Origin of the sequence: Streptomyces termitum (assembly GCF_014650175.1) — a bacterium.
Lineage (GTDB): Bacteria > Actinomycetota > Actinomycetes > Streptomycetales > Streptomycetaceae > Streptomyces > Streptomyces termitum.
This window is the reverse complement of the sequence record NZ_BMUL01000001.1, coordinates 1-111423: the sequence shown is the minus strand read 5'-3', so window position 1 is coordinate 111423 and position 111423 is coordinate 1. Positions and strand designations below refer to the sequence as shown.

The 111423-nt window shown below is 73.5% G+C and carries 115 protein-coding genes, 1 tRNA gene and 2 pseudogenes (1 of these 118 only partly in view); 60 read left to right on the top strand and 58 right to left on the bottom strand.

The window, feature by feature from the left end:
- From IE219_RS00585 to IE219_RS00575, 3 genes are all read left to right on the top strand, one after another.
- Positions 1 to 629, top strand: partial view of an ROK family protein gene (locus tag IE219_RS00585; RefSeq protein ID WP_189974286.1) — the 3' portion only. The gene continues 322 nt to the left of window position 1, outside the view; the window shows 629 of its 951 coding nt (coding positions 323-951); its start codon lies beyond the left edge, outside the window; the stop codon is at positions 627 to 629.
- A complete protein-coding gene (gene nagA / locus IE219_RS00580) occupies positions 629 to 1798 on the top strand; it encodes an N-acetylglucosamine-6-phosphate deacetylase (protein ID WP_189974284.1) in 1170 nt (389 codons plus the stop codon). The genes IE219_RS00585 and nagA overlap by 1 nt, the downstream gene beginning before the upstream one ends.
- 121 nt (positions 1799 to 1919) lie before the next feature.
- A complete protein-coding gene (locus IE219_RS00575; protein WP_189974283.1) occupies positions 1920 to 2846 on the top strand; it encodes a 1-phosphofructokinase family hexose kinase in 927 nt (308 codons plus the stop codon).
- A 52-nt stretch (positions 2847 to 2898) separates the two neighbouring features.
- Here IE219_RS00575 and IE219_RS00570 read toward each other — a convergent pair whose 3' ends face one another.
- Complete coding sequence (locus IE219_RS00570) at positions 2899 to 3870, bottom strand: carbohydrate-binding protein (protein ID WP_189974281.1); 972 nt, start codon at positions 3868 to 3870, stop codon at positions 2899 to 2901.
- Between the two features lie 84 nt (positions 3871 to 3954).
- A complete protein-coding gene (gene cdgB / locus IE219_RS00565; RefSeq protein ID WP_189974279.1) occupies positions 3955 to 5646 on the bottom strand; it encodes a diguanylate cyclase CdgB in 1692 nt (563 codons plus the stop codon).
- Positions 5647 to 5910: 264 nt separating this feature from the next.
- Here cdgB and IE219_RS00560 point away from each other — a divergent pair, with 264 nt between their 5' ends.
- Positions 5911 to 6462: a flavin reductase family protein gene (locus tag IE219_RS00560; protein WP_189974276.1), complete on the top strand. Its 552-nt coding sequence runs from the start codon at positions 5911 to 5913 to the stop codon at positions 6460 to 6462.
- A 16-nt stretch (positions 6463 to 6478) separates the two neighbouring features.
- Here IE219_RS00560 and arfB read toward each other — a convergent pair whose 3' ends face one another.
- On the bottom strand, positions 6479 to 6907 hold the full coding sequence (gene arfB / locus IE219_RS00555; RefSeq protein ID WP_189974274.1) for an alternative ribosome rescue aminoacyl-tRNA hydrolase ArfB: 429 nt from the start codon (positions 6905 to 6907) through the stop codon (positions 6479 to 6481).
- Positions 6908 to 7038: 131 nt separating this feature from the next.
- Between arfB and IE219_RS00550 the strand changes: the two genes are divergently transcribed.
- The gene (locus IE219_RS00550; RefSeq protein WP_189974272.1) at positions 7039 to 7614 is read left to right on the top strand and encodes a TerD family protein; all 576 of its coding nucleotides are present in this window, start codon (positions 7039 to 7041) and stop codon (positions 7612 to 7614) included.
- Between the two features lie 152 nt (positions 7615 to 7766).
- Positions 7767 to 8327, top strand: a complete 561-nt coding sequence (locus IE219_RS00545) for a hypothetical protein (RefSeq protein WP_189974996.1) — start codon at positions 7767 to 7769, stop codon at positions 8325 to 8327.
- A gap of 2 nt (positions 8328 to 8329) precedes the next feature.
- Here the strand turns inward: IE219_RS00545 and IE219_RS00540 are convergent, their stop codons facing one another.
- Entirely contained in the window at positions 8330 to 9757 is a 1428-nt protein-coding gene (locus IE219_RS00540) for a M1 family metallopeptidase (protein WP_373298734.1), read from the bottom strand.
- A gap of 185 nt (positions 9758 to 9942) precedes the next feature.
- Complete coding sequence (locus IE219_RS00535) at positions 9943 to 10485, bottom strand: GlcG/HbpS family heme-binding protein (protein ID WP_189974270.1); 543 nt, start codon at positions 10483 to 10485, stop codon at positions 9943 to 9945.
- 390 nt (positions 10486 to 10875) lie between these two features.
- Between IE219_RS00535 and IE219_RS00530 the strand changes: the two genes are divergently transcribed.
- Genes IE219_RS00530 through IE219_RS00520 form a run of 3 tightly spaced genes read left to right on the top strand, consistent with a single transcriptional unit; the run spans position 10876 to position 13887 of the window.
- The gene (locus IE219_RS00530) at positions 10876 to 12006 is read left to right on the top strand and encodes a sensor histidine kinase (protein WP_189974942.1); all 1131 of its coding nucleotides are present in this window, start codon (positions 10876 to 10878) and stop codon (positions 12004 to 12006) included.
- A complete protein-coding gene (locus IE219_RS00525) occupies positions 12003 to 12623 on the top strand; it encodes a response regulator (protein WP_189974268.1) in 621 nt (206 codons plus the stop codon). Before IE219_RS00530 ends, IE219_RS00525 begins: the two co-directional genes overlap by 4 nt.
- Positions 12624 to 12681: 58 nt before the next feature.
- Positions 12682 to 13887: an FAD-dependent monooxygenase gene (locus IE219_RS00520; protein WP_189974941.1), complete on the top strand. Its 1206-nt coding sequence runs from the start codon at positions 12682 to 12684 to the stop codon at positions 13885 to 13887.
- A gap of 163 nt (positions 13888 to 14050) precedes the next feature.
- Here IE219_RS00520 and IE219_RS00515 read toward each other — a convergent pair whose 3' ends face one another.
- Positions 14051 to 16906, bottom strand: a complete 2856-nt coding sequence (locus IE219_RS00515; protein ID WP_189974266.1) for an AfsR/SARP family transcriptional regulator — start codon at positions 16904 to 16906, stop codon at positions 14051 to 14053.
- Between the two features lie 398 nt (positions 16907 to 17304).
- Here IE219_RS00515 and IE219_RS00510 point away from each other — a divergent pair, with 398 nt between their 5' ends.
- On the top strand, positions 17305 to 17811 hold the full coding sequence (locus IE219_RS00510; protein WP_189974264.1) for a hypothetical protein: 507 nt from the start codon (positions 17305 to 17307) through the stop codon (positions 17809 to 17811).
- Between the two features lie 19 nt (positions 17812 to 17830).
- Here IE219_RS00510 and IE219_RS00505 read toward each other — a convergent pair whose 3' ends face one another.
- Positions 17831 to 18496 (bottom strand): pentapeptide repeat-containing protein, encoded by a 666-nt coding sequence (locus tag IE219_RS00505; RefSeq protein WP_189974262.1) that lies wholly within the window; start codon positions 18494 to 18496, stop codon positions 17831 to 17833.
- A gap of 138 nt (positions 18497 to 18634) precedes the next feature.
- Between IE219_RS00505 and IE219_RS00500 the strand changes: the two genes are divergently transcribed.
- Complete coding sequence (locus tag IE219_RS00500; RefSeq protein ID WP_189974260.1) at positions 18635 to 19633, top strand: zinc-binding dehydrogenase; 999 nt, start codon at positions 18635 to 18637, stop codon at positions 19631 to 19633.
- Between the two features lie 33 nt (positions 19634 to 19666).
- On the opposite strand, the gene IE219_RS00495 is transcribed toward IE219_RS00500, so the two are convergent.
- Genes IE219_RS00495 through IE219_RS00485 form a run of 3 tightly spaced genes read right to left on the bottom strand, consistent with a single transcriptional unit; the run spans position 19667 to position 21428 of the window.
- A complete protein-coding gene (locus tag IE219_RS00495) occupies positions 19667 to 20029 on the bottom strand; it encodes a hypothetical protein (RefSeq protein ID WP_189974258.1) in 363 nt (120 codons plus the stop codon).
- Positions 20030 to 20038: 9 nt separating this feature from the next.
- On the bottom strand, positions 20039 to 20521 hold the full coding sequence (locus tag IE219_RS00490; protein WP_189974256.1) for a GNAT family N-acetyltransferase: 483 nt from the start codon (positions 20519 to 20521) through the stop codon (positions 20039 to 20041).
- Positions 20522 to 20525: 4 nt separating this feature from the next.
- On the bottom strand, positions 20526 to 21428 hold the full coding sequence (locus IE219_RS00485) for an aminoglycoside phosphotransferase family protein (RefSeq protein ID WP_189974254.1): 903 nt from the start codon (positions 21426 to 21428) through the stop codon (positions 20526 to 20528).
- Between the two features lie 144 nt (positions 21429 to 21572).
- Here IE219_RS00485 and IE219_RS00480 point away from each other — a divergent pair, with 144 nt between their 5' ends.
- Positions 21573 to 22973, top strand: coding sequence for an NAD(P)/FAD-dependent oxidoreductase (locus IE219_RS00480; protein ID WP_189974253.1), 1401 nt, complete (start codon positions 21573 to 21575; stop codon positions 22971 to 22973).
- Between the two features lie 97 nt (positions 22974 to 23070).
- On the opposite strand, the gene IE219_RS00475 is transcribed toward IE219_RS00480, so the two are convergent.
- Positions 23071 to 25125: a restriction endonuclease gene (locus IE219_RS00475; RefSeq protein ID WP_189974251.1), complete on the bottom strand. Its 2055-nt coding sequence runs from the start codon at positions 25123 to 25125 to the stop codon at positions 23071 to 23073.
- A 202-nt stretch (positions 25126 to 25327) separates the two neighbouring features.
- Between IE219_RS00475 and IE219_RS00470 the strand changes: the two genes are divergently transcribed.
- Positions 25328 to 25768: an NUDIX hydrolase gene (locus tag IE219_RS00470; RefSeq protein ID WP_189974249.1), complete on the top strand. Its 441-nt coding sequence runs from the start codon at positions 25328 to 25330 to the stop codon at positions 25766 to 25768.
- Between the two features lie 344 nt (positions 25769 to 26112).
- Here IE219_RS00470 and IE219_RS00465 read toward each other — a convergent pair whose 3' ends face one another.
- The 3 genes from IE219_RS00465 to IE219_RS00455 all read right to left on the bottom strand — a co-directional run bounded on the left by IE219_RS00465 (position 26113) and on the right by IE219_RS00455 (position 28767).
- Positions 26113 to 27132: a ParA family protein gene (locus IE219_RS00465; RefSeq protein ID WP_229849518.1), complete on the bottom strand. Its 1020-nt coding sequence runs from the start codon at positions 27130 to 27132 to the stop codon at positions 26113 to 26115.
- Positions 27133 to 27540: 408 nt separating this feature from the next.
- Positions 27541 to 28029: a hypothetical protein gene (locus IE219_RS00460; RefSeq protein ID WP_189974246.1), complete on the bottom strand. Its 489-nt coding sequence runs from the start codon at positions 28027 to 28029 to the stop codon at positions 27541 to 27543.
- 330 nt (positions 28030 to 28359) lie between these two features.
- The gene (locus IE219_RS00455; RefSeq protein WP_189974244.1) at positions 28360 to 28767 is read right to left on the bottom strand and encodes a hypothetical protein; all 408 of its coding nucleotides are present in this window, start codon (positions 28765 to 28767) and stop codon (positions 28360 to 28362) included.
- Positions 28768 to 28850: 83 nt separating this feature from the next.
- Between IE219_RS00455 and IE219_RS32660 the strand changes: the two are divergent.
- Positions 28851 to 28976 (top strand): annotated as a pseudogene (locus IE219_RS32660) (integrase); the annotation flags it as partial.
- 73 nt (positions 28977 to 29049) lie between these two features.
- On the opposite strand, the gene IE219_RS00450 reads toward IE219_RS32660, so the two are convergent.
- A tRNA-Thr gene (locus IE219_RS00450) sits at positions 29050 to 29123 on the bottom strand.
- Between the two features lie 182 nt (positions 29124 to 29305).
- On the opposite strand from IE219_RS00450, the gene IE219_RS00445 reads away from it, so the two are divergent.
- The 3 genes from IE219_RS00445 to IE219_RS00435 all read left to right on the top strand — a co-directional run bounded on the left by IE219_RS00445 (position 29306) and on the right by IE219_RS00435 (position 31845).
- Complete coding sequence (locus tag IE219_RS00445) at positions 29306 to 30403, top strand: ABC transporter ATP-binding protein (protein ID WP_189974242.1); 1098 nt, start codon at positions 29306 to 29308, stop codon at positions 30401 to 30403.
- A gap of 208 nt (positions 30404 to 30611) precedes the next feature.
- Positions 30612 to 31025, top strand: a complete 414-nt coding sequence (locus IE219_RS00440; protein ID WP_189974241.1) for a hypothetical protein — start codon at positions 30612 to 30614, stop codon at positions 31023 to 31025.
- A 100-nt stretch (positions 31026 to 31125) separates the two neighbouring features.
- Positions 31126 to 31845 (top strand): nucleotidyltransferase family protein, encoded by a 720-nt coding sequence (locus IE219_RS00435; RefSeq protein ID WP_189974239.1) that lies wholly within the window; start codon positions 31126 to 31128, stop codon positions 31843 to 31845.
- Positions 31846 to 31905: 60 nt separating this feature from the next.
- Here the strand turns inward: IE219_RS00435 and IE219_RS00430 are convergent, their stop codons facing one another.
- The 6 genes from IE219_RS00430 to IE219_RS00405 all read right to left on the bottom strand — a co-directional run bounded on the left by IE219_RS00430 (position 31906) and on the right by IE219_RS00405 (position 38270).
- The gene (locus tag IE219_RS00430) at positions 31906 to 33432 is read right to left on the bottom strand and encodes a DoxX family membrane protein (RefSeq protein WP_189974237.1); all 1527 of its coding nucleotides are present in this window, start codon (positions 33430 to 33432) and stop codon (positions 31906 to 31908) included.
- Positions 33433 to 33549: 117 nt separating this feature from the next.
- Positions 33550 to 34506 carry a 23S rRNA (guanosine(2251)-2'-O)-methyltransferase RlmB gene (rlmB, locus tag IE219_RS00425; RefSeq protein ID WP_189974235.1) on the bottom strand — a complete coding sequence of 319 codons (957 nt, stop codon included), beginning with the start codon at positions 34504 to 34506 and terminating at the stop codon, positions 33550 to 33552.
- 90 nt (positions 34507 to 34596) lie between these two features.
- Positions 34597 to 35994, bottom strand: coding sequence for a cysteine--tRNA ligase (cysS, locus tag IE219_RS00420; RefSeq protein WP_189974233.1), 1398 nt, complete (start codon positions 35992 to 35994; stop codon positions 34597 to 34599).
- A gap of 119 nt (positions 35995 to 36113) precedes the next feature.
- On the bottom strand, positions 36114 to 36608 hold the full coding sequence (ispF, locus tag IE219_RS00415) for a 2-C-methyl-D-erythritol 2,4-cyclodiphosphate synthase (RefSeq protein ID WP_189974231.1): 495 nt from the start codon (positions 36606 to 36608) through the stop codon (positions 36114 to 36116).
- Positions 36598 to 37347, bottom strand: coding sequence for a 2-C-methyl-D-erythritol 4-phosphate cytidylyltransferase (gene ispD, locus IE219_RS00410; protein WP_189974229.1), 750 nt, complete (start codon positions 37345 to 37347; stop codon positions 36598 to 36600). The genes ispF and ispD overlap by 11 nt, the downstream gene beginning before the upstream one ends.
- Positions 37348 to 37787: 440 nt before the next feature.
- Positions 37788 to 38270, bottom strand: coding sequence for a CarD family transcriptional regulator (locus IE219_RS00405; RefSeq protein ID WP_003953493.1), 483 nt, complete (start codon positions 38268 to 38270; stop codon positions 37788 to 37790).
- Positions 38271 to 38942: 672 nt separating this feature from the next.
- Between IE219_RS00405 and IE219_RS00400 the strand changes: the two genes are divergently transcribed.
- Positions 38943 to 39590, top strand: a complete 648-nt coding sequence (locus IE219_RS00400; RefSeq protein WP_189974227.1) for a copper chaperone PCu(A)C domain-containing protein — start codon at positions 38943 to 38945, stop codon at positions 39588 to 39590.
- A gap of 106 nt (positions 39591 to 39696) precedes the next feature.
- Here IE219_RS00400 and phoP read toward each other — a convergent pair whose 3' ends face one another.
- Both phoP and phoR read right to left on the bottom strand, forming a co-directional pair.
- Complete coding sequence (gene phoP / locus IE219_RS00395; RefSeq protein ID WP_046419660.1) at positions 39697 to 40377, bottom strand: two-component system response regulator PhoP; 681 nt, start codon at positions 40375 to 40377, stop codon at positions 39697 to 39699.
- Complete coding sequence (gene phoR / locus IE219_RS00390) at positions 40374 to 41600, bottom strand: two-component system sensor histidine kinase PhoR (RefSeq protein WP_189974939.1); 1227 nt, start codon at positions 41598 to 41600, stop codon at positions 40374 to 40376. The genes phoP and phoR overlap by 4 nt, the downstream gene beginning before the upstream one ends.
- Before the next feature lie 291 nt (positions 41601 to 41891).
- On the opposite strand from phoR, the gene phoU reads away from it, so the two are divergent.
- Positions 41892 to 42572 (top strand): phosphate signaling complex protein PhoU, encoded by a 681-nt coding sequence (phoU, locus tag IE219_RS00385; protein ID WP_189974225.1) that lies wholly within the window; start codon positions 41892 to 41894, stop codon positions 42570 to 42572.
- A 130-nt stretch (positions 42573 to 42702) separates the two neighbouring features.
- Complete coding sequence (locus tag IE219_RS00380; protein ID WP_189974223.1) at positions 42703 to 42855, top strand: hypothetical protein; 153 nt, start codon at positions 42703 to 42705, stop codon at positions 42853 to 42855.
- 193 nt (positions 42856 to 43048) lie between these two features.
- On the opposite strand, the gene IE219_RS00375 is transcribed toward IE219_RS00380, so the two are convergent.
- Positions 43049 to 43516, bottom strand: a complete 468-nt coding sequence (locus IE219_RS00375; RefSeq protein WP_189974221.1) for a GNAT family N-acetyltransferase — start codon at positions 43514 to 43516, stop codon at positions 43049 to 43051.
- A gap of 116 nt (positions 43517 to 43632) precedes the next feature.
- Between IE219_RS00375 and IE219_RS00370 the strand changes: the two genes are divergently transcribed.
- Together IE219_RS00370 and IE219_RS00365 are read left to right on the top strand one after the other, a co-directional pair.
- Positions 43633 to 44166 carry a hypothetical protein gene (locus IE219_RS00370; RefSeq protein WP_189974219.1) on the top strand — a complete coding sequence of 178 codons (534 nt, stop codon included), beginning with the start codon at positions 43633 to 43635 and terminating at the stop codon, positions 44164 to 44166.
- A 26-nt stretch (positions 44167 to 44192) separates the two neighbouring features.
- Positions 44193 to 44474, top strand: coding sequence for a hypothetical protein (locus IE219_RS00365; protein WP_229849517.1), 282 nt, complete (start codon positions 44193 to 44195; stop codon positions 44472 to 44474).
- A 90-nt stretch (positions 44475 to 44564) separates the two neighbouring features.
- Here the strand turns inward: IE219_RS00365 and IE219_RS00360 are convergent, their stop codons facing one another.
- The gene (locus IE219_RS00360) at positions 44565 to 45323 is read right to left on the bottom strand and encodes a phosphoglyceromutase (protein ID WP_189974217.1); all 759 of its coding nucleotides are present in this window, start codon (positions 45321 to 45323) and stop codon (positions 44565 to 44567) included.
- Between the two features lie 125 nt (positions 45324 to 45448).
- On the opposite strand from IE219_RS00360, the gene IE219_RS00355 reads away from it, so the two are divergent.
- Positions 45449 to 46816 carry an MDR family MFS transporter gene (locus IE219_RS00355; RefSeq protein ID WP_189974215.1) on the top strand — a complete coding sequence of 456 codons (1368 nt, stop codon included), beginning with the start codon at positions 45449 to 45451 and terminating at the stop codon, positions 46814 to 46816.
- On the opposite strand, the gene IE219_RS00350 is transcribed toward IE219_RS00355, so the two are convergent.
- Entirely contained in the window at positions 46779 to 47384 is a 606-nt protein-coding gene (locus tag IE219_RS00350; protein WP_229849516.1) for a type III secretion system chaperone family protein, read from the bottom strand. The genes IE219_RS00355 and IE219_RS00350 overlap by 38 nt on opposite strands.
- A complete protein-coding gene (mshA, locus tag IE219_RS00345) occupies positions 47377 to 48747 on the bottom strand; it encodes a D-inositol-3-phosphate glycosyltransferase (RefSeq protein ID WP_189974213.1) in 1371 nt (456 codons plus the stop codon). Before mshA ends, IE219_RS00350 begins: the two co-directional genes overlap by 8 nt.
- A 351-nt stretch (positions 48748 to 49098) precedes the next feature.
- Here mshA and IE219_RS00340 point away from each other — a divergent pair, with 351 nt between their 5' ends.
- The 3 genes from IE219_RS00340 (at position 49099) to IE219_RS00330 (ending at position 53077) form a co-directional block, all read left to right on the top strand.
- A complete protein-coding gene (locus IE219_RS00340) occupies positions 49099 to 49896 on the top strand; it encodes a class I SAM-dependent methyltransferase (protein ID WP_189974212.1) in 798 nt (265 codons plus the stop codon).
- Positions 49897 to 50258: 362 nt separating this feature from the next.
- Positions 50259 to 51317, top strand: coding sequence for a C40 family peptidase (locus IE219_RS00335; RefSeq protein ID WP_189974210.1), 1059 nt, complete (start codon positions 50259 to 50261; stop codon positions 51315 to 51317).
- A 401-nt stretch (positions 51318 to 51718) separates the two neighbouring features.
- Complete coding sequence (locus tag IE219_RS00330; protein ID WP_189974208.1) at positions 51719 to 53077, top strand: PP2C family protein-serine/threonine phosphatase; 1359 nt, start codon at positions 51719 to 51721, stop codon at positions 53075 to 53077.
- 108 nt (positions 53078 to 53185) lie between these two features.
- On the opposite strand, the gene IE219_RS00325 is transcribed toward IE219_RS00330, so the two are convergent.
- The 3 genes from IE219_RS00325 to IE219_RS00315 form a co-directional block, all read right to left on the bottom strand.
- A complete protein-coding gene (locus tag IE219_RS00325; protein WP_189974206.1) occupies positions 53186 to 53524 on the bottom strand; it encodes a DUF2516 family protein in 339 nt (112 codons plus the stop codon).
- 95 nt (positions 53525 to 53619) lie between these two features.
- Positions 53620 to 54258: a hypothetical protein gene (locus IE219_RS00320; protein ID WP_189974204.1), complete on the bottom strand. Its 639-nt coding sequence runs from the start codon at positions 54256 to 54258 to the stop codon at positions 53620 to 53622.
- Between the two features lie 37 nt (positions 54259 to 54295).
- Positions 54296 to 54697: a helix-turn-helix domain-containing protein gene (locus tag IE219_RS00315; RefSeq protein ID WP_189974202.1), complete on the bottom strand. Its 402-nt coding sequence runs from the start codon at positions 54695 to 54697 to the stop codon at positions 54296 to 54298.
- 111 nt (positions 54698 to 54808) lie between these two features.
- On the opposite strand from IE219_RS00315, the gene IE219_RS00310 reads away from it, so the two are divergent.
- Together IE219_RS00310 and IE219_RS00305 are read left to right on the top strand one after the other, a co-directional pair.
- Positions 54809 to 55228 (top strand): helix-turn-helix transcriptional regulator, encoded by a 420-nt coding sequence (locus IE219_RS00310; RefSeq protein ID WP_189974936.1) that lies wholly within the window; start codon positions 54809 to 54811, stop codon positions 55226 to 55228.
- A 10-nt stretch (positions 55229 to 55238) separates the two neighbouring features.
- Positions 55239 to 55652: a VOC family protein gene (locus IE219_RS00305; protein WP_189974200.1), complete on the top strand. Its 414-nt coding sequence runs from the start codon at positions 55239 to 55241 to the stop codon at positions 55650 to 55652.
- 19 nt (positions 55653 to 55671) lie between these two features.
- On the opposite strand, the gene IE219_RS00300 is transcribed toward IE219_RS00305, so the two are convergent.
- On the bottom strand, positions 55672 to 56463 hold the full coding sequence (locus IE219_RS00300; RefSeq protein WP_189974198.1) for a TetR/AcrR family transcriptional regulator: 792 nt from the start codon (positions 56461 to 56463) through the stop codon (positions 55672 to 55674).
- Positions 56464 to 56585: 122 nt separating this feature from the next.
- Here IE219_RS00300 and IE219_RS00295 point away from each other — a divergent pair, with 122 nt between their 5' ends.
- Both IE219_RS00295 and IE219_RS00290 read left to right on the top strand, forming a co-directional pair.
- On the top strand, positions 56586 to 57560 hold the full coding sequence (locus IE219_RS00295) for an ABC transporter ATP-binding protein (RefSeq protein WP_189974196.1): 975 nt from the start codon (positions 56586 to 56588) through the stop codon (positions 57558 to 57560).
- Positions 57550 to 58311 (top strand): ABC transporter permease, encoded by a 762-nt coding sequence (locus IE219_RS00290; RefSeq protein ID WP_189974194.1) that lies wholly within the window; start codon positions 57550 to 57552, stop codon positions 58309 to 58311. The genes IE219_RS00295 and IE219_RS00290 overlap by 11 nt, the downstream gene beginning before the upstream one ends.
- Before the next feature lie 28 nt (positions 58312 to 58339).
- Here the strand turns inward: IE219_RS00290 and IE219_RS00285 are convergent, their stop codons facing one another.
- Positions 58340 to 59581, bottom strand: a complete 1242-nt coding sequence (locus tag IE219_RS00285; RefSeq protein ID WP_189974192.1) for a GNAT family N-acetyltransferase — start codon at positions 59579 to 59581, stop codon at positions 58340 to 58342.
- 95 nt (positions 59582 to 59676) lie between these two features.
- Positions 59677 to 60255, bottom strand: coding sequence for an RsiG family protein (locus IE219_RS00280; RefSeq protein ID WP_189974190.1), 579 nt, complete (start codon positions 60253 to 60255; stop codon positions 59677 to 59679).
- A 128-nt stretch (positions 60256 to 60383) separates the two neighbouring features.
- Here IE219_RS00280 and dtd point away from each other — a divergent pair, with 128 nt between their 5' ends.
- On the top strand, positions 60384 to 60809 hold the full coding sequence (dtd, locus tag IE219_RS00275) for a D-aminoacyl-tRNA deacylase (RefSeq protein WP_189974188.1): 426 nt from the start codon (positions 60384 to 60386) through the stop codon (positions 60807 to 60809).
- A 10-nt stretch (positions 60810 to 60819) separates the two neighbouring features.
- On the opposite strand, the gene ygfZ is transcribed toward dtd, so the two are convergent.
- The 6 genes from ygfZ to IE219_RS00245 form a co-directional block, all read right to left on the bottom strand.
- Entirely contained in the window at positions 60820 to 61785 is a 966-nt protein-coding gene (gene ygfZ / locus IE219_RS00270) for a CAF17-like 4Fe-4S cluster assembly/insertion protein YgfZ (RefSeq protein ID WP_189974186.1), read from the bottom strand.
- A gap of 9 nt (positions 61786 to 61794) precedes the next feature.
- Complete coding sequence (locus tag IE219_RS00265) at positions 61795 to 62232, bottom strand: Fur family transcriptional regulator (RefSeq protein WP_189974185.1); 438 nt, start codon at positions 62230 to 62232, stop codon at positions 61795 to 61797.
- A gap of 114 nt (positions 62233 to 62346) precedes the next feature.
- A complete protein-coding gene (locus IE219_RS00260; protein WP_189974183.1) occupies positions 62347 to 62919 on the bottom strand; it encodes a heme-binding beta-barrel domain-containing protein in 573 nt (190 codons plus the stop codon).
- A 254-nt stretch (positions 62920 to 63173) separates the two neighbouring features.
- Entirely contained in the window at positions 63174 to 64076 is a 903-nt protein-coding gene (locus tag IE219_RS00255) for a hypothetical protein (protein WP_189974181.1), read from the bottom strand.
- Entirely contained in the window at positions 64073 to 64942 is an 870-nt protein-coding gene (locus IE219_RS00250; protein ID WP_229849515.1) for a hypothetical protein, read from the bottom strand. Before IE219_RS00250 ends, IE219_RS00255 begins: the two co-directional genes overlap by 4 nt.
- Positions 64939 to 65757 (bottom strand): hypothetical protein, encoded by an 819-nt coding sequence (locus tag IE219_RS00245; RefSeq protein WP_229849514.1) that lies wholly within the window; start codon positions 65755 to 65757, stop codon positions 64939 to 64941. Before IE219_RS00245 ends, IE219_RS00250 begins: the two co-directional genes overlap by 4 nt.
- Before the next feature lie 227 nt (positions 65758 to 65984).
- Here IE219_RS00245 and IE219_RS00240 point away from each other — a divergent pair, with 227 nt between their 5' ends.
- Positions 65985 to 66347 (top strand): DsrE family protein, encoded by a 363-nt coding sequence (locus tag IE219_RS00240; protein WP_189974179.1) that lies wholly within the window; start codon positions 65985 to 65987, stop codon positions 66345 to 66347.
- 42 nt (positions 66348 to 66389) lie between these two features.
- Here IE219_RS00240 and IE219_RS00235 read toward each other — a convergent pair whose 3' ends face one another.
- From IE219_RS00235 to IE219_RS00205, 7 genes are all read right to left on the bottom strand, one after another.
- A complete protein-coding gene (locus tag IE219_RS00235) occupies positions 66390 to 66659 on the bottom strand; it encodes a DUF3099 domain-containing protein (RefSeq protein WP_189974177.1) in 270 nt (89 codons plus the stop codon).
- 145 nt (positions 66660 to 66804) lie between these two features.
- Complete coding sequence (locus tag IE219_RS00230; protein ID WP_030750551.1) at positions 66805 to 67095, bottom strand: DUF1416 domain-containing protein; 291 nt, start codon at positions 67093 to 67095, stop codon at positions 66805 to 66807.
- A gap of 37 nt (positions 67096 to 67132) precedes the next feature.
- Entirely contained in the window at positions 67133 to 67978 is an 846-nt protein-coding gene (locus IE219_RS00225) for a sulfurtransferase (RefSeq protein ID WP_189974176.1), read from the bottom strand.
- Positions 67979 to 68429: 451 nt separating this feature from the next.
- Complete coding sequence (locus IE219_RS00220) at positions 68430 to 69116, bottom strand: LmeA family phospholipid-binding protein (protein WP_189974174.1); 687 nt, start codon at positions 69114 to 69116, stop codon at positions 68430 to 68432.
- 113 nt (positions 69117 to 69229) lie between these two features.
- Entirely contained in the window at positions 69230 to 70528 is a 1299-nt protein-coding gene (locus IE219_RS00215; RefSeq protein ID WP_189974172.1) for a hypothetical protein, read from the bottom strand.
- A gap of 10 nt (positions 70529 to 70538) precedes the next feature.
- Positions 70539 to 70793, bottom strand: a complete 255-nt coding sequence (locus tag IE219_RS00210; protein ID WP_189974170.1) for a MoaD/ThiS family protein — start codon at positions 70791 to 70793, stop codon at positions 70539 to 70541.
- 45 nt (positions 70794 to 70838) lie between these two features.
- Entirely contained in the window at positions 70839 to 71651 is an 813-nt protein-coding gene (locus IE219_RS00205) for an alpha/beta hydrolase family protein (protein WP_189974168.1), read from the bottom strand.
- Between the two features lie 291 nt (positions 71652 to 71942).
- On the opposite strand from IE219_RS00205, the gene IE219_RS00200 reads away from it, so the two are divergent.
- The 5 genes from IE219_RS00200 (at position 71943) to IE219_RS00180 (ending at position 77321) form a co-directional block, all read left to right on the top strand.
- The gene (locus IE219_RS00200) at positions 71943 to 72758 is read left to right on the top strand and encodes a response regulator transcription factor (RefSeq protein ID WP_189974167.1); all 816 of its coding nucleotides are present in this window, start codon (positions 71943 to 71945) and stop codon (positions 72756 to 72758) included.
- Between the two features lie 117 nt (positions 72759 to 72875).
- Positions 72876 to 73898 (top strand): LacI family DNA-binding transcriptional regulator, encoded by a 1023-nt coding sequence (locus IE219_RS00195; protein ID WP_189974165.1) that lies wholly within the window; start codon positions 72876 to 72878, stop codon positions 73896 to 73898.
- Between the two features lie 149 nt (positions 73899 to 74047).
- Positions 74048 to 75118, top strand: coding sequence for a S1C family serine protease (locus IE219_RS00190; protein WP_189974163.1), 1071 nt, complete (start codon positions 74048 to 74050; stop codon positions 75116 to 75118).
- A gap of 32 nt (positions 75119 to 75150) precedes the next feature.
- Positions 75151 to 75888, top strand: a complete 738-nt coding sequence (locus tag IE219_RS00185) for a response regulator transcription factor (RefSeq protein ID WP_189974161.1) — start codon at positions 75151 to 75153, stop codon at positions 75886 to 75888.
- Positions 75885 to 77321: a sensor histidine kinase gene (locus tag IE219_RS00180; RefSeq protein WP_189974160.1), complete on the top strand. Its 1437-nt coding sequence runs from the start codon at positions 75885 to 75887 to the stop codon at positions 77319 to 77321. Before IE219_RS00185 ends, IE219_RS00180 begins: the two co-directional genes overlap by 4 nt.
- Positions 77322 to 77348: 27 nt before the next feature.
- On the opposite strand, the gene IE219_RS00175 is transcribed toward IE219_RS00180, so the two are convergent.
- The 3 genes from IE219_RS00175 to IE219_RS00165 form a co-directional block, all read right to left on the bottom strand.
- On the bottom strand, positions 77349 to 77918 hold the full coding sequence (locus IE219_RS00175) for a mycothiol transferase (protein WP_229849513.1): 570 nt from the start codon (positions 77916 to 77918) through the stop codon (positions 77349 to 77351).
- Positions 77919 to 77970: 52 nt separating this feature from the next.
- A complete protein-coding gene (locus IE219_RS00170) occupies positions 77971 to 78831 on the bottom strand; it encodes a phosphatidylinositol-specific phospholipase C (RefSeq protein WP_189974158.1) in 861 nt (286 codons plus the stop codon).
- A gap of 106 nt (positions 78832 to 78937) precedes the next feature.
- Positions 78938 to 80761, bottom strand: coding sequence for a bifunctional metallophosphatase/5'-nucleotidase (locus tag IE219_RS00165; RefSeq protein WP_189974156.1), 1824 nt, complete (start codon positions 80759 to 80761; stop codon positions 78938 to 78940).
- Positions 80762 to 80920: 159 nt separating this feature from the next.
- On the opposite strand from IE219_RS00165, the gene mshD reads away from it, so the two are divergent.
- From mshD to pstB, 11 genes are all read left to right on the top strand, one after another.
- The gene (mshD, locus tag IE219_RS00160) at positions 80921 to 81850 is read left to right on the top strand and encodes a mycothiol synthase (RefSeq protein ID WP_189974154.1); all 930 of its coding nucleotides are present in this window, start codon (positions 80921 to 80923) and stop codon (positions 81848 to 81850) included.
- 109 nt (positions 81851 to 81959) lie between these two features.
- Positions 81960 to 82352, top strand: coding sequence for a GntR family transcriptional regulator (locus tag IE219_RS00155; RefSeq protein WP_189974152.1), 393 nt, complete (start codon positions 81960 to 81962; stop codon positions 82350 to 82352).
- Complete coding sequence (locus IE219_RS00150) at positions 82349 to 83200, top strand: ATP-binding cassette domain-containing protein (protein WP_189974151.1); 852 nt, start codon at positions 82349 to 82351, stop codon at positions 83198 to 83200. Before IE219_RS00155 ends, IE219_RS00150 begins: the two co-directional genes overlap by 4 nt.
- Positions 83197 to 84180, top strand: coding sequence for an ABC-2 membrane transporter-related protein (locus IE219_RS00145; RefSeq protein ID WP_189974149.1), 984 nt, complete (start codon positions 83197 to 83199; stop codon positions 84178 to 84180). The genes IE219_RS00150 and IE219_RS00145 overlap by 4 nt, the downstream gene beginning before the upstream one ends.
- Before the next feature lie 262 nt (positions 84181 to 84442).
- Positions 84443 to 86686 carry an RNA degradosome polyphosphate kinase gene (locus tag IE219_RS00140; RefSeq protein ID WP_189974147.1) on the top strand — a complete coding sequence of 748 codons (2244 nt, stop codon included), beginning with the start codon at positions 84443 to 84445 and terminating at the stop codon, positions 86684 to 86686.
- Complete coding sequence (locus IE219_RS00135; protein ID WP_189974145.1) at positions 86673 to 87653, top strand: CHAD domain-containing protein; 981 nt, start codon at positions 86673 to 86675, stop codon at positions 87651 to 87653. The genes IE219_RS00140 and IE219_RS00135 overlap by 14 nt, the downstream gene beginning before the upstream one ends.
- The gene (locus tag IE219_RS00130; protein WP_189974143.1) at positions 87650 to 88084 is read left to right on the top strand and encodes an NUDIX hydrolase; all 435 of its coding nucleotides are present in this window, start codon (positions 87650 to 87652) and stop codon (positions 88082 to 88084) included. The genes IE219_RS00135 and IE219_RS00130 overlap by 4 nt, the downstream gene beginning before the upstream one ends.
- A 347-nt stretch (positions 88085 to 88431) precedes the next feature.
- Complete coding sequence (pstS, locus tag IE219_RS00125; protein ID WP_189974142.1) at positions 88432 to 89571, top strand: phosphate ABC transporter substrate-binding protein PstS; 1140 nt, start codon at positions 88432 to 88434, stop codon at positions 89569 to 89571.
- A gap of 113 nt (positions 89572 to 89684) precedes the next feature.
- The gene (gene pstC / locus IE219_RS00120; protein ID WP_189974140.1) at positions 89685 to 90668 is read left to right on the top strand and encodes a phosphate ABC transporter permease subunit PstC; all 984 of its coding nucleotides are present in this window, start codon (positions 89685 to 89687) and stop codon (positions 90666 to 90668) included.
- On the top strand, positions 90665 to 91738 hold the full coding sequence (gene pstA, locus IE219_RS00115) for a phosphate ABC transporter permease PstA (RefSeq protein ID WP_189974138.1): 1074 nt from the start codon (positions 90665 to 90667) through the stop codon (positions 91736 to 91738). Before pstC ends, pstA begins: the two co-directional genes overlap by 4 nt.
- Positions 91739 to 91760: 22 nt before the next feature.
- Positions 91761 to 92537: a phosphate ABC transporter ATP-binding protein PstB gene (gene pstB, locus IE219_RS00110; RefSeq protein WP_189974136.1), complete on the top strand. Its 777-nt coding sequence runs from the start codon at positions 91761 to 91763 to the stop codon at positions 92535 to 92537.
- A 109-nt stretch (positions 92538 to 92646) separates the two neighbouring features.
- Here the strand turns inward: pstB and IE219_RS00105 are convergent, their stop codons facing one another.
- Both IE219_RS00105 and IE219_RS00100 read right to left on the bottom strand, forming a co-directional pair.
- Complete coding sequence (locus IE219_RS00105) at positions 92647 to 93645, bottom strand: inorganic phosphate transporter (protein ID WP_189974134.1); 999 nt, start codon at positions 93643 to 93645, stop codon at positions 92647 to 92649.
- Between the two features lie 6 nt (positions 93646 to 93651).
- Positions 93652 to 94272: a DUF47 domain-containing protein gene (locus tag IE219_RS00100; RefSeq protein ID WP_031009642.1), complete on the bottom strand. Its 621-nt coding sequence runs from the start codon at positions 94270 to 94272 to the stop codon at positions 93652 to 93654.
- 197 nt (positions 94273 to 94469) lie between these two features.
- Between IE219_RS00100 and IE219_RS00095 the strand changes: the two genes are divergently transcribed.
- Positions 94470 to 94823 carry a metal-sensitive transcriptional regulator gene (locus IE219_RS00095; protein ID WP_229849512.1) on the top strand — a complete coding sequence of 118 codons (354 nt, stop codon included), beginning with the start codon at positions 94470 to 94472 and terminating at the stop codon, positions 94821 to 94823.
- A 52-nt stretch (positions 94824 to 94875) separates the two neighbouring features.
- On the opposite strand, the gene IE219_RS00090 is transcribed toward IE219_RS00095, so the two are convergent.
- Together IE219_RS00090 and IE219_RS00085 are read right to left on the bottom strand one after the other, a co-directional pair.
- Complete coding sequence (locus IE219_RS00090; protein ID WP_189974132.1) at positions 94876 to 95034, bottom strand: hypothetical protein; 159 nt, start codon at positions 95032 to 95034, stop codon at positions 94876 to 94878.
- 132 nt (positions 95035 to 95166) lie between these two features.
- Positions 95167 to 95991: an SCO4651 family lipoprotein gene (locus IE219_RS00085; RefSeq protein ID WP_189974130.1), complete on the bottom strand. Its 825-nt coding sequence runs from the start codon at positions 95989 to 95991 to the stop codon at positions 95167 to 95169.
- A gap of 85 nt (positions 95992 to 96076) precedes the next feature.
- Between IE219_RS00085 and IE219_RS00080 the strand changes: the two genes are divergently transcribed.
- Positions 96077 to 96241 carry a hypothetical protein gene (locus tag IE219_RS00080; protein WP_189974995.1) on the top strand — a complete coding sequence of 55 codons (165 nt, stop codon included), beginning with the start codon at positions 96077 to 96079 and terminating at the stop codon, positions 96239 to 96241.
- A 58-nt stretch (positions 96242 to 96299) separates the two neighbouring features.
- Here the strand turns inward: IE219_RS00080 and IE219_RS00075 are convergent, their stop codons facing one another.
- Positions 96300 to 97022: a phosphatase PAP2 family protein gene (locus tag IE219_RS00075; RefSeq protein ID WP_189974128.1), complete on the bottom strand. Its 723-nt coding sequence runs from the start codon at positions 97020 to 97022 to the stop codon at positions 96300 to 96302.
- 242 nt (positions 97023 to 97264) lie between these two features.
- Complete coding sequence (locus IE219_RS00070; protein WP_373298748.1) at positions 97265 to 98299, bottom strand: C40 family peptidase; 1035 nt, start codon at positions 98297 to 98299, stop codon at positions 97265 to 97267.
- Between the two features lie 346 nt (positions 98300 to 98645).
- Here IE219_RS00070 and IE219_RS00065 point away from each other — a divergent pair, with 346 nt between their 5' ends.
- The 6 genes from IE219_RS00065 (at position 98646) to IE219_RS00040 (ending at position 105711) form a co-directional block, all read left to right on the top strand.
- Positions 98646 to 98954 carry a DUF8827 family protein gene (locus IE219_RS00065; protein ID WP_030495498.1) on the top strand — a complete coding sequence of 103 codons (309 nt, stop codon included), beginning with the start codon at positions 98646 to 98648 and terminating at the stop codon, positions 98952 to 98954.
- 127 nt (positions 98955 to 99081) lie between these two features.
- A complete protein-coding gene (locus IE219_RS00060) occupies positions 99082 to 99903 on the top strand; it encodes a DUF8175 domain-containg protein (protein ID WP_189974126.1) in 822 nt (273 codons plus the stop codon).
- Positions 99893 to 101278, top strand: coding sequence for a hypothetical protein (locus tag IE219_RS00055; RefSeq protein WP_189974124.1), 1386 nt, complete (start codon positions 99893 to 99895; stop codon positions 101276 to 101278). The genes IE219_RS00060 and IE219_RS00055 overlap by 11 nt, the downstream gene beginning before the upstream one ends.
- A complete protein-coding gene (locus IE219_RS00050) occupies positions 101275 to 102828 on the top strand; it encodes an SCO6880 family protein (protein WP_189974122.1) in 1554 nt (517 codons plus the stop codon). Before IE219_RS00055 ends, IE219_RS00050 begins: the two co-directional genes overlap by 4 nt.
- 20 nt (positions 102829 to 102848) lie before the next feature.
- On the top strand, positions 102849 to 104258 hold the full coding sequence (locus tag IE219_RS00045) for an ATP-binding protein (RefSeq protein WP_189974120.1): 1410 nt from the start codon (positions 102849 to 102851) through the stop codon (positions 104256 to 104258).
- Position 104259: 1 nt separating this feature from the next.
- Positions 104260 to 105711, top strand: a complete 1452-nt coding sequence (locus IE219_RS00040; RefSeq protein ID WP_189974118.1) for a P-loop NTPase family protein — start codon at positions 104260 to 104262, stop codon at positions 105709 to 105711.
- 2 nt (positions 105712 to 105713) lie between these two features.
- On the opposite strand, the gene IE219_RS00035 is transcribed toward IE219_RS00040, so the two are convergent.
- Together IE219_RS00035 and IE219_RS00030 are read right to left on the bottom strand one after the other, a co-directional pair.
- Positions 105714 to 106256, bottom strand: coding sequence for a GNAT family N-acetyltransferase (locus tag IE219_RS00035; protein ID WP_189974930.1), 543 nt, complete (start codon positions 106254 to 106256; stop codon positions 105714 to 105716).
- 18 nt (positions 106257 to 106274) lie between these two features.
- Positions 106275 to 106823 (bottom strand): annotated as a pseudogene (locus IE219_RS00030) (GNAT family N-acetyltransferase); the annotation flags it as partial.
- Positions 106824 to 106979: 156 nt separating this feature from the next.
- On the opposite strand from IE219_RS00030, the gene IE219_RS00025 reads away from it, so the two are divergent.
- From IE219_RS00025 to IE219_RS00010, 4 genes are all read left to right on the top strand, one after another.
- The gene (locus tag IE219_RS00025; protein WP_189974116.1) at positions 106980 to 107885 is read left to right on the top strand and encodes an ATP-binding cassette domain-containing protein; all 906 of its coding nucleotides are present in this window, start codon (positions 106980 to 106982) and stop codon (positions 107883 to 107885) included.
- Complete coding sequence (locus IE219_RS00020; RefSeq protein ID WP_189974114.1) at positions 107882 to 108664, top strand: ABC transporter permease; 783 nt, start codon at positions 107882 to 107884, stop codon at positions 108662 to 108664. Before IE219_RS00025 ends, IE219_RS00020 begins: the two co-directional genes overlap by 4 nt.
- 136 nt (positions 108665 to 108800) lie before the next feature.
- A complete protein-coding gene (locus tag IE219_RS00015; protein ID WP_373298747.1) occupies positions 108801 to 110033 on the top strand; it encodes a sensor histidine kinase in 1233 nt (410 codons plus the stop codon).
- Entirely contained in the window at positions 110030 to 110698 is a 669-nt protein-coding gene (locus IE219_RS00010; protein ID WP_189974112.1) for a response regulator, read from the top strand. Before IE219_RS00015 ends, IE219_RS00010 begins: the two co-directional genes overlap by 4 nt.
- 39 nt (positions 110699 to 110737) lie before the next feature.
- Here IE219_RS00010 and IE219_RS00005 read toward each other — a convergent pair whose 3' ends face one another.
- A complete protein-coding gene (locus tag IE219_RS00005; protein WP_189974109.1) occupies positions 110738 to 111247 on the bottom strand; it encodes a DinB family protein in 510 nt (169 codons plus the stop codon).
- Between the last annotated feature and the right edge of the window lie 176 nt (positions 111248 to 111423).

Sequence of the window (111423 nt, the reverse complement as noted above, 5' to 3'; positions counted from 1 at the left end):
CCGTCGCCCTCGGCCACGACGTGCGCACCGGCGGCCTCGCCGAGGGCCGCATCGGCGCGGGCAACGGCGCCGACCGCTTCCTCTTCGTGCCCCTCGGCACCGGCATCGCCGGCGCCATCGGCATCGGCGACCGCATCGAGGCCGGCGCGCACGGCTACGCCGGCGAGATCGGCCACATCGTGGTCCGCCCCGGCGGCGCCGACTGCGGCTGCGGCCAGCGCGGCTGCCTGGAGCGGTACGCCTCCGCCTCCGCCGTCTCCCTCGCCTGGGCCGACGCCTCCGGCGACCCGGAGGCCGACGCCGCCGACTGCGCCAAGGCCGTCGAGTCCGGCGACCCCGTCGCCGTACGGATCTGGCAGGACGCCGTGGACGCCCTCGCCGACGGCCTCGTCACCGCCCTCACCCTGCTGGACCCCCGCACCCTCATCATCGGTGGCGGACTCGCCGAGGCCGGGGAAACCTTGTTCACACCCCTTCGGGCCGCGGTGGAGGCACGTGTGACCTTCCAGAAGCTGCCCGCCATCGTGCCGGCGGCCCTCGGGGACACCGCCGGATGCCTGGGCGCGGGCCTCCTCGCCTGGGACCTGCTCGCCGACCAGCGCCCCACCGACTCGGAGGTTTCCGCCTGATGTCCGATCACAAGGTTCTCGCCGGCGCACGCGTCGTGCTGCCCACCGGGATCGTCGAGAACGGACGCGTGATCGTCGACGGCGGCCGCATCGCGGGCCAGGCGCCCGAGGACGCCCCCGTCCTCGACCTCAGCGGCCACTGGCTCGTGCCCGGCTTCGTCGACATGCACAACCACGGCGGCGGCGGCGCCTCCTTCACCTCCGGGAGCGTCGAGGACGTCCTCAAGGGCGTCCACACCCACCGCCTGCACGGCACCACCACCGTCGTCGCCTCCTTCGTCACCGGCGAGACGGACTTCCTCGTCCAGCGGGCCGGCCTCCTCTCCGAGCTGGCCGAGCAGGGCGAGATCGCCGGCATCCACTTCGAGGGCCCTTTCATCTCCCCCTGCCGCAAGGGCGCCCACGACGAGACCCTGCTGCGCGACCCGCACCCGGCCGACGTCCTCAAGCTGATCGACGCCGCCCGCGGCCAGGCCCGCATGGTCACCCTCGCCACCGAGCTGCCCGGCGGCCTCGACTCCGTGCGCCTCCTCGCCGAGCAGGGCGTCATCGCCGCCATCGGCCACACCGACGCCAGCTACGAGCAGACCGCCGAGGCCATCGACGCCGGCGCCACCGTCGCCACCCACCTCTACAACGCGATGCCCGGCCTCGGCCACCGCGCGCCCGGCCCGATCGCCGCCCTCCTGGAGGACGAGCGGGTCACCGTCGAGCTGATCAACGACGGCACCCACCTCCACCCCGCCGCCCTGGAACTCGCCTTCCACCACGCCGGGGCCGCGCGGGTCGCCTTCATCACCGACGCCATGGACGCCGCCGGCTTCGGCGACGGCCGCTACATGCTCGGCCCGCTGGAGGTCGAGGTGAAGGACAGCGTGGCCCGCCTCGTCGAGGGCGGCTCCATCGCCGGCTCCACCCTCACCCTGGACCGCGCCTTCAAGCGCGCCGCCACCATCGACCGCCTGCCGGTCGAGTCGATCGTCCAGGCCATCTCCGCCAACCCGGCCCGCCTCCTCGGCGTCGACGACCGCGTCGGCTCCCTGGAGCCCGGCAAGGACGCCGACCTCGTCGTCCTCGACGCCGACTTCGACGTCAAGGGCGTCATGCGCAAGGGCGAGTGGATCGTCGCCCCGCAGGGCGTCTCCGCCCGGGTGCCGCAGACCGCCTGATCAGGGCCGGAAGGAACGGCGACCGCCCCGGGTCTGGGCCGATCGCCGTTCCTTTGGCATGATCGTGGACCGTCACAGGACGCACGCCACACGGTCTTACCGGGAGTACGGGGGTGGGCAGGTGATCCTCACGGTCACCCTCAACACGGCGCTGGACCTCACCTACCAGGTGCCCGCCCTCGTCCCGCGCGCCAGCCACCGGGTCGCCCTCAGCACCGAGCGCCCCGGCGGCAAGGGCGTCAACGTCTCCCGCGTGCTCGCCGCCCTCGGCCACGAGACGGTCGTCACCGGCTTCGCCGGCGGCGCCACCGGGGCCCGGCTGCGGGAACTCCTCGCCCCCGTCCCCCGGCTGACCGACGCCCTCGTCGACGTCGCCGCCGACACCCGCCGCACGGTCGCCGTGGTGGACTCCGCCGCCGGGGACACCACCCAGTTCAACGAGGCCGGGGCCGCCGTCACCGCCGCCGAATGGGCCGCCCTGCGGGAGCGGTACGCGCGCCTGCTGCCCGGGGCCGCGGCCGTCGCCCTCTGCGGCAGCCTCCCGCCGGGCGTCCACGTCGGCGCGTACGCCGACCTGATCCGCGCCGCCCGCGCCGCGGGCGTCCCGGTCCTCCTCGACACCAGCGGCGAACCCCTGCGCCGGGGCATCGCCGCCCGCCCCGACGTGGTCAAGCCCAACGCGGACGAACTCGCCGGTCTCACCGGCTCGCGCGAACCCCGCCGCGCCACCCTCGACGCGCGCCGCCGGGGCGCGCACGCGGTGGTCTCCTCGCTCGGCCCGGACGGCCTGCTCGCCGCCACCCCCGACGGCCTGTGGCGGGCGGCGCCCCCGGCCCCGGTCCGGGGCAATCCGACCGGCGCGGGCGACTCCGCCGTCGCCGCCCTCCTCGCGGGGCTGGCCGACGGCACCCCGTGGCCGGACCGGCTGGCCCGGGCGGTCGCCCTCTCGGCGGCCACCGTCGCCTCCCCGGTCGCCGGCGAGTTCGACCCGGCGGTCTACGCGGACCTCCTGCCGGGGGTCACCGTGACGGACGACACCCGCGCCTGACCGCCCCGGCCGGACGGGCGCCCGGGCGGAGGCCCGGGGCCCGGCGCGCGGGTCAGCCGCGCTGGCCCGCCTTGCCCGCCTCCAGGTAGACCTGGTCGATGATCCCGCCGCAGGTGTTCTCCTGCTCGCAGGAGATCTTGAGCGAGTTGGTGCCCTTGTCGAGGGTCGCGTACCCGAAGGTGGTGGTCCACCCCTTCTCCCAGTCCCCCTGGGCGGCGCGCGCGTAGTTCTTCATGTTGATCTTGTAGGGCGGACGGTCGTTGACCGTCAGCATGGCGTTGTAGTCCTCGCCGGGCACGCTGTAGGTGATCCGGAGGGTGTAGTCGCCCGCCTCCGGCACGTCCACCGTCCAGCTCGCGGAGCCTCCGACGCCGTTGAGCATCACGTAGGTGCCGCCGGGGCCCTTGGCGCCCTTGATGTCCTTGCCGACCGCGGCCGGGCCGCCGAGCCGGAGGGTGGCCGCGTCCTGCTTGGGGAGGGCGGTCTTCGTGGGCTCCCCGCTCGGCTCGGCGGAGGCGGTGGGCTCCTGGGAGGCGGTGGCCGGGGCGGAGGTCGGCGTGGTGCCGCCCGCGTTCGGGTCCTTCTCGCCGCCCATGTTGTTGATGACGGCGGCGGCGATGCCCGCCACGACGACGCCGACGACCGCGATCGCGCCGATCATCAGGCCCCGGGTGTTGGGACCCCGGCCGCCGCCGCGCGGGGCGGGCGGCGGGGACTGCCGGGTCTGCTGCCCGTTGCCGTACGTCTCGGGGGCCGCGTACTGCGGGTGCGGCTGGCCGTAGGGCGCCTGCTGCTGCGGAGGCACGTACGCCTGCTGCTGCGGGCCGCCGTACTGGCGCTCGCCGACGGTGCGGACCTGGTTGTAGGAGGTACGGGGCACCCCCGGCTGCGCGGGCGCGGGGCCCGGGTAGCCGTAACCCCCGCCCTGGGCGGAGCGGCCGGACGCGTCCTGTCCGTCGGCGTACAGATAGCCGAACGGATCCTCGTCCTCGGGCTTGCTCGCGCCGTCGTTACCGGCAGCCATCCGGGTCTTCCTCTCCATGCTCGCCAGCCGTCGCCGACCCGGCGAGCCTACCCCGAACGGACGAAGCCCCCCGCGCCGCGGTGATCAGCCGGCCCGGCGCTGCACCTTGGAGCGGGAACGCTTCTCCACGTACATCCGCTGGTCGGCGGAGTTCAGCACCTCTTCGACGGTCATCCCGCATTCGGCCCAGCCGATGCCGAAACTGGCGCCGACGCGCACCGCCCGGCCGTCCACCCGGATGGGCGGGATGATCGCGTTGCGCAGCCGGACGGCGAGGTCGGCGGCGTCGGCCGCACCGAGCCCGTCGGCGAGGACGACGAACTCGTCGCCGCCGAGCCGGGCGACCGTGTCGCCGTCGCGGACGCAGGTGGTCAGCCGGCGGGCCACCTCGATGAGGACGGCGTCGCCGGTGTGGTGCCCGAACCGGTCGTTGATCGACTTGAAGCCGTCGAGGTCGCAGAAGAGGACGGCGAGCCCCTTCGTGCCGTCGTCGGTCTCGCCGCCGGCGGGCGCGACGAGGTGGACGTGGTGGTCGTACGCCCCGCCCCCGGCCGGTTCGAAGCCGAAGCCGTGTTCGTGCTCGTGCTCGTACTCGGGGCGGCCGTCGTACGCGGGCGCCTCCGCCACCTGCTCGTAACCGGTGCCGTAGGCGGCGGCGTCCGGGCCCGGCCCCTGGTAGGCGCCGGTGTGCGCGGGGCGCTCGCAGATCCGGGCGGAGAGCCGGGAGCGCAGCTCGGCGCTGTTCGGCAGGCCGGTGAGGGCGTCGTGGGAGGCGCGGTGGGCGAGCTGGAGCTCGTGCCGCTTGCGCTCCTCGATGTCCTCGACGTGGGTGAGGAGGAAGCGGGGGCCGTCGGCGGCGTCGGCGACCACCGAGTTCCGCAGCGAGACCCAGACGTAGGTGCCGTCGCGGCGGGCCAGCCGCAGCTCCGCCCGGCCGCCCTCGGCGGAGGTGCGGAGCAGGGTGCCGATGTCCTCGGGGTGGACGAGGTCGGCGAAGGAGTAGCGGCGCATCACGGAGGAGGGGCGGCCGAGGAGCCGGCAGAGCGCGTCGTTGGTCCGCAGGAGGCGGCCGTGCTGGTCGCCGCCGAGCTCGGCGATGGCCATGCCGGAGGGGGCGTACTCGAATGCCTGCCGGAAGGACTCCTCGCTGGCGCGCAGGGCCTGCTGCTCGCGCTCCAGGCGGACGAGGGCGCGCTGCATGTTGGAGCGGAGCCGGGCGTTGCTGATCGCGATGGCGGACTGGGAGGCGTACATCTGGAGGGCCTCCTGGCCCCAGGGCCCGGGGTGCCGGCCGTTGCGCGGGCGGTCGACGGATATGACGCCGAGCAGCTCGCGGCCGGTGCCGGAGGCATACATGGGGGCGTACAGCCGGTCGTGCGGGTGCCACTCGTCCTCGAAGCGGGGGGCGGGGCCGTCGGTGTGCCACTGCGGCACGTCGTCGTCCATGAGGACCCAGCCCTCGGTGTACGGGATGAACCGCAGGTCGCCCCAGGGGACGGCCATCGCGAGCCGGCGCTCCCACGCCTCCCGGGAGCCGACCCGGCCGGTGATCAGGGCCTCGGCGGCGGCGTCCCCGGCGAAGGCGGCGACGACGAGGTCACCGTCGGGGCGGACGAGGTTGACGGCGGCGAGCTGGTAGTTGAGCCCGGCGACGACGCCGTCGGCGACGGTCTGAAGGGTGTCCGCCATGCTGCGGGCGGTGTTGAGGTCCGCCACGACCTGATGCAGTTGCCGCAGCGTCGAGAGACGGACGTAAGGCTCCGACTCGGTCTCCATCGCTCGCTCTCCCCGAGACCTCGACAGCAACTCCAGGGTTCTCATCGACTTCGTGCTGTACTGTCCCCGCCACTGAATCACAGTGAGCTGTGCAGCCGGTACACAGGGTCAGCAAATAGTGCCCTCTGTGACTCAAGTCACATTATCGGATGGCTGAATACGGCGGGTCACCGCTGACGGTGGCCGGTCCTAGGACCCACGCCGGGTCCCACCTGGTCCCCCCGCCCGATGCCCGCCGCGCCGGGGCCCGGTTAGCGTGCCGACGTGCTCTGGAAAACCCCCCTCACCGACCTCCCCCTCCCGCATCCTGAGGGGGTGAGCGACGACGAGTTCCGGGCGGCCCTGTCCCGCCTCGCGGCCGGCGTGGTCCTGGTGACCGCGCACGACCCCGACGACGGTCCGCACGGCGGCGACGCCGGCATGACCGCCACCGCCTTCCTCTCCGTCTCCCTGGACCCGCCGCTGGTCCTGGTCAGCCTCCGGACCGGCTCCCGCATGGACGACCTCCTCGACGAGGTGCCCACCTGGGCCGTCTCCGTGCTGGCCGAGAACCAGCGGCACGTCGCCGGGCGCTTCGCCATGAAGGGGCGCGTCTCCGACCGCCTGCTCTTCGCCGACCTCCCGCACACCCGCGGCACGGCCAGCGGCGCGCCGCTCCTCGACGACGCCCTCGCCACCCTGGAGTGCCGCACCGAGAACCGCGTCACGGCCGGGGACCACACCCTGGTCATCGGCCGGGTCCTCACCGTCGGCCTCCCGGCCCCGGACGACGAGCCCCTCGCCTACTTCCGCGGGCGCTACCGCACCCTGGGCTGAGCCCGGACGGACCGGCTCAGCCCCAGTCGCGGCCCTGGCGGCCGCGCTTCGTCTCGGCGCGCTGCTTCTTCTCGCGCAGCCGGCGCTCGTTGATCCCCCGGGGGATCTTCGTGGCGCGGCGCGGGCGGGGCGGCGGGGCGGTGGCCTCGGCGAGGAGCGCGGCGAGCCGGACGGCCGCCGTCTCGCGGTTGCGCCACTGGGAGCGGTGCTCCGAGGCCCGTACGGTCAGGACGCCGTCGACCAGGCGGGAGGCCAGCCGCTCCAGGGCGCGGGCCTTCCACACCTCGGGCAGGGACCCGGTCGCCGCCAGGTCGAAACTCAGCTCGACGCGCGAGTCCGAGGTGTTCACGTGCTGGCCCCCGGGGCCCGAGGAACGCGAGAAACGCCACTGGAGCTCGGCCTCGGGGAGCGAGACGGAGCCGCGGATCGGATAGGGGCCTGCCATGCCCCCATGTTCCCCGGCACGGGCCGGAGGCGTCACCCTGTTTTCGTACACCCGGGAACCACCGGCCACCGTGCCGCGTTTCTCCCGACGACGCGCGACGAGCGCGCCGGACCACGAGGAAAGGGACTTCCATGGCTGTGAGCCTCTCCAAGGGCGGCAACGTCTCCCTGACGAAGGAGGCACCGGGCCTGACCGCCGTCACCGTGGGTCTCGGCTGGGACGTCCGCACCACCACCGGCACCGACTTCGACCTCGACGCCTCCGCGATCGGTGTCGACGCGGCCGGCCGGGTGGCCTCGGACGCCCACTTCGTCTTCTTCAACAACAAGGCGACGCCGGACCAGACCATCGTCCACACCGGTGACAACCGCACCGGCGAGGGCGGCGGCGACGACGAGCAGATCAACGTCAACCTCGCGGGCCTCCCCGCCACCGTCGACAAGATCGTCTTCCCGGTCTCCATCTACGACGCGGTCTCCCGCTCGCAGAACTTCGGCCAGGTCCGCAATGCGTACATCCGCATCGTGAACCAGGCCGGCGGCGCCGAGATCGCCCGCTACGACCTCTCCGAGGACGCCGCCACCGAGACCGCCATGGTCTTCGGCGAGCTGTACCGCAACGGCGCCGAGTGGAAGTTCCGCGCGGTCGGCCAGGGCTACGCCTCCGGCCTGGAGGGCATCGCCCGCGACTTCGGCGTCAACCTCTGACGCACCGGCCACGCCCACGGGCCCCCGGGACCCCACGGTCCCGGGGGCCCGCGCCGTTCCCGCCGCCGGGCGGGGACCGCCGCGCCGCCCTCTCCTGAACACCCCCTACGCTGTCCGTTCTCCGACCGGAGAACGACCCTGGGGAGGGACCCATGCACGGCACCGCGCGCACCACCGACGACGGCATATCCGGCCGGAGACGACGGGGGAGGGCGATCCGGCGGACCCTGGCCGGCCTGTTCCTCGCCGGCGTCACCGCCGCCTGCGGCCCCGCCGGCCCCGGCGACTCCCCCACCACCCCGCCGCCGGTCTCCGCCCCGGCCACGACGACCGCCGCCCCGGCCACGACGGCACCCCCGACGACCCCGCCGCCGACCACCCCGCCGCCGACGACCACCGCGGCCCCCACCACCTCCCCCGCCCCGGTCGCCACCACCGAGGCGCCCGCCGCGCCCCGGCCGACGGCGGTCCGCACCACCAAGCCGCCCGTCAAAGCCCCCACGAAGGCCCCCGCCGCCAGGACGGCCGCCCCGAAGCGGACGACCGCCGCCCCGGCCCCCCGGGCGACCTGCGAGATCCTCTCCAACGCCGGGAACTGCTACAGCGCCGGCCAGTTCTGCCGAAAGGCCGACCTCGGCCGGTCCACCCACGCCGCCAACCGCCGCCTGATCCACTGCCGCATGGACGGCTCGCGGGCGCGCTGGGGCTACTGAGGTCAGGGCCGGGGCGGGCGGTCGCGGCCGTACAGCCAGACGTCCCACAGGGCGGTCAGGTCGCGGTCCGCGATCCGTTCCGCGTAGGCGGTGAAGTCGGCCGTGGTGGCGTTGGCGTGGCGGCGCTCGGCCGTCCAGCCGCGCAGCAACCGGTCGAAGACCGGGTCGCCGACCGTCTCGCGGAGCTGGTGCAGGACCATCGCGCCGCGCCGGTAGACGGGCGCGGCGAAGAGGTTCGCGGCGGCCGGCGGCTCGGCGGGCGGGAAGGCCCAGGCGTCGTCGTCGGCGAACGCCTCCTCGAAGCGGGTGCGGGCCGGGACGCCCTCGTGGTCCTCCCCGTACAGCCACTCGGCGTAGGTGGCGAAGCCCTCGTTGAGCCAGATGTCGCGCCAGCTCGCGGGGGTGACCGAGTTCCCGAACCACTGGTGGGCCTGCTCGTGGACCAGGGTGGAGCGGTCGAAGGCGCCGGCCGGGAAGACCGGCCGGGTCTGGGTCTCCAGGGCGTAGCCGAGGGCGCCGTCGGGGACGACGACGGCGCCCGCCGCGCCGAAGGGATACGGGCCGAAACGGTCCCGCTGCCGGGCGAGGATCGCGGGCAGCTCGGCCCGGAGCCCGGCGGTGGCGGCCGACAGCGCGGGGTCGGTGGCGGTGACGGCGGTGACGACCGGGACCGAGCCCAGGGCCGTACCGGTGCTGGTCGTGTACCGGCCGATCGCCACCGTCGCCAGATAGCTCGCCATCGGCTCGGACTGGCGCCAGACGGTCCGGGTGCGGCCGCCGGAGACCGGCGCGGAGGAGACCCGGACGCCGTTGGAGAGCGCCGTCAGACCGTTCGGGACGGTCAGCGCGATCTCGTACGCCGCCTTGTCCGAGGGGTGGTGGTTGCCGGGGAACCAGCCCATGGAGCCGTCCGGCTCGCCGACCGCCACCGCCCCGTCGGCGGTGCGCAGCCAGCCCTCGGCCGAGCCGTCGGGGTCGGTGACCGGCTCGGGCACGCCCGTGTAGACGACGGTCGCGGTGAAGTCGGCGCCCTTCGCCAGCTCGTCGCGCGGGCGGAGCGTCAGCTCGTTCCCGGCCCGGTTGACGGCGGCGGGCACGCCGTCGACGCGCGCCTCGCGGACGGTCAGCCCGGCCAGGTCCAGATTGAAGGCGGAGAGGTCCTGGGTGGCGCGGGCGGTGATCCGCGCGGTGCCGTCCAGGCGGCCGGTGCCCGGGTCGTAGGCCAGGTCGAGGGCGTAGTGGCGGACGTCGTAGCCGCCGTTGCCCTGCTTGGGGAAGTACGGGTCGCGCAGCCCCGCCGCGCCCGGCGTGCCGCGCACCCCGCCGGCCTCCGGGGCACAGCCGCCGGTCAGGAGCACACACAGGCCGAGGGCCGCCGCCAGCACGGCGGCGGCCCGGGGGGACCGTCCGGTCCGGCTGTCGTCGATCACGTACGGATCCTAGACAAGTCGGACAGGGGGGCGGGGGCGGGGGCGCCCATCGGGGGGCGTGGGCGCCCCCGCCGGTCCGTGGTCCGCCGCCGCGCGGGACCACACCGCGCGGCGGTCGGGGGCGGGGCCGTCCCGGGCCGGTGCCGGGGCACCGGCGGCCGGGGCGGCGCCGCCGCTCGGGGGTGTTACTCGGCCAGCTCGGCGACGCCGGCCCGGGCGAACTTCTCGTCGAGGTCGCCGGAGGGGGCGCCCGCGACGCCGATGCCCGCGATCGGGGCGCCCTTCGAGGTGACCGGGGCGCCGCCGCCGAGGAAGAGGGTGCCGGGGATGTCCTTCAGGGTCGGGGCGTTCGTCAGGCGCTTGGCCAGCTCGGAGGTGGGGGCGTTCCAGGAGACGGCGGTGAACGCCTTCTTCTCGGCGGCCTCGTAGGACTGCGGGCCCGCACCGTCGCCACGCATCGTGAGGATGGTGTTGCCGTTGCGGTCCACGATCGCCACGGAGACGCGCTGGTTCTCCTTCTGCGCGGCGTCGAGCACGGCCTCGGCGGCGTCGGTGGCGGCCTCGATCGTCAGGTGGTTCGTCTGGAAGAGGTTGCCGTTCCCGGCATCGGCCTTGGCCACGGCGGCGGGAGCGGCGGCCGGGGCGGAGGCGGAGGCGGAGACCGCGCCGAAGGTGCCGGCGGTCAGGACGGCCGCGACGGTGGCACCGAGGACGAGCTTCTTCTTCATGACGACTCCCGAGAGATCGAGGCGGACCCGTTCGGTCCGGTGGAGGGGGGTGGTGCGTTCGCTCTGCCTCCATCCTGGGTCCGCTCCCCGCCCCGCACGGTCGACGGTCCGGCTGCCCTCGCGGCGCGCACCGGAGGACGGCGGGGTCAGCCGATCGGCTGATGCCCGGACGGCCCCCGGGGGCCAGCATGGACACGTACACCCAGGTCGCGAAAACGCCCGCCGGGCGCACCCCGCGCACGGACCGGGCGGACGGCCCGCGAAGGAGACGAGACCGTGGACCCGACCCGCAGGCAGGCGCGGACCGCCCCCCGGAAGACCGGCGGCCCCCGCCCCGCCCCGCCCCTCGGGCCCGACCACGACCCGGACGCCGGCTGGCTGGGGCGCGTCATGCACGTCGCGTTCTTCCTGCTGCTCGGCGCCTCCCTCGTACGGTTCCTGATCCGCCACGAGTGGGAGGACCGCAGCCCCTGGATCATCGTGCTCAGCGCCGCGCTCGCCGCGCTCTACCTGCTGGGCCCGGTCCTCGGCACCCGCGCCACCCCGGGCCGCATCGCCTGGCTGTGCACGGTCGTCGCCGTGTGGGTCGTCCTCGTCGTCCTCGCGCCCAGCTTCGCCTGGTGCGCGGTGCCCCTCTTCTTCACCGGCCTGCGGACCCTGCCCGCCCGGGCCGCCCTGGTCCTCGTCACCCTCCTCACCGCCTTCGTCGTCTTCGCGCAGGTGCAGCTCTCGCACGGCGGCTGGGACCCCAACCTGATCGTCGCCCCGCCGGCCGTCGCCGCCATCGCCACCGGCGTCTTCGTCCACGCCGACCGGCAGGCCGCCCGGCAGCGGGCCCTCATCCACGACCTGATCCGCACCCGCCGCGAACTCGCCGCGATCGAACGCCGCGAGGGCACCCTCGCCGAACGCCAGCGGCTCTCCATGGAGATCCACGACACCCTCGCGCAGGGCCTGTCCAGCCAGCAGATGCTGCTCCAGGCCGCCGACCGCACCTGGGAGACCGACCCGGCCACCGCCCGCCGGCACGTCCGCACCGCCGAATCGATCGCCGAACGGAACCTCGCCGAGGCCCGCCGCTTCGTGCACGACCTGGCCCCCGCCGACCTCGCCGAGGGCGGCGGCCTGGAGCAGGCGCTGCGCGGCCTCGCCGAGCGCGAGTCGGCGGTCTTCCGGGTGGACGGCACCCCCGTGGCGCTGCCGGACCGGGCCCAGTCGGCGCTGCTGCGGATCGCGCAGGGCGCCTTCGCGAACATCCGCGAACACGCGGGCGCCGACTCCACCGCCCTCACCCTCACCTACCTCGACGACCAGGTCGTCCTCGACGTCGCCGACGACGGCAGTGGCTTCGACCCGGCGGCCGCCCGCGACGGCGGCGGCGTGCGCGGCCACGGCCTGCCCGCCATGCGGGTCCGGGTCCAGCAGCTCGGCGGGACGCTTACCGTGGAGTCCACCCCCGGCGAGGGCACCGTGCTCTCCGCCTCGATCCCCCTCGCACCCCCCACGGAGGCCGGCCCGTGACCGTCCGCATCCTGCTCTGCGACGACCACGTCGTCGTCCGCGCCGGGCTGCTCGCCCTGCTCGGCTCCACCCCCGACATCGAGGTCGTCGGGGAGGCCGGCAGCGGCGAGGAGGCCGTCGCGATGGCCGCGAAGCTGAAGCCGGACGTGGTCCTGATGGACCTCCAGCTCGGCCCCGGCATCGACGGCGTGGAGGCCACCCGCCGGATCGCGCCCACCGGCGTCCACGTCCTCGTCCTCACCACCTACGACACCGACGCCGACATCACCCGCGCCATCGAGGCGGGCGCCACCGGCTACCTCCTGAAGGCCGAACGGCCCGAGGAGCTCTTCGCCGCCATCCACGCCGCCGCCCAGGGCCGCACCGCGCTCTCCCCGCCGGTCGCCAGCCGGGTCATGGACCGGATGCGCGGCGCCGCCCGCCCCTCGCTGACCGACCGCGAGCGCGACATCCTCGGCCAGCTCGCGCACGGCCTCGGCAACAAGGAGATCGCCCGCGCCCTCTTCATCAGCGAGGCCACCGTCAAGACCCACCTGGGCCGCATCTACGCCAAGCTCGGCGTCGACACGCGGGCCGGCGCCGTGGCGGTCGCGAAGGAGCAGCGACTGCTCCCCTGAGACTGCTACCGTGCGCTGTCGTTCCAGTGCACAGCGTCATGTCTCCGTGGGAGCGCACGTGAAGATCGCCGTCGTCGGTGGCGGGCCCGCCGGCCTGTACCTCTCGGTCCTGCTCAAGCGGCAGGACCCGGCCCACGAGATCACCGTGTACGAGCGGAACGCCGCCGGCTCCACCTACGGCTGGGGCGTCACCTACTGGGCCGGACTCCTCGACCGGCTCCGGGCGGGCGACCCCGAGTCGGCGGCGGCCGTCGCCGACGCCTCGGTGACCTGGACCGACGGGCTCGCGATCGTCCGCGACGAGCGGACCGTCCACCGGGGCGACGCCGGCTTCGGCATCGGCCGCCGCCGGATGCTCGGCCTCCTCGCCGACCGGGCGGCCGCCCTCGGCGTCGACGTCCGCCACGAGCACCCGGTCGACGGGCCCGACGCCCCCGAACTCGACGGCGCCGACCTGATCGTGGCCGCCGACGGCGTCCACAGCGCCCTGCGCGAGGCCCACCCCGGCCACTACGGCACCGCCTTCACCACCGGCCGCAACCCCTACATCTGGCTCGGCACCACCAAGGTCTTCGACTCCTTCAGCTTCGCCTTCAAGGAGACCGACCACGGCTGGATCTGGTGCTACGCCTACGGCTTCAGCGGCGAGCGCTCCACCTGCGTCGTCGAATGCGCCCCCGACACCTGGACCGGCCTCGGCCTGGACACCATGGGCGAGGGCGACTGCCTGGCCCTCCTGGAGAAGCTCTTCCACGACCTCCTCGACGGCCACCCCCTCATCGGCCGCGACCGGGGCACCGAACCCGCCCAGTGGCTCCGCTTCCGCACCCTCACCACCCGCACCTGGCACCAGGGCACCACCGTCCTCCTCGGCGACGCCGCCCACACCACCCACTACTCCATCGGCGCCGGCACCACCCTCGCCCTGGAGGACGCCCTCGCCCTGGCCGCCGCCCTGCGCGCCCACCCGGACGACCTGGAGACCGCGCTCACCACCTACGGCAAGCGGCGCCGCGCCGAACTGCTCTCCGCGCAGAGCGCCGCCCGCCTCAGCGCCCGGTGGTACGAGAACCTGCCCCGCTACATGGACCTGGAGCCGGAGCGGATGTTCGCGCTCCTCGGCCAGCGCCACTCCCCGCTGCTCCCGTACGTGCCCCCGCAGCTCTACTACCGCCTCGACCGCGCCGCCGGCCGCCTGGAGGCGCTGCGCCGCCTCAAGCGCTGGCTCGGCCCGCGCGTCGCCCGCGCCGTCCACCGGGGCTGAACCGGCCCGCGGAAAGCCGCGTTGGACGTTCGTTGCCGGTCCGTTGGAGCCGCCCGGCACAGTACCCACATCGCCGCCTCCGCCCGCCGGAACCCGGCGGGCCGAGGCGGCAACGGGGGAACGGGGGACGGAGGAACCGGCGCGGGTCCGGGCGGGAGAACACTCACCGCCCGTCCCGCGCCAGTTCCTCCAGACCCGCCGCGCACTGCTCCACCCGCCGCTCCAGCCGGTGCGCCCGCGCCAGCTCCAGGCACTCCTCCCAGGCCGCCCGCGCCTCGGCCCACTCGCCGAAGTGGTGGTGGGCCAGCGCCCGCGACACCAGGCAGTCGGCCGTACCGCCCCGGTCGCTCATCCGCTCCCGGATGGCCCGCGCCTCCTCCAGCGCGGCGAACGCCCCGTCCCGCCGCCCCAGTTCGCGCAGCACGTCGGCGTACTGGGTGAGCGTGGTGGCGAGGAAGACGCCGTGCCCGCGCCCGCGCAGCAGCTCGATGACCCGCCGGTAGTCGGCCGCCGCCCGCTCCGGCTCGCCGTTCAACCGCAGGGCGTACGCGATCCGGCTGAGGACCAGCGCCTCGCCCCGGACCGTCCCGCCCCCGGCGCTCCCCGCCCGCAGGTACGTGTCGCGGGACAGCTCGGCGTGGACCAGGGACTGCCGGGCGTCCCCGACCTGCTGGTACAGCGCCGACATGTTCCCCAGGATCGACGCCTGCGCCAGGACGTCGCCGCGCCGGGTGAACAGCTCCAGCGACAGCCGCAGTTCCGCCAGGCACTCCTCGTTGCGCTCCGCCATCCCGTGCGCGACGGCCGTCCGCCGGTGCAGCCACGCCCGGCCCAGCTCGTCGCCGTGCGCGCGGGCGGTCTCCATGGCCTGCGCCAGGCAGGCGTCCCACTCCCCCGTCCACCAGTGGGTGCCCGCGTAGCCGAAGAGGCCCACCGCGAGCCGCCAGGCCATGTCGGAACGGCCCAGCGCGTCCGCCCGCGTCAGCGCCTGCCGGACGGCGGGCAGCTCCCGGGCCGCCCAGCGGATCGCCTCGTCGTCGTCGGTGAACGACGGCAGCACCCACCCCGGCCCCGGCTCCGGCTCCGGCTCCAGCGGCGGCGGGGGCTGCGTCTCGTGGGTGGCGGCCCGCGAGGAGGCCGCGAGGGCCGCCACGTACCAGGACAGCAGCCGCAGTTCGGCGGCCTCCCGCTCCCCGGGCGGGTCCTCCTCCTCGGTGCAGCGGGCCGCGTACTCGCCCAGCAGGTCGTGCAGGGTGTACCGGTCGGGCTCCGGGTTCAGCACCAGGTGCGCGTCGGCGAGGACGTCGAGCAGCGCGGCGGCCCGCGCCTCCGTGACGCCGAGCAGCGCGGCCGTCGCCGCCGGGGTCAGCGGATGCGTCGCCCACAGGCCCAGGAGCCGGAAGGCGCGGGCCGCCTCCCGCTCCAGCGGCCGGTCGCTGTCCCGCATCGCCGTGTAGCTCATGGCGAAGGTGTGCCGCACGTCCACGGTCCCCATCGCGAGGGCCTCCAGCCGCCCCCGGTGCGGGGTCAGCCGGCCCGCCAGCAGCGCGAGCGGCCAGGCGGGCCGGGACGCCAGCCGGCTGCCCACGATGTGCAGGGCGAGCGGCAGCCCGCCGCAGGCCGCGAGGACGGCCGCCGCCGCCTCGGGCTCGCGGCCGACCCGGTCGGCGCCGCAGAGCGCGGCGAGCAGCGCCCGCTGCTCCTCCTCCGGGAAGGGCGCCAGCGGCACGGTGACCGCCCCGGTCAGCTCGGCCAGCAGCTGCCGGCTGGTGACCAGGGCCGCGCTCGGGCCGCCCGCCGGGAGCAGCGGCGCCACGTGCGCCGCGTCCCGCGCGTTGTCCAGGACCAGCAGCACCCGCCGCCCGGCCAGCGCCGACCGCAGCAGCAGCGCCCGGTCGTCGGCGTCGTCCGGCAGCGTGTCGTGGTGGACCCCCAGGTCGGAGAGGAAACGGGCCAGCAGCTCCCGCGCGGTCCGCGCGCCCTGGACGCCGTAGCCGCGCAGGTCGGCGTGGAGGACGCCGTCCGGGAAGGCGTCCCGCACCCGGTGGGCCACGTGCACCGCCAGCGCGGTCTTCCCCACCCCGCCCATCCCGGACACCACGACGACCCGGGCCCGGCGCCCGCCGGGCGGCTCCGGCGCCGCGTCCGGCTCCCCGAGCAGCAGCTCCCGGATCCTGGCGGCCTCCGCCGCCCGCCCGGTGAACGCCTCCGGCTCGCCCGGCAGCTGGAAGGGCGCCCCGGAGGGCGCGGCCGGTACCGGGGGCTTCTCGTCGGCCAGCATCTCCCGGTACGCCCGCTGGACGGCGGCGCCCGGCTCCACCCCCAGCTCGTCGACGAGGGACCGCCGCAGCCGTCCGAAGACCGCGAGGGCGTCGGCCCGGCGGCCGGAGCGGTGCAGCGCCAGCATCAGCGTGCGGTGCAGGTTCTCGCGCAGCGGCTGCTCGGCGGCGAGCGTGGTCAGCGGCGAGACCAGCTCGTGGTGGCGGCCCAGGTGGAGCCCCGCCTCGTACCGCCACTCCAGGAGCTGGAGCCGGTCCTCGCCGAGCTGGTGCGCGCGGAGCGCGCCCTCCCCCTCGGCGAACGGCCCGAGGTCGGCGAGGGGCGCGCCGCGCCACAGGGCGAGCGCGGCCGTGGCGTGCCGCAGGACCGTCTCCCAGTCCCGGCGGCCGTACGCGGCCCGCGCGGCCCGCACCTCGGTGTCGAAGACCTCCGCGTCCAGCTCGCCGTCGGCGACGTCGAGGCGGTAGCCGTCGGCGAGGGTCCGCAGCCGGCCTGCCCCGCCCGGCGCCGCCGCCAGGCAGCGGCGCAGCCGGGTCAGGTGGTTGGCGAGCGACGCCTCGGCGCTGGTGGGCGGCCGGTCCTCCCAGAGCGCCGCCTTGAGCACGTCCTTGGGGACCGTCTCGTTGGCCCGCAGCAGCAGGGCCGCGAGCAGGACCCGGGTCTTGCGCCCGGTCACCGGAAGGGGCTCCGCCCCGTCGTGGACGACGAGCGGCCCGAGCAGACCGAACCTCAGCACCATGTTCCCCCACGCCGTGCGGTGACCAGCCGGCCCGCCGGGGCACCGGCGGGACGGACCCGGCCCCGTCGGCACGGGCGGAGCCGACGGAACCGGCAGGCATCATTCCAGCCACGGCGGGCCGCCCGCACGCCGATCTCGCCGCTCGGACCCCGGCGCCGCGCCCCTCCCGGCACGCCACCGCCCCCTCCCCGTACGCCCGGAACCCCGTCCCGTACGGCCTGATCCCCTTCCCGCACGGCCGGACCCGGCCCTGGAGGCCCGGAACCCGGCCCCGTACGCCCGGACCCGGCTCCCGAACCCCGTCACGTACCCCCGGAGCCCCGGCCCGTACGCCCGGCCCCGGCCCCCGGCCCCCTCCCCGTACGCCGCCGCCCCCGCGCCGTGACACCATCGAAGACGTGCTCGACATCGGCTACTCCCTCTCCCGTCGCTTCCCCGACCCGCCGCAGACCGACTACCGGCGGGCGGACGTGCACGCGCTGCGGCACGACCTCTTCTGCGGGGACGTCTACCTCGCGGACACCAAGGAGGACCGGGAGGTGTCCACGGCCTGGGGCTGGGTGCCGGTCCTCGACTTCGCGTGGGCGCTCTGCGACATCGTCGAGCTGGTCGACCGGGACCCGCGCGGCAGCCGGGCCGCCCAGCCGCAGTACGCGGAACTGGACTTCACCGAGTCCTCGGACCGGATGCTCTTCGAGCGCCGCTTCGGCTGGGTGGACGTCGAGGCCGACTGGATGCCGGGCGACGAGCCGCCGCTCACCTTCGGCCACGCCGAACTGCGCCGGGAGGCCCGCGACTTCCTCCACGACCTGATCGCCGACCTCACCGACATGCACGAGGGCCTGGCGGACAACCCGGTGGTCTGGGACCTCCAGGCCCGCTTCCCCCGCGTCAAGGCCACGTAGCCCCGCCCCCGCCCCCGTCTCAGTCCTCCACCCGCAGCCCCAGCCGGGCCGCGAGGACCGGGGCCAGGTCGAGGAGCTGCGGCGAGGAGACCACCGCGCCCGCCAGCGACTCCACCCCCCGGGCGATGTCCAGGCGCCGCACGCCCCGCAGGTCCACGTCCGTCATCCGGACGCCCGTCAGATCGGGCCCGGTCAGCTCGCAGTCCACGAAGGAGACCCGCTCCAGGACGGCGCCGCCGAAGTCGGGCTCCACCAGCACGCACCCCTCGAAGACGACGTCCCGCAGGGTCGCGGAGCGCAGGTTGGGGTAGTCCCACTTGCCGCCCCGGACGAGGACCCGCTCCCACGCCGAGCCGTGCAGCTGGGTGCCGCCGAACCGCGCCTCCACCACCTCGGCGTCCCGCAGCTGCGCCCCGGCCAGGCCGGTGCCCACGCCCCGTACGCCCTCCAGCCGGGAGTCCAGGAAGCGGGCGCCGTCGAGCCGGGCCCCGTCGAGCGCGCACCCGCGCACCGCGCAGTCCAGGAACCGGGCGCCCTCCCCCGAGGCACCGGTCAGGTCGAGCCCGGACAGTTCGAGACCGTCGTAGTCCCCGTCGGGCGCGAGTCCGCCGTCGTACGGCTCCAGGGGCGGCAGCCGCAGTTCGGGCCTGCGGGGCGCGCGCGGCCCGGTCGTCTTTCGCTTCATCCCCCCATCGTGGCCGACGCCACCGACAACGCCCGCGACCGCACCCGCACCGCCTTGACCTCAAGCAAGGTCGAGGTATGAGGGTGGGGGCAGCGCCCGCCCCCGCGGGCACGTCCCAGCGACGACAGGGGAACCGTCATGCACGCCGTCCGCCTCCACGCCTTCGGACCCGCCGAGAACCTCGTCCACGAGGAGGTGCCCGACCCCGTGCCCGGCCCCGGCCAGGTCCGCGTCGCGGTCGCCGCCGCCGGTGTCCACCTCCTCGACACCGCGCTCCGCGAGGGCCTGCCCGGCCCCTTCCCCGCCCCCGCCGCACTGCCCACCGTGCCCGGCCGCGAGGTCGCCGGAACCGTCGACGCCCTCGGCGAGGGCACCGACCCGTCCTGGCTCGGCCGCCGCGTCGTCGCCCACCTCGGCATGAACCCCGGCGGCTACGCCGAACTCGCCGTCACCGACGCCGCCCGGCTGCACGCCCTGCCCGACCACGTCGGCGAGGCGGAGGCCGTCGCCATGATCGGCACCGGCCGCACCACCCTCGGCATCCTCGGCTTCACCGAGCTGGGACCGGAGTCGGTGGCGGTCGTACCGGCCGCCGCGGGCGGCATCGGCACCCTCCTCGTGCAGTACGCGAAGAACGCCGGCGCCACCGTCGTCGGCCTCGCGGGCGGCCCCCGCAAGACCGCCCTGGTCCGGGCGAACGGCGCCGACATCGCCGTCGACTACACCCGCCCCGACTGGCCGGACGAGGTGCGGGCCGCGCTCGGGGACCGTACCGCCACCGTCGTCTTCGACTCGGTCGGCGGCGACACCGGCCGCACCGCCGTCGACCTCCTCGGGCCGGGCGGGCAGCACCTCGTCTTCGGCTGGTCCGGCGCCGGCCTCCACGACGGCGAACCGCTCACCTTCACCGACGAGGAGCTGGCCGAGCGGGGCATCACCTCCGGCTCCGTCCTCGGCCCGGTGATGATCGAGAAGGCCGGCGGCGACATCCGGAACCTCGAACGGGCCGCGCTCGCCGCCGCGGCCGACGGCACCCTGCGCCCGGCCGTCCACCGCTTCCCCCTCGCCGAGGCGGCGGGCGCCCACCGCGCCCTGGAGAACCGGGGCACGGTGGGCAAGGTGGTCCTGATCCCCTGACCGGGAATCAAGGGACCCCGGGCCGTCCCGGCGTCAGACGCCGAGCACGTCCCAGGAGTGCGCCTTGAACTCCTTGCGGAAGTCCTCGTGGTCCTCCCACATCCGGGCGACGGAGCGCAGCGCGTCCCAGTTGTGCTCCAGCGCCTGGTCCACCACCTGGCGCAGCTCGGGGGCCGTCTCCCGCTTCTCCACCAGGCCGTTCACCGCCGAGGCGGCCTGCACGGTGTAGCGCAGCGCGCGCAGGGCGCGGGAGGTGTCGTCCATCCCGAAGCCGTGGTCGCTGCCGTTCGCCGGGTCGAAGAGGGGGGTCAGCCGGGCCTCGATGAAGGCGGTGATCCGCTGGAAGCGGGCCTCGACGCCCGGGTCGTCGTCGTGATTGCCGTGGTCGTTGCACATGGGGACTTCCTACACCGTCGCCGGGGCGCCCAGTGCCGCGAGGGGTCCGTCGGTCAGCCGGTAGACCGTCCACTCGTCCTGCGGGCGGGCGCCCAGGGACTCGTAGAAGCCGATCGCGGACCGGTTCCAGTTCAGCACCGACCACTCCAGGCGCTGGTAGCCGCGGGCCACGCAGAGCCGGGCCAGCTCGGCGAGGAGCGCCCGGCCGTGGCCGCCGCCGCGCGCCTCCGGGCGGACGTACAGGTCCTCCAGGTGGATGCCGTGCACGCCGCGCCAGGTCGAGAAGCTGAGGAACCACAGGGCGAAGCCGACGACCCGCCCCTCCGCGTCCTCGGCGACGTGGGCGTAGGCGGCGGGCCGCTCGCCGAAGAGGACCTCGTGGAGCTGGTCCGGCGTCATCCGGACCTCGTGGAGGGCCTTCTCGTACTCCGCGAGTTCGCGGACCAGGGCGTGGACGGCGGGCACGTCGGCGGGGGCGGCGGTACGGATCACGAGGTCAGCGTGCCATCAGCGCCCGCGCGATGACCACCTGGTGGGCGTCGAGCCGGGGCTCCTCACCGGCCTCCACCGCGTCCTCGACGTCCCACAGCCCGTTCTGGAGCACCCGGCCGAGCGTCCAGGCCAGCGCCCGGTCCCGGTCGAGCCCGAGGTGTTCGGCGAGCAGGTCGAAGCGCCACCGGATCGCGGCCGGGTCCGGGTTCCACAGGTCGGTGAGGGCGGGCAGCAGCTCGAAGCCGGGGTCCCCGGCGAGCGGTTTGGGGTCGATGGCGAGCCAGGGTTCGCGGTCGGCGCCGAGGATGTTGTCGTAGTGCAGGTCCCAGTGGAGCAGCCGGTCGCCGGGCTCGGCCGCGACCTCGCGGACGGCGGCGGCGCAGTCCGTCAGGAGCGCGGCGTCGGCCGCGCCGAGCCGGGCCGCCGCGCCGGGGGCCGCGCCGAGCATCGCGGCGGCGGTGGCGCCGAGGGTCCGCAGACCGGGCGGGGCGGGCCGGGCGGAGAGCCGGGCGAGGAGCCCGGCCAGGATCCGCACCGCCGCCCGCTCGTCCCCGAGGCGCGACAGGTGCCGGGTCTCGTCGGCCCGTTCGAGCAGCATGGTGCCGGTCTCCGGATCGTGGTCGAGGAGCCGTACGGCCCCGTCGCCGTCCCAGACCCGCAGCCCGACGGGCTCGCCCTCGCTCTCCTCGTCGAGGAGCTGGAGCTTGAGCGCGGCGGGGGTGCCGCCGTCCCGGTCGACGGGCAGCACCAGGGAGGCGACGCCGTGCATCGGGGGGCCGGTGAGCCGCAGCCCCCAGCGGTCCAGGAAGTCCGCCGCCAGGCCGGGCAGCGCGGCGACGAAGGCTCGTCCCGCCGCGCCGTTGTACTTCGCCTGGGACGCCGCGAGTTCCTCGGGTACGTGGATCACGTCACGAGCCTACGGGGGCGGGGACCCGGCCGGGCCGTCCGCTCCGCGCACCCGGAGGCGCCCGTTCCCCCCGCCGCGGTCACCCGTTCCCAGCGGCCCGGCCCCCCGGGTACCCTCCGGCCACGCACCGGGAAGAGGGACGGCATGAACAGCAGTACGGACACGGTCAACGGCGGCATCTCCTTCTGGTTCGCCCAGGAGGGCCTGCCCGCACCCCGCGAACCCCTCCCCGGCGACCGGACCGCCGACGTCTGCATCGTCGGCGGCGGCTACACCGGCCTGTGGACCGCCTACTACCTGAAGAAGGCCGTCCCCTTCCTCGACATCGTCGTCCTGGAGGCCCGCTTCTGCGGCTACGGCGCCTCCGGCCGCAACGGCGGCTGGCTCTACAACGGCATCGCCGGCCGCGACCGCTACGCCAAGCTCCACGGCCACGAGGCCGCCGTCCGCCTCCAGCAGGCCATGAACGCCACCGTCACCGAGGTCCTCGACGTCCTCGACACCGAGGGGATCGAGGCCGACCAGCACCGCGGCGGCGTCCTCGAAGTCGCCCTCACCCCCGCCCAGCTCGCCCGCCTCAAGGAGTTCCACGCCGCCGAGCACGCCTTCGGCGAGGCCGACCGCGAGATCTACGGCGCCCGCGAGACCGCCGCGCGCATCCGCGTCGCCGGTGCCGTCGGCTCCTCCTGGACCCCGCACGGCGCCCGCCTCCACCCCGTCAAGCTCGTCCACGGCCTGCGCGCCGCCGTCGAGGCCCTCGGCGTCACCGTCCACGAGTCCACCCCGGTCACCGCCATCGAGCCCAAGCACGCCCGCACCCCCTACGGCACGGTCCGCGCCCCCTACGTGCTCCGCTGCACCGAGGGCTTCACCGCCTCCCTCGCCGGCCAGCGCCGCACCTGGCTCCCCATGAACTCCTCGATGGTCGCCACCGAACCGCTCACCGACGCCCAGTGGGATTCCATCGGCTGGAACGGCCTGGAGACCCTCGGCGACATGGCCCACGCCTACATGTACGCCCAGCGCACCGCCGACGGCCGCATCGCCCTCGGCGGCCGGGGCGTCCCCTACCGCTTCGGCTCGAAGACCGACAACGACGGCCGCACCCAGCCGCGGACCGTCGAGGCCCTGCGCGAGATCCTCGTCCGCTTCTTCCCGCAGCTCGCCGGCGTCCGGATCGACCACGCCTGGTCCGGCGTCCTCGGCGTCCCCCGCGACTGGTGCGCCACCGCCACCCTCGACCGCTCCACCGGCCTCGGCTGGGCGGGCGGCTACGTCGGCTCCGGCGTCGCCACCACCAACCTCGCCGCCCGCACCCTGCGCGACCTCATCCAGCAGGACTCCGGCCAGTCCGGCCCCACCGACCTCACGGCCCTCCCCTGGGTCAACCACAAGGTCCGCAAGTGGGAACCCGAACCCTTCCGCTGGCTCGGCGTCCAGACCATGTACGCCGCCTTCCGCGGCGCCGACCAACGCGAGACCACCACCCACACGGCCACCACCGACCCCATCGCCACCTGGGCGAACCGACTGAGCGGCAGATAAGGGACGGGAGGGCCCGGCAACCGGGGCCCGGGGCCTGGCGCCTGGGGACCCGGCACCCGGGGCCCGGCACCCGGGCGGCTCCGGCGAAGACCGAGCCCTACCCCACCTCCACGCCGAAGTCCCCGACCAGCTCCCCGAGCCCGCCGGCGTACCCCTTCCCCCCGACCACGAAGTCCCAGTCGCCCCCGGCCCGCCGCCGGAACGACCCGAGGACGAGGGCCGTCTCCCCGGGCCGCCCGTCGGACACCACCAGCCGGTCCAGCTCGCCGCCGGAGGCGTCCCGGAGCCGTATCCCGGCCTCCATGAAGCCGCGCAGGTCGGCGTCCGGGTTGACCTCGGGGTCGACGGCGGCGACGAGGACGACCCGGTCGGCGCGGGCCGGAAGGGCGTCGAAGCCGACGCGGACGGCGGCCCGGTCGCCGAAGGCCGCGGGGGCGAAGGCGACCGAACCGTCCGGCGTGGCCGGGTTGTTGTAGAAGACGAACCACTCGTCGCCGAGCACCCGGCCGCCCGCGCAGACGAGCGCGCAGACGTCGAGGGCGACGGAGCCCCGCCAGACCATCCCCAGCGTGTTGAAGTCGCCGGAAGCATCAGCGGCGGCGGAGGCGGCGGCGGGAGCGGGAGCCTCCTCCGGCCGCCCGTCGCCCAGCCGCCCCCGCAGCCCGTGCCGCCGCAGCAGGTCGACGAGTTCGGTGCCCGAGATCAGCGTCAGCGGCTTGCCGTCGGCGAAGGTGTAGGAGCCGGGCCCGAACTTCGACGTGGTGACGAGGACGCCCTTGTTGGCACCCGCGCCCTGCACCGTCCCGTACAGGTCGCGCACGGCGGACGGCGGGACGGTGTTCCGGTACCGCTTGACCTGGACGACGATCGAACCGCCGCTGATGGGGTCGGGATCGAGCGCGTCGACGTCGACCCCGCCGTCGTTGGAGCGGCGGGTGGTGACGGCCTGGAGGCCGCGGGCCCGGAAGAGCTCGGCGACGAGCCCCTCGAAGGCGATCGGGTCCATGGCCAGCAGGTCGGGCTCCTCGCCGTCCCCCTGCACCACGACGTCGCCCCCGACCTGGTCGGGCGTACGGAACGGGGCGACGGCGGCCCGCTCGTCGGGCTTCCCGGAGAGCCGCCCGGCGAGCGCGCCGGTCAGGCAGTCCACGGCGGCGACGAGCTCCAGATTGAGCCGGTCGAAGTCCCGCCGGGACACGACGACCGAGGCCACGCACACCCGGGAGGCGAGCCCGGTGGCCGGATCGACGCCGTCCACGTACCCGTTGAGGGCGACGGACTCCAGGGCCCCGAACCCGTCGGCGGCGAACAGCTCCCGCACGGCGAGCAGCACGCTCTGGGCGAGCACGCTCCGGTACAGCGCCCGCCGCTGCGTGACCGGCCGCGCGACCTCCTTCTCCTGGTCCGTGCTCGGCAGGTACTTGACGCCCTTGGTCTCGGGAACGACCTCGTAACCGGGCAGGTCCCAGTCGAGGACGAGCCCGCGCCCGCCCCGGTCGTAGGCGGCCGAGACCTCGCGCGGAAACCCGTCGGGCCAGCCGGCGGAGGCGAAGAGCACCGCCGAGAAGTAGTCGACGACGGTCTCGGCGTCACCGCCGGCCAGGGCCGCGCCGGTCCCGGCGACCCCCCGGTTGTGCTCCCGGATCTCGGCGGTCCGGGCGGCGGCCCAGGCGTCGTACTCCCTCCGGTACGCGGCCAGCGACTCCAGCCGCCGCGCCTCGGCCGCCTGCGCGGCGTACCAGTCCCGCTCGAACCGCGCCCGCGCGTCACGCCCGGAGTAGCGCCGCTGGTCGGGCATGGGTACGGGCTGCGCGAGGGCCCCGGGAGCGAACGGCTCGACCTCCTCGCTCCGCCGCAGCGACTCCACCCGGAAGGCGGGCGCCCGGCACCCGGCGGCGAGCAGCCCCTCCAGCACGGCCACCCGCTCGTCGATCTCGCGGGTCCTCCGCAGCGCGTCGGCGTCCCGGTGCCGCCGGTAGGCGGCCTTCTGCTCCCGCTGCATCCGGGACACGTCCCGCTCGTACGCCCGCTGCTGCCGCTCCGCCTCCCGCCGCTGCCGCGCCAGGGCCGCCTCCCGCTCCTCCCGCTGCCGCTGCGCCGCCCGCTGCTGCTCCGCCCACAGCCCGATCAACCCCCCGGAACGCCGCCCCATCCGCGCACCCCTCCCCACACACCCCGCACCACGTGAACACCCCCGCGCCCCCAGATTGTCCCGGACGACGAAGCCCTTGCACACAGAAACTCCACACCCGCCCCGACGGCTCCTCCGCCCCGTTCGCCACAGGGCGATCCGTCCCCTCAACAGCATCCGGCTGCTCCACTGGCACCCTCAACCACCAAGGAGACCGACCGACATGACCGAACGAGTCCGCGCCGTCCTCATCACCCCCGACGACACGATGCTGGTCATCCGCCGCACCCGCCCCGGCATCCCCGAGTACTGGGTCCTGCCCGGCGGCGGCGTCGAACCCGACGACGCCTCCCGCGAGGCCGCCCTCCACCGCGAGATCCACGAGGAGATCGCCGGAAAGGCCGACATCGTCCGCCTCCTCCACACGATGGAGACCGGCGACGAGCGCCAACTCTTCTACCTCGCCCACATCACAACCTGGTCCTTCGCCGCCCGCACCGGCCCCGAGTTCAGCACCGAAGGCCGCGGCGAGTACGCCCTGGAAGAAATCCCACTGACCCCGACCGGCCTCGCCAGCATCACCCTCAAACCGGAGGAGATCACCCACGCCCTCCAGGAAACCCTCCGCACCGGAACCCTCGGGACCGGGACGGCCCCGGCATAACCCCCACGCAAAAGGGACCGGCACGGGATCCCTCCCCGTGCCGGCCCCTCCTGAAGACAGAGCCCCCTGCCGGGTTCGAACCGACGACCCCCGCTTTACAAGTTCGATCGGAAGCCACCGACGACCATCCTGCCCGCCGGCACGGCTGCCGTACGAGGACGCTCGTGTGCGCCCCCGTACGGCGTCGTTGATGTCAGCCGTGGATGTCAGGGCCTTCTTGCCCCGCAGCTCCACCGGGATCGTTCAGTGGCGGTCACGCCAGTCGCTACGGGATTCTGAGGGACGCTGCGGGGTGGTCGTGATCGATGAGGCTGCGGTACGTACTTGCTGTATTGCCACCCCACCTAAAGGTGGGCCACCAACCCCTGGACAGCCTCAACGCAGTTCGTCAAGTAGTTCGGGTCTACCCGAACTCGCTTCCCCATCACATCGAAGCGGCCAGACCTCTGCGCGTAGAAGGGACACCCACGTGCAAAGGCAACGACCCCCGTCGTCTGGAAGTCCCGGATATCCACGACACCGTCCTCCACCTTGGTGAATGTGAACATTTCAGGGTGATCCTCAAGCAGTCCATCGATGTCGTCGTCGATGGATCGCAGCACAGCCGCGTAGGCCGAAGCAGACCCCATGTACTGAGTCAGACGGTTCTTCGCGATCAGATGCACCTTCGGCAGCACCCGCTCCGCAGCCTGCAAGCGGGTAGCAAAGGCATAGGTCGAGTAGATCTCGGAAGGAAGCTTGAGACCGTAAATCAGGGAGAAGGCGTTCTGGATCGCGCGGCGAGACGAGTCGTCAGCCATTACGGGCAGAACCAGACGATCGGCAGCCGAAAGGGCGATCTGAGTGTAGATCGAGAACGATGGGTTGGAGTCGATGAAGATCGTGTCGTACTTCCCGTCCAGGCTTTCGATCAGGTCACGGATCCAGTCAATGACCTTGAGCCATGAATTCGTACCGGGAATCTGAGTGTTCGCCAGGGTCGAGATGGCGTTACTCTGCAGCTCCAGCAGCGGATCGCCCGCAATCAGATCTACGTTTGAAGGGACCGCCGAGTTGAAGTTGTTCGGCGTCGAGATGTAGTCGCTGGGCGTTACGGCCGGCATGGTGAAAGGCGACGGCAACCTCTTCTCGAAGTACCCGCCCAGGGTCTTACGGGGGATCTCCCCCTGCTGCAGCAGCAGCCTCTGACTCCCCTGGTTGGTAAGACCACCGAACAGCAGCTCACTAAGGTTCGCCTGCGGGCATACATCGATAGCGAGGATGCGCTCCTCCGGATGCTGGTCGGCGTAGAAGCACAGCGACTGAAAGACCAAGCTCGTCTTACCGGTACCGCCCTTGTTGTTCCAGTAGGCATAGACCCTCACGAAAAACTCCTTCCCACAGAACCACCCCACCCAACGTCCATTGAGTACGGAGTATCGTACACATAGACCGCTGTCGCGTCCATAATGGACGCAGTTATGTCCCGTGGGGTCGCGCTGGCACACGCACGCCACCTCCCCGCTCCCATCCCACCGGCCGGCACCCGCGTACGGTCCCCTCCCATCCCGGAGTCGGAGCGCCCCCGCCGGAGGCATCGTCTTGAGCCGCACTTGTGTACCGCCTCGGCCGCGTCGTGGTTCGTCGCCCATCAACCCGAGCTGTCAGGCGTGCGGACGGCGGCCGGGCTGGAGCGGGGCGAAGACAGGAGCGCAGGCCCGGGCGACGGGCCGCGCGCGCCGCGCCGTGCGCGGCGGGTGCCTTGATGAGGTAGAGAAACCTGTAACAGCTCCCTACAGGTGCAGGTGCAGGTGCGCGATCGTCGCGTCGTCGTGCTGCTTGCTGCGGGGCCGGCGGTTCAGGTGGGGGTCGGAGTGTTCCGTCTCGCGGATCGTGTGGATCGTGGCCCGGGGGCCGTGGTGGGTGAGGAGGTCCAGGAGGCCGTTCCAGTCGGTGGTGTGGAAGGTGGTCACGGGGCGTGCGGCGCCGTCGGTCAGGAGGGCTGCCCGCTGGATGTCGGTGGCGGGTTCGGTGCCGGTGAGGGCGTGGTGGGCCGCTTGCGGATCGGCTGCCACCACCCAGTAGCCGCCCGGTGTGTTGCGAAGACCGCGTTCCTGCCTGACGAGGATCTGATGAGCCCTCCTCCTCTCCTCCGAGTCCGGGGCCATCGCGGCGAGAGTTTGGCGGGCTTCCGCTGCCATGTGGGCGAGACGGTCGTCGGTCACCGCCGTGGCCTTCCCGTCCTTCTCCAGGACGAGCGTGCAGTCCCCCGTACCAGCCACTCGAAGAGCCCGGCCGGGACCCTGGCCACCGCCACGGTCGCGGACGGGGAGAACGGATCGTCGACGGCGCAGGTGTCCCGGTGCGCGTCCGCCGTGGAACCGATCACCTCCGCGAGACAGTCGGCAAGCGGAACCTCTCCCCGGACCGCCGCCGCGTGGAGACGGGCGCCCAGCTGCTCCACGTACCAGACGACCCCGTGCCCGCATCCCGTCGCGATGCCGGGGGCCAGGCCGGCGCCGTCCAGTACCACAACCGCGGTGCGACTGGACAGGACGAAGTCCTCGTTGGGCGCCCCAGGGCGAGGCACGCTCGTCTGGAGGACCCGCACGCTAGGCCGTCTCGTGAAGCAGAACGCCGCTCAAGGCCCGGCTGCCGAGGATCGTCTTGGTGCCCGGTTCGTAGTCGGCGGCGATCACCATGGAGAACGGCTTCGCGCCGGCCTCCTGGTAGATGCCGGTGATGTTCTCGGCGAGGAAGTGCGCCACACCCAGCGATCCGATCGCGTGAATGCCCGCGATGAGGAGGAAGGTCCCCTGGCCGTCGGGGCGGCGGAGCCTGCCGAGGTACGCGATGTCCTCGGGCGCCGGACTGTCGGGGTCCTCGCGGTCGAGGTCGAGGTCGATCTCTCCCGTGGCGGGGATGTACCCCAGGTCCCCTTCGAGCTGGACCTGATGGGCCAGCGCCAGCAGCTTCTGCCCCTGTGGAACTGTCTTCGAGCGCCACGTACTCCCGTTCACCTGCGCGCATCGGAACGAGCACCCGCACATGTTCCGTACCGAGAAACGCTCGCTCCGGCGGAGGGCCGACGTCACGGAGTTGGGCCACCCGGGCCGCGCTGATCTGTCAGCACATGACGAGCGATCGTGATCAGCACATCGCGGGGAAGCTCGGGGAGATGATCCGCCAGGCCCGGAAGGACAGCGATCCAGGGCCTTCTGGCACGTAGGGGGAACGGCCGTGATCACGCGAAAGGGGCCGGCGCCGGGAAACCTCCCCGTGCCGGCCCCTCGCGAAGACAGAGCCCCCTGTCGGGTTCGAACCGACGACCCCCGCTTTACAAGAGCGGTGCTCTGGCCAGCTGAGCTAAGGAGGCAGCCCGTGCAGTGTATCCAACGCCGGTGACGCGACGGTCGGAAATCTCACGTCCTTCGAACTGCTGACAGAACGGGCATCGCCAGGTAGCGTCACCTCAGGTTCACCCAGGTGGACTAGACCTCAATCCTTCCTTTACTCGGATCGTCCGGCACGTTCCTGCCGGTGAAGGGACACATCACCATGGCTTCCGTCACGTTCGACAAGGCGACCCGGATCTACCCCGGCGCCACCAAGCCCTCCGTCAACCAGCTCGACATCGAGATCGCGGACGGCGAGTTCCTCGTCCTCGTCGGCCCCTCCGGCTGCGGCAAGTCGACCTCGCTGCGCATGCTCGCCGGTCTGGAGGACGTCAACGGCGGCGCCATCCGCATCGGCGACCGCGACGTCACGCACCTGCCGCCGAAGGACCGGGACATCGCCATGGTGTTCCAGAACTACGCGCTGTACCCGCACATGAGCGTCGCCGACAACATGGGCTTCGCCCTCAAGATCGCCGGCGTCAACAAGGCCGAGATCCGCGCCAAGGTCGAAGAGGCCGCGAAGATCCTCGACCTCACCGAGTACCTCGACCGCAAGCCGAAGGCGCTCTCCGGCGGTCAGCGCCAGCGCGTCGCCATGGGCCGCGCGATCGTCCGCGAGCCGCAGGTCTTCCTCATGGACGAGCCGCTGTCGAACCTCGACGCCAAGCTTCGCGTCTCGACCCGCACCCAGATCGCCGGCCTCCAGCGCCGCCTGGGCATCACCACGGTCTACGTCACCCACGACCAGACCGAGGCGCTCACCATGGGCGACCGCGTCGCCGTGCTGAAGGACGGTCTGCTCCAGCAGGTCGACACCCCGCGCAACATGTACGACAAGCCCGCCAACCTCTTCGTCGCCGGCTTCATCGGCTCCCCGGCCATGAACCTGATCGAGGTCCCGATCACCGAGGGCGGCGTCAAGTTCGGCAACAGCGTCGTCCCGGTCTCCCGCGACGCCCTCGCCACCGCCGCCGCCAACGGCGACACCACCGTCGTCGTCGGCGTCCGCCCGGAGCACTTCGACGTCTCCGGCGCCACCAGCAAGGACGGCGTCGCCGTCACCGTCAACGTGGTCGAGGAGCTCGGCTCCGACGGCTTCGTCTACGGCTCCACCCGCGTCGGCGGCGAGGACAAGGACATCGTCATCCGCGTCGGCGGCCGCGAGATCCCCGCCAAGGGCTCCACGCTGCACGTCGTCCCGCGCGCCGGTGAGCTGCACGTCTTCTCCAAGTCCACGGAGCAGCGCATCAGCGAGTGACCCCTCGCCGGAAAGAAGTGGCGAACGGCCCCGTTTCCCTTGCGGAAGCGGGGTCGTTCGTTTAAACGGGCACACCCCCGAAAACCCCGGCATTCGGGGCCCGGAAACCCCTCCGCGTCAACCCGGGATTCGAAAGACCACGGAGCGCCGTCCCCCGTGAGAGTGACTAAATGTCGCCATATCACTACCGGCCGCTACGCTCGCCTCCGTGACGCACTCTGCCCGCCGCATCGGCCGCTCCCTCGCCCTCGTCCTCCCCGTCGTCCTGGTCCTGTCCGGAACGCTGGCGGTGTCCGCCGTGCCGTGGGCCGGCCAGTCCGACGGCAACCAGCTGCTGGCCGCCTCGGCCGCGGACGTCTCCACCCCCGCGAAGTCCCGCGCCCCGCAGGACGTGCTCCGCGACCGGCTCCTCGCCGAGCTCCAGGAGAAGGACCCGGGCGTCGCCCTCACCCACCTCCAGCGCGAGGTGGAGAACCGCCCCTCCCTCGCCGGGCACTGCGTGTCCATCGCCCGCGCCCTAGGCCGCGCCGCCGTCCAGCACTACGGCCCCGCCCGCGCCCAGGCGTTCTCCCGCCCGGTCTGCGACACCGCGTACGCGACCGGCGTGATGCGCGCGAGCTGACGCCCCGCGCGCGTACGGGGCACGTGGCTCGGGGCCGGATCCGGCGTTCATCGTGCGCTGACGCCCCGCGCGCGCGTACGGGACACCTATCGTTCCCCGTATGCACACCACTCCGACGCAGGCCGTGGTCCTGGCGGGCGGCCAGGGCTCACGGCTGCGCCCCTACACCGACGACCGCCCCAAGCCGATGGTCGAGATCCCGGGCACCGGGACGCCGATCATCGGCCATCAGCTGTCCTGGCTGGCCGCCGAGGGCGTGACCGACGCCGTCGTCTCCTGCGGGCACCTCGCCGAGGTCCTCCAGGAGTGGCTGGCCGGCGCCGACCTGCCGCTCAAGGTGACCACCGTCGTCGAGACCGAGCCGCTGGGCCGCGGCGGCGGCCTCAAGTACGCCGCCGCGCACCTGCCCGCGCCGGACCAACCCTGGTACGCCACCAACGGCGACATCTGGACGCGCTTCTCGCTGCGCGAGATGGCCGCCTTCCACGACGAGCGCGACGCCACCGCCACCCTCGCCCTGGCCCGCCCCCGCATCCCGTGGGGCGCCGTCGAGACCGACACCTTCGGGCACATCACCGACTTCGTCGAGGCGCCGCCGTCGCCCTTCCTCATCAACGCCGGCGTGTACGTCTTCTCCCCCGGCTTCACCGAGCTGCTGCCCGACCTCGGCGACCACGAGCGGACCACCTTCCCCCGCCTCGCCCGCGAGAAGCGCCTGGCCGGCTTCCCGCTGCCCCAGGGGGCGTACTGGCGGGCCATCGACACCGCCAAGGACCTCACCGAGGCCGCGAAGGAGCTGGCCGCCCAGAGCCACCGCTGACGCGCCGGAGGCGGCACCCCCTTCCCCGGGGGTGCCGCCTCCTGTCGTCGTACGGCCGGATCAGCCGAGCAGACCGCCGATCGGGTTCTTCGGCGCCTCGCCGCCGGCCGGCTCGGACGGGGACTCCTGCGCGGGCGACCCGCTGGTCCCACCGGACGTGGAGCCGCCCGAGGTGCCGCTCGGGCTGTCGCTGGTGGACGGCGGCGGCTCGGGCCGCGACTGGGACGGCGTACGGCTCCCGGTCCCGCCGCCCGTGGTGGCGGACGGCCGCTCCTCCGTCGGCGAGGAGCCGGCGCCGGTGCCCGTCTCGGTCGGGCGGCCGGTCTCCCCGGCGTCCTCCTCGCGGGCCTTCTCCGTGGTCGCCGCCGCGGTCGGCTCGGTCCGGCCCTGCGGGCTCTCCGAGGGGGTACGGCTCCGCGTCGGCTCGGTCGGCAGCGGCCGGCCGGGCAGGTGGTTGATCGGGTCGTCGTTCGGACCGGGCACGGTGACCATCTCGGTGGAGCGGACCGCGCCGCCGAGGACCGAGCCGATCAGCAGGGTGAGGCCGACGACCACGGCGGCGAAGAGGGTGGAGCGGCGCAGCACCCGGCGGCGCAGCGCGGCCAGGTCGGCGCGCGGGCCGAGGGTCCGCCACGCCTCCCCGGCCAGCCGTCCGTCGGCCGAGTAGACCGGCGCGCCGGCGATGATCAGCGGCGACCAGGCGGCCAGGTAGATGATGTCGGCGGAGTCGTAGACCGGGACCGACTTCCAGCTGACGGTGAGGAGCAGCGCGGCCGACAGGAGCGCGCCGACGACGGCCGCGGCCCGCTGCCACAGGCCGAGGACGGTGAGGACGCCGACGACGACCTGGAGGAAGGCGACGGTCAGTCCGGCGCCGACCGGGTGCTGGAGGGCGAAGTCCCGCAGCGGCTCGGCGAGCGGCCACGGATGCAGCGAGGTCAGCCACTTGACCATGGAGCCGCGCTCGCCGCCGTCGAAGTAGACGGGGTCGCAGAGCTTGCCCATGCCCGCGTAGACGGAGATGAGGCCGAGGAAGACGCGGAGCGGCAGCAGCACCACGCCGAGGTTCATCCGGCGGCCGGGGTAGTAGCCCTGCCGGACGCCGTCGGAGCCGGTCCGCCGGTCCTGCCGGGAGGTCTCCTCGTACGACGGCTCGGGCCGCATCTCGTACACGTCGTCGTAGGCGCCCTCGGCCCGCCGCATCGGCGGCAGGATCGGGGGGGCCGCGCCGGCGGGCACGACGGGGGTGGGCATCGTGTCGTCGACGCGCGGGATGGCCTGGGTGGCCGGGTCCAGGGTGGAGACGGCGCCGCCGGGGGCGGCCGAGGAGTCGCGCACGGCCTGGAGCAGCCCGGACGCTCCCGGGGCGGCCCTGCCGGTCCACACGACGGGGCGGCGGCGGGCCGCGCCCGCGCCGGCGAGGGAGGCCGCGTGCGCGGCGAGCCTCGGCTGCGGGGCCGGCGCGAGCCGCACACGGAAGCTGGCGTGGTTCACGATCACCTGGGCGGGATCGGAATCCACTTTGACCATGCTCAGGGGGGGCTGATCGTCGAACCCCGGCCGGGGCGTTCTGGTGTCCACACTCATCTAACCGAGTGACGCCGGGTTAGGACACTGTTCTGACGGGCTCGGAATGTCCGAGACCCGTCAAGATCACGCCCGGTCGGCCCGACCCGTGCGGGTGGGGCCGACCGGGCGGACGGGTCAGGCCATCCGGCGGCGGGCCGCCTCGTACAGCACGACGCCCGCGGCGACGCCCGCGTTCAGCGACTCGGCGCCGCCCGGCATCGGGATGCGGACCAGGAAGTCGCAGGTCTCGCCGACGAGCCGGGACAGGCCCTTGCCCTCGGAGCCGACCACGATGACGACCGGGCCCTCCAGGGCCTCCAGCTGGTGCACCTCGGTCTCGCCGTCGGCGGCCAGGCCGACGACCGTCAGACCGGCCTTCTGGTACTCCTGCAGGCAGCGGGTCAGATTGGTGGCGCGGGCGACCGGGGTGCGGGCGGCGGTGCCGGCCGAGGTCTTCCAGGCACCGGCGGTCATGCCGGCGGCGCGCCGCTCGGGGACGACGACGCCGTGGCCGCCGAAGGCGGAGACGGAGCGGACGACGGCGCCGAGGTTGCGCGGGTCGGTGACGCCGTCGAGGGCCACGATCAGCGGGTCCTCCTGCTCGTCGTAGGCCGCCGCGGCGAGGTCCTCGGGGTGCGCGTACTCGTACGGCGGGACCTGGAGGACGAGGCCCTGGTGGTTCAGGCCGTTGGTCATCCGGTCCAGCTCGGGGCGCGGCGCCTCCATGATGTTGATGTTGCCGCGGCCGGTGGCGAGGTTGAGGGCCTCGCGCACGCGCTCGTCGTTGTCGATGAACTGCTGCACGTAGAGCGTGGTGGCGGGGACTCCGTCGCGCAGCGCCTCGAAGACCGGGTTGCGGCCGACGACCATCTCGGCCTGGCCCTTGCCGCCGCGGCGGACGACGGGCTTGCGCTTGGCCGCGTTGCGGGCCATCGCGTTGGAGACGCGGAAGGCCTTGTGGCCCTTGCGGTTCTCGGCCTTGGGCGTCGGGCCCTTGCCCTCCAGGCCCTTGCGCCGCTGGCCGCCGCTGCCGATCGTCGCGCCCTTCTTGTTGGACGTACGACGTCCCCTGCGCTGGCTGTTCCCGGCCATGGCTGCTACCTGTTCCTCTACCTGCGTGCGTACGGAAGTCTGTAAGTGAAGTGTGCCGCCCGGGGCTCCGGGCGGCACATCATCGGTGTTCTATCGGTGGGCGATGGTCCAGCGGGGGCCGTCGGGGCTGTCCTCGATGGCGAGCCCGGACCGGCCGAGCTGGTCGCGGATCGCGTCCGCGGTGGCCCAGTCCTTGCGCTCGCGGGCGGACTCGCGCTGCTGGAGCACGAGGCGGACGAGGGTGTCGACGACGCCGTGCAGCTCCTCGCCGCCGCCGGACTCGTCGGCCCAGTGCGGGTCGAGCGGGTCCAGGCCGAGGACGCCGAGCATGGCGCGGACCTCGGCGAGGCGCGCGATGGCCTCGTCCTTGTCGTCGGCGCCGAGCGCGCTGTTGCCCTGCCGGACGGTGGTGTGGATGATCGCCAGCGCGTGCGGGACGCCCAGGTCGTCGTCCATGGCCTCGGCGAAGGCCGGCGGCACCTCGGCGGCGGGCGGGACGGTCCGGCCCGCCTTCTCGGTGGCGCGCTGCACGAAGCCCTCGATGCGGCCGAAGGCGGCCTCGGCCTCGCGCAGGGACTCCTCGCTGTACTCGATCATCGACCGGTAGTGCGGAGTGCCCAGGTAGTAGCGCAGGACGATCGGGCGCCAGTTCTTCACCATCTCGCTCACGAGGACCGAGTTGCCCAGCGACTTCGACATCTTCTCGCCGGACATGGTGACCCAGGCGTTGTGCACCCAGTACGAGGCGAAGGCGTCGCCGAAGGCCTTGGCCTGGGCGATCTCGTTCTCGTGGTGGGGGAAGATCAGGTCGAGGCCGCCGCCGTGGATGTCGAAGGCGGAGCCCAGGTACTTGTGGGCCATGGCCGAGCACTCCAGGTGCCAGCCGGGCCGGCCGCGGCCCCACGGGGTCTCCCAGTCCGGCTCGCCGGGCTTGGTCGCCTTCCACATGGCGAAGTCGCGGGGGTCGCGCTTGCCGGAGACGCCCTCGTCGGGCTGGCGGAGGTCGTCCAGGTCCTGGTTGGAGAGCTCCAGGTAGCCGGGGAAGGAGCGCACGTCGAAGTAGACGCTGCCGTCGGCCTCGTAGGCGTGGCCGCGCTCGATCAGGCCGCGCATCATCTCGATCATCTCGGGTACGTGGCCGGTGGCGCGGGGCTCGTAGGTCGGCGGGAGGCAGCCGAGGGCCTCGTAGCCGGCGTTGAACGCGCGCTCGTTCTCGTAGCCGATGGACCACCAGGGGCGGCCCTGCTCGGCGCCCTTCCTGATGATCTTGTCGTCGATGTCGGTGACGTTCCGGACGAAGGTGACGTCGTAGCCGCGGTGGGTGAACCAGCGGCGCATGATGTCGAAGTTCAGGCCGGAGCGGATGTGGCCGATGTGCGGGGCCGCCTGAACGGTGGCACCACACAGGTAGATCGAGACGCAGCCCGGCGTGAGCGGGGTGAAGTCGCGGATCTGCCGGGCGCTGGTGTCGTACAGGCGAATGGTCACGGGTCAAGGGTAGTGGGCGCGCGCCAGTGCCCCGCGACCGATTCCCGGACACGGGACACCTTCTTTCCCGGCGCGCGCCGCGCCCAGGGCCTGTCCGGCGGATCTCCGCCGGACACGGCCTAGCGCGACACCGGGTAGACCAGGGCGGTCGCGAGGGCGGCGAGGCCCTCGGCGCGGCCGGTCAGGCCGAGGCCGTCGGTGGTGGTGCCGGAGACGGAGACGGGCGCTCCGGCCGCCTCGCTCAGCGCCTTCTGCGCCTCGTCGCGGCGCTTGCCGACCTTGGGGCGGACGCCGACGACCTGCACGGCGATGTTGCCGATCTCGTACCCCTCGGCGCGGACGATCCGGGCGGCCTCGGCGAGCAGGGTGGTGCCGGAGGCGCCGGACCACTCGGGGCGGGAGGTGCCGAAGTGGGCGCCGAGGTCGCCGATGCCGGCGGCGGAGAAGAGGGCGTCGCAGGCGGCGTGGGCGGCGACGTCGCCGTCGGAGTGCCCGGCGAGCCCGTACTCCTCCCCTTCCCAGAGCAGGCCCGCGCACCACAGTTCGCGGCCCTTCTCGAAGGCGTGGACGTCGGTACCGATGCCGGTACGGGGGAGCAGCGGCTCAGAAGCCATCGTTGGCCCTCCTGCGGGCGAGTACGGCCTCGGCGAGGACGAGGTCGAGGGGTCGGGTCACCTTGAACGCCTCCTCGTGGCCGGGGACGACCACGACGGGGGCGCCGAGCCGTTCCACCATGCCGGCGTCGTCGGTGGCGCCCTCTCCGGCGAGGGCGATGGTGGCGTGGGCGTCGACGAGGGTGGCGCGGTCGAAGCCCTGCGGGGTCTGCACGGCGCGCAGCCGGGCGCGGACCGGGGTGGCCACGACCGGCTCGGGGCCGCCGGGCCCGCCGGCCGGCTCGACCTCCTTGACGGTGTCGGTGACGGGCATCGCGGGGACGACGGCGACGGCGCCGTCGCGGACGGCCTCGACGACCGCGTCGACGGTCTCGACCGGGACGAGGGGGCGGGCGGCGTCGTGGACGAGGACGACGTCCACGTCCCCGGGGACCGCGTCGAGGCCGAGGCGGACCGACTCCTGGCGGGTGTCGCCGCCGGCGACGACCCGGTAGTCGGTCCGCTCGGGGAGGGCGTGGGCGTCGAGGAGGTGCTTGACCTCGGGGACGCCGTCGGCGGGGGCGACCACGACGACGAGCGAGACCGCGCGGGAGGCGGCCATCGCGCGGACGGCGTGGACGAGCATGGGGGTGCCGTTCAGCGCGCGCAGCGCTTTGGGGGCGCCCGGACCGAGGCGTACGCCCCGGCCGGCCGCCGGGATGACCACGGCGGTACGAGGAGGACGCGCTTCGTCTGACATCGGTTGCACTCCGGCAGGTTTGTTTCCGCGGGCGACGTGGGTATGGCGTCAGCAGGCTTGAGACGACGCCTCGACCGGGCCCTTCCGTGACGGACGGTCGAGGCGTCGCCATGCTGGCACGACACGCCGGGCCCGCGCGCGGAGGTGTCGGATCCGGGTGCGCGCACCGGCGTGATTCGGACGCGCGGGGCCGGTTCCGGCCGGTCCGCGCGGTGCTTCGCGGTGCTGGGGGACGCGTGGGACGGAACGTGCGGAACCGTACGCGCGAGGTGGTGGGGCGAGGAGGAGAGGCGGACATGCCGCGGTGCCCGGCGACGGCGCTGCGGAATCAGGGAACCGATTCACAGCGCGCCGACGGGCACCGCGGCATGGCTGATGCTGTTGCTACTGGGCACTGCTGCCGGGCATGGCGTGTGGGGCCAGGCTTCGGACGGCAGGCGTCAGGACGCGAGCACCTCGTCGAGGAGGGCCTCGGCCTTGTCCTCGTTGGTGTTCTCCGCGAGGGCCAGCTCGCTGACGAGAATCTGTCGCGCCTTGGCGAGCATGCGCTTCTCACCTGCGGAGAGACCACGCTCCCGCTCCCGGCGCCACAGGTCGCGGACTACTTCGGCGACCTTGATGACATCGCCGGAGGCGAGCTTCTCGAGGTTCGCCTTGTAGCGGCGGGACCAGTTCGTCGGCTCCTCGGCGTACGGCGCGCGCAGCACCTCGAAGACCCGGTCCAGCCCGTCCTGCCCGACAACGTCGCGCACGCCTACGAACTCCGCGTTGTCCGCCGGCACGCGAACCGTCAGGTCGCCCTGCGCGACCTTGAGCACCAAGTAGGTCTTGTCCACGCCTTTGATCTGGCGAGTTTCGATGGCCTCGATCAGCGCGGCCCCGTGATGGGGATAGACCACGGTGTCGCCAACCTTGAACGTCATGTGACAGGTACCCCTTCCGTGGCTATCCAGGGTAACACGGAAACGGCTTCTTCTGAATGGCGTTTCCGCAGGTCAGGGCATATCTCGGGGCTTGACAACAGCGCCGCGAACGTGCTGCGGAGGACTTCCGGAAGGCGGTATTCGCAGGTCGGAGCGGCTGCGTCGACGGAGAGAAACGCGCACGTTACACACATCCGGGACCTACCAAGGAGGGCGGTTTGTCCTATTCTATCCGCCCCGGAGTGGCCCTCTTCACGTACTCCGTTCGAGGATCGACCACTTGTCCGGCGGGTTCGGGGCGGGAATCCGGAATTGATCAGTGGACGACTCGTCCGCGCTTTTCCGTAAGGGGATGAGTGCGGAATGCGACACGACCACCGGAATTGATCACGTCGGTTATGTGAACGGCAGGCCAATGGGACATGTTTCGGCCACCTCCTCATGTGACACGTACGCCCCCGTCCGGAGCCTCCCGGACCGCGCCGCACTCTTAGGGGCGGGTCGGGTGCGGGACGGAGAGGGCGGCTCGGTAACCTGAAGCCGCTGACACACCTTTAGCTGGTCCTTAGTTCCACTAGCTGGTCCTTGGGTTCCACCGCGGCTCCGCCAATCCCGGGCGCCGCACCGCAGTCCCTCACCGCCCGTCCGTACGTCCTAGGAGATGCCGCCGCCGTGAGCCGCAGCCTTCGACGCGGCGCCCTCGCCGCCACCGCCATCGTGTTCTCGATCGCCGCCCTGTCGGCCTGTGGCGCGGGCAACGACGCCCAGACCCTCGGCGTCCGGCCGGACAACGCCGCCGTCACGGTGGACGACGTCAAGATCCAGAACGCGCTCGTCATCACCCAGCCGACCCCCGGCGTCAAGGGCCCGGCCGCCGTCTCGGCCACCCTCTTCAACAACGGGCGCGCCCCGCAGACGCTGGAGTCGGTCAGCCTGCCCGGCAGCAGCGCCCAGGTCGCCCTGAAGCCCGCCGAGGGCTCCGGCCCGATCGTGGTCCCGGCCGGCGGCTCCGTCGTCATCGGCGGCGAGGGCAACGCCTCCGCCACGATCGAGAACGGCCACGAGGCCGTGAAGAACGGCGACTCCCAGAAGGTCGTCTTCAAGTTCAGCAAGACCGGTGACGTCACCATCCAGGCGTTCGTCGTCCCGGCGGAGAGCTACTTCGAGGGCTTCGGCCCGTCCATCGTCCCGGCTCCCCCGTCCGCGACCCCGTCCGCCACGGCCTCGGCCGGCGAGGGCGGGCACGGCACGGAGAGCGGCGCCGAGCACGGCACCGAGGGCGCTCCCGAGGGCTCGGCCAGCCCGACGGCCGGCCACTGAGTCCCGCCGTACCCACGCGCGAAGGGGCGCCCCCGCTCTCGGGGGCGCCCCTTCGCGCTGCCGTGCGCCCGGCCGCTCCCCGCGGCCGGGCGCACACCGCTCCTTTTTACGGCTCGAACTTGTAGCCCAGGCCGCGGACCGTCACCAGATAGCGCGGGGCGCCCGGGTCCGGCTCGATCTTGGCGCGCAGCCGCTTGACGTGGACGTCGAGGGTCTTGGTGTCGCCCACGTAGTCGGCGCCCCAGACCCGGTCGATCAGCTGCATGCGGGTCAGGACGCGGCCCGCGTTGCGCAGCAGCATCTCCAGGAGGTCGAACTCCTTCAGCGGCAGGTCGACCTTGGCGCCCGCGACCGTCACCACGTGCCGGTCGACGTCCATCCGGACCGGGCCGGCCTCCAGCGCCGCCGGGGTGACCTCCTCCGGCTCGCCGCGGCGGCGCAGCACCGCGCGGATGCGGGCGACCAGCTCGCGCGAGGAGAAGGGCTTGGTCACGTAGTCGTCGGCTCCTATCTCCAGGCCGACGACCTTGTCGATCTCGCTGTCCTTGGCGGTCACCATGATGACCGGGACGTTGGAGCGTCCCCGCAGCTGCCGGCAGACCTCCGTACCGGGCAGGCCCGGCAGCATCAGGTCGAGGAGGACGAGGTCCGCCCCGTTGCGCTCGAACTCGTCGAGGCCGTCGGGCCCGGTGGCCGCCACGGCCACCTCGAAGCCCTCCTTGCGGAGCATGTACGACAGGGCGTCGCTGAAGGATTCCTCATCCTCGACGACAAGGACTCGGGTCACGGAAGGACCTCCGGTGCGGGAAGCGGTTCGGTCATGAGATCGGGGGTGAGGGAGGCGGGGGTCCGGCGGTCCCGTGCGGAGCCCGCCTCGGGCAGCCGCAGGGTGAAGGTGGAGCCCTGACCCTCGGTGCTCCAGACGGTGACCTCTCCGCCGTGCGAGGCGGCCACGTGCTTGACGATCGCGAGCCCGAGCCCCGTACCGCCGGTGGCACGCGAGCGTGCCGGGTCGACGCGGTAGAAGCGCTCGAAGATCCGCTCGCGGTCCTTCTCCGGGATGCCGAGGCCCTGGTCGGTCACGGCTATCTCGATGAGGTCCCCGCCGGGGGCCGCGACGCGGCGGGCGGCGACGCCCACCCGGGTGCGGGCCGGCGAGTAGTTGACGGCGTTCTCGACGAGGTTGCCGAGAGCGGCGGCGAGCTGGCCCCGGCTGCCCCACACGAACAGGTCGGCGGAGCCTCCGGAGGCCATGGTGATCTGCTTGGTGGAGGCGGTGTGCCGCGAGCGGTCGATCGCCTCCGCGACCAGCTCGTCCACGGACACCGGCTCGGAGTCCTCCAGCGGATCGTCGTTCTGCACCCGCGAGAGGTCGATCAGCTCCTGGACCAGGTTGGTCAGCCGGGTCGCCTCGATCTGCATCCGGCCCGCGAAGCGCACCACGGCCTCGGGGTCGTCCGAGGCGTCCATGACGGCCTCGGAGAGCAGGGAGAGCGCCCCGACCGGGGTCTTCAGCTCGTGGCTCACGTTCGCGACGAAGTCGCGCCGCACCGCCTCGATGCGCCGGGCCTCAGTCAGGTCCTCGACCAGGAGCAGGACGAGCCGCGAGCCCAGCGGGGCGACCCGCGCGGAGACCGCGAGGGCCTCGCCGCGTCCGCCGCGCCGGGGCAGGTCCAGTTCGACCTGGCGTATCTCCCCGTCCCTGCGCGTGTCGCGGGCCATGTTGAGCATGGGCTCCACGGACAGCTTGCCGCCCCGGACCAGGCCGAGGGCGTACGCCGCCGAGCTGGCCTTCACCACGGAGTCGCTCTCGTCGAGGACGACCGCGGAGGAGCGCAGCACGGAGAGTACGGTGTCGACACCGGGCGGCAGCACGGCGTCGGTGTGCAGGGAGGTGCGGGTGGGTCGCGCCTGGTCGCGTTCGCTCCAGCGGAACGCCAGCATGGCGATCACGCCGGTGCACACTCCGGCGATCGCTGCCAATGCGGCGACCGCCGCGTTCACGTCCATGCCGACCAGGTTATGCGTGGTCACGGACACTCTCCCAGCCGTCCGAGTGGCTGCTCGAACACTCGTCGCTCAGAGTTCACCCTCAGGACGGTGCCGGTTCACTTGCCCCGAGGGGCACGAGGGCCCGCGTCGCCCAGAGTTCACCTGGAGGCCGACCCCGGTTCACACGGGCGGGCGGAACCGGACGCCCGGGGGGCCGAACGTGGGACCGTAACGGTCCACCAGGACCCTACGGAGACCGACGGAGCCGAGAGCACTCGCCCGTGCACTCGCCTGTAGAGAGGGACATCCATGCGGGACGCGTACCACGAGGAACTTGATTCGATCGGCGAGGGCCTGGTCGAGATGGCCCGTCTGGTCGGATCGGCGATCGGGCGCGCCACCACGGCGATGCTCGACGCCGACCTGAAGCTCGCGGAGAGCGTGATCGCCGCGGACCAGAAGGTCGACGACCTCCAGCACGACCTGGAGGCGCGGGCGATAGCGCTGCTCGCGCGCCAGCAGCCGGTGGCCACCGACCTGCGGATCGTGGTCACCTCGCTGCGGATGAGCGCCGACCTGGAGCGCTCCGGCGACCTGGCCCAGCACGTGGCCAAGCTCACCCGGCTGCGCTTCCCCGACCGTGCGGTCCCCGACGACCTGCACGCCACCATCCTCCAGATGGGCCAGCTCGCGCAGCGCCTGATGGCGAAGGCCGCCGAGGTGATCATCACCAAGGACGTCGACCTGGCCATGCAGCTGGAGCAGGACGACGACGAGATGGACCTGCTGCACCGGGCCCTCTTCCAGCACCTCATGGACGACCGGTGGAAGCACGGCATCGAGACCGCCGTCGACGTGACGCTGCTCGGCCGGTACTACGAGCGCTTCGCCGACCACGCGGTGTCCGTCGCGAAGCGCGTCGTCTACCTGGTGACCGGCGAGCACGCGGACGAGCTCCAGCAGACGGACACGCCGGTCGAGGGCGCGTAGGGGCTCCCCCTCGGCGGCCCACGGGGGGCGCACAGGAGCGCGGGGCTCCTGTGCGCCGTTGATGCGCCGGTCCCGGCGGGCATGGAATGGGTACGAGGGACGATGCGCGTCCCGCGAGGGAGGGACCCCCATGGCCGATTCCCCCATCACGACCGACTCCTCGGCGGACGCCCCGCGCGAGCGGACCCACCTGCCCGTCCTCGGCGCCTGCGGTTGCGGCTCGGGCTGCGGCTGCGGCTGCCAGTCGGGCGCGCCGTGCCAGTGCGGCGGCTGCTCGGGCTGACGGAACGGAGGGGACGGGGAAGGAGCGACGGCCCCTTCCCCGCCCCTTCTTCCGGGGGTCCGGGGGGTCCAGAGGTCCGGGAGGTCCCGGAGGCCCGGGAGGTCCCGGAGGTCTGGGAGGTCTCTGAGACCTCGAAGGTCTCCGAGGTCTCAAGGTCCCGGAGGTCTGAGAGATCCCAGAGGTCTCAGAGGGCTCAGAGGTCGAGTACGCCGACGACCTGGCCGCCGCTCTCCTCCCCTGTCGTACGGAACCCCAGCCGGCGGTAGAAGGCGCCCGGCCCGTCCTCGCCGGGTTCCCAGGTCACGTACATCCGCGCGGTCCCCCGGCGGCGCAGCTCCTCGGCGACGGCCCCGACCGCGAAGCGGCCGTACCCGGCACCCTGCGCGTCGGCGGAGACGTTCAGCCGCCACAGTCCGCTGCGGCGGTCGGCCGGGTCCCGCTCCGGCGCCCACGGCACGTCGAGGAAGGCCATCAGGAAGCCGACGAGCCGGTCACCGTCGAGGATCAGCCGGGGCCAGGCGGTCTCGCCGTGCGCGTACGCCTCGGCCAGCGACTTCACGACGGGGGCGACGTTCTTCTCCTGGTGGGGGTGGACCCGCAGGGCGAGCGCGGCGTCGAGGGTGGCGGGGGTGACCCGCTCCAGGCGCGGTGATGAGGTCATGCGCCGGACAGTAGGCGACCCGGGACGCCCACCGCCCCCGATTACCTCCCTCCCACCTCGTATTACCGCCGGTCACCCCTGGGCAGGCGGCCTTCCGGAACGACAGAATTGCGGCCATGCACTCCCCGCGCACGACCCTTCTGACGGCGGCGGCGGCCGGTGCCGCCGCGCTGCTGCTCACGGGCTGCGCGACGCCTCCCGCCGGCCTCGCGGGCGTCACGGTCGCGGAGGACGGCACCCCGCTCGGCATCCTCCTGATGTGCCACGACCACCTGGACGGGGCGACCCTCTCCCCCGCCGACGCACCGGCGGACGCCTCCCCGGCCACCGGCGTCTGGTGGCACGACGGCCCCGTCACCGGCTTCACCTCCTGGCCGCTGATCCGCACCTCCGGCGTGCCCGAGGCCGAGCGGTGGACCCCGAAGACGGAGACCACCCGCCTGGAGAAGGGCCGCAGCTACCGGCTCGCCGGCTGGACCGAGGACGGCTCCTGGTCGGCCGTCCCCGTCCGCTTCACCCCGGAGGACCTGGCCCGCCTCAAGCCGGGCGAGGTCCGCCACACCCTCGGCGGCGAGACCCGCGTCTCCCTCCTCGACGACTTCCGCGACCGGGCCTGCGACGAGGCGACGGGCGCGAAGCAGGAACACTGAGACCACCGCCAGAAGGAGGACACACCATGCCCACCCGCCGCCGCTGGCTCTGGATGCTGATCCTGAGCCTCCCCGCGCTCGCGGCCTCGGGCGCCGCCGTCGCGGCCCTCGTCGCCCACCTCACCGACGGCCCGAACGCCGAGTTCTGGCTCCCCGGCAAGGGCAGCGCGGACAACATGTCCCGCGCCTGGGTCGCCGCCCTCGTCTACGGCCTCCTCGCCGCCCTCGGCTTCTCCATGTCCTGGTCCCTCTCCAAGCACACCCCGCTCCCGACGACTCCGGAGAAGGACAGCGACGAGACCACCTGACACCGGACCAGCAGGGCCCGGCCCCGGCCCACAAAAAAGCCCCCTCCCGGCGGGAAGACCGCAGGAAGGGGGCTCTTTCGTGGGTGGGGGTTACTTCTTGCCCTGGTTCTTGACCGCCTCGATGGCGGACGCGGCGGCCTCCGGGTCGAGGTAGGTGCCGCCGGGGTTGAGGGGCTTGAAGTTCTCGTCGAGTTCGTACGAGAGGGGGATGCCGGTGGGGATGTTGAGGCCCGCGATGTCGGCGTCCGAGATGCCGTCGAGGTGCTTCACCAGGGCGCGGAGGCTGTTGCCGTGGGCGGCGACCAGGACCGTGCGGCCGGTGAGGAGGTCGGGGACGATCACGTCGTACCAGTACGGGAGCATCCGCTCCACGACGTCCTTCAGGCACTCGGTGCGGGGCAGTCGCTCGGAGGGGATGGACGCGTAGCGCGCGTCGTCCACCTGGGAGAACTCGCTGTCGTCGGCGAGCGCCGGCGGCGGGGTGTCGTACGAGCGGCGCCACAGCATGAACTGCTCCTCGCCGAACTCGGCGAGGGTCTGCGCCTTGTCCTTGCCCTGGAGGGCGCCGTAGTGACGCTCGTTCAGGCGCCAGGAGCGGTGGACCGGGATCCAGTGGCGGTCGGCGGACTCCAGCGCGAGCTGCGCGGTGCGGATGGCGCGCTTCTGGAGGGAGGTGTGCAGCACGTCGGGGAGCAGACCGGCGTCCTTGAGCAGCTCGCCGCCGCGCGTCGCCTCCTTCTCGCCCTTCGCGGTGAGGTTCACGTCCACCCACCCGGTGAACAGATTCTTCTCGTTCCACTCGCTCTCGCCGTGGCGGAGGAGGATCAGCTTGTACGGTGCGTCGGCCATGCGTACGAGCCTAATGGACCTCGGACGATTGACGCGCGTCGTCAATTCGCTGGCGTCCGCCCACCGAGATGCGTAAGTTTCGAGAGCCGTTAGAGGGACTTACATCACGCAAGGGGCCGCCACACATGTCCATCGACTCGCTCAGACGATCGGCACGTGCCACGGTCTCCGGCCTCCCCCCGGGCTTCTGGTGGCTCTGGCTGTCCACCCTGGTGAACCGGACCGGCGCCTTCGTCCTCACCTTCCTCTCCCTCTACCTCACCGCCGAACTCGGCCACTCCGCCTGGTTCGCCGGACTCGTCGTCGCCCTGCACGGCCTCGGCGGCGTCGCCGGGTCCCCGCTCGGCGGCGTCCTCACCGACCGCTGGGGCCGCCGCCCCACGATGATCACCATGCACCTCGCGGCCGCCGCCTGCGCCGCCGCGCTCGCCTTCGTCACCAGCGCCTGGGGCGTCGCCGCCGTCGTCCTGCTGATGGGCGTCGCCATGCAGGCCGTCCGGCCGTCGATCAACGCGACCATCGCCGACACGGTCCCCGACGAGGACGTCCGCCGCGCCTTCTCGCTCAACTACTGGGCCCTGAACCTCGGCTTCGCCGTCGCCTCCATCGCGGGCGGCGCCGCCGCCTTCCTCGGCTACCGCACCCTCTTCCTGGTCGACGCCGTCGCCACCCTGCTGTGCGCGGTCATCGTCTTCCTCCGGCTGCCCGAGACCCGCCCGGAGCGGCCGGAGCGGGCCGCCGGGGACGCCGGGCCGGCCGACCGGGTGTCCATGCTGGACGTGCTGCGCGACGGGCCCTTCCGGACCCTCGTCCTGCTCAACCTGCTGGTCTGCCTGGTCTTCACCGTGCCGTGGATCGGCCTGCCGCTGACGATGACCGGACAGGGCCTCCCGGCCTCCTCGTACGGCATGGTCATCGCCGTCAACGGCATCGTGATCGTCGGTTTCCAGCTGCTGGTCAACAAGGTGACCGAGCGGCGCTCGCCGGTCGTCCTGCTGACCGTCGCCTCGCTCCTCTTCGCCGTCGGCACCGGCGCCACCGCGCTGGCCGGCTCCCCCGTCGCCTTCGCCGCGACCGTCGTCATCTGGACGATCGGCGAGATGGTCCACGTGCCGACGAACGCCGCCGCCACCGCCCGGCTCGCGCCGGAGCACGCGCGCGGCCGCTATCAGGGCGTGATGGGCATGTCGTGGGCGGTCGCCGGTTTCGTCGCGCCGATCATGGCCGGCGTCGTCGTCGACGGTCCCGGTCCGGACGTCCTGTGGGCCGGCACCTTCGCCATCGGCCTCCTCGCCGCCGCCGGCTACGCCCTGCGGCTGCGCAGGGCGCTCGGCGGGGCGCCGGAGGAGACGGTGGCGGCGGAGAAGACGGTGGCGGCGGAGGCCGTACCGGTGGAGGCCGTGGAAGCGGTGGCGGACCGGAAGGGCGCGGGGGACGGGAAGGGCGCGGAGCCCGTCAGTCCTTCGGCTCCGGCGTCCGCGTCAGGTGCCTGAACGCGTCCAGGTTCCGCGTCGACTCGCCGCGTGACACCCGCCAGGCGTACTCGCGCCGGATCGCCGTCGCGAAGCCCAGCTCCAGCAGCGTGTTGAAGTCGCCGTCCGCCGCCTCCAGGACCGAGCCCAGCAGCCGGTCCAGCTCCTCTGGGGTGACGGCGGCGAGCGGCAGCTTGCCGGCCAGGTAGATGTCGCCGAGCGGGTCGATCGCGTACCCGACCCCGTACAGCTTGAGGTTCCGCTCCAGGAGCCAGCGGTGGACGCCCGCCTCGTTCTCGTCGGGGTGGCGGACCACGAAGGCGTTGAGCGAGAGGGAGTGGCGGCCGAGCCGCAGCGACAGCGTCGTGAAGAGCTTGCGGGTGCCGGGGAGCTTGACCACGTACGACCCCGGCGCCGGGCTCTCCCACTCCAGCTCCGCCTCGGCGAGGGTCTCCTCGACGACGCGCCGCGCGTCCGGCGCCTCCCGTACGTCCCCGGCGTCTCGTACGTCCCCGTCGTCTCGTACGTCCCCGTCGTCTCGTACGTCCCCGGTGTCCTGAGCGTCCCTCGCGTCCTGAGCGTCAGCCATGGTGGGAGCGTACGCGACGGTGGTGCGCGCGCTGCCGATGGTCGTGCAGGGCGGCCGTGTACACCTCGGCCGTCCCCGCCGCCGCCGTGTCCCAGCCGAAGGACTCCGCGTGCCGCGCCGCCGCCTCGCCCATCCGGGCGACGAGCGCCGGCTCGGCGGCGAACCGCTCCAGCACGCGCGCGTAGTCCCCGGGATCGTGCCCCTGGACCAGGAAACCGGTCCGGCCGTCCCGCACCGCCACCGGCAGACCGCCCACCGAGGCCGCGACGACCGGGGTGCCCGCCGCCTGCGCCTCGATCGCGACGAGCCCGAAGGACTCGCTGTACGAGGGCATCACCAGGACCGACGCAGCCCGGAACCAGTCCGCGAGCCGCTCCTGCCCGACCGGCGGGTGGAAGCGCACCAGATCGGCGATGCCCAGCTTGGCGGCCAGCTTCTGGAGGCCCTCCGGCTTGGCGAGACCGCTGCCGCTCGGACCGCCGACCACCGGCACCACCATGCGCGCGCGCAGCGACGGGTCCCGGTCGACCATCAGGGCCGCGGCCCGCAGGAGCACGTCGGGGGCCTTGAGGGGCTGGATGCGGCCCGCGAAGACGGGGATGAAGGCGTCCTTCGGCAGGCCGAGGCGGGCGCGGGCGGCGGCCCGGCCGTCGGCGGGCCGGAAGCGGTCCAGATTGACGCCCGGGTGGACGACCGCGACCTTCCCGGGGTCCGCCTCGTAGAAGCGGACCAGCTCGTCGGACTCCTCCGTGGTGTTGGCTATCAGCCGGTCGGCGGCGGAGACGATCTGCGTCTCGCCGATCACCCGGGCCGCGGGCTCCGGCGTGTCGCCCTCCGCGAGCAGCGCGTTCTTCACCTTGGCCATGGTGTGCATGGCGTGCACCAGCGGCACCCCCCAGCGCTCGGCGGCCAGCCAGCCGACGTGCCCGGAGAGCCAGTAGTGCGAGTGGACCAGGTCGTAGTGGCCGGGGCGGTGGCCCGCCCACGCCTGCATCACGCCGTGCGTGAAGGCGCACAGCTGGGCCGGCAGCTCCTCCTTCGCCAGCCCCTCGTACGGGCCCGCGTCCACGTGCCGGACGAGGACGCCGGGCGCCAGCTCGACCACCGGGGCCAGGCCGCCGGTGGTGGCCCGGGTGAAGATCTCGACCTCTATGTCGATCGCGGCGAGCCGCTTGGCCAGCTCCACGATGTAGACGTTCATGCCGCCCGCGTCGCCGGTGCCCGGCTGGTGCAGCGGCGAGGTGTGGACGGAGAGCATGGCGACCCGGCGCGGGGTGCGGGGCCGGCCGGGCAGCCGGAGCAGGGACGGCACCGCCGGGTACCGGTGCCGGGTACCGGCGAACCGGGACACGTACTGGCTCACGTCGGCGGTCCTTCCGCGAGAGGGGCCTGGCGGGGCGTGCGGGCGTCGGGCACGCGGGCGGGGACCGGCGGCCGTACGGACACCGGGCACGCGCCCGCGAGAGGGCGCGGACGCCCTCCGCCACCGCACAACACCCCGAGGGGCCGTTTTCATTTCCCCCACCGGCCACTTTGCCAATTCGTTGCACGGGGTCGCCGCACGGGCGGGGCGGGAGCGGGGGTACGGGGCGGGGTACGGGTGGGGCCGGTGCGCGGGCCGGGCGAGGGAACGGGCCGACGTGCGGACGGGGTACGGGGGCGGGCGGGGGTACGGGGGAGTGTCCGGTCCTTCCGCGCTCCGTATCCTCGTCCCATGGCCCCGCGCACCACCCGCCCCGTCGGCACCCCGACCCGCGGGACCACCAACCCCAACCGCCTGCGGCGCATGGACCGCTGGATCGCCGCCGCGCACGGCCCCGCCCTGCGCCGCTCCGCCGCCCCGCCGGTCGCCGTCGACCTCGGGTACGGGGCCGCCCCCTGGACCGCCGTCGAACTGCTCGCCCGGCTGCGCACCGCCGACCCCCGCACCCTGCTGTACGGGATCGAGATCGAACCGGCCCGGGTCGAGGCCGCCAAGCCCTACGAGGGCGACGGCCTGGCCTTCCGCCACGGCGGCTTCGAAGTGCCGGTCCCCGGCGCGCCCTCCCTCATCCGGGCCGCGAACGTGCTGCGCCAGTACGACGAGGAGCAGGTCGCCGCCGTGTGGCGGCGGCTCTGCGACCGGCTCGCCCCGGACGGCCTGCTCGTCGAGGGCACCTGCGACGAGATCGGCCGCCGGCACGTCTGGGTCGCCCTCGACCGCACCGGCCCCCGCACTGTCACCTTCGCCACCCGCCTCGGCTCCCTCGACCGCCCCTCCGACCTCGCCGAACGCCTCCCCAAGGCCCTCATCCACCGCAACGTCCCCGGCGAACCCGTCCACGCCTTCCTCCGCGACTTCGACCGCGCCTGGGCCGCCGCCGCCCCCTACGCCTCCCTCGGCGCCCGGCAGCGCTGGATCCGCGCCGTCCGCGACCTGGCCGCCGACTGGCCGGTCGCGGACGGCCCCCGCCGCTGGCGGCAGGGCGAGGTCACGGTGCGGTGGGAGGCGCTGGCGCCGGGGGGTGGGTGAGGGGCGGAGGTCTTTGGATCCAATGTCTTGGATCCCGGATCCCGGATCCCGGAGACTGGAGACTGGAGGTTGGAGGTTGGATCCTGGAGATTGGATCTCGGATCCAAAATGCTGGACACCGGATCCTGGATCCACTCCCCCGGTGACCACCAGATGTCCCGCACGCCACCAACGCCCCACATTTCCCCTTCCGTCACCCCCCGCCCGCGCGTCACGGGAACGTCATTCCCTTCTCACGCGTCACCCTGGCGGGGTACCTGTCGTTTTCCGGTTCCACGTGGCACTATCGCCAGGACCACCACAAGTTACTGACGGTAAATCAGAAAGTGGCCGGGGGGCGATCCGGCCATGAGGGGGAGCCTGTGAACCGACGACGCCGACGTCCGCACGCCGCCGCCGCGGTCACCGTGGCCCTCGCGCTGGCCGTCCTGGCCTCGCCCGTGCTGACCCTCCAGGCGTCCGCGGCGCCGCTGCCGCCGCCTCCGCCGAAGAAGACGCTCGAAGAGGTGCGCCAGGAGATCGACGAGCTGTACCGGCAGGCGGCCGCGGCCACCGACGCGTACAACCTGGCCGAGGAGCGCACCGAGCGGCAGTCCGCCGAGATCGTGCGGCTCGCGAGGATGATCGAGGACGGCCGGAAGCGGATCGAGACGCTCAAGGCACAGGCGGGGGCCGCCGCCCGCGCCCAGTACCGCAACGGCGGCATCCCGGAGAGCGCGCAGCTGGTGCTCACCGGCGACCCGCAGCTGTTCCTGGACACCGCCGGGCGGCTCCGGGAGGGCGCGAAGGCCACCACGGACCTGATCGGCGACCTCAGCCGCGTCCAGGACGAGCTGGGCGGCTACGCCAAGGAGGCCGGCGACAACTGGTCCAAGCTGGAGAGCAACCGCGTCAAGCAGGCCCAGGCGAAGAAGGACATCAACACCCGCATAGAGGCCGCGAAGAAGCTGGAGGGCGAGCTCGCCGCCGAGGAGCGCGAGCGGCTGCGGCAGCTGGAGGAGCAGGCCCGGCAGCGCTCCCAGACGCAGTGGCTCAGCTCCGGCATCCTCGACCGGCTGACGACCGAGGCCACCCCGGAGGCCCGCCGGGCGATCGGGAACGCGCTCGCCCAGGTCGGGAAGCCGTACGTGTGGGGGGCCGAGGGCCCGGACTCGTTCGACTGCTCGGGCCTCACCCAGTCCGCCTGGGCCGCGGCGGGCAAGCGCATCCCGCGCACCTCGCAGGAGCAGTGGCGGCTGCTGCCGCGCGTGGCGCCGAAGGACATGCGCCCCGGCGACCTGATCGTCTACTTCAAGGACGCCAGCCACATCGCGATGTACATCGGCGACGGGAAGATGGTCCACGCGCCCCGCCCCGGGCGGAACGTGACGGTCGCGGGCGCGGGTTCGATGGAGATCCTCGGCATCGTCCGCCCGAACTGACCCCGCACGCGCGCGTGAGGACGCCTCCGGACCGGCCGGCCCTCCTCAACCACAGCCACACGCGCGCGTGAAGACGGCCCCGTACGCCACCGCGCGTGCGGGGCGCCTTCGTGACCGCGCGGCGCCCCGTCCCCGTACGCCACCGCGCGCGTGCGCCCGTACACCCGTGGCGCCGGTCCGAAGCACGGTGCCCGAGTGACCTTTCTCATGGGTTCAAAGGCGGTACGCCCCCGCCACCGGCGCAACTACCTCCCTTTCCGCGGCATATGCCAAGGGGGTGCAGGGCTCCGGCGGGCCGCGGGCCATTCCGCCGCACGCCGCAGTGCCGCTATGGTCCCGGACGGGCGGGCCGCCACCCGGCGCCCGGCGCACCCTCGGGGGAGGGAAGGAAACCCGAACCGATGCCCGTATCCGTACCGCGCCAGAGAAACGTCTCTGCCGTGGGGCAAGGCGAGACCACCGCCACGGACCCCGCCACCGTGACCGCCTCCGCGGCGACCCCGTCCACCGCGACCGCCGTGGACGCCCCGGCCGTGCCCGGCGCCGGAACGGACCCCGCGGCGGCCCCCGCCACCCTCACCCTCCTGGTCGTCGAGGACGACCCGGCGGGCTCCCTCGCCGCGCCCGAACCGCTCGACGCGGCCGGCGCCGCGGGCACCCGCATCCGCATCCGCACCGCCCGCAACCTCACCGAGGCCGAGCGGCTGCTCACCGACGACGTGCACTGCGTCCTCGTCGACCTGGCACTGCCCGTGCCCCGGGGCGCCGCCGACGACGACCCGCTCGCCCCGCTGCGGCACGTCCTGCGCCTCGCGCCCCGGCACGCCGTGCTCGCCCTCGCGCCCTCGGCCGACGCCGGGCTGGCCGCCGAGGCGGTCCGGGTCGGGGCCCAGGACCACCTCTTCCGCGAGGAACTGGACGGCCGGCTGCTGAGCCGCGCCGTGCGGTACGCGGTCGAGCGCAAGCGCAACGACGCCGCCAGGGCGAAGCTCGCCGAGTCCCGGCTGCGCGCCCAGGAGAACGCCCGCTTGGAGCGCGGCCTGCTGCCCACCCCGCTCCTGGAGGGCTCCGACCTGCGGTTCGCGGCCAGCTACCGGCCCGGCCGGTCCCGCGCGCTGCTCGGCGGCGACTTCTACGACGTCGTCCGCACCCCCGACGGCACCGTCCACGCCATGATCGGCGACGTCTGCGGCCACGGTCCCGACGAGGCCGCCCTCGGCGTCGAGCTGCGGATCGCCTGGCGCGCCCTGACCTTCGCCGGACTGTGCGGGGACGAGCTGCTCTCCACCCTCCAGCGGGTCCTGGAGCACGAGCGGGAGAGCGAGGAGATCTTCGCGACCCTCTGCACCGTGGACATCGCGCCGGACGGGCGCCGCGCCGGGCTCTGCCTGGCCGGGCACCCGGCCCCGCTGATCGCCCAGCACGGCGGCACCGCCCGCCTCCTGCCGTACGAGGACGGCGGCCCGGCCCTCGGCCTGCTGCCGCACGCGCGCTGGCCGCGCCGACAGGTCGAGCTGGGCGGCGCGTGGAGCCTGCTGCTCTACACCGACGGCCTGATCGAGGGCCGGACGGCGGGCCCCGGCTCGCCCCGCCTCGGCCAGGACGGCATGGTCGGCATGATCAACCGGCAGCTGACCGGCGGCCTGCGCGGCGAGGCCCTCCTGGAGGCCGCGATGGCGGAGGCGCGCTCCCTCAACGGCGGCGAGCTGACCGACGACGTGGCCCTGCTGGCCCTGGAACGGGACGGGGCCCGGGGGTAGTCCACCCCCGGACCCCGTGGTCCGTACTCCTTCGCGCGACTTCTCCACGCGCTTCGCGCGGCTCGCGCGGTCGTGCGTTCCGTACGCGCCGCCCGTGCGGCGTCCGGGTCACCGGCCGCCGTTGTACGGGCCGTACGGGCCGTCGCTGCTCGATCCGCCGCGCCGGTTGCCGCCGCCCATGATCTGCCGGACGGCGGGCCGGACGTCCACCATGAAGACGATGGCGGCGACCAGACCGGCGATCTGGAGGAAGAACATGGGCAGGAGGAGGTTGATGACCAGGTTGATCCCGAGCAGGATCAGCCAGAACTTCTTCGTCTGCTTGTCGGCCGCCCGGTAGGCGTCCTCGCGGACCATCGCCGCGATGACGAACGAGGCGACGGCGAAACCGGTGAAGACGAGGAAAGTCAGCAGCGACAGGGTGCTGTCGAACTGGTCCATCAGCATGCGGGACACCGCCTAGGTGGTCATGGGGTACGTGCGCCTCGCGGCCAAGGTACCCGTTCCAACGCTCAGGGCCTCCTGAATCGTGCCCGGCCGGGCTATTCGGCCTCGGCCGCGGTCTCGGCGGCGGCCTCCTTCTTGGCGGACGCCTTGCGGACGGAGGTCTTGCGGGCGGGCGCCTTCGCGGGCGCGGGCTCCCCGGCGGCGGGCTCGGCGACGGCCTCGGCGGCCACCAGCTCCTCCGCCACGGCCTCGGCCGCCACCGGCTCCTCCGCCACGGTCCCGGCCGCCACGGGCTCCTCCACCGGCTCGACCACGACGGTGATCTCGGCGGCGGGCTCGGCGGGCTCGCCGCGCCAGGCGCGGACGGCCTCCTCGCCGCGGACGGCGACCTCCTCGTACTTCTCGCGCGCCTTGACGGCGTACTCGGCGGCCACGCCGACGCCGCGCAGCGCCAGGTCCTGCGCCGTCTCGCCGAGCTTCTTGAAGTCGGTGTCGAGCCCGCCGACGACCTCGGCGACCTTGGCCTGGACGACCGCCTGGGCCTCCTTGGCCCGGCCGGCCACCTTCTCCTGGACGGCCTTGGTGTCGGTGTTCCGCACGGCCTCGATGCGGCCGGGCGCCTCGGCGGCGATCTGCTCGATCAGGCCGGGCACCTTGCGGGCCTGCCGGACGGCCAGGTCGGCGGTGCCGGCGGCGAAGTAGAGGGGGGTGCGCAGTTCGTCGATGATGGCCATGCTGGAGGTCCTCCCGGTGGGGCGTACGTACGGCTCGCTAGCTCGGTTCTTCGGTCTCCGCCGCCTCCGCGGCGGCGGCCGCCTCCGCCGCGTTCTCCTTGCGGAAGGCGTCGTAGATCTGGAGCAGCACCTGCTTCTGCCGCTCGCTGATGGAGGGATCGGCCAGGATGACGGCCCGCGTCTCCAGGTCGTCCCGCTCCTTCTCGTCGAGGATCCCGGCCCGGACGTAGAGCGTCTCGGCCGAGATCCGCAGCGCCTTGGCGACCTGCTGGAGCACTTCGGCGCTGGGCTTGCGCAGCCCGCGCTCGATCTGGCTCAGGTACGGGTTCGACACGCCGGCGGCCTCCGCGAGCTGCCGCAGCGACAACTGCGCGGTGCGCCGCTGCTCGCGCAGGTACGCACCGAGGTTGCCGAGATCGCCGACGTTGAACGCTGCCATGCTCCGACCCTGCCACCCCTTGCTAACTTTTGCAAGCACCCGCTTGCAAAAGTGTTCCCGATGCCGGGCTCCGCCGCCGGTACCGTGAGCCGTGTGACCAGGGAGACGCGGATACCGCTCGATGACCTCCGGCGGTTGCGGAGGGCTCGGGACCTGATGGACCGGGAGTACGCGCGGCCGCTGGACGTGGCGGCGCTGGCGGGGGTCGCGCTGATGTCGGCCGGGCACTTCGCGCGCAGTTTCCGGGCGGCCTTCGGGGAGACCCCGTACGGGTACCTGATGACGCGGCGGATCGAGCGGGCGAAGGCGCTGCTGCGGCGCGGGGACCTGTCGGTGACGGACGTCTGCATGGAGGTGGGGTGCACCTCGCTGGGGTCGTTCAGCGCGCGCTTCACCCAGCTGGTCGGCGAGACGCCGAGCGCGTACCGGGCCCGGGAGCACGGTGCGGACGAGGGGCTTCCGGCCTGTGTCGCCAAGGTCGTCACGCGACCGGTCAGGAACGGAGAAGCGCGGCCCGATCCGGCTCCCTAGCGTGGAGGGCATGGACATCAACCTGCACCAGTGCTTCATCGCCGTCGACGACCACGAGGCGGCCCTCGGCTTCTACCGCGACGCGCTCGGCTTCGAGGTCCGCAAGGACGTGGGCCACGAGGGGATGCGCTGGGTGACCCTCGGGTCGCCCGCGCAGCCGGACGTCGAGATCGTCCTCGAACCGCCGCTGGCCGACCCGAACGCCACCGAGGAGGACCGGAAGGCCGTCGCCGAACTGCTCGCCAAGGGGCTGCTGCGCGGCGTCAACCTCAGGGCCGCCGACGTGGACGCGGCCTTCGAGAAGGTCCGGGCCACGGGCGCGGACGTCCTCCAGGAGCCGATGGACCAGCCGTACGGCGTCCGGGACTGCGCCTTCCGCGACCCGTCCGGGACCATGATCCGGATCGCCCAGGCCACCGCCTGACGCCCCTCCCCCGACCCCCTCAGGCGTCGCGGCCCTCCACCAGGACCGCGACGCCGTCGAGGATCCGGTCCAGGCCGAAGCGGAACTCGTCGTCGGGGCCGCCGGCCTCGTCCAGCACCCCGGAGTCGAGCACCCACGCCACCCGAGGGTACGTCTCCGGGACGGCGAGCCGGCGCAGCGTCTGGGCGTACCGGCGCAGCGCCTCCTCCGCCCCCTCGGGCCCGGCCACCCCGATGGCCTCCCCCACCTCGGCGGCCATCAGCGCCTCGCTCTTGACGAAGCCGGCCACCAGCAGCGTCACCGAGAGCCGGGTGCCCGCGTCGAGGCCGGTGCCGTCCATCGCGAGGAGCGCCTGCTCCCACCAGGCCACCGCGTTCGGGGTGGCGGGCGGGCCGGAGACGGGGACCCGCAGCAGCCACGGCTCGCGCAGGTAGATCCCCCGCATCGCGCCGGCCCAGCGCTCCAGGTTCGCCCGCCAGCCGGCCCCGGGGTCGAGCAGGCCGGGCGGCGGGGCGCCGGTGGCCGCCTCCTGCATCAGCGTGTACAGCTCGCTCTTGGCGGAGACGTACCGGTAGAGGGACATGGTGGAGGCGCCCAGCTCCTTGGCGACCCGCCCCATGGAGACGGCGCCGAGGCCCTCCTCGGAGGCGAGCCGCACGGCCGCGCCGACGATGCGGTCCAGGCTGAGGCCGGGCCGGGGCCCCTTGGTGGGGCGCTCGCGCAGCCCCCAGGCCGCCTCGACGGCGGGCGGCAGGAAACTTCCCCCGTCCTCCTCGCGCCCCGGTGTCCCGCCGGCCCTGTGGTCCGTCATCGCGCCGCCTCCACGCTCAGTCGCTTGACGCCCATCCTAGTAATGCGTAACCCTTACACAGTAACGCGTAAGGCATACGCAGTACTGAGGTGAGCCGCCCCGCGCGGCAGAAGGGGACCCTCATGCCTCCGGCCATCGAGACCACCGGCCTGTCCAAGAGCTACGGAACCGTCCGCGTCCTCGACGCCCTCGACCTCCGCGTCGAGACCGGTACCGTCTTCGCCCTCCTCGGCCCCAACGGCGCCGGGAAGACCACCACCGTCCGCATCCTCGCCACCCTCACCGCCCCCGACGGCGGCCACGCGCGCGTGGCCGGCCACGACGTCGTCACCGAACGCCGGGCCGTCCGCCGCGCCATCAGCCTCACCGGCCAGTACGCCGCCGTCGACGAGACCCTCACCGGCGCCGAGAACCTCCGCACCACCGCCCGGCTCTCCGGCCTCTCCCGCACCGCCGCCGCCCGCCGCACCGACGAACTCCTCGACCGCTTCCGCCTCACCGACGCCCGCGACCGGCAGGTGAAGACGTACTCCGGCGGCATGCGGCGCCGCCTCGACCTCGCCGCCGGACTCGTCCGCGACCCCGGCACCACCCGCGTCGTCTTCCTCGACGAGCCCACCACCGGCCTCGACCCGCGCAGCCGCCAGGAGCTCTGGGACGCCGTCCGCGAACTGTCCGCGCACGGCACCACCGTCTTCCTCACCACCCAGTACCTGGAGGAGGCCGACCGGCTCGCCCACCGCATCGCCGTCCTCGGCGACGGCCGCACCCTCGCCGAGGGCACCCCCGCCGAACTGAAGGACCGCTACGCGGGCCACCGCCTCGACCTCACCGCCCGCGACCCGGAGGCGTACCTCCGCCTCACCGCCCGCGCCGGGGACGGGACCGGCGCGCCCGGCACCCCCGACCCGGGCACGCTCACCCTCGGCGTCCCCACCGACGGCACCGCCGCCCACGTCCGCGCGCTCCTCGACGCCCTCGACCCGCACCGCGCCGACATCGAGCGCTTCGCCCTGCACACCGCCACCCTCGACGACGTCTTCCTCAGCCTCACCCACCGCGAGAGCCCCGCCAAGGAGCCGGCCCGTGTCCGCTGACGCCCTCACCACCACCGCCGTCCTCGCCGGACGCGGCCTCCGGCTCAGCCGCCGCAACCTCGACGCCGTCATCACCTCGCTGATGCTGCCGGTGCTGCTGATGCTGGTCTTCGTCTACTTCTTCGGCGGCGCCATCGACACCGGCGACACCCGGTACGTCACCTACGTGGTCCCCGGCGTCCTCGTGCTCTGCGCGGGCTTCGGCGCCGCCGGCACCGCCGTCTCCGTCAGCGACGACATGCGGCGCGGCACCGTCGACCGCTTCCGCACCCTCGACATCGGCGGCGTCCCGATCCTCGCCGGACACGTCGCCGCCACCGTCGTCCGCAACGCCCTGGCCACCGCGCTCGTCCTCGGCGTCGCCTTCCTCATCGGCTTCCGCCCCGCCGCCACCCCCGGCGGCTGGCTCGCCGCGATCGGCCTGCTCCTCGTCTACATCACCACCGTCTCGTGGCTGTCGGCGGCGGCCGGACTGCTCGCCCGGACGCCCGAGGCGGCGGGCGCGGTGACCTTCTTCATGATGTTCCTGCCCTACCCGAGCAGCGCCTTCGTGCCGATCGACACCATGCCGGACTGGCTGCACGGCTTCGCCGAGCACCAGCCCGTCACCCCGCTCATCGAGTCCATGCGCGGGCTGCTCCTCGACCGGCCGGTCGGCGACGCCCCCTGGATCGCGCTCGCCTGGTGCGCCGCCCTGCTCGCGGTGGCCGTCGCCGCCTCCGGCGCCCTCTTCCGGTTCCGTACGAAGTGACCGCCGGGGCCGGAAGACGCGGCGGGGGTCAGAAGATGTCGGGGGAGAACGGCCGCAGCGGGGTGCGCAGCAGCAGCTCGGCGCGGGCCGCCGCGCCCGGCACCGCCTCCTCGATCCGGCCCAGCCGCGCCAGCCGCACCGGCGACCCGTCGCCGAGGAACAGCCGGGCCAGGTCGGCCACGTCGAGCACCAGGTCGGCCGAGGCGGTCGTCGGGGCGCACGCGGCGCCCTTCGGGGAGGCGTCCAGCCGGAACCGGCCGCCCGCGTAGCCGCCCGCGTCGCGGACGTCGAGCACCAGGGCGTCCGCCACCGGGTACGTCCGCTCCTCCAGCACCCGGGGCACGTCGAGGATCCGCGCCCACAGCATGTCCGTGCTGACCAGGGTCCGCGCCGCGCGCGGGTCCGGCAGCAGCTCCGGCAGCGGGTCGTCCACCGGCCGGCGCCCGCTGCGCACGGTCGTCACCCAGTCGACCGAGCAGACGAACCGCCACAGCGCGTGCTCGGCGGCCGGCGTGGCGGCGATCAGGTCCCGCACCGTCAGGGTGTTCTCCGGCTGGTTGCCGTCGGTCCACTTGGCGTCCGCCCGGTACGACACGTACCCCTCGGGCTCGCCGGAGGCGGAGCGGTAGACCGCGTAGTACGGCTCCGTCCAGGGTTCGAGCTGGTGGCCGAGGCCGGTGCCGAGCCGCCAGTTCCGCTCGGACCGGTCGGTCACCCCGGCCCGGACGGCCGCCAGCCGCCGGTGCAGCCCGGGGCCGATCCGGCGGATCTCCGCCCCGTCCGAGAAGTCGACGCGCCCGGCGTCGGGGCGGCCGGTGCGGCGCGGGTCGAGCCCGGCCCGGCGCAGGTCCACGCTCCACTCGGCGGTCCGGCTCGCGGGACCGAAGCCGTACCGCCCATAGATCGGGTACTCGGCGGCGATCAGCGTCGCCAGCGCGTCGCCGCGCTCGCGGGCGGCGTCGAGGTCCTGGGCCATCAGCCGGCTCAGCAGGCCGCGCCGCCGGTGCGTCGGCGCCACCGTCACCTGCGTGATCGCGTCGGCGCCGATGTCGCCGCCGCCGACGGTGCTCAGCCGCTGGGCGAAGGAGCGGAAGGTGGCGACCACCCGGCCGTCGTCGAAGGCGGCCCGGGTCCGGTCGAGGTCGAAGGCGGCCAGCCGGTCGGCGACCAGCTCGTCGGGGGCGACCGGCTCGTTCAGGAAGCCGGTCCGCAGGGACCTCAGCCAGCCGGGGAGATCGGACTCGGTCACGGTGCGCAGTTCGACGGCCATCCTCCGACCCTACGGACGGGGCGGCTCCGCCCGCACCGCATTTTCCGCGCGCCGCCCGGGCCCGGGCGGTCCGGCGGGCCCGGGTCCCGCCGGGCTCAGGCCAGCAGGTCGTCGATCTGGGCCTCGCCCTCGCGGTAGCGGCGGGCGATCTCGGTGCCGCAGTCGTCGGCGGTGCGCTGGAGCCGCTGACGGCGGCGGGAGACCTCCTGCTCGTACCCGGCCAGCCGGCCCATCGCCGTGTGCAGCTCGTCGTCGGTGCGGGCCGACAGGTCCGACAGCTCGACCTCCGACAGCACCTCGGCCGCCAGCCGCCGGTACTCCTCCGCGCGCGGCGTGGACAGCGTCACGTGCCGGGCCGAGGAGCGGTGCCGGGAGGGGCCGTCGGCGAGGATCTCCGAGAGCCGGTCGAGGACGGGCTCCTCCGGATCGCTGCGGCGCGCCAGCTCGGCCCGCAGGATGTCGATGCGGCCCTGGAGCATCCGCCGCACGTAGCTGAGGTCGGCCTCGTCGCTCTGCGCGTCCCGGCGCAAGGACCGCAGTTCGGCCAGGCGCAGCCCGCCGAGCCGGTGGCCGGCGGGTTCGGGTTCGGTGGTCCGCTGCGCGGGCGGGCGCGCGGCGGGGCGGATCAGCGGTACGGGGCCGGACGGCGTCGGCCCGGTGCCTGATGCACTCATGAGAATCGTCCCCTCGACCGGTGCGGAGCCGCACCGCCTCCTGGCATGGTGCCACCCCGGTACGCGCGCGTGCAGGCGCTCTGCACCCGTTCGGCCCCCAGAAATCCCCGATCGGTAGGTTGGGGCCCATGCGAGCTGTGGTGCAGAGGGTGGACGGCGCGAAGGTCGTCGTCGCAGGGGAGACGGTCGGCGAGATCACCGGCGAGGGACTGTGCGTCCTGGTCGGGGTCACCCACGACGACACTCCGGAGAAGGCTGCCCGATTGGCCGGAAAACTCTGGTCCGTCCGGGTACTGGAGGGGGAGAAGTCCTGCTCCGACGTGGACGCGCCGCTGCTGGTGATCTCCCAGTTCACGCTCTACGGGGACGCCCGCAAGGGCCGCCGCCCCACCTGGAACGCCGCCGCGCCCGGCCCGGTCGCCGAGCCCCTCGTCGACGAGGTGGTGGCCCAGCTGCGGAAGCTGGGCGCGCGCGTGGAGACGGGCCGCTTCGGGGCGGACATGCGCGTCTCGCTCACCAACCACGGCCCGTTCACGGTCATCGTCGAGGTCTGAGTCCGTCCGCCTACGGCTCGACGACGGTCTCCTGCGCGGCGGCCGTCGTCCCGGCGATCAGCGGCGCGTCCACCGGCACGTTCCGCTTCACCAGGGCGAGGGCGATCGGGCCCAGCTCGTGGTGGCGGACCGCGCTGGTCACGAAGCCCAGCTGGCGGCCCTCCTCGCCGTCGGCCGCGAGCCGCACCGGCGTGCCGTGGCCGGGGAGGAGGACCTCGCTGCCGTCCAGGTGCAGGAAGACCAGGCGGCGCGGCGGCTTGCCGAGGTTCTGCACCCGGGCGACGGTCTCCTGCCCCCGGTAGCAGCCCTTCTGGAGGTGGACGGCGCTGCCGATGAGGCCGAGCTCGTGCGGGATGGTCCGGTGGTCGGTCTCGAAGCCGAGCCGGGGCCGGTGCGCCTCGACCCGCAGCGCCTCGTACGCGAGGACGCCGGCGGCCGGACCGTGCGCGGCGGCGAAGGACTCCAGGCCCGCCCGGGGCAGGAACAGGTCGCGGCCGTACGCGGTCTCCCGTACGACCGTCCCCTCGGGCGCCTCCGTCACCGAACCGGCCGGCAGGTGCACGACGGCGAAGTCGCCGGTGCGGTCGGCGACCTCGACCCGGTAGAAGAACTTCATCGACTCCAGGTAGGCGATCAGCTCGCCCTGGGTGCCCGGTTCGACGTGGATCCAGACCGTCTCCCCGTCGTCGACGAGGGAGAGGGCGTGCTCGATGTGGCCGTTGGCGGAGAGGATCAGGGCCTCGGTCGCCCGTCCGGCCGGCAGGTCGCTGACGTGCTGGGTGAGCAGCAGGTGCAGCCAGCTCAGCCGGTCGCCGCCGGAGACGGTGACGACCCCCCGGTGGGAGAGGTCGACGAATCCGGCGCCGTCCGCGAGGGCGCGCTGCTCGCGGAACAGGTCGCCGTAGTGGGCGGCGACGCCTTCGTCACGGCCTTCGGCGGGGACGGCGCCGGGCAGGGACAGCAGGGGACTCTTCATGGGAAGAGCCTACGACTCCGCGGCGGCGGCCCGGCGGGAGCAGTCGGCACAGCGGCCGAAGATCGCGAAGTGCTTCATGTCGGTGTCGAAGCCGAAGGTCTCGCGGAGTTTGCCGGTGAAGTCGGCGGCCACCTCCACGTCCGCCTCGATGACCCCCGAGCAGTCCCGGCACACCAGGTGCAGGTGGTGGTGGCGGTCGGCGAGGTGGTAGGTCGGCGCCCCGTGCCCGAGGTGGGCGTGGCTGACCAGGCCCAGCTCCTCCAGGAGCTCCAGCGTCCGGTAGACGGTGGAGATGTTCACGCCGGACGCGGTCCTGCGGACCTCGGCGAGGATCTCGTCCGGGGTCGCGTGCTCCAGCGCGTCCACCGCCTCCAGGACGAGCTGTCGCTGGGGCGTCAGCCGGTAGCCGCGCTGCCGCAGGTCGCTTTTCCAGTCGGTGCTCACCACGCCCCCAGTGTAGGAGGGCGCGGCGCTCCCGTGCCGGGTCCGGACAGGACCCGTTCGGACCGCTCCGGGAGACCGGCCGGCTCCCGCGGAACCGGCCGGCCCGGGAAAGACGGCCTACTTGAAGAAGGCGATGCCGTCGTCGGGCATGTCGGGGAGGTTGCGCGCCATCTCGGCGACCTCCTCGGGGGTGACGACCTTCTTCAGGTGCGCCGACATGTAGGGGCGGAGCGGGACCTCGGGGGTCGCCTTCTCGCCGACCCACATGAGGTCGCTCTTGACGTAGCCGTAGAGGCGCTTGCCGCCGGAGTACGGGCCGGAGGCCGCGGTCCGGGCGACGGCGTCGGTGGCCAGGTCGATCTGCGGCTTCTGGTCGGCGAGCTCGCCGTACCAGACCTCGACGACGCCGTCGTCGCGGACCATGACGACCTCGACCTTGCGGTCCTTGTCGACGCGCCAGAATCCGCTCTCGCTCTCCAGCGGGCGGACCTTGTTGCCGTCGTTGTCCAGCACCCACGTGTGGGAGTGGTACTCGAGGAAGTCCCGGCCGTCGTGGCTGAAGGTCACGGACTGGCCGAAGTTGCACTTCTCGGCGCCCGGGAAGTCGGACACGCCGGCGCCCTCCCAGGTCCCGAGGAGGAACGCGAGCGGGACGAGGTCCGGGTTGAGGTCGGACGGAATCTCGATCATGAGCAGCTCAGACGATCTGTCGAGGGGATGGAGGAGGGGGTCAGCGCTGGCCCTGGTACAGCTTCTTCACGGTCAGCCCCGCGAAGGCGAGGACGCCCACGGCGACGAGGACCAGCAGCGTTTCGAAGAAAAGGATCACGGGGTTGCTCCTCGGCTGAGGGATGAGGGCGGTACGGGCCGGACCCCAGCTTAGTGGGCGGGGGCCCGGCCCACTCGGCGAGGTGGGTGCCTGCGCCGGAGGCGCGCGGCGGCGGTCAGCCGAGCAGCTGCGCCTGGAGCGCCACGGTCTGCTGGAACGGCACGGCCAGGATGCCGCCCTTCCGGGTCTGGGTGATCACCGCGAGGGTGTCGCCGGCCTGGATGAAGGACCACCGGGTCTCCTCGGGGCCGGCCGGCTCCTCCTCCTTGTAGGAGTAGAGGGACAGGTTCGGCACCTTGACGTCCTGGGTGGACGTGTCGACCTTCGCCGCCTCCACGCCCGGGGGCAGCCGCTCGCCCGAGAGCACCTTCCCGGCGCTCTCGTCGCGGTACGCCTCCGCGTACGCCACCGACGAGAAGCGCAGCAGGTGGATGCGGGTGGCCGTGCCGTCGGGCATGGTCCAGCCGCGCGCGGCGACGTGCCGGAGCGTCGAGTCGGCCATGTGCTCGCGCACGGCGGCCCGGTCCTTCTCCGCCACCACCTCCAGGTAGGAGTCGAGCCCGGTCCAGCCGCCCCTCAGCTTCGGGTCGGCGGTCGCGCCGGCCGGGGCGGGCAGCAGGAGCCGGCGCAGGTCGGCGTGGTGCACCTCGCCGTCGTTGCCGTCGGTGAACGGCCGCGGGGACCCCTCGGGCAGCGCGGGGAGGCTGAGCTCCGGGTAGGTCCAGCGCCCGTCGGACAGGGTCGACAGGCCGGGCACCTCGGAGCGCTCCATGCCGGTGATGCCCAGGGCCGTACCGGCCCCCACCCCGCCGCAGACGAGCACGGCGGCGGTCCACCGCGCGATCCCCCACCACAGGGGCCGCCGTGACTTCCGGGGCGCGGCGACGGCCTCGACGGGCGCGGCCCCGGACTCGGGCGCGGCCCCGGCCGGGGACTCGGCCTCGGGCCGCGCCGGGGCCTCGTGCGTGGGCTCCGGACCGGTCGGGGACTCGGGCCGGGGCTTGGTCAGGTCGGTCATACGTACTCCCCCGGGGATGCGATGTGGTCGAGCTGCCGCTTCAGCAGGTCGGCCACCTCCGCCTTGTCGAACGGCTTGGCGCCCGCCGCCCGCAGGGTGACGAAGACCTCGGAGTCGTACGCGAGGCAGATCATCTCGTCCAGCGCCTCGGCCCGCTCCTCCTTGTCCAGCGACTCGTCCACGGGTGCCATGTAGCAGGCGGCGTTGCGGTGGTCCTTCACCTTGGGACCCTTGGGGAACTCCAGGAACTCCAGCATCTCCTTGCGGAGCCGGAAGGAGGAGCCGACCCGCTTCTTGTCCTTCATCCGCCCGACTTCGAGCGTGACGACGACGTCGCTGTCGGGGTCGGCGAAGGAGCGGATGGCGACGCCCGCGACGCCGAGCCCGTCGATCTGCTTCTCGAAGTCGCGGCGCTTCTTGCCGGAGAGGCCCTTGCCCGCCTGCTTCAGCAGGGCGGTCGCCTCGGCGGCGCCCAGCTCGCCGTCGTTCCCGTACAGCCCCTCGTCGGGGCCGAACCCGTACCCCTCCGGCAGCGGCAGGAGGAGCTTGCTCAGCGGCGTGTCCGCCTTGCCGCGCGCCGCGGCGGCGGCCGGGTCCTCGTTCCCGTCGGCCTTCCCGCCGTCCTCCCGCGCGCCCCACAGCACCGTCGGCGCGGTGCGGTCGGCGGAGGAGGCGGTGACGGCGGTGTACCCGGCGCCGCCGCCGATCAGGCCGAGCACGACCACGGAGGGCAGGACGACCCGGAGCAGGATCCGCCCGGCCTTCCCCTTCCGCTTCCGCGCGGCCGGCTCCGCGTTCTCGACGATCTCGACGGACGCGGCAGTCTCGACGGACGCGGCGGTCTCGGTGGTGTTCTCCCCGGTCACAGGCGCTCCAGCTGTCGTTCGGCCAGCGAGCCGATGTCCTTCACGGAGATCTTCTTCGTGTCGGAGATGAAGATCTCGACCGCGATGTCGCCCCGGTAGAAGTACGCGCGGGCGTGGTGGAAGTCGAGGTAGCCGGGCTTCCGCTCGACCGGGAAGACGTAGAGGCGGCCGTCGGCCGAGCCCTTGAGCGACGTGCCCTCGCCGCCGGCGTAGTCCTTCCTCGGCATGTAGTCCTGCTGGCTCGCGATGTACTCGCGCGCGCCGAGGAAGTCGCCCGCGCGGTACTGGACGAGCCGGATCTCGACCGTCCGGTGCTCGCCCGTCGCCCAGGCGGACTGGGCGATCCGCCGGATGCCGAGGTCCAGCTGGTGGTCGAGGGAGCCCCCGGGGGACGTGAACTCGGCGGCGAACCGCTGCACCGGCAGCCAGCCGTCGCCTTGGTACGGGTTCGCCTTCGCCCCGGCGGGCTTCGCCACCAGCAGCTTGCGCAGGTCGCCCTCGGCCGCGGTCCGCAGGTCCTCCGCGGCGGGCAGCGGCTTCGGCTTCCGCTCCTCGGGGAGCGGCTTCGCCGGGTAGGCGAGGCCCGGCTGGTTCAGCGGCGGGAGCGCGACCGGCTCGCGGTCCGCCTGGACGCGGTAGCCGACGGCGGTGCCGCCGACGAGGCCGAGGACGGCGGCGACGGCGAGGAGGCCGATCGTCCGGGCGACGCGGGGACGACGGCGCGGAGCCGGTACGGGCTCCGCGCCCGGCCCCGCCCCGGGCCCGGGCCCGGCCTCCGGCTGCGGTGCCGCTTCCGGTGCCGTTTCCGGGGCCACTGCCGGTGCCGCTTCCGGGGCCGTTTCCGGGGCCACTGCCGGGGCCGTTTCCGGGGCCGGGGTCTGCTCCGGTGCCGGCTCCGGATCTCTCCGGTCGGGCGTGACTGTTTCCGAGACTTCCAAAGCCGGTCCCCCCAGGACGTGAAGCGCGGATTCCGTTCGTCCGCGCAAGCAGCGACCCGTGAGGGGTGCGTGAAGTTGCCTGCCCTCGCATTACAGTTCGGTATATGGCGAAGAAGCTCGTGATCAAGGTGACCGCCGGGGCCGACGCCCCGGAACGCTGCTCCCAGGCCTTCACCGTGGCCGCCGTCGCCGTGGCGAGCGGCGTCGAGGTGTCGCTGTGGCTGACCGGCGAGTCGTCGTGGTTCGCGGTGCCGGGGAAGGCCGCCGAGTTCGAACTGCCGCACGCGGCCCCGCTGCCGGACCTGATCGAGTCGATCCTGGCGGCCGGCCGGATCACCCTGTGCACCCAGTGCGCGGCCCGCCGCGAGATCACCGGGGACGACATCATCGAGGGCGTCCGGATCGCCGGAGCGCAGGTCTTCGTGCAGGAGGCCATGACCGACGGCACGCAGGCGCTCGTCTACTGACGCGCCGGACCGTTCCCGTACGGCCGTGCGGACCGTACGGGCCTACCGGTCGTGGGGCGGCTTCCGCTTGCCGTCGAGCTCGTCCCACCACTCGTCCGACTTCGGGTCGCCCGAGGGGTCGTCCCACCAGCGGTCCTCGGGCCCCCGCCGGTTCGCGACCACCGCGGCGACCGGGGGGATGACCATGGCGACGACGCACATCGCGATCGCCGCCGGCGTGGAGAACAGCCGCACGACGGCCCAGGCGCCCACGAAGAGGACCAGGCAGGCACCCATCATCCAGAAGTAGACGTGCCGACGCCGTGCGTACACACCTCCAGCGTACGACCGCCGGACCGCCGCCGACGGACGGCGGAAAAGCCGGAGGGCCGTGCCTCAGGTCCTGGTGATGGCGTCCAACCCCCCAGGAGGCACGGCCCTCCGGCCGTTCGGGTGCCGCTCGCGCGGCCGTCGCGGGTCAGACCGCGATGGCGACGTCCGTCAGGCTGCCGGTCTCGGTGACGACGACCTTGCGGTCGGCCTGCGCACCGGGAACGAGGGCGCGCAGGGTCCACTCGCCGGTGGCCGCGTAGAAGCGGAACTGGCCGGTGGCGGAGGTGGGGACCTCGGCCGTGAACTCGCCGGAGGCGTCCAGCAGGCGCACGTAACCGGTGACGGGCTCGCCGTCCTTGGTCACCTGGCCCTGGATGGCCGTCTCACCGGGCTTGAGGGTGCTGACGTCGGGGCCGCCGACCTGGGCTCCACACATGTCTCTGTCCTGTCCTGTCGCGAAGGGGGGAAGGCGGTTACTTGGCCGCGCCGAGCTCGATCGGCACGCCGACGAGGGAGCCGTACTCGGTCCACGAGCCGTCGTAGTTCTTGACGTTCGTGACCTCGAGGAGCTCGTGCAGGACGAACCAGGTGAGGGCGGAGCGCTCGCCGATGCGGCAGTAGGCGACGGTGTCCTTCGCCAGATCGACCCGCTCGGCCTCGTAGAGGGCCTTCAGGTCCTCGTCCGACTTGAAGGTGCCGTCGTCGTTGGCGTTCTTCGACCACGGGATGTTGCGGGCGGACGGGACGTGGCCCGGACGCTGCGACTGCTCCTGCGGGAGGTGGGCCGGGGCGAGCAGCTTGCCGGAGAACTCGTCGGGCGACCGGACGTCGACCAGGTTCTGGGTGCCGATCGCGGCCACGACGTCGTCGCGGAAGGCGCGGATGGAGAGGTCCTGTGCCTGGGCCTTGTAGTCGGTGGCCGGGCGGGCCGGGACCTCGGAGCCGTCGACCAGGTCTCGGGAGTCGAGCTCCCACTTCTTGCGGCCGCCGTCGAGGAGCTTGACGTCCTGGTGGCCGTAGAGCTTGAAGTACCAGTACGCGTAGGAGGCGAACCAGTTGTTGTTGCCGCCGTAGAGCACGACCGTGGTGTCGTTGGCGATGCCCTTGGCGGAGAGGAGCTTCTCGAAGCCCTCCTGGTCGACGAAGTCGCGGCGGACGGGGTCCTGGAGGTCCTTCGTCCAGTCGATCCGGATGGCGTTCCGGATGTGGTTCTTGTCGTAGGCGGCGGTGTCCTCGTCGACCTCGACGATCGCGACGGCCGGGTTGTCGAGGTTGGCCTCGACCCAGTCGGCGTCGACCAGTACGTCGCTGCGAGCCATGCTGTTTCTCCTCCGGGGCAGTGTGCGGCGGTGTCGTGCGGTGCGGTGCGTGTGCGGAAGCACGTCGGGGTGAGGGGCCACGACGGCGTGGTGCTACACAGGGCGGTCCCGTCCGCCGGGGGCGGTGGACCGTGAGGAATGCGGGCGCGGAGCGCGGCCCGCTCAGACGGAGCGACAGAGCATGGCGGCGATGCGGCACAGGTCTACTGCCCGCCGCTTCGTGAGGTCCGCCTGTCGCTTCATGCCGTCGATCGTAGGGACGGAAAGGCGGCCGTGTCACCGGCGTGTCAGATACCGAGACGCGATCATCCGAGGAATGGGACGCGAGGAGGGGCGAAAGGGGACGGGAAGCCCCGCCGTCACGCCGCCTCGGCCCCTGCTTCTGCGGATCGGACGCCCCTGTCTCACTATGTGGAGACCGGCCCGCGCCGCGCGGCCCCGGCGGGCCGGATCAGCCCGCTATGGCGACGTCCTCGCCGCTCACCGTGACCGCGAGCCCCTCCGGGCGCGGCTCCACCTTCGTCACCCGCATCCCGGCGACCCGGCCGAGCGGCCGCTCGAAGTCGGTCCGCTCGCGGACCATCTCCTCCAGCAGCGGGATGCCCTCGCCCGGCACCTCGTCGGCGCGGACCTTGACGGTGTCCCCGCCGACCAGCGTGACCGACGAGACGACGGTGCGGGTCAGGGTCCGGCCGAGGACCTTGACGCTGCCCGTCACCTTCACCTTGCCCGGCCCGCCGTACTCCATGCCGGTCGCCCGCTCGGAGGCCGCGACCAGGTCCGCGTAGGAGATGAGGGCGGTGCCGGTGGCGCGGCCGGCCCGGTAGCCGGTCCAGTCGCCGGTGACCGTCACGTCCCGCAGCCCGACGGTGAGTTCGCCGATCCGGACGGGCTTGCCGCCGGCCTGGGTGTGGACGCCCCGGGCGACCACCTCGACCTCGTCGAAGCGCTTGCCGGCGGCCTGGGTGAGGAACGGGAAGCCCTTGATGTCGACCTCGACGGACTCGGTCCGGCCGCCCGCCAGGGAGGCGCGGCCGGCGACCTCGGACTCGGCCCAGGCGGCGGCCAGCCGGTCGACGCCGGCCAGGACTCCGCCCAGCACGACGGCCACGACCAGCAGGATCCGTAGTGCGCGCATGACTGTCAGTCCCCCGTGTGAGCCCGTTCCGGTGCCGGTGACGCGACCGGCCCCCCGACACAAGATCGACGTGTCGGGGGGCCGGGCGGTTCCCGGACGCCCCGGGTCCGCGGTCAGACCAGGGCGCGGCCGAGAAGGTACACGGCGGGCGCGGCGGCCGTCAGCGGCAGGGCCACGCCCGCCGTCATGTGCACGAAGCGCGACGGGTAGTCGTAGGCGGCCGCCCGCAGGCCGACGAGGGCGCAGACGCCCGCGCCGAGGCCGAGCAGCGCCCCGGCGCCGGAGGTGGCCGTCAGGGCGCCGGCCACCAGGCCCGCGCCCGCGCCCGCGAGGAGCGCGGCGGCGAGCGAGACCGGTCCCGGCAGCGGCACCGCGCGGGCCAGGACGGTCGCCGCCACGGCCGCGCCGCCGATGACGACCGCGTCCGCCTCGGCGCCGAGGTGCCCGGTGGCGAGGACGGTGAGGGCCGCCGAGGCGATCGTGGCCATCAGGCCGTACACGCGCTCGTCGGGGTCGGCGTGGCTGCGGAGCTGGAGGACCAGGCAGAGCAGCACCCAGACGCCGAGGGTGCCGAGGATCGCCCCGGCGGCGTGCTCGCGGCCGACCGCCAGCAGGGCCGCGTCGGAGACGAGGCCGCCGAGGAAGGCGAGGGCGATGCCCTGGCGGGCGGGCCACATGCCGTTGAGCCGGAACCAGCCGGCCGCGGTCAGGCCCTGGAGGGCGACCAGCGGCAGCAGGAGTCCGTACGGGCCGAGGGCGGCGCCACCGGCGAGCAGCAGCCCGAGGACGGCCGTCAGGACGGCGGGCCGCAGACCGGGATCGATGATCGGCGACCGGCCCTCGGCCCGCGCGCGCTGGGCGTCGGTGATCCGGGTCGCGCCGGAGGTCGTCGGCGAGGAGTACGCGGGCCCGTCGCCGGCCGGTGCGGGCGCGGGCGCCTGCTCCTGGACCGGCGCGTGGGCCGGCGCGGGCGCCTGCGCGGCGGCGAAGGCGGGGGCCGGGGCCTGCGGGGCGGGCAGCGGCTCGGCGTACGCCCGCGGCGCGCCCTGGGCGGGGGCCTGAGCGGGGGCCTGGGGGTACGCCTCCGGGGCGTACGCCTGCCCGGGGTGGCCCTGCGGCGCGTACGCGCCCTGGCCGCCGTACGACGGCCGGGCCTGGGCGTCCTGCCCGTACCCGTACCCCTGGCCGTATCCCTGGCCCTGGCCCTGGCCGTATCCCTGGCTCTGGCCGTACTGCTGCGCCCGGCCCTGGTCCTGGCCGTACGGCCGGGGTGCGTGGGGGTCGACCGCGGGCTGGTACGTGGTGTCCCACGTCTGGCCCTCCCAGGTCTGGGCGACCGGGGGGTCGTACGCGTGCGCGTGCGGGTCGTGCGGCTGCCCGCCGCCGGGCCCGTACCGCTGGTCGTCGCTCATGCTGTGCTGTTCACCCTCCTGCGAACGGGGGGAGCACCTCGACCGTGCCGCCCTCGGCAAGCCGTACCGTCTCATGGCTCCGGGTCCCGACCGGGTCGCCGTCGATCAGGAACGAGCAGCGCCGGAGTACCCCGGCCAGCTCCCCCGGATGGTTCGCGCGGGCCGCGTCGAGGGCCTCCGCGAGCGTCTCCGCACGGTACGGCTCCTCGGCGACACCGGCGGCCGCCTTGGCCGCGGCCCAGTAGCGGATGGTTCCCGCTGCCATAGCGGCGCTCCCTTCGTTCGTGTGCGCGCCGCCCCCCATGATGGGCTATCGGCGGACGAGCCAGGCGCCGAGCCGGTCGAGGAGCTCCTCGTCCGCCGCGTTCTCCGCGTGCCCCATGCCCGGCTCCAGCCACAGCTCCGCCGCCCCGCCCGCCGCGTCGGCCAGCATCCGGGGGTGGTCGAGCGGGAAGTAGGCGTCCCGGTCGCCGTGGACGAGGAGCAGCGGGACGGGCGCGATCAGCGGGACCGCCTCCACCGGGGACATCGGGACCGGGTCCCAGGGGCGGGCGTCGATGCGGGTGCGCAGCCCGTAGCGGCCGACGAGGCGGCCCACCGGACGGGTGACGACCCAGTGCAGCCGGCGCATCGGGGCCGTCCCCCGGTAGTACCAGCGGGCGGGGGCGGAGACGGCGGCCACCGCGTCCGGCCCGGCCGGGGCGCCGTGCTCCAGGGCGGCCTGGCGCAGCACGACGGAGCCGCCCATGGAGAAGCCGGCGGTGACCACGCGCGCGTGCCCCCGCTCCCGGGCCCAGCGGACGGCGGCGGAGAGGTCGAGGACCTCGCGGTCGCCGAGGGTGGACCGGCCGCCGGAGCCGCCGTGGCCCCGGAAGGAGAAGGTGACGACGGCGTCCGCGTGCCGGCCGAGGGCGCGGGCCGCGCGGCGCACGGCGGGCCGGTCGACGGAGCCGGTGAAGCCGTGCGCGAGGACGACGGCGGTCCCCGTCGCGCGCCCCGGGGAGGGCTCGTACAGCGCTTCGATCGGGACGCCGTCGGACGCCCGCAGGGTGGCGCGGCGGGAGCCGGAAGTGAGCGAGAAGACATCCGCCATGTGAAATCGGTCCTCTTCCTCGGAACTCATGTGGGCTATTCTCCTGGGAAGGGATCCGGGCGACGCAGCCATCGGGTCCTTTTGCGTTTTCCGGCCGTTGTTACGGACGGATGAACAAAAGCTCTCCGGGCACGAGAGCGGCAGGCGGGACCGCGAGGGCCGATGGTGGGACCGGACGGTGCCGCGGACGTCCTCGCACGGACCGAGGAGGAACCGACGCATGGGCGAGCGTACGAAGGACGGCCGACCGGACCGGCCGGCCAGGACCTTGCAGCCGACGAAGCAGACCGAGCCGACGATCCAGGCAGGTGGAGTGTCGCGATGAGTTCCCTGTTGCTCCTCACCAACGCCCTCCAGCCGTCGACCGAGGTGCTCCCCGCCCTCGGCCTGCTGCTGCACAGCGTGCGCGTGGCGCCCGCCGAGGGCCCCGCGCTCGTGGACACCCCGGGCGCCGACGTGATCCTCGTGGACGGGCGGCGCGACCTGCCGCAGATCCGTTCGCTCTGCCAGCTGCTGCGCTCCACCGGGCCCGGCTGTCCGCTGGTCCTGGTGGTCACCGAGGGCGGTCTGGCCGCCGTCACCGCGGACTGGGGCATCGACGACGTCCTGCTCGACACGGCGGGGCCCGCCGAGGTCGAGGCCCGGCTGCGGCTGGCCCTGGGGCGGCGGCAGATCGTCGCAGACGACTCCCCCATGGAGATCCGCAACGGCGACCTGTCGGTGGACGAGGCGACGTACAGCGCGAAGCTGAAGGGCCGGGTCCTGGACCTCACCTTCAAGGAGTTCGAGCTGCTGAAGTACCTGGCGCAGCACCCGGGCCGGGTCTTCACCCGCGCGCAGCTCCTCCAGGAGGTGTGGGGGTACGACTACTTCGGCGGCACCCGCACGGTCGACGTCCACGTGCGGCGGCTGCGCGCCAAGCTCGGCCCCGAGCACGAGTCGCTCATCGGCACCGTCCGCAATGTGGGATACCGCTTCGTCGTCCCCGAGAAGCCCGCCGACAAGGCCGAGCGGACCACCGGGACGAGTGACCGGGGCGCCGAGGGCACCCGGACGGAGGCGGCGCCCGAAACCGGCGGGGCGAAACGGGAGGAAGCGGGGCAGGGCGGCCGGGTGGGGGCCCGCGGGCGGGCCTGAGACGGCACCCGGGTCAAGAACGACACCCCCACCATCACCCGTCCGGGCGACCCGAACGTGGCGTATGCCACAAGGTGACCTGCCGGTAGGAAGGTCACCCCGCGTAGACTCCCGCACGTGGCCAAGGTGACGCGGGATGATGTGGCGCGACTGGCGGGTACTTCGACCGCGGTCGTGAGTTACGTCATCAACAACGGACCCCGGCCGGTCGCCCCGGCCACGCGCGAGCGTGTCCTCGCCGCCATCAAGGAGCTGGGCTACCGCCCCGACCGGGTGGCCCAGGCGATGGCCTCCCGCCGCACCGACCTCATAGGCATGATCGTCCCCGACGCGCGCCAGCCCTTCTTCGCGGAGATGGCGCACGCGGTCGAGCAGGCCGCCGCCGAGCGCGGAAAGATGGTCCTCGTCGGGAACTCCGACTACCGCACCGAGCGCGAGCTGCACTACCTGCGCGCCTTCCTCGGCATGCGGGTCTCCGGCCTGATCCTGGTCAGCCAGGGCATGAACGAGCAGGCCGCCGGCGAGATCGAGGCGTGGGACGCGCGCGTGGTGCTGCTGCACGAGCGGCCCGAGGCCATCGACGACGTGGCCGTCGTCACCGACGACATCGGCGGCGCCCAGCTCGCCACCCGCCACCTCCTGGAGCACGGCCACCCCTACGTGGCCTGCCTCGGCGGCGTCCCCACCACCCCGATCGTCGGCGACCCGGTCGCCGACCACGTCGAGGGCTGGCGACGCGCCATGCTGGAGGCCGGCCGCTCCGTCGAGGGCCGCCTCTTCGAGGCCCCGTACAACCGCTACGACGCCTACCAGCTGGCCCTGAAGCTGCTGGCGGGCCCGGACCGGCCGCCGGCCATCTTCTGCTCCACCGACGACCAGGCCTTCGGCGTGCTGCGGGCCGCCCGCGAACTCCGCATCGACGTGCCGGCCGAGCTGGCGGTGGCCGGCTTCGACGACGTCAAGGAGGCGGCGCTCACCGACCCGCCGCTGACCACCGTGCACTCCGACCGCCCGGCGATGGCGCGGGCCGCCGTCGACCTCGTCCTCGACGACTCGGTCCGGGTCAACGGCTCGCGCCGGGACCGCGTCCGGCAGTTCCCCTCCGCCCTGGTGGTCCGCCGCTCCTGCGGCTGCCACTAGGCACCGTCCGGCGGACCTTCGCGGGACAGGCCCCAGCCCCCCCTCCGTACGACAGAACCCCCTGCCTTTACATCGGGCATACAGGGTTCTGTCGGGCTTCTCAGCCGGTCCTCAGACCGTTCTCATCCGGCGGGCCGAGAGTCATAGCCATGACGGACCACCAGCAGCCCCAGCAGCCGTACCACCCGCCGCGTCCCCCCTACGAGCCGACGCGGCCGTTCACCACCGGGCCGGGCACCACCGTGTGGCCGTCCGGATCCGGCGGCGGGCACACCCCTCCCCCGGCCGGCCCCGCCCACGCGGCGCCCGGCCCGGCGCCCGCCCGCCGCGCCCGCCGCGGAGTCGGCCTGATGGCCGCCGTCGCCCTCGCCGCCGCGGCCGTCGGCGGCGGCACCGCCACCCTCCTCCAGCAGCTCACCGCCGACGCCCCCGCCGCCACCGCCTCCGCCCCGGTCGCCGGCACCAACGTCTCCACCGGCAGCGCCGGCACCGTCGCGGGCGTCGCCGCCGCCGTCTCCCCGTCCATCGTCGAGATCTCCGCGAGCTCCACCGCCGGGCGGTCCACCGGCTCCGGCGTGATCATCACCGGCGACGGCGAGATCGTCACCAACAACCACGTCGTCTCCGGCGCCTCCGAGATCACCGTCCGCACCAGCGACGGCAGGAAGTACGCCGCCGAGACCGTCGGCACCGACCCCGACAAGGACCTCGCCCTCCTCAAGCTGCGCGACGCCTCCGGGCTCAAGGCCGCCGTCCTCGGCGACTCCGCCCAGGTCCGCGTCGGCGACCAGGTCGTGGCCATCGGCTCCCCCGAGGGCCTCACCGGCACCGTCACCAGCGGCATCGTCTCCGCCCTCGACCGCGACGTCACCGTCGCCAAGGACGAAGGCGACTCCGGCTCCGGCTCCGGCCAGGGCCAGCAGCAGTGGGACCCCCGCCAGGGCTGGCCCTTCGAATTCGGCGGACAGCAGTTCAACGGCGACACCGGCTCCTCGAAGACCACCTACAAGGCGCTCCAGACCGACGCCTCCCTCAACCCCGGGAATTCCGGCGGCGCGCTCATCGACATGAACGGCCGGATCATCGGCATCAATTCGGCCATGTACGCGCCCAGCTCCTCGGGCGCCTCCACCGCGGGCAGCGTCGGCCTCGGATTCGCCATCCCGGTCAACACCCTCAAGGCCGACCTCGACGCCCTGCGCTCGGGCGGCTCGAACTGACCGCGCCACCGCCCCCGTGCGACGCTGACCCCATGACCGAGCGGCCGAACGACCCCGAACGCATCCTCATCGTCGACGACGAACCCGCCGTGCGCGAAGCCCTGCGGCGCTCCCTCGCCTTCGAGGGGTACGCCACCCGGGAAGCCGCCGACGGAGCCGACGCGCTCGCCGCCCTGGAGGAGTACGCCCCCGACCTCGTCATCCTCGACGTGCAGATGCCCCGCGTGGACGGGCTCACCGCCGCCCGCCGCATCCGGGCCGCCGGCTCCACCGTCCCCCTCCTCATGCTGACCGCCCGCGACACCGTCGGCGACCGCGTCACCGGCCTCGACGCGGGCGCCGACGACTACCTCGTCAAACCCTTCGAGCTCGACGAGCTGTTCGCCCGCATCCGGGCCCTGCTCCGGCGCAGCGCCTACGCCGCCCCGGCCGCCCCCGGACCCGGCACCGCCGCCTCCGACGTCCTCGCCTTCGACGACCTGCGGATGGACCTCACCACCCGCGAGGTCACCCGCGCCGGACGCCCGGTCGAACTCACCCGCACCGAGTACACCCTCCTCGAACTCTTCCTCGCCCACCCCCGGCAGGTCCTCACCCGCGAGCAGATCCTCAAGGCCGTCTGGGGCTTCGACTTCGAACCCAGCTCCAACTCCCTGGACGTGTACGTGATGTACCTGCGGCGCAAGACCGAGGCCGGCGGCGAACCCCGCCTCGTGCACACCGTCCGCGGCGTCGGCTACGTCCTGCGCGCCGGAGGCGGCACCGAATGACCCCGCCCGCCGCCCCGCACCGCCGCCGGACCCCGCACGCCTGGTTCCGCTCCCGGCCGCTGCGCTCCCGGCTCGCCCTGCTCACCGCCTTCGCCGTCGCCGTCGCCGTCGCCGCCGTCTCCGCCGCCTGCTGGTTCGTCACCCGGGCCCAGCTGGAGAGCGAGATGGACGACGCCCTGCGCAGCACCCGGCTCGACTCCGACGGCGTCCGCGGCCTGCTCGCCCTCTGCCGCCAGGGCGCCACCCCGCCGCCCGCCACCGGCACGTACACCGTCCAGATCATCGACGCCTCCGGCGGCGTCTGCACCGCGGGCGAGGCCGCCCTCCCGGTCGGCGCCGCCGACCTCGCGGTCGCCCGCGGCACCCTCGGCGACGTCCTGCACACCGTGAAGGACGCCGACGGGCGCGAGATGCGCGTCTACACCTACCCGCAGCAGCCCGGCCCCACCGTCCCGGCCGGTCTCGCCGTCTCCGTCGCCCGCCCGCTCGCCGAGCTCGACAACTCCCTCTCCACCCTGGGCTGGGTGCTGCTCCTCGTCTCCGGCATCGGCGTCCTCGGCGCCGGCGCGGCCGGCCTCTGGGTCGCCCGCACCGGCCTCGAACCCGTCGACCGGCTCACCGGCGCCGTCGAGCACGTCGCCGCCACCGAGGACCTCACCGTCCGCATCCCCGCCGAGGGCGAGGACGAGATCGCCCGCCTCTCCCGCGCCTTCAACCAGATGACCGCCTCGCTCGCCAGCTCCCGCGACCGGCAGGCCCGGCTCATCGCCGACGCCGGCCACGAACTGCGCACCCCGCTCACCTCCCTGCGCACCAACGTCGAACTCCTCGCCCGCAGCGAGCAGACCGGCCGGGCGATCCCCGCCGAGGACCGGCGGGCCCTGATGACCTCGGTGAAGGCCCAGATGACCGAACTGGCCTCGCTCATCGGCGACCTCCAGGAACTCGCCCGCCCCGACGCCGTCCGCCCCGGCCCGCTGGAGGTCGTCCCCCTCCACACCGCCCTGCGCACCGCCCTCGACCGGGCCCGGCTGCGCGGCCCCGAACTCACCTTCACCACCGACCTCGCCCCCTGGTACGTCCGCGCCGAACCCGCCGCCCTCGAACGGGCCCTGGTCAACGTCCTCGACAACGCCGTGAAGTTCTCGCCCCCGCGCGGCACCGTCGAGGTCACCCTCATGCGCGGCGAACTGACCGTCCGCGACCACGGCCCCGGCATCGCCCCCGACGAACTCCCCCACGTCTTCGACCGCTTCTGGCGCTCCCCCTCCGCCCGCAGCCTCCCCGGCTCCGGCCTCGGCCTGTCCATCGTCGCCCGCACCGTGAAGCGGACCGGCGGCTCGGTCGCCCTGACCGCCGCCGACGGCGGCGGCACCCGCGCCGTCCTCCACTTCCCCGGCGCCCCGACACCCCCACCGGAGACCACCGGATGATCCCCCGACAGGAGGGCCCGCCGGGGCCTACTGCCCGACCCGGCCGTCGAGCCGTTCGCGCAGCAGGTCGGCGTGGCCGCAGTGGCGGGCGTACTCGGTGACCTGCATGGCGAGGAGTTCGCGGAGCCGGCCGCCGTCGGGGAGCGGGGCGCCGAGGTCGGGGGCGGCGGCCAGGAAGCGGTCGGTGGCCCCGGCCTCCTCCTTCCAGCGGCGCCGGGCCTCCGCGACGACCTCCGGATCGGCGACCGCGCCGTCCCAGTCGGCCTCGCGGTCGTCGGCGGTGCGGTAGATCCGGGGCAGGTCCCCGCCCGCGAGGCGGCGGAAGTGCCGCTCGTCCTCGGCCATGTGCCGGATCAGGCCCAGCAGCGACATCGTCGAGGGCGGCACGGAGCGGCGGGCGAGCTGCTCCGCGTCCAGGCCCTCGCACTTCAGCTCCAGGGTGAGCCGGAAGTACCGCAGCGCCTCCAGGAGCGCGGCCCGCTCGTCGGCGCCCTCCACCGCGTCCCGCTCGCGCGGGTCCTCGGCGGGGTCGGTCCACATATCGGGGTGGACGGTGGCGGTGGTCCACCGCCGTACGTCGCTCGCTTCGCTCTCCATGCGGGCATGGTCGTACGCCCCCGGGGCCGGGCGCCAGCGCTTTGCGGGCGGCTCAGTTGTGCCGCAGCAGCGCCTCGACGAGTCCGGCGCGGGTGGCGGGGAAGTCCAGCGGGACGATGCCGAGGCCGGTGCGGCCGGCCGCCCAGGAGCCGTCCAGCCAGCCGTGGACGCGCGGATTGAGGTTGTCGGAGTTCCAGCGGGGCGGCAGGGCGGCGGAGGTGCTGACGAAGTTCACGTACAGCGGTCCGGGGCGTTCGACGGCGGCCCGGAAGTGGGCCTCGACCTTGGGGTACTTGGCGGCGGGCAGCGCGTTCCAGTCGTCCTGGACGGCGAAGTACCGGGAGTCGGCCCAGCGCAGGCCGGGCAGCCCGCCGTTGTCGGCGAGCAGCACGACCCGGCCGCGCGCCTCGCCGAGCGCCGGCAGCCCGTCGCCGATCCGGAAGAGGGAGCGCCAGCCGCGCGCGTCGAGGTAGTCGTCGAAGACGGCCCGGAAGACCGCGTCGGACTCCTCCGAGTACTCCTGCTTGACCCGCATGAGGACGGTCTCGGAGGGGTGCGCGGCGAGGAAGTCGCGGCAGGCGATCAGGACGTCGCCGAACATCATGTTCTGGTAGGCGGAGCCGTGGTGTACAGCGAAGGAGCCGCCGGTCACCCGGCACCGCACGTCGAGGAAGCGGACGCCGCTGTCGAGCTGCTGGGCGATCGTCGTGTTCTGGCACTGTGCCCAGGGCCCGCCGAACCGCGCCCCGGAGTCGTGCGTCCCGGGGATGGTGAGCCGCGCGAGCGCGGTCCCGTCGCCGTGTCCGGCCATCCACGCCCGCGGGTCCGCGGCCGCGGCCCGCGCCGCGGGCGCCCCGGCGAGCAGGAGGGCTCCGGCCCCGAGGGCCCCGGTGAGAAAGCGTCGTCGCTCCATGGACCCGATGATGACAGGTGCGCGTCAATCTCCGCCAGGGCGCGGAAAAAGGGGCCGTCCCCCCGCGCGGGCGGGGGGACGGCCCCTTTCGGGGGACCGCCGGGTGCTACTGGATGACCGTGATGCGGTCCGCGGCCGGGACCGGGAGCGGCGCGGCGGCCGAGGAGTTGGCCGCCAGGTAGGCGTTGAAGACGTCGAGGTCCGAGGCGCCGACCAGCTTGTTCGTGCCGGTGGCCAGGGCCGGGAAGCCGTCGCCGCCGCCCGCGAGGAACTCGTTCATCGCGACGCGGTAGGTCTTCGACGGGTCGATCGGCTCGCCGTTGAGCCTGATGGAGGACTCGACGACGCGGTCCGCGCCCGCCTTGGTCATGTCGAGCGTGTAGGTGAGGCCCTTCGAGATCTGGAGGATCCGCGGGGAGGCCGCGTTCGCACCGCTGACCTGCTGCTTCAGCGTGGCGATGACGTTGGCGCCGGTCAGGTCGACGACGTTCATCATGTTGGTGAACGGCTGGACGGTGAAGGCCTCGCCGTAGGTCACCACGCCGTCGCCCTCGGCGCCGGACGCCTTGTGGACGAGGTCGGCGCGGATGCCGCCCGGGTTCATGAAGGCGAGCTGGGCGCCGCCCTTGTCCGCCGGGGCCAGGCCCTCCAGCTGCGCGTCGGCGATCACGTCGCCGAGCGGCTTCTCGTACGCCGTGGAGCCGCGGCCGTTGATGTCGCCGGCGATCCAGCCCTGCGGGCGGTTGGCGATCGGGGCGGCGAGCGCCTGCCAGTCGCCGATCAGCCTGGTCATGTCCGCGGCCTTCGGGACGTCACGGGTGACGACCTTGTTGGACGTGGCGACCGCCGCGCGCACGATGTCCTTGGTGGCGCGGTCGTAGGTCAGCGTCGTGTCGGTGAACAGCTTGCCGAAGGAGGACGCCGAGGTGACCAGGCGCGGCTTGCCCGCCGGGTCGGGGATGGTGCACGCGTACGCCTGGTGGGTGTGGCCGGTGACCATCGCGTCGACCTGCGGCGAGACCTTCTTGGCGATCTCGACGATCGCGCCGGAGACGCCGTCGCCCGGACCGGGGCTGTCGCAGTCGTAGTTGTACGAGGAGGAGGCCGGCAGGCCGCCCTCGTGGACCAGGGCGACGATGGACTTGACGCCCTTGCGCTCCAGGACCTTGGTGTACTTGTTGATCGTCTCGACCTCGTCGCCGAACTTCAGGCCCTTGACGCCCTCGGCGGTGACGACGTTCGGGGTGCCCTCCAGGGTCACGCCGATGAAGCCGATGCGGACGCCGTTCTTCTCCCAGATGAAGGTCGGGTCGAGGACCGGCTTGCCCGTCGACTCCTTCGTCACGTTGGCCGCGAGGTAGGGGAAGTCGGCGCCCCGGAACTTCTTGCCCGGCACGTAGCAGCCGGCCGTCGGGTGACAGCCGCCGTTCTGCATGCGGGCCAGCTCGGCCGAGCCCTCGTCGAACTCGTGGTTGCCGACGGAGCTGACGTCGAGGCCCAGGCCGTTGAGCGCGCCGATGGTCGGCTCGTCGTGGAAGAGGCCGGAGAGCATCGGCGAGGCGCCGATCATGTCGCCCGCGGCCGCCGTGATGGAGTAACGGTTCCCCTTGCGCGCCTCGCGCAGGTGGGTCGCCAGGTACTCGACACCGCCGGCGTCGACCTTCGTGGTGGTGCCGTCCGCGTTCAGACGGGTGACCTGGCCGGAGGAGCCGGCCGGCGGCTCCAGGTTGCCGTGCAGGTCGTTGAAGGACAGCAGCTGGACGTCGACCATCCGGCCCCAGCCCTTGCCGTTCGTCCCGCCCCCGGCGGCGGCGGTGTCCTGGGCGGCGCCCGCAGGCATCGCGGCGACGAGCGCCCCGACCGTCGCCAGCCCCGCGCCCGCGGCCAGAATCCGCCGCACCGCCTTGCTGTTCTCGCGCTTCACTGCCATCTCTCCCGAGGCCCTCTTTTCGCCTTGTCCCGTTTCGCGGCCTTGTTCATCCCCCGGCCTGCGGTGGCAGCCTAGAGTCAACGCGCGTAGCGCAACAGGGGGTGGCCGGTTACAAGACAGTTGCCTCTGGCTGACGAAGTGTCGCCGTAGGCTCGGGGCATGACTTCCGACGCGGTGCCGCCCCTCGAACCGGGACGGCAGATCCAGATCCACGACGAGCTGACCCCCGACCAGGTCCGGGAGGTCATGGAGCTGCTCGCGGCCGCGGACCGCGCCGACGGCGTGCACGCCGTCTCCGAGCAGGGCCGCCTCTACCTGCGCCACGGCCGGCGCGACGGCATCCGCCACCTCCTCCTCACCTCCGGCCCGCACCTCCACGGCTACGCCCAGCTGGAGGAGACCGACCCGGTCGAGGCGCCCGCCGCCGAACTCGTCGTCCACCCCGACCGGCGCGGCCGGGGCCACGGGCGGGCGCTGGGCACCGCCCTCCTCGACGCCTCCGGCAAGCGGCTGCGCGTCTGGGCGCACGGCGGCAAGCCCGCCGCCCGGCACCTCGCACAGGTCCTGGGCCTCACCCTCTTCCGCGAACTGCGCCAGCTGCGCCGCCCCCTGGAGCCGCTGGACATCGCCGAGCCGGCCGTCCCCGAGGGCGTCACGATCCGCACCTTCGTCCCCGGCCGGGACGACGCGGCCTGGCTCGCGGTCAACGCCGCCGCCTTCTCCCACCACCCCGAGCAGGGCTCGCTGACCCAGCGGGACCTGGACGATCGCACGGCCGAGCCGTGGTTCGACCCGAAGGGCTTCTTCCTCGCGGAGGACGCCGAGGGCCGGCTCCTCGGCTTCCACTGGACCAAGACGCACGCCGAGGAACAGCTCGGCGAGGTGTACGTGGTCGGGATCCTGCCGCAGGCGCAGGGCGGCGGCCTCGGCAAGGTGCTCACCGCGATCGGCCTGCGGCACCTGGCGGCGCGGGGGCTGCCGACCGCGATGCTGTACGTGGACGCGGACAACACGGCGGCCGTGCGGGTCTACGAGGGGCTGGGCTTCCGGACCCACGAGGTGGACCTGATGTACCGCGCGGAGTCGTAACGCCGCCTCGGAGCCGTAACACCTCCTCACCCGGGGGCGGTTGACACCGCCCCCTTCTTTCCACCACCCTTTCACTACTTGATTAGTGAAAGGGTGGTGGAAGGGAATCGTGGTCGAGTACCGCATCGACCGGCGCAGCGGCGTCGCCACCTACCTCCAGATCGTCCAGCAGACGAAACAGGCCCTCCGGATGGGCCTCCTGGAACCCGGCGACCGGCTGCCCACCGCACGCGAGGTCGTCGAGGCGACCGCCATCAACCCCAACACGGTCCTCAAGGCCTACCGCGAACTCGAACGCGAAGGACTCGTCGAGGCCCGCCGCGGCCTCGGCACCTTCGTCCGCGCCACGCTCGGCACCACCGCCCCCGCCGACTCCCCCCTCCGGGGCGAGCTCGCCGCCTGGGCCCGCCGCGCACGCGCCGCCGGACTCGACCGCGAGGACGTGACCGCACTCTTCACCGACGTACTGGCACAGCACTTCGAGGGGGACGGGGAACAGTGACCGCACATACCGAGGGAATCGCCCTGGAGGCGGACCTCCTGGGCAAGAAGTACGGAGGACGACGCGGCGGCTGGGCCCTGCGGGAGTGCGACTTCGCCCTCCCCACCGGCCGGATCTGCGCCCTCGTCGGCCCCAACGGCGCCGGCAAGTCCACCCTCCTCGCCCTCGCCGCCGGCCTCACCCGGCCCACCGAGGGCACCCTCGCCCGGCCCGCCCGCGACGACCTCGCGTACGTCGCCCAGAGCAAGCCGCTGCACCCCCGGCTCACCGTCGCCGACACCCTGCGCATGGGCCGCGAGCTCAACCCCGGCCGCTGGGACGGGGCCGCCGCGCTCCGGGTCGTCGAGGGCGGCGGCTTCTCCTCCGACACCCTCGTCCACCACCTCTCCGGCGGCCAGCGCACCCGCGTCGCCCTCGCCCTCGCGCTCGGCAAGCGCGCCGGGCTCCTGCTCCTCGACGAGCCGATGGCCGACCTCGACCCGCTCGCCCGGCACCAGCTCATGGGCCTGCTGATGGCCGACGCGGCCGAGCGCGGCACCACCGTCGTCATGTCGTCGCACATCCTCACCGAGCTGGAGGGCTCCTGCGACCACCTGCTGCTGCTCGCCGGCGGCCGCATCCGCCTCGCCGGCACCGTCGACGACCTGCTCGCCGCGCACGCCCTGCTGCGCGGCCCGGTCGGCGACCTCGCCCCGCACACGGTGGTCGACTCCCGCACGACGGGCCGTCAGCTCACCGCGCTCGTCCGCCGCGAGGGCCCCGTCGAAGGCCCCTGGGAGACCACCGAACCCTCCCTCGAAGAACTCCTCCTCGCCCACCTCCGCACCCCCGAAGGAGCCCCCGCATGAGCAGCCCCGCCCTCAGGGGCCCCGCCTGGGTGACGGTCCGCCAGTACCGGCGGACGCTGTGGGCGGCCCTGGCCCTGGTCCTCCTCGCCCTGGCCGCGGTCGCCGCCCTGCGGATCTGGGACGCGCGCTACCCGGACACCGCCCTGGAGAACGGCGGCTGGAACCCGGACCCCGACAACCGGGCGTTCGGCCTGCTCCAGTGGCTCCTGCAATACCTGGGCATGGGCCTGGCCCTGCTGCCGATCGCCGTCGCCGCCCTGGTCGCGGGCCCGATGGTGGCCCGCGAGTACGAGTCGGGGACGTACAGCCTCTCCCTCACCCAGTCGGTGAGCCCGGCCGCCTGGCTCCGCTCCAAACTGCTCCTCACCGCGGCGGGCGCCTCCCTCACCGCACTCGCCGGCATGGGCGTCTTCGCCCTCGGCTGGTCCCGGACGGGAGAGGTCGGGTACTTCCTCTGGGCCGAGCCGTACGTCTACATCCCGACCGGCGCCGTCCTCTTCGCGTACCTCCTCGCCGCCCTCGCCGTCGGCGCCCTGATCGGCCAGCTCGTCCGCCGCACCCTGCCCGCCATGGCCGCCACCGCCCTGGTCATGGGCCTGCTCACCCTCGTCCTCGGCGCCTACCGCTGGTCCCTGATGCCGGTGGAGACCGTCACCGGCCCCGCCGGACCCACCCTGTGGGCCCCCGGCAACGGCCTCGTCATGGACACCGGCCTGCTCACCTCCTCCGGTGCCCGCTTCGACGAGTCGCGGTGCTGGGAGCAGATCAACAACGCCCCCGGCATCGACACCGACCCCCAGGCGTGGGGCAAGGCGCAGGCCCAGTGCTTCGCCGACCACGGCGTCGTCTCTCAGTACGCCGACTACCACCCCGAATCCCACTTCTGGCCCACCCAGCTCATCGAGTCCGGCATCCTCCTCGCCCTCGCCGCCCTCGCCCTCTACGCCGCCTTCCGCGTGCTGCGGGCCCGGCACCCCTAGGCGCGCCCGGCGGGGATCACCCTCCGTCACGGTCCGGGGCGGGGTCCGGAAACGGGCCCCGCCCTGATCGGTCCGCGATTCCCGTACGTCATGTCGTCGTCACCCGCCATTCAGACGCGCTTGCGACGCTCACGCAATGAAGCGATCCGTGTCCGCACCCGGCAGGGCCTCCTCCCCGGGAAGACTTCCCAAGGGGAGACTGCCCTCCCCCACGGCCCGCTCCGACGCGCCCGAGACCCCCTTCGCGCGGAAGAATGGCCCCATGAGCCAGCAGCCCGCCGAGGTCCCGGTCCAGACCTCCGCCCCCGCGTCCCCGCAGCCCTCCCCGAGCGCCGCGACGGCCTCCCGCCCGTACAGCGGCCCGGAGCCCGAGCTCGACGTCGACCCCGACGTCTACGAGGAGTACGAGGACGGGACCGAGGGCGGCGGGAACGGCGGCGGGAAGCTGCCCCAGGGCCGCTTCCTGGACCGCGAGCGCAGCTGGCTCGCCTTCAACGAGCGCGTCCTCGAACTCGCCGAGGACCCCGCCACCCCCCTCCTCGAACGGGCGAACTTCCTCGCGATCTTCGCCTCGAACCTCGACGAGTTCTTCATGGTCCGGGTCGCCGGACTCAAGCGCCGCATCGCCACCGGCGTCGCCACCCGCTCCGCCTCCGGGCTCCAGCCCCGCGAGGTCCTCGACCTCATCTGGACCCGCTCCCGCGAGCTCATGGCCCGGCACGCCGCCTGCTACCAGCAGGACGTCGCCCCCGCCCTGGCCGACGAGGGCATCCACCTGATCCGCTGGCCCGAGCTGACCGAGAAGGAGCAGGCCGGCCTGTTCACCCTGTTCCGGCAGCGGATCTTCCCCGTCCTCACCCCGCTCGCCGTGGACCCGGCGCACCCCTTCCCGTACATCTCCGGGCTCTCCCTCAACCTCGCCGTCGTCGTCCGCAACCCGGTCAGCGGCCACCGCCACTTCGCCCGGGTCAAGGTGCCGCCGCTGCTCTCCCGCTTCCTGGAGGCGTCCCCGCAGCGGTACGTCCCCCTGGAGGACGTGATCGCGGCGCACCTGGAGGAGCTGTTCCCCGGCATGGAGGTGCTCGCGCACCACATGTTCCGGGTGACCCGCAACGAGGACCTGGAGGTCGAGGAGGACGACGCCGAGAACCTCCTCCAGGCCCTGGAGAAGGAGCTCATGCGGCGCCGCTTCGGCCCGCCGGTCCGCCTGGAGGTCGAGGAGTCCATCGACCCGTACGTCCTCGACCTCCTCGTCCGCGAACTGAAGATCTCCGACGCCGAGGTCTACCCGCTGCCCGGCCCGCTCGACCTCACCGGCCTCTTCGGCATCGCCGGCCAGGACCGGCCCGAGCTGAAGTACCCGAAGTTCGTCGCCGGCACCCACCGGGACCTCGCCGAGGTCGAGTCCGCGTCCGCGCCCGACATCTTCGCCGCGCTGCGCGAACGGGACGTGCTCCTGCACCACCCGTACGACTCCTTCTCCACCTCCGTCCAGGCCTTCCTGGAGCAGGCGGCGGCCGACCCCGACGTCCTCGCCATCAAGCAGACGCTCTACCGCACCTCCGGCGACTCCCCCATAGTCGACGCCCTCATCGACGCCGCCGAGTCCGGCAAGCAGGTCCTCGTCCTCGTCGAGATCAAGGCCCGCTTCGACGAGCAGGCCAACATCAAGTGGGCGCGCAAGCTGGAGGAGGCCGGCTGCCACGTCGTCTACGGCCTCGTCGGCCTCAAGACCCACTGCAAGCTCTCCCTGGTGGTCCGTCAGGAGGGCGACCTGCTGCGCCGCTACTCGCACGTCGGCACCGGCAACTACCACCCCAAGACCGCCCGGCTCTACGAGGACCTCGGCCTGCTCACCGCCGACCCGCAGGTCGGCGCCGACCTCTCCGACCTCTTCAACCGGCTCTCCGGCTACTCCCGCCGCGAGACCTACCGCCGCCTCCTCACCGCCCCCAAGTCGCTCCGCGACGGACTGGTCTCCCGCATCACCAAGGAGATCGCGCACCACCGGGCGGGCCGGCCGGCGTACGTGAAGATCAAGGTCAACTCGATGGTCGACGAGGCCGTCATCGACGCCTGCTACCGGGCCTCCCGGGCCGGCGTCCCGGTCGACATCTGGGTGCGCGGCATCTGCGCCGTCCGCCCCGGCGTCCCCGGCCTCTCCGAGAACATCCGGGTCCGCTCGGTCCTCGGCCGCTTCCTGGAGCACTCCCGGGTCTTCGCCTTCGGCAACGGCGGCGAACCCGAAGTCTGGTTCGGCAGCGCCGACATGATGCACCGCAACCTCGACCGGCGCATCGAAGCCCTGGTGCGGGTCACCGACCCCGCCCACCGGGCCGCCCTCACCCGGCTCCTGGAGACCGGGATGTCCGACACCACCTCCTCCTGGCACCTCGGCCCGGACGGGAACTGGACGCGCCACGCGACCGACCCGGAGGGCAAGCCGCTGCGGCACGTGCAGGAGATGCTCATCGACGCGCGGAGGCGCCGGCGTGCACAACCTTGACCCCATCCAGGCCGTCACCGCGGGCGAGGTCCTCTCCCCCTATCTGCACGGACGGGCCGCGGACTTCCTCCGCGGCCTGCGGCAGCACGGCGAGAGCGGCGCGGACACCGGCGGAGCGGAGGAGGCCGCCGGCACCCTGCGGGCGGCCGCCCGCCGGATCAGCGGCACCCTCCACACCTTCCGGCCGCTGCTCGACCCGGCCTGGGCCGACCAGCTGCGCACCGAGCTCGCCTGGCTCTCCGGCACCCTCGCCCTCGAACAGGCGTGCACCTCCCGGCTGGTGCGGCTGATGGACGCCCTCAACCGGCTCTCCACCGGCAGCGGACCCGTCCCCGCCGCCCGCGGCTCGGAGGCCGCCGGCCTCGCCGTCGGCACCGCCCGCGCCGGCGCCCTCCTGGAGCGGCAGCTCACCCTGGCCCGCACCCGCGCCCACTCGGCCGCCCTCCAGGCCCTCGGCTCCTCCCGCTTCCACGCCCTCGCCGACGCCGTCGCCCTGCTCGCCTCCGAGGTGCCGCTCGGCCCCGCGGGCACCGCCCCCGCCCCCGAGGTCCTCGACGCCTCCGCCTCGGTCGCCCGCCGCCGGCTCCTCGACGCCGTCGACACCCTGCCGCTGCACCGGGCCGCCCACCCGTACAACGCCGAGGCGCTCGCCCTGGCCGGCGAGAACCAGGACGCCCCCTGGCACCACACCCGCCTCCTGCTCCGCCTGCACCGCTACGCCACCGAGGTCACCTCCGGCGGCGGCGAACCCGACCGGGCGCTGTACGAGGCGGCCCGCGCCCTCGACCGGCACCGCGACGCCGCCGAGGCCGCGGCGGCCGCCGCCGGCGCGGCCCGCACCCCCCGGATCGCCCCCGCCACCGCCTACGCCCTCGGCGTCCTCCACGCCGACCAGCGCCACGAGGTCGAGGCCGCCCGCTTCGCCTTCCAGCACGCCTGGCACACCGCCGCCGCGCCCGTGCCGTGAGCACCGCCCGGCAGGACCCCGTCCGGGCGGCCGGCTGCGTCCTGTGGCGCCCGGCCCCCGGCGGGGACGTCGAGATCGCCCTCGTCCACCGGCCCCGGTACGACGACTGGTCGCACCCGAAGGGCAAGCGCGAGCGCGGCGAGAGCGCCGAGGCGTGCGCCCTGCGCGAGGTCCTGGAGGAGACCGGCCACCACTGCGCGCTCGGCCCCCGGCTGCCCACCGTCCGCTACCCGGTCGACGGCCGCCCCAAGGAGGTCGACTACTGGGCGGCCCGCGCCCTCGGCGGCGCCTTCGCCCCCGGCCGCGAGGTGGACCGGCTGCGCCGGCTGCCCCCCGCCGCCGCCCGCGCCCTCCTGACCCGGCACCGCGACCGGGACCTCCTCGACGCCTTCCTGACCGGGCCCCGCACAGCTCCGCCGGACAGACCCTAGGCACCTTCCGGACACCCGCGGCCCCGGCGCCGTACCGCACCGGCCGTCCCCCGCCCCCGTCCCCGTACCGGCTCCGCCGCTCCCCGCACCGCACCGGCCCGCCGCCCCACCGGCGCGGGCCGCCGTGCCCGCGCGCGGGCGTCCGCCCGGGGCGGACCGCACCGTGGCTTACGGCACGGTTCACCTCACGTTCACTCTCCACGGCTGGCCGCTTCACCTGATCTGCCTAATTTCGGCCTTACGCGGTGCACGGAGCCTGACGATGCACCCACCACCCGACACGTGCCGCCCTCGGCGCACCGGACACCGAGTCCGGGCCCGGCGGCTTCTGGAAGGAACACCCGAAAGTGAAGCTTTCGCGCAAGAACGGGCTTCGCGCCTCCGCGATCGGTGCCCTCGTCGTCTCCGGCGCGCTCGTCCTGTCGGCGTGTGGCTCGGACAACAACAGCGAGCCCGCCAAGGCCGGCGGCGACAAGACCTCCGCCGCCGCGTCGAACATCAAGTGCGACGGTGCCAAGGGCCAGCTGCTCGCCGCGGGTTCCAGCGCGCAGAAGGGCGCGATGGACCTGTGGGTCAAGAACTTCCAGGCCGCGTGCGCCGGCGTCGAGATCAACTACCAGGGCATCGGCTCCGGCGGCGGCATCACCAAGTTCAACCAGGGCCAGGTCGCCCTGGCCGGCTCCGACTCCGCCCTGAAGGAGGAGGAGGTCGCCGAGTCCAAGAAGGTCTGCGCCGGCGGCACCGGCGTCAACCTCCCCATGGTCGGCGGCCCCATCGCCATCGGCTACAAGCTGGAGGGCGTGGACAACCTGATCCTCGACGCCCCCACGCTCGCCAAGATCTTCGACAACAAGATCACCAAGTGGAACGACGAGGCGATCACCAAGCTGAACCCGGGCGCCAAGCTGCCCGACAGCACGATCCAGGCGTTCCACCGCTCCGACGAGTCGGGCACCACCCAGAACCTGGGCAAGTACTTCTCCGTCGCCGCCCCGGCCGACTGGAAGTACGACCCGAAGGCCAAGTCGTGGCCCGCCCAGAAGGGCCAGGCCGCCAGCGGCTCCTCCGGCGTCGCCTCCGCCGTCAAGGACACCGAGGGCTCCATCGGCTACTTCGAGCTCTCCTTCGCCAACGCCAACAAGATCTCCACCGTGAGCCTGAACACCGGCGCCTCCGCCCCGGTCGCCGCCACCTCGGAGAACGCCTCCAAGGCCATCGCCGCCGCCAAGGTCAAGGGCACCGGCAACGACGTCGCCCTCTCCCTCGACTACGGCACCAAGGCCGAGGGCGCCTACCCGCTGATCCTCGTCACCTACGAGATCGCCTGCGACAAGGGCAACAAGGCGGAGACCCTGCCGACCCTGAAGGCCTTCCTCAACTACACCGTCAGCGACGAGGGCCAGAAGATCCTCTCCGACGCCGGCTACGCGCCGCTGCCGGCCGAGATCGCCGCCAAGGTCCGCGCCATCGTCCCGACCCTGTCCTGACCCACCGCCGGGGGCGGCTTCCTCCACCTCCCGTGGGAGGGGCCGCCCCCGGCATCCGGTGCACCGCCGCCAGGAGCCCGTACCCCGTACGGCTCCGCAGACCGGAGAATCCGATGGTTACCACCACACCGCCAGCGACAGACCAGAACAGGAGCCGGCGCGCTTCGAGCGCGGTACGCCCCGGGGACCGCATATTCAGCGGCCTCTCCAAGGGCTCCGGCATCACCCTCCTCGTGATCATGGCCGCGATCGCGGTCTTCCTCACCTACCGCGCCGTCCTCGCCATCTCCGACGACAGCGCCAACTTCTTCACCACCTTCGAGTGGAACCCGGCCGGCGACCCGCCGGTCTTCGGCATCGCCGTCCTCGCCTTCGGCACGATCGTCTCCTCGGTCATCGCCATGGCCATCGCCGTGCCGGTCGCCATCGGCATCGCCCTCTTCATCTCGCACTACGCCCCGCGCAAGCTGGCCAAGCCGCTCGCGTACGTCGTCGACCTGCTCGCCGCCGTGCCCAGCATCATCTACGGCCTCTGGGGCGCGATCTTCCTGGTCCCGTACCTCGACGGCCTCAACCAGTGGCTCGACCAGTACCTCGGCTGGACGTACATCTTCGACAAGTCCGCCGACGGCGTCGCCCGCAACATGTTCACCGTGGGCATCCTGCTGGCGATCATGATCCTTCCGATCATCACCAACGTCACCCGCGAGGTCTTCCTCCAGGCCCCGAAGATGCACGAAGAGGCCGCGCTCGCCCTCGGCGCCACGCGCTGGGAGGTCATCCGCATGGCGGTGCTGCCCTTCGGCCGCTCCGGCATCATCTCCGCCTCGATGCTCGGCCTCGGCCGCGCCCTCGGCGAGACGATGGCCGTCGCCGTCGTCCTCTCCCCGAGCTTCGCGCTCTCCCTGCACCTGCTCGACCCCGGCGGCGGCACCTTCGCCCAGAACATCGCCGCCAAGTTCAACGAGGCCGACGCCTACGGCCGGGACGCGCTCATCGCCTCCGGCCTCGTCCTCTTCGTCATCACCCTGCTGGTCAACGGCGCCGCACGCATGATCATCGCGCGCCGCAAGGAGTACTCGGGGGCGAACGCATGAGCCACGCCGTACAGGAACGCCCGGTCGCGCTCTCCAAGCCCCGCGGCCCCCTCTCCCACGCCCGCCTCCCGCGCTGGACCCCCGCCGCCGTCGCGGCCGGCTCCATCGCCGCCGGCATCGGCATCGGCCTCGCCGCCGGCTGGCACTCCAGGACCCAGTGGGGCATGCTCGCCGCCCTCCTCTTCGTCCTGGTCAGCTACGCCCTCACCAGCAAGGTCGAAGGCGCCCGCCAGGCCAAGGACCGCGTCGCCACCAGCCTCGTCTGGGTCTGCTTCGTCCTCGCCGTCGTCCCGCTGCTCTCCCTCGCCTGGGTCACGATCAGCAAGGGCATCGCCGTCCTCGACGTCTACTTCCTGACCCACTCGATGAACGGCGTCCTCGACGCCGAGGCCGGCGGCGGCGTCTACCACGCGCTGCTCGGCACCATCGAGCAGGTCGGCATCGCCACCCTGATCGCCGCCCCCATCGGACTGCTGACCGCCGTCTACCTCGTCGAGTACGGCAAGGGCCGGCTGGCCAAGGCCGTCACCTTCTTCGTCGACGTCATGACGGGCATCCCCTCGATCGTCGCCGGCCTCTTCGTCCTGTCCACCTGGACCCTGATGCTGGACTTCGGCCCCTCCGGCTTCGCCGGCGCGATGGCCCTCGCCATCCTGATGATGCCGGTCGTCGTCCGCTCCACCGAGGAGATGCTCAAGCTCGTCCCGAACGAGCTCCGCGAGGCCAGCCTCGCCCTCGGCATCCCCAAGTGGCGCACGATCCTGAAGGTGGTCCTGCCCACCGCGATCGGCGGCATCACCACGGGCGTCATGCTCGCGGTCGCCCGCATCACCGGCGAGACCGCCCCGGTCCTGCTCCTCGTGTTCGGTACGAAGCTCATCAACCCGAACCCCTTCGAAGGCGCCCAGTCCTCCCTGCCGCTCTACGTGTACGAGCAGTACCAGGTCGGCACCGACCAGTCCGTGGCCCGCGCCTGGGCCGCCGCACTCGTCCTGATCGCCTTCGTCATGATCCTCAACATGGTGGCCCGCGGCATCGCCCGCTGGAAGGCCCCGAAGACCGGCCGCTGAGCCGAACGGAAGTGAACTAATCATGGCCAAGCGAATCGACGTCAGCGGCCTCTCCGCCTACTACGGCAACCACAAGGCGATCGACGACATCTCGATGACCGTCGAGCCCCGCTCCGTGACCGCCTTCATCGGGCCCTCCGGCTGCGGCAAGTCCACCTTCCTGCGCACCCTGAACCGCATGCACGAGGTCACCCCCGGCGGCCGCGTCGAGGGCAAGGTGATGCTGGACGACGAGAACCTGTACGGCGCCAACGTCGACCCGGTCGCGGTCCGCCGCACGGTCGGCATGGTCTTCCAGCGCCCCAACCCCTTCCCCACCATGTCGATCTTCGACAACGTGGCGGCGGGCCTGCGGCTGAACGGCAAGTACAAGAAGGCCGAGCTCAACGACATCGTCGAGAAGTCCCTCAAGGGCGCCAACCTCTGGAACGAGGTCAAGGACCGCCTCAACAAGCCCGGCTCCGGCCTCTCCGGCGGCCAGCAGCAGCGCCTCTGCATCGCCCGCGCCATCGCCGTCGAGCCCGACGTGCTCCTGATGGACGAGCCCTGCTCCGCCCTCGACCCGATCTCCACCCTCGCCATCGAGGACCTGATCGGCGAGCTGAAGGAGCGCTTCACGATCGTCATCGTGACGCACAACATGCAGCAGGCCGCCCGCGTCTCCGACCGCACCGCCTTCTTCAACCTGGCCGCGGTCGGCCAGCCCGGCAAGCTCATCGAGCTGGACGACACCGAGCGCATCTTCTCCAACCCGAGCGTCCAGGCGACCGAGGACTACATCTCCGGCCGCTTCGGATAAGACGGTCGTACGGCGCTGCATGGCGGTGCCGCCGTACGACGCAGACGGGCCCGGCTCCCCCCAGGGGAGCCGGGCCCGACCACATCGCCCGGACAGGTCCGGGCGGCCGTCAGCCGAAGACCAGCTGCACCACGTAGTAGCTGAGCGCCGCCACGACCGCCGCCGCCGGCATGGTGATGAACCAGCCGAGGATGATGTTCTTCGCGACGCCCCAGCGGACCGCGTTGACCCGCTTGGTCGCGCCCACACCCATGATCGCGGAGGTGATGACGTGCGTCGTGGAGATCGGCGCGTGGAAGAGGAACGCCGAACCGAACATGATCGACGCGCCGGTCGTCTCCGCCGCGAAGCCCTGCGGCGGGTCCAGCTCGATGATCTTGCGGCCGAGGGTCCGCATGATCCGCCAGCCGCCCGCGTACGTGCCCAGCGAGAGCATCACCGCACAGGCGATCTTCACCCACACCGGGATCTCGTCGCCCGCGCCCTGCACGTCGGCGATGACCAGGGCCATCACCACGATGCCCATCGTCTTCTGCGCGTCCTGGAGGCCGTGGCCCAGCGCCATGCCGGCCGCCGACACGGTCTGCGCGATGCGGAAGCCGCGCTTGGCCTTGTGCGGGTTGGCCCGGCGGAACATCCACATGATCGCGCACATGACCAGGTAACCGGCGACGAGGCCGATCACCGGGGAGACGAACATCGGGATGACGACCTTGTCGAGGACGCCGCCCCAGATGACCTCCGTACCGCCGGCCAGCGCCGCGCCCACCATGCCGCCGAACAGCGCGTGGGAGGAGGAGGACGGCAGACCGAAGTACCAGGTCACCAGGTTCCAGATGATCGCGCCGACCAGCGCGGCGAAGAGGATGCCCATCCCCTTGTCGCCGTGCGGCGTCTCGATCAGGCCCTCACTGACCGTCTTGGCGACCCCGCTGCCCATGAAGGCGCCCGCGAGGTTCATCACCGCCGCCATCGCGAGGGCGGCCCGGGGCGTCAGCGCCCGCGTCGACACCGAGGTGGCGATCGCGTTGGCCGAGTCGTGGAAGCCGTTGGTGTACGTGAAGCCGAGCGCGACGCCGATGGTCACGATCAGAGCGAAGGTGTCCACGAAGCCTCAGGACTCCTTGACCGCGATGGTCTCCACCGTGTTGGCCACGTGCTCGAACGCGTCGGCCGCCTCCTCCAGCACGTCCACGACCTGCTTGAGCTTCAGCACCTCGATGGCGTCGTACTTGCCGTTGAAGAGGTGGGCGAGCAGCTTGCGGTGGATCTGGTCGGCCTGGTTCTCCAGCCGGTTGACCTCGATCCAGTACTCGGTGAGGTTGTCCATCGTCCGGAGGTTCGGCATCGCCTCGGCCGTCAGCTCGGCCGCCCGCGCCAGGACCTCGATCTGCTGCTCGACGCCCTTGGGCAGTTCCTCGATGTTGTAGAGGACGACCAGGTCGACGGCCTCCTCCATGAAGTCCATGATGTCGTCGAGGGACGAGGCGAGGGAGTAGATGTCCTCACGGTCGAACGGCGTGATGAAGGAGGAGTTCAGCTGGTGGAAGATCGCGTGGGTGGCGTCGTCGCCGGCGTGCTCCGCTGCCCGCATCCGTTCCGCGATCTCGGCCCGGGCGGACACGTCCGCTCCGAGCAGTTCCATCAGGAGCTTGGAGCCCGTGACGATGTTGTCCGCGGACGCGGCGAACATGTCGTAGAAGCTCGTCTCCCTGGGGGTCAGGCGAAATCGCACGTGAGGTCCTCGGGGTGCTGGGTTTCGGTCAGGCTGATGCTAAGCACATCATCCGGCCACGGCTAACCGGCGTCCTCTCAGTGTCGCCCATCAGGCACAGTGATCTGCACGAGACCCCCGCCCCCGGATCGGCGGGGATCGGTACCATATACCCACGAGGGGTATACACCCCCTTTTCAGGACAACGGGAGGACGCGATGACGACCACCGAGGCGGACCAGGTCACCCCCGAGGCCGTCGGCGCCGTCGAGCCGGCCGACCACGCCCACGGGGTGCACGGCTACCACAAACAGAAGGACGAACACCTCAAGCGACTGCGGCGGATCGAGGGCCAGATCCGCGGACTCCAGCGGATGGTCGACGAGGACGTCTACTGCATCGACATACTCACCCAGGTCTCCGCCTCCACGAAGGCCCTCCAGTCCTTCGCCCTCCAGCTCCTGGAGGAGCACCTGAGGCACTGCGTCGCCGACGCCGCCGCCACCGGCGAGGGCATCGACGCCAAGGTCGAGGAGGCCACCAAGGCGATCGGCCGCATGCTCCGCACCTGAGCCCGGCACCCCCGAAGGCACCCGCCCCCGGCCACCCGTGCGGCCGAACCGCTCAGCCGGCCGGCTCGACGCGCAGCACCTCGTCGATCCGGTCGGCGCTCAGCCGCTCCCCGTCCGCCGCCGACGCGGCGATGATCAGATCGCCGCACAGCTCTATCTCGGCGAGGGCGACGCAGTCCTGGTCCGCGCCCGCCGTCTTGAGGGGTGCCACGCGCGTTCACCTCTTCCTGCCGGACGTTTCCTGCCGGAGTCGGCCTCCCAGCGTAGGGATCGGGCCACGGGGCGCGCATGACACGGACGGACCATTTGCCGATGGTCCGCGCCACACCGGTACGGGGGCCGTTCAGACCTGGATCCGCCCGGCGTAGATGTCCCGGCCGTCCGGCAGCTCCACCTCCACCGGCACCCCGAAGCCGTACAGCAGCGTCGTCGACGACACCGCGACCGCCCGCCCCTGGTTGCTGAAGCTGAACAGGTGCCGGACCTTCCGCAGCCGGCCCGACCCGTCGAGATACGCGTCGAACGGCACCTCGTCGGTGGTGAACCCCTTCGCCGCCGCCGTCAGCGGCCCCCGCAGCTGCGGCGACGCCGCCCGCGCCGCGTCCCCGATCACCGCCACCCCCCGGTAGTGCGCCACCTTCACCCCGGCCAGCTCGGTCTCCCCCACGAACCGCACGTCCCGCGCCCCGCGCAGCAGCTCCACCGCCGCGCCCGGATCGGTGGCCCCGCCGGTGACCAGGTTCCCGTCGTCGAGGGTCGTGGTGTCCACCCGCACCCACTTGTCGGCGGGGACGCCCGCACCCCGGTTCTTCATGTACAGGGCGCCGGGGACGAGCAGCTCGGTGATCGGCCGGTGCGCGCTGGTCCCGGCCGCGTCCTTCGGCAGCACCACCCGCAGCCGTCCGGTACGGCTCCGGAAGTCGTAACCGCCCTCGCCCCGGATCGTCACCCGGGTCCCGCCGGACGCCATCTCCATCGCCGTCGACGCCTTCGAGGTGCCCGCCCGGGCCAGCGCGTCCGCCGCGCCCCGGACCGCCCCCGCCGGATCGGGCGGCGGCGCGGCCTCCCCGGGCGCCCCGCAGCCGGTGACCGCCGAGGCGAGCAGGGCCGCGGTGAGGGCGAGGACCCCGCCGTGACCGCGCGGACGTCCGTACCCCTGCACCGCCATCGCCCGTCAACCCCCAAAGGACCGGTTTTCCCGATGCGGATAACGACGGCACGGGCGAGCCGTCACGCGCAGTACCGTGGAGGACGTGCACGAGCAGCCGGCGCCCCGCCCGCACCACACGACCACCACCGAACGCGGCTCCTTCGCCCTGGCCCGCTGCACCTGCGGCTGGACCGGCCCGGCCCGCAGATCGAGGGACCGCGCCCGCACCGACGCCGACGACCACCTGCACACCGCCGAAGCGGTCTAGGACTCGTCCGGCGGATCTCCCCGGGCCCGCCCGGGCAGGCCCGGGGAACCGTCAGCCCTCAGGCCGCGAGGTCGCGTTCGCCGCCGCCCGCCGGGCCGCCGAGGCGGGGCTCGGGGATGCCGACCGCGCCGGGACGGGCCGGCGACGGCGCCGCGCGGCGGGAGCGGACCAGGACGCCCGCCCGGCGCGAGCGGGCGACCGCGCCGACCAGCGGCACCAGCAGCACCGGCGTCAGCGGCGCCAGGAGCAGCGCCACCGCGGTGCCGAGCGCGAAGCCGCCGACGACGTCGGTCGGATAGTGCACGCCCATGTAGACGCGGGCGAAGCCCTCGGCGAGCGCGAGCCCGATGGCGGCCAGACCGAACCGGCGGTGGGCGACGAACAGGCCGACGGCGAGCGCCATCGCCATCGTGGCGTGATCGCTGACGAAGGAGTAGTCCGTCTTCCCGCCGACCAGGACCTCCAGGCCCTGGTGGTCGACGAAGGGACGCGGCCGCTCGACGAAGCCGCGGATGGGAATGTTGACGAGGAGCGCGATACCGGCGGCGAGCGGCGCCCAGACGATCGCGGCGACGGACGAGACCGAGTCCGCCAGGGACCCGCGCCGGCGGACGCTCCACCAGCACCCGAGCACCACCAGCACCATCGCGAGCATGATCCCGTACTCGCCGGTGAACTCCATGACCCGGTCGAACCACGGGGGTGCGGCCTTCGCCAGCCCGTTGATGTCGTACAGCAGGCCGACATCGGGACTCGAACCGTCCGATGCGAGTTCAGCCATCTGTGGCGGCCCCTTGCTTCTCGTGTCTGGTTTCCAACCCCCGTGGTTCAGACGTGGTCAGAGTCGTCGGAAGGGAGAACGAAGCTCCTGAGGAGCACGTTCCGCGATCTCCGGTGGATCACGCCGACGTTATCGAAGAGTGACGCCCGCCCGCAGCCCAGGGCCCCGGCCTCACCGAGCGTCCCCGCACCCTCCGCCCCGGGACCGCCGCCCCGGGACCGCCCGCCCGGCGGACCGCCGGCTCACGCCGGGGTCCCGGGAAGGTCCGTCGGCAGCGCCGCCGCCCCGTCCTTCGTCACCCGGGTCGCCCCGAAGTAGTCCGGCGTGTCGATCCGGTCGAAGCGGATCACCGCCCCCGTCCGCGGCGCGTCGATCATGTACCCGCCGCCCACGTAGATGCCCACGTGACGGATCGCCCGCGAATTCGTCAGGTCGTCGGAGAAGAACACCAGGTCACCCGGGAGCAGCTCCTCCCGGCTCGGATGCGGGCCCGCGTTGTACTGGTCGTTGGCCACCCGGGGCAGCTCGATCCCCACCGACAGGTACGCCGCCTGCGTCAGCCCCGAGCAGTCGAACCGCCCGTTCTGCGCCGCCGTGCCCGTCCCGCCCCACAGGTACGGGGTCCCCAGCTTGCCCTGCGCGTAGTGGATCGCGCCCGCCGCCTGCTGCGAGGGCTGCACCCGGCCCACCGGCCGCGCGAAGCTCCGCTCCAGCGACCGGATGATCCGCACGTAGTTCCGCGTCTCCTCGTACGGCGGGACCCCCTTGTACTGGATCACCCGGTACGCGCCCGCGTTGTACGCCGCCAGCATGTTGCTGACCGGATCGCCCGGCACGTCCTTCACGTACCCCGCCAGCGCGCAGTCGTACGAGGCCGCCGACGGGATCGCGTCCGCCGGGTCCCAGACGTCCTTGTCGCCGTCCCCGTCCCCGTCCACGCCGTGGCTCGCCCAGGTGCCCGGCATGAACTGGGCGATGCCCTGCGCGCCCACCGGCGACACCGCCCGCGGGGACCAGCCGCTCTCCTGGTACAGCTGCGCCGCGAGGAGCGCCGGATTGAGCGCCGGGCACAGATTGCCCCACCGCTGCACCAGCCCCTGGTACATGGCCGGAACCGCACCCTTGGCCAAGGCCACCGTGCCGGTCCTGGCCGAACCCGCGCCCCCGAGGAAACCGGCGGCCGCCGCGTACGTACCGACCAGGAGCAGCGCCACGAACCCCGCGCAGAGCCCGAGACCCCCGCCCGCCAGCAGCCACGCCCTGCCCGCCCTACGCACCGTCAACCACCCCTCGGTCCCTGGCAGTACGCCCCGCCCGGCCAGTCTAGGCGGGGCGCTCCCTCCCGGGGACGGCCCGCGCCCGACGCGGCCCCAAGAGTGCAACAACGACAATCATTGCCCAAAGTCACCCTGCGTGATACACAGAGTGACCATACGCGTCTTCGTATGGAATCCGGCCGCACCACCGCAGGTCAAGACGGTCAGACCGGTCAAGTGTGCGGGGATCGGGTAAAGACAGCGGCCAAGCCGTCACACACAAACGGTTTCATCAGCGAAGATAGTGGTGATGCCCCCTGCCGCCCGGCGGGGGCCGACCAACGACCCGACAGGGGCGGTGAGTTCTATGTACCTGGCGGCCGAGAAGGGCGACATCACCACCATCATCGGTGGAATCGCCCCGAACTGGGGGCCCTTCGGGAGCCTCGGCGCCGAAGCGAAGATCATGATCGAGGTCGTGATGGCCGTCGCGATCCTGCTCTGCCTGGGCATCGCCATCTGGGGCGCGGCCAAGCAGCGCATCGGCGCGACCGCGCTCCGCGACACCTTCAGCGCGGAACAGGGCAAGGGCCTGATCGTCGCCGGCCTCACCGGCGTCTTCATCATCGGCTCCCTCGGCACCCTCTTCACCATCGTCTACGGAATGGCGATCTGACCCCGCGTCGACCCGTACACCGAACACCGAGAACACCGAAGAGCACCGAAGAGCACCGACGGACCCGACGAACGGTCATGCAGCAGCACAGTCGTACCCGTGAACGAGTGGAGGGGGCGTACCCGGCATGAGTCCCGGCGACGAGCACGACGGCTACGGCGGCTCGGGCCAGACCCGTACCCGCCTGCCCGAGGGCAACACCGGTGACGTCCGCGGCGGCCCCCGCCGCCCCGCCCGCGGCTCCCGCTCCCTCCTCATGGCCGTGGGCGTGGTGGTGCTCCTCGTCGCCGCCATCGCCTTCGCCAACCGCGGCGGCGAGGACCCGGCGGACGCGTCCCCCACCTCCCGCACCCCCGGGAAGTCCGCCACCGCCGCCACCGGCACCCGCCCGGTCACCGGCCACGACGGCACCGTCCCCACCGGCTTCGCCCACGACGAACAGGGCGCCCAGAGCGCGGCCGCCAACTACGCGGTCGCCCTGGGCTCCACCGACATGTTCCAGAAGGGCCCGCGGGAGGCCCTGGTCCGCGCGGTCTACGCACCGGACGTCGTCGAGGGGCTCCTGAAGCGCCTCGACGGCTCGTACTCCCCCTCCCTCATGGCCGCCACCGGACTCAACGCGGACGGCACCGCGCCCACCGACCTCACCTTCGTCTCCCGCACCGTCCCGGTCGGCACCAAGGTCAAGGAGTACGCCGGAGGCACGGCCACCGTCGAGGTCTGGTGCACCGGCCTCGTCGGCCTCGCCGGCGAAGGCTCGACCCGCCCCGTGACCTCCACCTGGTACACCCTCACCCAGAAACTCGTCTGGGCCGGAGGGAACTGGCGGGTCAGCGCCTCCAGTCAGACCGAGGGCCCGACCCCCGTCAACGGCGACAACCGCGCGTCCCTCGCGGGCGAGATCGCCGACGCCGTCGAGCAGTACGGAGGGTTCACCTATGCCCGCTAGTCGAAACCCGGCGGGCCGCGCGGCCGCGCGGGCAGGCGCCCTCGCGGCCCCGCTCCTCGCCGGAGCGCTCGCCCTCCCCGTACTCCTCGCCGGAACCGCACACGCGGACCCGACGCCCACCCCGACCGGGCCGACCCCGACCGGCAGCCCGTCGATCCCCACCCCGTCGCCGACACCGACCAGCGACGAATGCAACCTCATCGTCGGCCAGGCACGGGAGCTGTGCGAGGGGAGCCAGACCGGCGGTGGCACCGGAGGCACCGGTGCCACCCAGGACCCCGCCTCCGCCCTCGATCCCCTCTCCTCGCTCGCGCGGGGCTGTGCCGATGCCGCCGTCGCCGTCGTCGACTACCTCTCCAAGGCCGTGAAGGAGACCGCCCAGGTCGACTTCACCAACCCCGAGTTCCTCAGCCGCTACGCCGTCGTCTTCGCCGCGGCCACCTTCCTCACCGTCCTCCTCTGGCTGCTCGCCGTCGCCAAGCGCGCCATGCGCGGCGTCCCGCTCACCACCGCGCTCTCCGAGGCCGTCGGCTTCCTCTGGCTGACCGTCCTCGCCTCCGCGTTCACCCCGCTGATCCTCTACACCGTCGTGAACGCCACCGACGCCATCACGGAAGTGATCGCCTCCGGCACCGGCCAGCAGACCGACGTCTTCTTCGGCGCGTTCAAACAGGCCCTCCAGAAGGGCGACAGCATCAGCGGCGGCCCGATCATGCTGATCATCGTCAGCCTGGTCACCGTCCTCGCCGCCGGCGTGCTGTACCTGGAGCTCTTCCTCCGCGCCGTCCTCCTCTACGTAGGCGCCCTCCTCGGCGTCGTCGTCTACGCCGGGCTCGTCGACAAGAACATGTGGGGCCACGTCCGCCGCTGGGCCGGCATCATGATCGCCGTCATCCTGGTGAAGCCGATCATCGTCATCGTCCTCGGCCTCGCCGGCGCGCTCTCCTCCGGCACCGGGCCCGACTCCTTCTCCGCCGTCGTCTCCGGCCTCGCGATCATCCTGCTCGCGATCTTCTCCTCCGCGATGATCTACCGCTTCGTCCCCGGCTTCGGCGACGAGATCGTCGCCTCCCGCAACAACCGCCTGCACCGCGCCGGCGAGAACGCCGCCGCCGCGGTCATCTCCTCCCCCGCCTCCCTCGTCTCCCAGGGCATCAAGACCCACAGCACCCGCGACAGCGGCTCCGGCGGCGGCCAGGGCTCCTCCTCCGCGGCCCCCCGCCCGGCCAACCAGCTCTCCGGCGGCGTCGCCGCCCACAGCAGCCGCTCCGGGGACAACCGCGGCGGCGGCGCCACGCCCCCGCCCCGCAGCAGCAGCCCCACCGCGGGCACCCCGCACAGCAACCGCAAGAACACAGGAGGTGCAGGGCGTTGACGACCCAGTCCCCACCGGTCACGCCCCGCCGCACGTACCTCGTCGGCCGCGCCCGGCCGAACGCGATCGTCGGCAAGAACCGCGAGACCGGCGAGATCGCCCTGATCATCGTCGGCGCCTTCCTCGGCATGATGAGCGGACTCCTCGTCCCCCTCCTCCCGCTGCGGATCGGCCTCCTCGCCGGCCTGCCGATGCTCGCCATCGCCGCCGTGTACCTCCCGTACAAGCAGCGCACGTTCTACAAGTGGTTCGAGATCAACCGCAGCTACAAGCGGATGCTCAAGCGCGGCACCGCCTACCGCTCCACCACCGCCGAGGCCGGCACCCGCCTCGACGGCCGCGAGGTCGAGGTCGGCCCGCCCCCGGGCATCGGCCGCGTCGGCTGGCTCTCCGCCCCCTTCGGCCCGGACGAGATCGCCGTCCTCCTGCACGCCGACCGCCGCACCGTCACCGCCGCCATCGAGATCGAGGGCCCCGGCGTCGGCCTGCGCGACTCGGAGGACCAGGAGGCCCTCGTCGACCGCTTCGGCACCCTGCTGAAGCACGTCGCCAACGGGGACGGCTTCGTCACCCGCCTCCAGATGCTCGCCCGCACCCTCCCCGCCGACCCCGACGCCCACGCCAAGGACGTCGCCCAGCGCGGCGACCCGCAGGCCCCCGGCTGGCTCCAGGAGTCGTACGACCAGCTCCAGTCCATGGTGTCGACCTCCAGCGAGCAGCACCGCGCCTACCTCGTCGCCTGCATGCACTACACCCGCGACCTCGCCGCCGAGGCCAACGCCATGGCCCACGCCACCCGCCAGGCGTCCGGCGCCCGCCGCCTCGACCGCGACGGCGGCCTCGCCGTCGTCATGGCCCGCGAACTCACCGACATCTGCGCCCGCCTCACCGAGGCCGACATCCGCGTCCGCCAGCCCCTCGGCCAGTCCCGCCTCGCCTCCCTCGTCCACTCCATGTACGACCCGGACCACCCGATCGACCACATCCAGGCCATGACCAAGCGCAACGCCTGGCCCGCCGAACTCGACGCCATGGAGGCCACCTACCTCCAGGCCAAGACCCGCGAGTCCTCCACCCGCGCCCCCTGGTGCCACGCCACCGCCTGGGTCAAGGAGTGGCCGATGACCCCGGTCGGCGTCAACTTCCTCGCCCCGCTCCTCGTCCACACCCCCGACGTCATCCGCACCGTCGCCGTCACCATGGACCTGGAGCCCACCGAGGTCGCCATCGAGCGGATGCTCACGGAGAAGACCAACGACGAGGCCGAGGCGTCCCGCCAGGCCAAGATGAACCGCACGGTCGACCCCCGCGACATCGCCGCCCACGGCCGGCTCGACCAGCGGGGTGAAGATCTCGCCAGCGGCGCTGCCGGGGTCAACCTCGTCGGGTACATCACGGTGTCGTCGCGTTCGCCCGAGGCCCTGGCCCGGGACAAGCGCACGATCCGGGCCTCCGCCGGCAAGTCGTACCTCAAGCTGGAGTGGTGCGACCGCGAGCACCACCGGGCCTTTGTGAACACCCTGCCGTTCGCGACCGGCATCCGCCGCTAGGGCCGAAGGGGCACCGACCGATGCGAGATCCGCTGTCCGTCCTCACCGAAGCCTTCACCGCCTTCCTCTTCGGCAAGGTGGAGACCACCCGCCTGCCCGTCCGCACCTCCACCGGGCAGGCCCAGGCCGTCTACCTGCCGACCGCCGCCCCCGGCCTCGGCGACTCCGGCGTGATCATCGGCCGCGAGGTCTACAGCGGCAAGGGCTACGTGTACGACCCCTTCCAGCTGTACGGGCAGCAGCTCCCCGCCCCCCACTGGCTCGTCCTCGGCGAGTCCGGCAACGGCAAGTCGGCGCTGGAGAAGACGTACGTGCTCCGCCAGCTCCGCTTCCGCGACCGGCAGGTCGTCGTCCTCGACGCCCAGGGCGAGGACGGCGTCGGCGAATGGAACCTCATCGCCCAGGAGCTGGGGATAACCCCCATCCGCCTGGACCCGATGGTCGCCAACGACGCCGGGATCCGCCTCAACCCCCTCGACCCCGCCATCACCACCACCGGCCAGCTCGCCCTGCTGCGCACCATCATCGAGGTGGCGATGGGCCACGGCCTCGACGAGCGCTCCGGCTTCGCCCTCAAGGTCGCCCACGCCCACGTCAACAACCACATCACCGACCGCCAGCCGATCCTCACCGACATCGTCGAGCGGCTGCGCCACCCCGAGGCCGAGTCCGCGGAGGCCATGAACGTCGACATAGACGACGTCCGGGCCTGGGGCCTCGACGTGGCCCTCGTCCTCGACCGGCTCGTCGACGGCGACCTGCGCGGCATGTTCGACGGCCCCACCACCGTCGGCATCGACCTCGACGCGCCCCTGATCGTCTTCGACCTCTCCCACATCGACCGCAACTCCATCGCCATGCCCATCCTCATGGCGATCGTCGGCGTGTGGCTGGAGCACACCTGGATCCGCCCCGACCGGAAGAAGCGCATCTTCCTCGTCGAGGAGGCCTGGCACATCATCAACAGCCCCTTCGTGGCCCAGCTGTTCCAGCGCCTGCTGAAGTTCGGCCGCCGCCTCGGCCTCTCCTTCGTCGCCGTCGTCCACCACCTCTCGGACGTCGTCGACGGCGCCGCCGCCAAGGAGGCAGCCGCCATCCTCAAGATGGCCTCCACCCGCACCATCTACGCCCAGAAGGCCGACGAGGCCCGCTCCACCGGCCAGGTCCTCGGCCTGCCCCGCTGGGCCGTCGAGATCATCCCCACCCTCACCCCCGGCATCGCCGTCTGGGACGTCAACGGCAACGTGCAGGTCGTCAAACACCTCATCACCGAACGGGAACGGCCGCTCGTCTACACCGACCGCGCCATGACCGAGTCCTCCGGCCCCGCCGACCCCGACGACCACGACCTCGAATGGGAGACGGAGCAGCGCGCCCTCCTGATGGAGCGCCAGCGCATGAACGACAACCCCCGGTCCACGGTGGCCTGACGTGACCCAGGCACGGCAGCGGCAGGGCGGCGTCTCCGACGGCCTCCTGATCGGACTGTTCGCCCTGATCCTCGGCGCGGCCCTGCTCGTCTGGTCCGCGACCGGCCTCTCCGGGCTGCTCTCCCACGGCGCCTGGCCGGCCGGGGTCGACCTCACCCGCACCCCGCCGGCCCTCCGCTCCCTGGCGACCGACCCGACCGACCTCCCGGCCGCCTGGCCCGCCACCCCGCCCGGCGCGCTCTCCGGCTACGGCCTCTTCTGGGGCATCGTCATCGGCCAGGCCATGATCCTCGCCGTCCTCGCCGTCTTCCTCCTGGGCACCTTCGCCCGCTGGCGCGCCGTCCGCGCCGACCGGAAGACCGCCCCGCGCCCCGCCCCCGCCCACACCCAGGACCCCGCGCCCGCCGAGCCCGTACGCGCCCAGGACCCGGCCCCGCACCCCGTACAGACCGCCCCGGCCGCACCGGTCCCCGCCCAGCCCCCGGCACCGACCACGACCCCGGCACCCGCACCGGCGCCCGCGCCCGTCCCCCGCCCCGGCGCCTTCTACGGGCCGCGCGAGACCCGCCGGGCGCTCGCCGTCCAGGCCGTCCGCGAGGCCGAGGGGCCCGCCCTCGTCGTCACCTCCGACCCCGCCGTCTGGGCCGACACCAAGGACGTGCGCGGCAAGCTCGGCCCCGTCCTCGTCTACGACCCCGGCCACCTCTGCGACACCCCGGCCCGCCTCCACTGGTCCCCCGTCGAGGGCTGCGCCGACCCGGAGACCGCACGGACCCGCGCCGCCGCCCTGCTCGCCCCGGTCCGCCCGCACGCCCGCCTCGACGCGGCCACCGCCACCACCGCCGAGACCCTCCTGCGCTGCTGGCTGCACGCCGCCGCCGTCGACGGCCGCCCCTTCCGCCAGGTCCACCGCTGGGCCCAGGGCACCGACGCCCACGACCCGGTCCGCGTGCTGCGCGGCCACCCCAAGGCCGCCCCCGGCCTCGCCGGACTCCTCGAAGCCACGCTCACCGCCCACCCCGACAGCCGCCGCACCGCCCAGGAGCTGACGGCCCGCGCCTTCTCCGCCCTCGCCTCGGTCCACATCCGCGAGGCGTGCACCCCGCACCGGACCGACACCCTCGCCCTGGCATCTTTCGCCGCCGAAGGGGGAACCCTCTACGTGGTGGGCGAACCGGTCGAGGACCCGCGCACCCACCCGGGCGCGATGCCCCTCCTCACCGCGCTCGCGTCGCACGTGGTCGAGCACGGCCGCCGCGTGGCCGCACGGTCATCCGACGGTCGGCTCGACCCACCACTCACCCTCGTCCTCGACGACGTCGCCGCCGTCGCCCCGCTGCCCGAGCTGCCGGACCTCCTCGCCGACGGACCGGCCCGCGGCCTGCCCGCCCTCGCGCTCATGCGCTCCCGCGAACAGGCCCGCGCCCGCTGGCCCGAACACGCCCTGCGGTAGGACTACCGGCGCAGCTCGTACTCCAGGTCGCGCGCCTCGCCCGACCCGAGCGTGTCCGCCCGCCCCCCGGTCGGCACGAAACCGGACCGCCGGTAGACGGCCTCCGCCCGCCCGTTGTCCTCGTTCACGAAGAGGCGCACCCGCCCGACCGGCGGCTCCTGCGCCCACGACCACTCCACGGCCGTCCGCAGCAGCGCGTCCACCAGCCCGCTCCCGCGCGCCTCCGGCCGCACGTACACCCCCACCACGTCGGTCTGCGCCTCCGTCACCTCGCCGAACGGCGCGGGCCCCTCACCCGGCCGCTCCACCAGCACGGTCGCCGTGCCCACCCAGCGTCCGTCCGCCGCCTCGGCCACGAACTGCCGGATCCACGTCCCCCGGTCCTCCGAGCCGCCCTCGGCCCGCTCCCGCCAGAAGGCGTCCGGCCGGGCCGCCGCCTCCTCGTACGACTCCACGAACGCCAGCGCCGCCACCGGGTCCCGCAGCGCCGCCAGCCGCAGCTCGCGCACCGCCTCCCACTCCCCGGACCGGACCGGCCGGACCACGCACCCCGCCACCGGCGGCAGCTCGTACTCCTCCTCGTACGCCCCCGAACCGCCCGGCACCGGCACCCGCTCGCCCGACGGCACGAAGCCGAACCGCCGGTAGAAGGCGGCGGCCCGCGCGTTCTCCTCGTGCACGTACAGCCGCACCCGGCGGACCCCCGGCACGCTCCACGACCAGGCGACGGCCGCCCGGAACAGCGCGCCGGCCGTGCCGTCGCCGCGCGCCTCCGGCCGCACGTACACCCCCACCAGGTGGGTCTGCGGCACCTTCGCCGGCTCCCCGAACCGCACCTCGTCCTCCGGCCGTTCGACCAGCACGGTCACCGAGCCGACCCAGCGGCCGTCCCCGGCCTCGGCCACGAACTGCCGCACCCGGCCCTCCCCGGCCTCCGACGCGGCCGCCGTCCGCTCCCGCCACACCTCGTCCGGACGCGCCACCGCGTCCTCGTGCGCCTCCAGGAAGGCGAGGTGCGCGACGGGGTCGAGGAGCGCCGCGAGCCGCAGCTCGCGCGCCTCCTCCCACTCGTCGGGACGGACGGCGCGGACGGTGCGGGGTGCAGGGTTCATGCCCCGCATCCTCGCCCGGACCACCCCGCCCCACAAGGGAATTCCCTGCTCAGAGCCGCCCCCCGCTCCCATGTGGTACCCCGGTACGACACCGCCCGCCGGACGGCCGACCACGGTCCGACGCCCGGCCCGCGCCCGCTCCGTAGCGTCGTACCCATGATCCGAGCAGAGCGACTCACCAAGCGGTACGGCTCCCGCACCGTCGTCCGGGACCTCTCCTTCACCGTCCGCCCCGGCACCGTCACCGGCTTCCTCGGCCCCAACGGCGCCGGCAAGTCCACCACCCTGCGCATGGTCCTCGGCCTCGACGCCCCCACCGGCGGCACCGCCACCGTCGCCGGCCGCTCCTACGCCGCCCACCCGGCGCCCCTCACCCAGGTCGGCGCCCTCCTCGACGCCCGCTCCTTCCACCCCGGCCGCACCGCCTTCCACCACCTGATGTCGCTCGCCCACACCCACGGCATCCCGCGCTCCCGCGTCGAGCACGTCCTCGGGGTCACCGGCCTCTCCGACGTCGCCGGCCGCCGTGTGAAGGGCTTCTCCCTCGGCATGGGCCAGCGCCTCGGCATCGCCGCCGCGCTCCTCGGCGACCCGGCCGCCGTCGTCCTCGACGAGCCCGTCAACGGCCTCGACCCGGAGGGCGTCCGCTGGGTCCGCACCCTCCTCAAGTCGCTGGCCGCCGAGGGCCGTACGGTCCTCGTCTCCTCCCACCTGATGAGCGAGATGGCGCTGACCGCCGACCACCTGGTCGTCATCGGCCGGGGCCGGCTCCTCGCCGACACCACCGTCGCGCAGCTCGTACGGGACGCGGGCACCGGCTCCGTCCTCGTCACCAGCCCCGACGCCGACCGGCTCCGCACCCTCCTGCCGACCCCGGCCCGCACCGCCGAGGAGGGCCCCGGCACCCTCCGCGTCACCGGCCTCGACGCCCCCGCCATCGGCCGCCTGGCCGCCGCCCACGGCATCGAACTCCACGCCCTCACCCCCGAGGACGCCTCGCTGGAGCAGGCGTTCATGGACCTCACCCACGACTCCGTCGAATACCAGGGAGCAGCCGCATGACCACCGTCCCCGCCCCCTACCGGATCACCCCGGCCCGCGTCCTGCGCGCGGAGTGGCACAAGCTGTGGACGCTCCGCTCCACCTGGGCCACGCTCCTCGCGGCCGCCGCCCTCGTCCTCGGCGTGGGCCTCCTGATGGGCACCACCTACACCTCCGACGGCGGCGACTCCGACGTGGACACCGTCGTCCTCACCCTCTACGGCTCGCAGTTGAGCGGCATCTGCCTGGCCGTCCTCGGCATCCTCGTCAGCGCCGGCGAGCACTCCACCGGCCTGGCCCGCGCCACCTTCACCGCCGTGCCCCGCCGCCTGCCGGTGCTGGGGGCGAAGGCCGCGGTCCTCGGCGGCACCGTCTTCGCGGTCTGCCTCCTCACCAACCTGCTGACCTTCACCACCGCCCAGTTCTTCCTCGCCGACACCGACCAGGCCGCCTCCCTCGCCGACGACGGCGTCCTCGCCGCCGTCGCGGGCAACGCCGTGGGGCTCACCCTGCTCTCCCTGATCGCCCTCGCCCTGGGGGCGGCCCTGCGCTCGGTGCCGGGCGGGCTCGGCGCGTTCATCGGCGGCGTCGTCGTCCTCCCCGAGGTCGCCGGCATGCTCCCGTACGACGCCGTCGAGACCGCGCTGCGCTACTTCCCCACCCAGGCGGCCGGCGTCCTCGGCTCCGCGACCCCGCTGCCGGACGCGCCCTCCACGGGGGCCGCCCTCCTGGCCCTCGCCCTGTGGACGGCGGCGGCCCTCGCGGTCCCCGCGCTCTTGCTCCGCCGCCGGGACGTATGAGGATGATGACCGGGTGACGACGGAGACGACCGGAACGGCGGGGACCACGGAGGCGACGGCGGTGAGGTCGAGGGTGGCGGGGTCGGGTGCGGTGGAGCCGGGGGCGGCGAAGTCGGGTGCGGTGGAACCGGCCGTGGTGGAACCGACCGCCCCCAGCCGGTACGCCCAGCGGATCACCGCCCGCGTCCGCGCCGCCGACGCGGCCCGCCCGTGGCTGTGGGACGGCGCGGTCACCCTCGTCTGGACGGTCGCGGCCCTGGTGGACGCGGCGGGTGGCTGGCGGAACGTGGCCCGGGACCCGTCGCTCCCGGCCGGTCTGGTCGCCGTCCTCAGCCTGGCCCTCGCCCTCCCCCTGTACGCGCGCCGCCGCCGCCCCACCACGGTCCTCGCCGTGATGGCGGCGGCGGCCTTCGCCAGCGAGGTGTCCGGCGCCTTCCTCCAGGCCGGGTTCCTCCAGGTCCTCCCCCTGTTCCAGCTGGCCCTGACCCGCCCGCCGCGCCGCCTCCTGTGGGCCTTCCCCGCCCTCGCCCTGCCGCTCCTGGCGGGCGCGCTGCGCTTCGACGGGGAGGCGTGGGACGCCCACGTCGTCCCCACCCTGTGGGCGTACGCGGGCGTCGCCCTGCTCGGCATCACGGTCCGCTCGCGCCGCGACCACACCGCGGCCCTGGAGGACCGGGCCCGCCGCCTGGAGATCGAGCGCGACCAGGAGGGCCGGCTCGCCGCCGCCGCCGAACGCGCCCGGATCGCCCGCGAGATGCACGACATCATCGGCCACAACCTCTCGGTCATCACCGGCCTCGCGGACGGCGGCCGGTACGCGGCGGCCCGCAGCCCGGAGCGGGCCGCCCAGGCACTGGAGGCCATCGGCACGACGAGCCGTCAGGCCCTGGGCGAACTCCGCCGCCTGCTGGGCGTCCTCGCCGTCCCGGACGGCGCCCCCGGCGCGGACCGCACCCCCCAGCCGGCCCTGGCCGACCTCGCACCGCTCCTGGAGGGCGTACGGAAGGCGGGCCTGCCGGTCGCGGCCGACCTGCCCGACCCGCTCCCCGCGCTGCCGCCCGGCGCCGAACTCACCGTCTACCGGGTGGTGCAGGAGTCGCTGACGAACACGCTCAAGCACGCGGGGCCCGGCGCCACGGCCACGGTCCGCCTGACGGCCGCCCCGGACGGCACCGTCGTCACCGTCACCGACACGGGCACCCCGTCCGGTCCGCCCGGCCGGGGCCGGGGACTGACCGGAATGCGGGAGCGCGCGGCCCTCTACGACGGCACACTCGACTGCGGCCCCCTGCCGGCCGGCACCGGCTGGCGGGTACGGCTCCACCTGCCCGCCGCCCGCCCGAACTCCCCGGAGGAGTCCCGCCCGTGACGACCGTCCTGATAGCCGACGACCAGCCGATGCAGCGCTTCGGCTTCCGCATGCTCCTGGAGAGCCAGGACGACATGACGGTCGTCGGCGAGGCCGCGAACGGCGCCGAGGCCGTCCGGCAGGTCGCCGCCCACCACCCGGACGTGGTCCTCATGGACATCCGCATGCCGGGCCTGGACGGCATCGAGGCCACCCGCCGCATCGTCGCCGCGGGCGCCCGCACCCGCGTCCTCATCATCACCACCTTCGACCTGGACGCGTACGCCTACGACGGCCTGCGCGCCGGTGCGAGCGGCTTCCTGGTGAAGGACGCCCAGCCGGAGGAGCTCCTCGCGGGCGTCCGCGCGGTCGCGGCCGGCGACGCGGTGGTCGCCCCGAGCCTGACCCGCCGCCTCCTGGACACCTACGCCCACCACCTCCCGGCCTCCGCGTCCGCCCCCGCCCCGGGCGAGGACCCGCGCCTGTCCTCCCTCACGGACCGCGAACGCGAGATCCTGACGGTCATCGGCCAGGGCTGGACCAACACGGAGATCTGCGACCGCCTCCACCTGGCGGAGTCCACGGTGAAGACCCACGTCGGCCGCATCCTCGCGAAGACGGGGGCGAGGGACCGCGTCCAGGCGGTGATCCTGGCCTACGACACCCACCTGGTGAAACCGTCCTAGGGACCTGCCCCGGCCCGCCCTGCCCCGTCCCGCTCCGGCCTAGCCTCCGGTCGTGCCGTCGAGCAGCTCGCGGAGGATGTCCAGGTGGCCGTTGTGGCGGGCGGTCTCCTCGGTGAGGTGGAGGAGGATCCAGCGCAGGTCGACGTGGAGGCCGCCGCGGATGGTTCCCACGGCCCGCCGGTCCAGGTCGGTCGCGGCGACCAGTTCGCGGTAGCGGGCGCTCTGTTCGGCGTACTCGTCGAGCAGCCGCGCGAGCGGGAAGCCGACCGCGATCCGCATCTCGCGGTCCGGGTCCTCGTCCGTCATGGGGGCCAGGTCCTCCTCGCCGAGGAGGATCACCTGGAACCAGTAGTACTCGACCCAGCGGAGATGGTTGATCAGCCCGCTCATGGTCATCAGCGGCGAGGCCGGCAGCAGCGCCTTGCGGGCGTTCTCCTCGGAGACGCCCTCGCACTTGGCACGGGCGGTGTCCCGCGCGTAATCGAGGAAGGTGGTGAGCTGGGTGCGCTCGTCCCACGCGGACGGTGTGTCACTGATTCTCGTCGTCATCGCGCGAAGCGTCCCCGATCACCGCACCCGCTGTCGAGGCGTTTTAGAGCGGACTGGTTTTGAACGCAGAAATGCCTCAACCCCCGGACAAGATCCGGGGGTTGAGGCTAAAAATTGTTCGGCGGTGTCCTACTCTCCCACAGGGTCCCCCCTGCAGTACCATCGGCGCTGAAAGG

Coding starts and splice junctions, on each gene's coding strand:
- nagA (WP_189974284.1), top strand. CDS start 629: ATGTCCGATCACAAGGTTCTCGCCGGCGCACGCGTCGTGCTGCCCACC.
- IE219_RS00570 (WP_189974281.1), bottom strand. CDS start 3,870: ATGGCTGCCGGTAACGACGGCGCGAGCAAGCCCGAGGACGAGGATCCG.
- cdgB (WP_189974279.1), bottom strand. CDS start 5,646: ATGGAGACCGAGTCGGAGCCTTACGTCCGTCTCTCGACGCTGCGGCAA.
- arfB (WP_189974274.1), bottom strand. CDS start 6,907: ATGGCAGGCCCCTATCCGATCCGCGGCTCCGTCTCGCTCCCCGAGGCC.
- IE219_RS00550 (WP_189974272.1), top strand. CDS start 7,039: ATGGCTGTGAGCCTCTCCAAGGGCGGCAACGTCTCCCTGACGAAGGAG.
- IE219_RS00545 (WP_189974996.1), top strand. CDS start 7,767: ATGCACGGCACCGCGCGCACCACCGACGACGGCATATCCGGCCGGAGA.
- IE219_RS00535 (WP_189974270.1), bottom strand. CDS start 10,485: ATGAAGAAGAAGCTCGTCCTCGGTGCCACCGTCGCGGCCGTCCTGACC.
- IE219_RS00530 (WP_189974942.1), top strand. CDS start 10,876: ATGCACGTCGCGTTCTTCCTGCTGCTCGGCGCCTCCCTCGTACGGTTC.
- IE219_RS00515 (WP_189974266.1), bottom strand. CDS start 16,906: ATGGTGCTGAGGTTCGGTCTGCTCGGGCCGCTCGTCGTCCACGACGGG.
- IE219_RS00505 (WP_189974262.1), bottom strand. CDS start 18,496: ATGAAGCGAAAGACGACCGGGCCGCGCGCGCCCCGCAGGCCCGAACTG.
- IE219_RS00500 (WP_189974260.1), top strand. CDS start 18,635: ATGCACGCCGTCCGCCTCCACGCCTTCGGACCCGCCGAGAACCTCGTC.
- IE219_RS00495 (WP_189974258.1), bottom strand. CDS start 20,029: ATGTGCAACGACCACGGCAATCACGACGACGACCCGGGCGTCGAGGCC.
- IE219_RS00480 (WP_189974253.1), top strand. CDS start 21,573: ATGAACAGCAGTACGGACACGGTCAACGGCGGCATCTCCTTCTGGTTC.
- IE219_RS00475 (WP_189974251.1), bottom strand. CDS start 25,125: ATGGGGCGGCGTTCCGGGGGGTTGATCGGGCTGTGGGCGGAGCAGCAG.
- IE219_RS00470 (WP_189974249.1), top strand. CDS start 25,328: ATGACCGAACGAGTCCGCGCCGTCCTCATCACCCCCGACGACACGATG.
- IE219_RS00445 (WP_189974242.1), top strand. CDS start 29,306: ATGGCTTCCGTCACGTTCGACAAGGCGACCCGGATCTACCCCGGCGCC.
- IE219_RS00435 (WP_189974239.1), top strand. CDS start 31,126: ATGCACACCACTCCGACGCAGGCCGTGGTCCTGGCGGGCGGCCAGGGC.
- IE219_RS00430 (WP_189974237.1), bottom strand. CDS start 33,432: ATGAGTGTGGACACCAGAACGCCCCGGCCGGGGTTCGACGATCAGCCC.
- rlmB (WP_189974235.1), bottom strand. CDS start 34,506: ATGGCCGGGAACAGCCAGCGCAGGGGACGTCGTACGTCCAACAAGAAG.
- ispF (WP_189974231.1), bottom strand. CDS start 36,608: ATGGCTTCTGAGCCGCTGCTCCCCCGTACCGGCATCGGTACCGACGTC.
- ispD (WP_189974229.1), bottom strand. CDS start 37,347: ATGTCAGACGAAGCGCGTCCTCCTCGTACCGCCGTGGTCATCCCGGCG.
- IE219_RS00405 (WP_003953493.1), bottom strand. CDS start 38,270: ATGACGTTCAAGGTTGGCGACACCGTGGTCTATCCCCATCACGGGGCC.
- phoR (WP_189974939.1), bottom strand. CDS start 41,600: ATGGACGTGAACGCGGCGGTCGCCGCATTGGCAGCGATCGCCGGAGTG.
- phoU (WP_189974225.1), top strand. CDS start 41,892: ATGCGGGACGCGTACCACGAGGAACTTGATTCGATCGGCGAGGGCCTG.
- IE219_RS00380 (WP_189974223.1), top strand. CDS start 42,703: ATGGCCGATTCCCCCATCACGACCGACTCCTCGGCGGACGCCCCGCGC.
- IE219_RS00375 (WP_189974221.1), bottom strand. CDS start 43,516: ATGACCTCATCACCGCGCCTGGAGCGGGTCACCCCCGCCACCCTCGAC.
- IE219_RS00370 (WP_189974219.1), top strand. CDS start 43,633: ATGCACTCCCCGCGCACGACCCTTCTGACGGCGGCGGCGGCCGGTGCC.
- IE219_RS00365 (WP_229849517.1), top strand. CDS start 44,193: ATGCCCACCCGCCGCCGCTGGCTCTGGATGCTGATCCTGAGCCTCCCC.
- IE219_RS00360 (WP_189974217.1), bottom strand. CDS start 45,323: ATGGCCGACGCACCGTACAAGCTGATCCTCCTCCGCCACGGCGAGAGC.
- IE219_RS00355 (WP_189974215.1), top strand. CDS start 45,449: ATGTCCATCGACTCGCTCAGACGATCGGCACGTGCCACGGTCTCCGGC.
- IE219_RS00350 (WP_229849516.1), bottom strand. CDS start 47,384: ATGGCTGACGCTCAGGACGCGAGGGACGCTCAGGACACCGGGGACGTA.
- IE219_RS00340 (WP_189974212.1), top strand. CDS start 49,099: ATGGCCCCGCGCACCACCCGCCCCGTCGGCACCCCGACCCGCGGGACC.
- IE219_RS00330 (WP_189974208.1), top strand. CDS start 51,719: ATGCCCGTATCCGTACCGCGCCAGAGAAACGTCTCTGCCGTGGGGCAA.
- IE219_RS00325 (WP_189974206.1), bottom strand. CDS start 53,524: ATGCTGATGGACCAGTTCGACAGCACCCTGTCGCTGCTGACTTTCCTC.
- IE219_RS00320 (WP_189974204.1), bottom strand. CDS start 54,258: ATGGCCATCATCGACGAACTGCGCACCCCCCTCTACTTCGCCGCCGGC.
- IE219_RS00315 (WP_189974202.1), bottom strand. CDS start 54,697: ATGGCAGCGTTCAACGTCGGCGATCTCGGCAACCTCGGTGCGTACCTG.
- IE219_RS00305 (WP_189974200.1), top strand. CDS start 55,239: ATGGACATCAACCTGCACCAGTGCTTCATCGCCGTCGACGACCACGAG.
- IE219_RS00300 (WP_189974198.1), bottom strand. CDS start 56,463: ATGACGGACCACAGGGCCGGCGGGACACCGGGGCGCGAGGAGGACGGG.
- IE219_RS00295 (WP_189974196.1), top strand. CDS start 56,586: ATGCCTCCGGCCATCGAGACCACCGGCCTGTCCAAGAGCTACGGAACC.
- IE219_RS00285 (WP_189974192.1), bottom strand. CDS start 59,581: ATGGCCGTCGAACTGCGCACCGTGACCGAGTCCGATCTCCCCGGCTGG.
- IE219_RS00280 (WP_189974190.1), bottom strand. CDS start 60,255: ATGAGTGCATCAGGCACCGGGCCGACGCCGTCCGGCCCCGTACCGCTG.
- dtd (WP_189974188.1), top strand. CDS start 60,384: ATGCGAGCTGTGGTGCAGAGGGTGGACGGCGCGAAGGTCGTCGTCGCA.
- ygfZ (WP_189974186.1), bottom strand. CDS start 61,785: ATGAAGAGTCCCCTGCTGTCCCTGCCCGGCGCCGTCCCCGCCGAAGGC.
- IE219_RS00260 (WP_189974183.1), bottom strand. CDS start 62,919: ATGATCGAGATTCCGTCCGACCTCAACCCGGACCTCGTCCCGCTCGCG.
- IE219_RS00255 (WP_189974181.1), bottom strand. CDS start 64,076: ATGACCGACCTGACCAAGCCCCGGCCCGAGTCCCCGACCGGTCCGGAG.
- IE219_RS00240 (WP_189974179.1), top strand. CDS start 65,985: ATGGCGAAGAAGCTCGTGATCAAGGTGACCGCCGGGGCCGACGCCCCG.
- IE219_RS00230 (WP_030750551.1), bottom strand. CDS start 67,095: ATGTGTGGAGCCCAGGTCGGCGGCCCCGACGTCAGCACCCTCAAGCCC.
- IE219_RS00225 (WP_189974176.1), bottom strand. CDS start 67,978: ATGGCTCGCAGCGACGTACTGGTCGACGCCGACTGGGTCGAGGCCAAC.
- IE219_RS00220 (WP_189974174.1), bottom strand. CDS start 69,116: ATGCGCGCACTACGGATCCTGCTGGTCGTGGCCGTCGTGCTGGGCGGA.
- IE219_RS00215 (WP_189974172.1), bottom strand. CDS start 70,528: ATGAGCGACGACCAGCGGTACGGGCCCGGCGGCGGGCAGCCGCACGAC.
- IE219_RS00210 (WP_189974170.1), bottom strand. CDS start 70,793: ATGGCAGCGGGAACCATCCGCTACTGGGCCGCGGCCAAGGCGGCCGCC.
- IE219_RS00205 (WP_189974168.1), bottom strand. CDS start 71,651: ATGAGTTCCGAGGAAGAGGACCGATTTCACATGGCGGATGTCTTCTCG.
- IE219_RS00200 (WP_189974167.1), top strand. CDS start 71,943: ATGAGTTCCCTGTTGCTCCTCACCAACGCCCTCCAGCCGTCGACCGAG.
- IE219_RS00190 (WP_189974163.1), top strand. CDS start 74,048: ATGACGGACCACCAGCAGCCCCAGCAGCCGTACCACCCGCCGCGTCCC.
- IE219_RS00185 (WP_189974161.1), top strand. CDS start 75,151: ATGACCGAGCGGCCGAACGACCCCGAACGCATCCTCATCGTCGACGAC.
- IE219_RS00180 (WP_189974160.1), top strand. CDS start 75,885: ATGACCCCGCCCGCCGCCCCGCACCGCCGCCGGACCCCGCACGCCTGG.
- IE219_RS00175 (WP_229849513.1), bottom strand. CDS start 77,918: ATGGAGAGCGAAGCGAGCGACGTACGGCGGTGGACCACCGCCACCGTC.
- IE219_RS00170 (WP_189974158.1), bottom strand. CDS start 78,831: ATGGAGCGACGACGCTTTCTCACCGGGGCCCTCGGGGCCGGAGCCCTC.
- IE219_RS00165 (WP_189974156.1), bottom strand. CDS start 80,761: ATGGCAGTGAAGCGCGAGAACAGCAAGGCGGTGCGGCGGATTCTGGCC.
- mshD (WP_189974154.1), top strand. CDS start 80,921: ATGACTTCCGACGCGGTGCCGCCCCTCGAACCGGGACGGCAGATCCAG.
- IE219_RS00145 (WP_189974149.1), top strand. CDS start 83,197: ATGAGCAGCCCCGCCCTCAGGGGCCCCGCCTGGGTGACGGTCCGCCAG.
- IE219_RS00140 (WP_189974147.1), top strand. CDS start 84,443: ATGAGCCAGCAGCCCGCCGAGGTCCCGGTCCAGACCTCCGCCCCCGCG.
- pstC (WP_189974140.1), top strand. CDS start 89,685: ATGGTTACCACCACACCGCCAGCGACAGACCAGAACAGGAGCCGGCGC.
- pstA (WP_189974138.1), top strand. CDS start 90,665: ATGAGCCACGCCGTACAGGAACGCCCGGTCGCGCTCTCCAAGCCCCGC.
- pstB (WP_189974136.1), top strand. CDS start 91,761: ATGGCCAAGCGAATCGACGTCAGCGGCCTCTCCGCCTACTACGGCAAC.
- IE219_RS00095 (WP_229849512.1), top strand. CDS start 94,470: ATGACGACCACCGAGGCGGACCAGGTCACCCCCGAGGCCGTCGGCGCC.
- IE219_RS00085 (WP_189974130.1), bottom strand. CDS start 95,991: ATGGCGGTGCAGGGGTACGGACGTCCGCGCGGTCACGGCGGGGTCCTC.
- IE219_RS00075 (WP_189974128.1), bottom strand. CDS start 97,022: ATGGCTGAACTCGCATCGGACGGTTCGAGTCCCGATGTCGGCCTGCTG.
- IE219_RS00065 (WP_030495498.1), top strand. CDS start 98,646: ATGTACCTGGCGGCCGAGAAGGGCGACATCACCACCATCATCGGTGGA.
- IE219_RS00060 (WP_189974126.1), top strand. CDS start 99,082: ATGAGTCCCGGCGACGAGCACGACGGCTACGGCGGCTCGGGCCAGACC.
- IE219_RS00055 (WP_189974124.1), top strand. CDS start 99,893: ATGCCCGCTAGTCGAAACCCGGCGGGCCGCGCGGCCGCGCGGGCAGGC.
- IE219_RS00045 (WP_189974120.1), top strand. CDS start 102,849: ATGCGAGATCCGCTGTCCGTCCTCACCGAAGCCTTCACCGCCTTCCTC.
- IE219_RS00025 (WP_189974116.1), top strand. CDS start 106,980: ATGATCCGAGCAGAGCGACTCACCAAGCGGTACGGCTCCCGCACCGTC.
- IE219_RS00020 (WP_189974114.1), top strand. CDS start 107,882: ATGACCACCGTCCCCGCCCCCTACCGGATCACCCCGGCCCGCGTCCTG.
- IE219_RS00005 (WP_189974109.1), bottom strand. CDS start 111,247: ATGACGACGAGAATCAGTGACACACCGTCCGCGTGGGACGAGCGCACC.